General features: G+C 52.6%; 109 protein-coding genes and 4 tRNA genes. 39 read left to right on the forward strand and 74 right to left on the reverse strand.

What is annotated here, in order from left to right; translation table 11 throughout:
* Nucleotides 1-59 precede the first annotated feature (59 nt).
* Nucleotides 60-524, forward strand: coding sequence for an anaerobic ribonucleoside-triphosphate reductase-activating protein (gene nrdG, locus OGV89_RS16195; RefSeq protein WP_032937736.1), 465 nt, complete (start codon nt 60-62; stop codon nt 522-524).
* Between the two features lie 3 nt (nt 525-527).
* Here nrdG and OGV89_RS16200 read toward each other — a convergent pair whose 3' ends face one another.
* From OGV89_RS16200 to pmbA, 13 genes are all read right to left on the reverse strand, one after another.
* Nucleotides 528-812, reverse strand: coding sequence for a type II toxin-antitoxin system RelE family toxin (locus tag OGV89_RS16200; protein WP_003839578.1), 285 nt, complete (start codon nt 810-812; stop codon nt 528-530).
* Nucleotides 802-1,044 (reverse strand): type II toxin-antitoxin system RelB/DinJ family antitoxin, encoded by a 243-nt coding sequence (locus tag OGV89_RS16205; protein WP_003839576.1) that lies wholly within the window; start codon nt 1,042-1,044, stop codon nt 802-804. The genes OGV89_RS16200 and OGV89_RS16205 overlap by 11 nt, the downstream gene beginning before the upstream one ends.
* 77 nt (nt 1,045-1,121) lie before the next feature.
* Nucleotides 1,122-3,035 (reverse strand): BglG family transcription antiterminator, encoded by a 1,914-nt coding sequence (locus tag OGV89_RS16210; protein WP_286558947.1) that lies wholly within the window; start codon nt 3,033-3,035, stop codon nt 1,122-1,124.
* A gap of 21 nt (nt 3,036-3,056) precedes the next feature.
* Complete coding sequence (dagF, locus tag OGV89_RS16215; protein WP_048216922.1) at nt 3,057-3,797, reverse strand: 2-dehydro-3-deoxy-phosphogluconate aldolase; 741 nt, start codon at nt 3,795-3,797, stop codon at nt 3,057-3,059.
* Nucleotides 3,794-4,912: a DgaE family pyridoxal phosphate-dependent ammonia lyase gene (locus OGV89_RS16220; protein ID WP_286558949.1), complete on the reverse strand. Its 1,119-nt coding sequence runs from the start codon at nt 4,910-4,912 to the stop codon at nt 3,794-3,796. Before OGV89_RS16220 ends, dagF begins: the two co-directional genes overlap by 4 nt.
* Nucleotides 4,896-6,029, reverse strand: coding sequence for an amidohydrolase/deacetylase family metallohydrolase (locus tag OGV89_RS16225; protein ID WP_286558951.1), 1,134 nt, complete (start codon nt 6,027-6,029; stop codon nt 4,896-4,898). The genes OGV89_RS16220 and OGV89_RS16225 overlap by 17 nt, the downstream gene beginning before the upstream one ends.
* Nucleotides 6,030-6,087: 58 nt before the next feature.
* A complete protein-coding gene (locus OGV89_RS16230; protein WP_003830379.1) occupies nt 6,088-6,732 on the reverse strand; it encodes a DUF4310 family protein in 645 nt (214 codons plus the stop codon).
* Nucleotides 6,733-6,743: 11 nt separating this feature from the next.
* The gene (locus OGV89_RS16235; RefSeq protein ID WP_003025764.1) at nt 6,744-7,520 is read right to left on the reverse strand and encodes a DUF4311 domain-containing protein; all 777 of its coding nucleotides are present in this window, start codon (nt 7,518-7,520) and stop codon (nt 6,744-6,746) included.
* Between the two features lie 22 nt (nt 7,521-7,542).
* Nucleotides 7,543-7,842 (reverse strand): DUF4312 family protein, encoded by a 300-nt coding sequence (locus OGV89_RS16240; protein WP_003025762.1) that lies wholly within the window; start codon nt 7,840-7,842, stop codon nt 7,543-7,545.
* 2 nt (nt 7,843-7,844) lie between these two features.
* Nucleotides 7,845-8,207 (reverse strand): SFCGS family glycine-rich protein, encoded by a 363-nt coding sequence (locus tag OGV89_RS16245; RefSeq protein WP_003830384.1) that lies wholly within the window; start codon nt 8,205-8,207, stop codon nt 7,845-7,847.
* Between the two features lie 10 nt (nt 8,208-8,217).
* Entirely contained in the window at nt 8,218-8,526 is a 309-nt protein-coding gene (locus tag OGV89_RS16250) for a glycine dehydrogenase (RefSeq protein WP_049002370.1), read from the reverse strand.
* Between the two features lie 331 nt (nt 8,527-8,857).
* On the reverse strand, nt 8,858-9,244 hold the full coding sequence (gene cybC / locus OGV89_RS16255) for a cytochrome b562 (protein ID WP_003025756.1): 387 nt from the start codon (nt 9,242-9,244) through the stop codon (nt 8,858-8,860).
* A gap of 46 nt (nt 9,245-9,290) precedes the next feature.
* Complete coding sequence (gene pmbA, locus OGV89_RS16260; RefSeq protein ID WP_003830385.1) at nt 9,291-10,643, reverse strand: metalloprotease PmbA; 1,353 nt, start codon at nt 10,641-10,643, stop codon at nt 9,291-9,293.
* A 95-nt stretch (nt 10,644-10,738) separates the two neighbouring features.
* Here pmbA and yjgA point away from each other — a divergent pair, with 95 nt between their 5' ends.
* Nucleotides 10,739-11,290, forward strand: coding sequence for a ribosome biogenesis factor YjgA (gene yjgA, locus OGV89_RS16265; RefSeq protein ID WP_003025750.1), 552 nt, complete (start codon nt 10,739-10,741; stop codon nt 11,288-11,290).
* Nucleotides 11,291-11,397: 107 nt separating this feature from the next.
* Here the strand turns inward: yjgA and mpl are convergent, their stop codons facing one another.
* A complete protein-coding gene (mpl, locus tag OGV89_RS16270) occupies nt 11,398-12,777 on the reverse strand; it encodes a UDP-N-acetylmuramate:L-alanyl-gamma-D-glutamyl-meso-diaminopimelate ligase (protein ID WP_003839563.1) in 1,380 nt (459 codons plus the stop codon).
* Nucleotides 12,778-12,952: 175 nt separating this feature from the next.
* On the opposite strand from mpl, the gene fbp reads away from it, so the two are divergent.
* Complete coding sequence (gene fbp / locus OGV89_RS16275; RefSeq protein WP_003025742.1) at nt 12,953-13,951, forward strand: class 1 fructose-bisphosphatase; 999 nt, start codon at nt 12,953-12,955, stop codon at nt 13,949-13,951.
* Nucleotides 13,952-14,065: 114 nt separating this feature from the next.
* On the opposite strand, the gene OGV89_RS16280 is transcribed toward fbp, so the two are convergent.
* The 5 genes from OGV89_RS16280 to ytfQ all read right to left on the reverse strand — a co-directional run bounded on the left by OGV89_RS16280 (nt 14,066) and on the right by ytfQ (nt 19,868).
* Nucleotides 14,066-15,178: a methyl-accepting chemotaxis protein gene (locus OGV89_RS16280; protein ID WP_075262495.1), complete on the reverse strand. Its 1,113-nt coding sequence runs from the start codon at nt 15,176-15,178 to the stop codon at nt 14,066-14,068.
* Between the two features lie 103 nt (nt 15,179-15,281).
* On the reverse strand, nt 15,282-16,283 hold the full coding sequence (yjfF, locus tag OGV89_RS16285; RefSeq protein ID WP_003025736.1) for a galactofuranose ABC transporter, permease protein YjfF: 1,002 nt from the start codon (nt 16,281-16,283) through the stop codon (nt 15,282-15,284).
* Nucleotides 16,270-17,292 (reverse strand): galactofuranose ABC transporter, ATP-binding protein YtfT, encoded by a 1,023-nt coding sequence (ytfT, locus tag OGV89_RS16290; RefSeq protein WP_008323019.1) that lies wholly within the window; start codon nt 17,290-17,292, stop codon nt 16,270-16,272. Before ytfT ends, yjfF begins: the two co-directional genes overlap by 14 nt.
* A gap of 13 nt (nt 17,293-17,305) precedes the next feature.
* A complete protein-coding gene (ytfR, locus tag OGV89_RS16295) occupies nt 17,306-18,808 on the reverse strand; it encodes a galactofuranose ABC transporter, ATP-binding protein YtfR (protein WP_286558955.1) in 1,503 nt (500 codons plus the stop codon).
* A gap of 103 nt (nt 18,809-18,911) precedes the next feature.
* Nucleotides 18,912-19,868, reverse strand: coding sequence for a galactofuranose ABC transporter substrate-binding protein YtfQ (gene ytfQ / locus OGV89_RS16300; protein WP_003025728.1), 957 nt, complete (start codon nt 19,866-19,868; stop codon nt 18,912-18,914).
* Nucleotides 19,869-20,177: 309 nt separating this feature from the next.
* Between ytfQ and ppa the strand changes: the two genes are divergently transcribed.
* A complete protein-coding gene (ppa, locus tag OGV89_RS16305) occupies nt 20,178-20,705 on the forward strand; it encodes an inorganic diphosphatase (protein WP_003025726.1) in 528 nt (175 codons plus the stop codon).
* A gap of 70 nt (nt 20,706-20,775) precedes the next feature.
* Here the strand turns inward: ppa and OGV89_RS16310 are convergent, their stop codons facing one another.
* From OGV89_RS16310 to tamA, 5 genes are all read right to left on the reverse strand, one after another.
* Entirely contained in the window at nt 20,776-21,057 is a 282-nt protein-coding gene (locus tag OGV89_RS16310; protein WP_003839553.1) for a hypothetical protein, read from the reverse strand.
* On the reverse strand, nt 21,058-22,269 hold the full coding sequence (gene tssD, locus OGV89_RS16315; protein ID WP_286558958.1) for a type VI secretion system tube protein TssD: 1,212 nt from the start codon (nt 22,267-22,269) through the stop codon (nt 21,058-21,060).
* Nucleotides 22,270-22,719: 450 nt separating this feature from the next.
* Nucleotides 22,720-23,064, reverse strand: coding sequence for a gamma-glutamylcyclotransferase family protein (locus OGV89_RS16320; protein WP_003025723.1), 345 nt, complete (start codon nt 23,062-23,064; stop codon nt 22,720-22,722).
* Nucleotides 23,065-23,066: 2 nt separating this feature from the next.
* Nucleotides 23,067-26,843 (reverse strand): autotransporter assembly complex protein TamB, encoded by a 3,777-nt coding sequence (tamB, locus tag OGV89_RS16325; RefSeq protein WP_286558960.1) that lies wholly within the window; start codon nt 26,841-26,843, stop codon nt 23,067-23,069.
* Nucleotides 26,840-28,573, reverse strand: a complete 1,734-nt coding sequence (gene tamA / locus OGV89_RS16330) for an autotransporter assembly complex protein TamA (RefSeq protein ID WP_003025718.1) — start codon at nt 28,571-28,573, stop codon at nt 26,840-26,842. The genes tamB and tamA overlap by 4 nt, the downstream gene beginning before the upstream one ends.
* Before the next feature lie 212 nt (nt 28,574-28,785).
* Here tamA and msrA point away from each other — a divergent pair, with 212 nt between their 5' ends.
* Both msrA and paeA read left to right on the forward strand, forming a co-directional pair.
* Complete coding sequence (msrA, locus tag OGV89_RS16335; protein ID WP_003025715.1) at nt 28,786-29,424, forward strand: peptide-methionine (S)-S-oxide reductase MsrA; 639 nt, start codon at nt 28,786-28,788, stop codon at nt 29,422-29,424.
* 274 nt (nt 29,425-29,698) lie between these two features.
* Entirely contained in the window at nt 29,699-31,039 is a 1,341-nt protein-coding gene (gene paeA / locus OGV89_RS16340) for a polyamine export protein PaeA (RefSeq protein WP_003025713.1), read from the forward strand.
* 66 nt (nt 31,040-31,105) lie between these two features.
* Here paeA and OGV89_RS16345 read toward each other — a convergent pair whose 3' ends face one another.
* Nucleotides 31,106-31,312: a DUF1107 domain-containing protein gene (locus tag OGV89_RS16345; RefSeq protein WP_003025710.1), complete on the reverse strand. Its 207-nt coding sequence runs from the start codon at nt 31,310-31,312 to the stop codon at nt 31,106-31,108.
* A gap of 328 nt (nt 31,313-31,640) precedes the next feature.
* On the opposite strand from OGV89_RS16345, the gene OGV89_RS16350 reads away from it, so the two are divergent.
* A complete protein-coding gene (locus OGV89_RS16350) occupies nt 31,641-32,198 on the forward strand; it encodes a YtfJ family protein (RefSeq protein ID WP_106902706.1) in 558 nt (185 codons plus the stop codon).
* Here the strand turns inward: OGV89_RS16350 and cysQ are convergent.
* Nucleotides 32,188-32,928, reverse strand: coding sequence for a 3'(2'),5'-bisphosphate nucleotidase CysQ (cysQ, locus tag OGV89_RS16355; protein ID WP_003025705.1), 741 nt, complete (start codon nt 32,926-32,928; stop codon nt 32,188-32,190). The two genes, OGV89_RS16350 and cysQ, sit on opposite strands and share 11 nt — an antisense overlap.
* A gap of 188 nt (nt 32,929-33,116) precedes the next feature.
* Here cysQ and cpdB point away from each other — a divergent pair, with 188 nt between their 5' ends.
* Nucleotides 33,117-35,060, forward strand: a complete 1,944-nt coding sequence (gene cpdB / locus OGV89_RS16360) for a 2',3'-cyclic-nucleotide 2'-phosphodiesterase (RefSeq protein WP_286558962.1) — start codon at nt 33,117-33,119, stop codon at nt 35,058-35,060.
* 97 nt (nt 35,061-35,157) lie between these two features.
* Here cpdB and OGV89_RS16365 read toward each other — a convergent pair whose 3' ends face one another.
* Nucleotides 35,158-35,538, reverse strand: coding sequence for a winged helix-turn-helix transcriptional regulator (locus tag OGV89_RS16365; RefSeq protein ID WP_003839526.1), 381 nt, complete (start codon nt 35,536-35,538; stop codon nt 35,158-35,160).
* A gap of 90 nt (nt 35,539-35,628) precedes the next feature.
* On the opposite strand from OGV89_RS16365, the gene OGV89_RS16370 reads away from it, so the two are divergent.
* From OGV89_RS16370 to OGV89_RS16380, 3 genes are all read left to right on the forward strand, one after another.
* The gene (locus OGV89_RS16370; RefSeq protein ID WP_286558964.1) at nt 35,629-36,477 is read left to right on the forward strand and encodes an SDR family oxidoreductase; all 849 of its coding nucleotides are present in this window, start codon (nt 35,629-35,631) and stop codon (nt 36,475-36,477) included.
* A gap of 81 nt (nt 36,478-36,558) precedes the next feature.
* Nucleotides 36,559-37,383 (forward strand): AraC family transcriptional regulator, encoded by an 825-nt coding sequence (locus OGV89_RS16375; RefSeq protein ID WP_003025695.1) that lies wholly within the window; start codon nt 36,559-36,561, stop codon nt 37,381-37,383.
* A 76-nt stretch (nt 37,384-37,459) separates the two neighbouring features.
* Nucleotides 37,460-38,425: a DMT family transporter gene (locus OGV89_RS16380; protein ID WP_086529654.1), complete on the forward strand. Its 966-nt coding sequence runs from the start codon at nt 37,460-37,462 to the stop codon at nt 38,423-38,425.
* Nucleotides 38,426-38,488: 63 nt separating this feature from the next.
* Here the strand turns inward: OGV89_RS16380 and OGV89_RS16385 are convergent, their stop codons facing one another.
* Nucleotides 38,489-40,042 carry a methyl-accepting chemotaxis protein gene (locus OGV89_RS16385; protein WP_003844953.1) on the reverse strand — a complete coding sequence of 518 codons (1,554 nt, stop codon included), beginning with the start codon at nt 40,040-40,042 and terminating at the stop codon, nt 38,489-38,491.
* A gap of 245 nt (nt 40,043-40,287) precedes the next feature.
* Here OGV89_RS16385 and ytfE point away from each other — a divergent pair, with 245 nt between their 5' ends.
* Nucleotides 40,288-40,950 carry an iron-sulfur cluster repair protein YtfE gene (gene ytfE, locus OGV89_RS16390; RefSeq protein ID WP_003025690.1) on the forward strand — a complete coding sequence of 221 codons (663 nt, stop codon included), beginning with the start codon at nt 40,288-40,290 and terminating at the stop codon, nt 40,948-40,950.
* A gap of 83 nt (nt 40,951-41,033) precedes the next feature.
* Here ytfE and cycA read toward each other — a convergent pair whose 3' ends face one another.
* Nucleotides 41,034-42,443, reverse strand: a complete 1,410-nt coding sequence (cycA, locus tag OGV89_RS16395; RefSeq protein ID WP_003025688.1) for a D-serine/D-alanine/glycine transporter — start codon at nt 42,441-42,443, stop codon at nt 41,034-41,036.
* Between the two features lie 308 nt (nt 42,444-42,751).
* Nucleotides 42,752-43,372, reverse strand: coding sequence for a BamJ family beta-barrel-assembly machinery protein (gene bamJ / locus OGV89_RS16400; RefSeq protein WP_003025685.1), 621 nt, complete (start codon nt 43,370-43,372; stop codon nt 42,752-42,754).
* A 219-nt stretch (nt 43,373-43,591) separates the two neighbouring features.
* Between bamJ and OGV89_RS16405 the strand changes: the two genes are divergently transcribed.
* On the forward strand, nt 43,592-44,242 hold the full coding sequence (locus OGV89_RS16405; RefSeq protein WP_003025681.1) for a LysM-like peptidoglycan-binding domain-containing protein: 651 nt from the start codon (nt 43,592-43,594) through the stop codon (nt 44,240-44,242).
* Nucleotides 44,243-44,271: 29 nt separating this feature from the next.
* On the opposite strand, the gene OGV89_RS16410 is transcribed toward OGV89_RS16405, so the two are convergent.
* The 6 genes from OGV89_RS16410 to OGV89_RS16440 all read right to left on the reverse strand — a co-directional run bounded on the left by OGV89_RS16410 (nt 44,272) and on the right by OGV89_RS16440 (nt 47,700).
* A complete protein-coding gene (locus OGV89_RS16410; RefSeq protein WP_003844954.1) occupies nt 44,272-45,195 on the reverse strand; it encodes a DMT family transporter in 924 nt (307 codons plus the stop codon).
* 142 nt (nt 45,196-45,337) lie between these two features.
* Nucleotides 45,338-45,787: a 50S ribosomal protein L9 gene (rplI, locus tag OGV89_RS16415; protein ID WP_003025676.1), complete on the reverse strand. Its 450-nt coding sequence runs from the start codon at nt 45,785-45,787 to the stop codon at nt 45,338-45,340.
* 41 nt (nt 45,788-45,828) lie between these two features.
* Entirely contained in the window at nt 45,829-46,056 is a 228-nt protein-coding gene (gene rpsR, locus OGV89_RS16420) for a 30S ribosomal protein S18 (protein WP_000135199.1), read from the reverse strand.
* 4 nt (nt 46,057-46,060) lie between these two features.
* The gene (gene priB, locus OGV89_RS16425) at nt 46,061-46,375 is read right to left on the reverse strand and encodes a primosomal replication protein N (protein WP_003025674.1); all 315 of its coding nucleotides are present in this window, start codon (nt 46,373-46,375) and stop codon (nt 46,061-46,063) included.
* A 6-nt stretch (nt 46,376-46,381) separates the two neighbouring features.
* Nucleotides 46,382-46,777, reverse strand: coding sequence for a 30S ribosomal protein S6 (gene rpsF / locus OGV89_RS16430; RefSeq protein WP_003025672.1), 396 nt, complete (start codon nt 46,775-46,777; stop codon nt 46,382-46,384).
* A 158-nt stretch (nt 46,778-46,935) separates the two neighbouring features.
* On the reverse strand, nt 46,936-47,700 hold the full coding sequence (locus OGV89_RS16440; RefSeq protein ID WP_003025670.1) for a TSUP family transporter: 765 nt from the start codon (nt 47,698-47,700) through the stop codon (nt 46,936-46,938).
* Nucleotides 47,701-47,998: 298 nt separating this feature from the next.
* On the opposite strand from OGV89_RS16440, the gene yjfY reads away from it, so the two are divergent.
* Nucleotides 47,999-48,274, forward strand: coding sequence for a DUF1471 family protein YjfY (gene yjfY, locus OGV89_RS16445; protein WP_003025668.1), 276 nt, complete (start codon nt 47,999-48,001; stop codon nt 48,272-48,274).
* 132 nt (nt 48,275-48,406) lie between these two features.
* Here yjfY and OGV89_RS16450 read toward each other — a convergent pair whose 3' ends face one another.
* From OGV89_RS16450 to ulaA, 6 genes are read right to left on the reverse strand one after another with little or no spacing between them, the layout of a single operon-like run.
* On the reverse strand, nt 48,407-49,093 hold the full coding sequence (locus tag OGV89_RS16450) for an L-ribulose-5-phosphate 4-epimerase (RefSeq protein ID WP_003839510.1): 687 nt from the start codon (nt 49,091-49,093) through the stop codon (nt 48,407-48,409).
* Entirely contained in the window at nt 49,093-49,947 is an 855-nt protein-coding gene (locus OGV89_RS16455) for an L-ribulose-5-phosphate 3-epimerase (RefSeq protein ID WP_003839508.1), read from the reverse strand. Before OGV89_RS16455 ends, OGV89_RS16450 begins: the two co-directional genes overlap by 1 nt.
* Nucleotides 49,948-49,956: 9 nt before the next feature.
* Entirely contained in the window at nt 49,957-50,607 is a 651-nt protein-coding gene (gene ulaD, locus OGV89_RS16460; protein ID WP_003025660.1) for a 3-keto-L-gulonate-6-phosphate decarboxylase UlaD, read from the reverse strand.
* Nucleotides 50,608-50,619: 12 nt separating this feature from the next.
* Complete coding sequence (ulaC, locus tag OGV89_RS16465) at nt 50,620-51,087, reverse strand: PTS ascorbate transporter subunit IIA (protein WP_003025658.1); 468 nt, start codon at nt 51,085-51,087, stop codon at nt 50,620-50,622.
* A 10-nt stretch (nt 51,088-51,097) separates the two neighbouring features.
* Nucleotides 51,098-51,403 (reverse strand): PTS ascorbate transporter subunit IIB, encoded by a 306-nt coding sequence (gene ulaB, locus OGV89_RS16470; protein WP_003025655.1) that lies wholly within the window; start codon nt 51,401-51,403, stop codon nt 51,098-51,100.
* 15 nt (nt 51,404-51,418) lie between these two features.
* On the reverse strand, nt 51,419-52,816 hold the full coding sequence (gene ulaA / locus OGV89_RS16475; protein ID WP_003025652.1) for a PTS ascorbate transporter subunit IIC: 1,398 nt from the start codon (nt 52,814-52,816) through the stop codon (nt 51,419-51,421).
* A 368-nt stretch (nt 52,817-53,184) separates the two neighbouring features.
* Between ulaA and ulaG the strand changes: the two genes are divergently transcribed.
* Together ulaG and ulaR are read left to right on the forward strand one after the other, a co-directional pair.
* Nucleotides 53,185-54,249, forward strand: a complete 1,065-nt coding sequence (ulaG, locus tag OGV89_RS16480; RefSeq protein WP_003025649.1) for an L-ascorbate 6-phosphate lactonase — start codon at nt 53,185-53,187, stop codon at nt 54,247-54,249.
* 107 nt (nt 54,250-54,356) lie between these two features.
* Nucleotides 54,357-55,112, forward strand: coding sequence for an HTH-type transcriptional regulator UlaR (ulaR, locus tag OGV89_RS16485; protein ID WP_003844959.1), 756 nt, complete (start codon nt 54,357-54,359; stop codon nt 55,110-55,112).
* On the opposite strand, the gene yjfP is transcribed toward ulaR, so the two are convergent.
* A complete protein-coding gene (gene yjfP / locus OGV89_RS16490) occupies nt 55,109-55,858 on the reverse strand; it encodes an esterase (RefSeq protein WP_003844960.1) in 750 nt (249 codons plus the stop codon). The genes ulaR and yjfP overlap by 4 nt on opposite strands.
* A gap of 181 nt (nt 55,859-56,039) precedes the next feature.
* Between yjfP and bsmA the strand changes: the two genes are divergently transcribed.
* Nucleotides 56,040-56,369, forward strand: a complete 330-nt coding sequence (gene bsmA / locus OGV89_RS16495) for a biofilm peroxide resistance protein BsmA (RefSeq protein ID WP_003025640.1) — start codon at nt 56,040-56,042, stop codon at nt 56,367-56,369.
* 147 nt (nt 56,370-56,516) lie between these two features.
* Nucleotides 56,517-56,792, forward strand: a complete 276-nt coding sequence (gene yjfN / locus OGV89_RS16500) for a DUF1471 family protease activator YjfN (protein WP_003839497.1) — start codon at nt 56,517-56,519, stop codon at nt 56,790-56,792.
* Nucleotides 56,793-56,877: 85 nt separating this feature from the next.
* On the opposite strand, the gene OGV89_RS16505 is transcribed toward yjfN, so the two are convergent.
* From OGV89_RS16505 to nnr, 15 genes are all read right to left on the reverse strand, one after another.
* Nucleotides 56,878-58,500: an isovaleryl-CoA dehydrogenase gene (locus OGV89_RS16505; protein WP_003844961.1), complete on the reverse strand. Its 1,623-nt coding sequence runs from the start codon at nt 58,498-58,500 to the stop codon at nt 56,878-56,880.
* 129 nt (nt 58,501-58,629) lie between these two features.
* Nucleotides 58,630-59,361: a 23S rRNA (guanosine(2251)-2'-O)-methyltransferase RlmB gene (rlmB, locus tag OGV89_RS16510; RefSeq protein WP_003025615.1), complete on the reverse strand. Its 732-nt coding sequence runs from the start codon at nt 59,359-59,361 to the stop codon at nt 58,630-58,632.
* A 70-nt stretch (nt 59,362-59,431) separates the two neighbouring features.
* Nucleotides 59,432-61,894, reverse strand: a complete 2,463-nt coding sequence (gene rnr, locus OGV89_RS16515) for a ribonuclease R (RefSeq protein ID WP_046670813.1) — start codon at nt 61,892-61,894, stop codon at nt 59,432-59,434.
* A gap of 156 nt (nt 61,895-62,050) precedes the next feature.
* Nucleotides 62,051-62,476 (reverse strand): nitric oxide-sensing transcriptional repressor NsrR, encoded by a 426-nt coding sequence (gene nsrR / locus OGV89_RS16520; protein ID WP_003025609.1) that lies wholly within the window; start codon nt 62,474-62,476, stop codon nt 62,051-62,053.
* A gap of 216 nt (nt 62,477-62,692) precedes the next feature.
* The gene (gene purA / locus OGV89_RS16525; RefSeq protein ID WP_003025606.1) at nt 62,693-63,991 is read right to left on the reverse strand and encodes an adenylosuccinate synthase; all 1,299 of its coding nucleotides are present in this window, start codon (nt 63,989-63,991) and stop codon (nt 62,693-62,695) included.
* Between the two features lie 102 nt (nt 63,992-64,093).
* The gene (locus OGV89_RS16530; protein WP_003025602.1) at nt 64,094-64,291 is read right to left on the reverse strand and encodes a DUF2065 domain-containing protein; all 198 of its coding nucleotides are present in this window, start codon (nt 64,289-64,291) and stop codon (nt 64,094-64,096) included.
* An 82-nt stretch (nt 64,292-64,373) separates the two neighbouring features.
* Nucleotides 64,374-65,378 (reverse strand): protease modulator HflC, encoded by a 1,005-nt coding sequence (hflC, locus tag OGV89_RS16535; RefSeq protein WP_003025595.1) that lies wholly within the window; start codon nt 65,376-65,378, stop codon nt 64,374-64,376.
* A gap of 2 nt (nt 65,379-65,380) precedes the next feature.
* On the reverse strand, nt 65,381-66,634 hold the full coding sequence (gene hflK, locus OGV89_RS16540; protein WP_003025593.1) for an FtsH protease activity modulator HflK: 1,254 nt from the start codon (nt 66,632-66,634) through the stop codon (nt 65,381-65,383).
* 189 nt (nt 66,635-66,823) lie between these two features.
* Nucleotides 66,824-68,104 carry a ribosome rescue GTPase HflX gene (gene hflX / locus OGV89_RS16545; protein WP_003025589.1) on the reverse strand — a complete coding sequence of 427 codons (1,281 nt, stop codon included), beginning with the start codon at nt 68,102-68,104 and terminating at the stop codon, nt 66,824-66,826.
* 74 nt (nt 68,105-68,178) lie between these two features.
* Nucleotides 68,179-68,487 (reverse strand): RNA chaperone Hfq, encoded by a 309-nt coding sequence (hfq, locus tag OGV89_RS16550; protein ID WP_003025584.1) that lies wholly within the window; start codon nt 68,485-68,487, stop codon nt 68,179-68,181.
* A gap of 84 nt (nt 68,488-68,571) precedes the next feature.
* Nucleotides 68,572-69,522, reverse strand: coding sequence for a tRNA (adenosine(37)-N6)-dimethylallyltransferase MiaA (gene miaA, locus OGV89_RS16555; RefSeq protein ID WP_003839486.1), 951 nt, complete (start codon nt 69,520-69,522; stop codon nt 68,572-68,574).
* Nucleotides 69,515-71,383: a DNA mismatch repair endonuclease MutL gene (mutL, locus tag OGV89_RS16560; RefSeq protein WP_286558968.1), complete on the reverse strand. Its 1,869-nt coding sequence runs from the start codon at nt 71,381-71,383 to the stop codon at nt 69,515-69,517. Before mutL ends, miaA begins: the two co-directional genes overlap by 8 nt.
* 9 nt (nt 71,384-71,392) lie before the next feature.
* Nucleotides 71,393-72,724, reverse strand: a complete 1,332-nt coding sequence (amiB, locus tag OGV89_RS16565) for an N-acetylmuramoyl-L-alanine amidase AmiB (RefSeq protein ID WP_016149446.1) — start codon at nt 72,722-72,724, stop codon at nt 71,393-71,395.
* A 16-nt stretch (nt 72,725-72,740) separates the two neighbouring features.
* Entirely contained in the window at nt 72,741-73,202 is a 462-nt protein-coding gene (tsaE, locus tag OGV89_RS16570; protein ID WP_003025570.1) for a tRNA (adenosine(37)-N6)-threonylcarbamoyltransferase complex ATPase subunit type 1 TsaE, read from the reverse strand.
* Nucleotides 73,174-74,721 (reverse strand): bifunctional ADP-dependent NAD(P)H-hydrate dehydratase/NAD(P)H-hydrate epimerase, encoded by a 1,548-nt coding sequence (gene nnr, locus OGV89_RS16575; protein WP_032947889.1) that lies wholly within the window; start codon nt 74,719-74,721, stop codon nt 73,174-73,176. The genes tsaE and nnr overlap by 29 nt, the downstream gene beginning before the upstream one ends.
* On the opposite strand from nnr, the gene queG reads away from it, so the two are divergent.
* On the forward strand, nt 74,720-75,859 hold the full coding sequence (gene queG / locus OGV89_RS16580) for a tRNA epoxyqueuosine(34) reductase QueG (RefSeq protein ID WP_044699183.1): 1,140 nt from the start codon (nt 74,720-74,722) through the stop codon (nt 75,857-75,859). The two genes, nnr and queG, sit on opposite strands and share 2 nt — an antisense overlap.
* 269 nt (nt 75,860-76,128) lie before the next feature.
* Here queG and OGV89_RS16585 read toward each other — a convergent pair.
* The 4 genes from OGV89_RS16585 to orn all read right to left on the reverse strand — a co-directional run bounded on the left by OGV89_RS16585 (nt 76,129) and on the right by orn (nt 77,161).
* A tRNA-Gly gene (locus OGV89_RS16585) sits at nt 76,129-76,204 on the reverse strand.
* A gap of 37 nt (nt 76,205-76,241) precedes the next feature.
* A tRNA-Gly gene (locus OGV89_RS16590) sits at nt 76,242-76,317 on the reverse strand.
* A 37-nt stretch (nt 76,318-76,354) separates the two neighbouring features.
* Nucleotides 76,355-76,430: transfer RNA gene (locus OGV89_RS16595), tRNA-Gly, on the reverse strand.
* Between the two features lie 185 nt (nt 76,431-76,615).
* Nucleotides 76,616-77,161 (reverse strand): oligoribonuclease, encoded by a 546-nt coding sequence (orn, locus tag OGV89_RS16600; protein ID WP_003839477.1) that lies wholly within the window; start codon nt 77,159-77,161, stop codon nt 76,616-76,618.
* Between the two features lie 105 nt (nt 77,162-77,266).
* Here orn and rsgA point away from each other — a divergent pair, with 105 nt between their 5' ends.
* The 3 genes from rsgA to mscM all read left to right on the forward strand — a co-directional run bounded on the left by rsgA (nt 77,267) and on the right by mscM (nt 82,712).
* Entirely contained in the window at nt 77,267-78,319 is a 1,053-nt protein-coding gene (gene rsgA, locus OGV89_RS16605) for a small ribosomal subunit biogenesis GTPase RsgA (RefSeq protein WP_003025561.1), read from the forward strand.
* A 92-nt stretch (nt 78,320-78,411) separates the two neighbouring features.
* Nucleotides 78,412-79,380: an archaetidylserine decarboxylase gene (asd, locus tag OGV89_RS16610; protein WP_003839474.1), complete on the forward strand. Its 969-nt coding sequence runs from the start codon at nt 78,412-78,414 to the stop codon at nt 79,378-79,380.
* A gap of 17 nt (nt 79,381-79,397) precedes the next feature.
* Nucleotides 79,398-82,712, forward strand: coding sequence for a miniconductance mechanosensitive channel MscM (gene mscM, locus OGV89_RS16615; RefSeq protein ID WP_196614780.1), 3,315 nt, complete (start codon nt 79,398-79,400; stop codon nt 82,710-82,712).
* 136 nt (nt 82,713-82,848) lie between these two features.
* On the opposite strand, the gene yjeM is transcribed toward mscM, so the two are convergent.
* Together yjeM and epmA are read right to left on the reverse strand one after the other, a co-directional pair.
* Entirely contained in the window at nt 82,849-84,351 is a 1,503-nt protein-coding gene (gene yjeM / locus OGV89_RS16620) for a glutamate/gamma-aminobutyrate family transporter YjeM (protein WP_171862390.1), read from the reverse strand.
* Between the two features lie 214 nt (nt 84,352-84,565).
* On the reverse strand, nt 84,566-85,543 hold the full coding sequence (epmA, locus tag OGV89_RS16625; RefSeq protein ID WP_016149440.1) for an elongation factor P--(R)-beta-lysine ligase: 978 nt from the start codon (nt 85,541-85,543) through the stop codon (nt 84,566-84,568).
* Nucleotides 85,544-85,867: 324 nt separating this feature from the next.
* Between epmA and frdA the strand changes: the two genes are divergently transcribed.
* The 4 genes from frdA to frdD are packed head-to-tail and all read left to right on the forward strand — an operon-like array spanning nt 85,868 to nt 89,158.
* Nucleotides 85,868-87,658, forward strand: a complete 1,791-nt coding sequence (gene frdA / locus OGV89_RS16630) for a fumarate reductase (quinol) flavoprotein subunit (RefSeq protein ID WP_003025543.1) — start codon at nt 85,868-85,870, stop codon at nt 87,656-87,658.
* Entirely contained in the window at nt 87,651-88,385 is a 735-nt protein-coding gene (gene frdB, locus OGV89_RS16635) for a fumarate reductase iron-sulfur protein (protein ID WP_003025540.1), read from the forward strand. The genes frdA and frdB overlap by 8 nt, the downstream gene beginning before the upstream one ends.
* A 10-nt stretch (nt 88,386-88,395) precedes the next feature.
* Complete coding sequence (gene frdC / locus OGV89_RS16640; protein WP_003025537.1) at nt 88,396-88,791, forward strand: fumarate reductase subunit FrdC; 396 nt, start codon at nt 88,396-88,398, stop codon at nt 88,789-88,791.
* 10 nt (nt 88,792-88,801) lie between these two features.
* Nucleotides 88,802-89,158, forward strand: coding sequence for a fumarate reductase subunit FrdD (frdD, locus tag OGV89_RS16645; RefSeq protein WP_003025535.1), 357 nt, complete (start codon nt 88,802-88,804; stop codon nt 89,156-89,158).
* Nucleotides 89,159-89,200: 42 nt separating this feature from the next.
* Here the strand turns inward: frdD and ampR are convergent, their stop codons facing one another.
* The gene (gene ampR, locus OGV89_RS16650) at nt 89,201-90,076 is read right to left on the reverse strand and encodes a LysR family transcriptional regulator AmpR (protein WP_003844982.1); all 876 of its coding nucleotides are present in this window, start codon (nt 90,074-90,076) and stop codon (nt 89,201-89,203) included.
* 131 nt (nt 90,077-90,207) lie between these two features.
* Here ampR and OGV89_RS16655 point away from each other — a divergent pair, with 131 nt between their 5' ends.
* Both OGV89_RS16655 and OGV89_RS16660 read left to right on the forward strand, forming a co-directional pair.
* Nucleotides 90,208-91,353 (forward strand): class C beta-lactamase CMY-72, encoded by a 1,146-nt coding sequence (locus tag OGV89_RS16655; protein WP_032939209.1) that lies wholly within the window; start codon nt 90,208-90,210, stop codon nt 91,351-91,353.
* Nucleotides 91,354-91,445: 92 nt separating this feature from the next.
* The gene (locus OGV89_RS16660; RefSeq protein ID WP_003844984.1) at nt 91,446-91,979 is read left to right on the forward strand and encodes a lipocalin family protein; all 534 of its coding nucleotides are present in this window, start codon (nt 91,446-91,448) and stop codon (nt 91,977-91,979) included.
* On the opposite strand, the gene sugE is transcribed toward OGV89_RS16660, so the two are convergent.
* A complete protein-coding gene (gene sugE / locus OGV89_RS16665; protein WP_000118520.1) occupies nt 91,976-92,293 on the reverse strand; it encodes a quaternary ammonium compound efflux SMR transporter SugE in 318 nt (105 codons plus the stop codon). The two genes, OGV89_RS16660 and sugE, sit on opposite strands and share 4 nt — an antisense overlap.
* A gap of 256 nt (nt 92,294-92,549) precedes the next feature.
* Here sugE and OGV89_RS16670 point away from each other — a divergent pair, with 256 nt between their 5' ends.
* Nucleotides 92,550-93,149, forward strand: a complete 600-nt coding sequence (locus OGV89_RS16670) for a helix-turn-helix transcriptional regulator (protein ID WP_003025485.1) — start codon at nt 92,550-92,552, stop codon at nt 93,147-93,149.
* Nucleotides 93,150-93,179: 30 nt separating this feature from the next.
* Here the strand turns inward: OGV89_RS16670 and ecnB are convergent, their stop codons facing one another.
* The 3 genes from ecnB to efp form a co-directional block, all read right to left on the reverse strand.
* A complete protein-coding gene (gene ecnB / locus OGV89_RS16675) occupies nt 93,180-93,326 on the reverse strand; it encodes a lipoprotein toxin entericidin B (protein WP_003025482.1) in 147 nt (48 codons plus the stop codon).
* A gap of 107 nt (nt 93,327-93,433) precedes the next feature.
* Nucleotides 93,434-93,568, reverse strand: coding sequence for a lipoprotein antitoxin entericidin A (gene ecnA, locus OGV89_RS16680; RefSeq protein ID WP_003830568.1), 135 nt, complete (start codon nt 93,566-93,568; stop codon nt 93,434-93,436).
* Between the two features lie 57 nt (nt 93,569-93,625).
* Entirely contained in the window at nt 93,626-94,192 is a 567-nt protein-coding gene (gene efp / locus OGV89_RS16685; protein WP_003025478.1) for an elongation factor P, read from the reverse strand.
* A gap of 41 nt (nt 94,193-94,233) precedes the next feature.
* Here efp and epmB point away from each other — a divergent pair, with 41 nt between their 5' ends.
* The gene (gene epmB, locus OGV89_RS16690; RefSeq protein WP_003844987.1) at nt 94,234-95,262 is read left to right on the forward strand and encodes an EF-P beta-lysylation protein EpmB; all 1,029 of its coding nucleotides are present in this window, start codon (nt 94,234-94,236) and stop codon (nt 95,260-95,262) included.
* 184 nt (nt 95,263-95,446) lie between these two features.
* Nucleotides 95,447-96,310, forward strand: a complete 864-nt coding sequence (gene yjeJ, locus OGV89_RS16695; RefSeq protein WP_003844989.1) for a YjeJ family protein — start codon at nt 95,447-95,449, stop codon at nt 96,308-96,310.
* 179 nt (nt 96,311-96,489) lie between these two features.
* Here yjeJ and OGV89_RS16700 read toward each other — a convergent pair whose 3' ends face one another.
* From OGV89_RS16700 to OGV89_RS16710, 3 genes are all read right to left on the reverse strand, one after another.
* Nucleotides 96,490-96,843 (reverse strand): DUF4156 domain-containing protein, encoded by a 354-nt coding sequence (locus OGV89_RS16700; RefSeq protein WP_003025468.1) that lies wholly within the window; start codon nt 96,841-96,843, stop codon nt 96,490-96,492.
* Nucleotides 96,844-96,977: 134 nt separating this feature from the next.
* Nucleotides 96,978-98,624, reverse strand: coding sequence for a chaperonin GroEL (groL, locus tag OGV89_RS16705; protein WP_003025464.1), 1,647 nt, complete (start codon nt 98,622-98,624; stop codon nt 96,978-96,980).
* Between the two features lie 43 nt (nt 98,625-98,667).
* Entirely contained in the window at nt 98,668-98,961 is a 294-nt protein-coding gene (locus tag OGV89_RS16710) for a co-chaperone GroES (RefSeq protein WP_000027827.1), read from the reverse strand.
* Between the two features lie 275 nt (nt 98,962-99,236).
* Here OGV89_RS16710 and yjeH point away from each other — a divergent pair, with 275 nt between their 5' ends.
* On the forward strand, nt 99,237-100,502 hold the full coding sequence (yjeH, locus tag OGV89_RS16715; protein WP_003844990.1) for an L-methionine/branched-chain amino acid transporter: 1,266 nt from the start codon (nt 99,237-99,239) through the stop codon (nt 100,500-100,502).
* A 49-nt stretch (nt 100,503-100,551) separates the two neighbouring features.
* Here the strand turns inward: yjeH and OGV89_RS16720 are convergent, their stop codons facing one another.
* Nucleotides 100,552-101,028, reverse strand: a complete 477-nt coding sequence (locus tag OGV89_RS16720) for an FxsA family protein (protein ID WP_003025457.1) — start codon at nt 101,026-101,028, stop codon at nt 100,552-100,554.
* A gap of 338 nt (nt 101,029-101,366) precedes the next feature.
* Here OGV89_RS16720 and aspA point away from each other — a divergent pair, with 338 nt between their 5' ends.
* From aspA to OGV89_RS16755, 7 genes are all read left to right on the forward strand, one after another.
* Nucleotides 101,367-102,803 carry an aspartate ammonia-lyase gene (gene aspA, locus OGV89_RS16725; protein WP_003025452.1) on the forward strand — a complete coding sequence of 479 codons (1,437 nt, stop codon included), beginning with the start codon at nt 101,367-101,369 and terminating at the stop codon, nt 102,801-102,803.
* A 115-nt stretch (nt 102,804-102,918) separates the two neighbouring features.
* Nucleotides 102,919-104,220: an anaerobic C4-dicarboxylate transporter DcuA gene (gene dcuA / locus OGV89_RS16730; protein ID WP_003025449.1), complete on the forward strand. Its 1,302-nt coding sequence runs from the start codon at nt 102,919-102,921 to the stop codon at nt 104,218-104,220.
* A 128-nt stretch (nt 104,221-104,348) separates the two neighbouring features.
* Entirely contained in the window at nt 104,349-104,696 is a 348-nt protein-coding gene (cutA, locus tag OGV89_RS16735) for a divalent cation tolerance protein CutA (RefSeq protein WP_003025447.1), read from the forward strand.
* Nucleotides 104,672-106,381 carry a protein-disulfide reductase DsbD gene (locus tag OGV89_RS16740; protein ID WP_086529665.1) on the forward strand — a complete coding sequence of 570 codons (1,710 nt, stop codon included), beginning with the start codon at nt 104,672-104,674 and terminating at the stop codon, nt 106,379-106,381. The genes cutA and OGV89_RS16740 overlap by 25 nt, the downstream gene beginning before the upstream one ends.
* Nucleotides 106,382-106,417: 36 nt before the next feature.
* Nucleotides 106,418-106,993: a transcriptional regulator gene (locus OGV89_RS16745; RefSeq protein WP_003025441.1), complete on the forward strand. Its 576-nt coding sequence runs from the start codon at nt 106,418-106,420 to the stop codon at nt 106,991-106,993.
* Nucleotides 106,994-107,145: 152 nt separating this feature from the next.
* Nucleotides 107,146-107,221 (forward strand) — tRNA-Phe (locus OGV89_RS16750).
* Between the two features lie 438 nt (nt 107,222-107,659).
* Nucleotides 107,660-109,321, forward strand: a complete 1,662-nt coding sequence (locus OGV89_RS16755) for a fatty acid--CoA ligase (RefSeq protein WP_071687633.1) — start codon at nt 107,660-107,662, stop codon at nt 109,319-109,321.
* Nucleotides 109,322-109,541: 220 nt separating this feature from the next.
* Here the strand turns inward: OGV89_RS16755 and OGV89_RS16760 are convergent, their stop codons facing one another.
* Nucleotides 109,542-111,263, reverse strand: a complete 1,722-nt coding sequence (locus OGV89_RS16760; protein ID WP_052946588.1) for a SulP family inorganic anion transporter — start codon at nt 111,261-111,263, stop codon at nt 109,542-109,544.
* Nucleotides 111,264-111,516 lie beyond the last annotated feature (253 nt).

A 111,516-nucleotide genomic window follows, 5' to 3' on the forward strand; every position in this document is an offset into this window, starting at 1 on the left:
GGACCGCACTCTTATTGTAGGCCGGGTAAGCGCAGCGCCACCCGGCATGGTTACAAGCTATGAACTTTCACCAATACTATCCCGTCGACATCGTTAACGGCCCCGGCACCCGCTGCACGCTGTTTGTGTCCGGGTGCGTGCATGAATGTCCCGGTTGCTATAACAAAAGCACCTGGCGGCTCAATTCCGGCAAGCCATTTACCAAAGAGATGGAAGACAAGATCATTGCCGATCTGAACGATACGCGAATCAAGCGTCAGGGGATCTCGCTCTCCGGTGGCGATCCGCTACATCCGCAAAACGTGCCGGAAATCCTGCAACTAGTGCAGCGCGTTCGCGCTGAGTGCCCCGGCAAAGATATCTGGGTGTGGACCGGCTACAAGCTCGATGAACTCAACGCCGCGCAAATGCAGGTGGTCGATCTCATCAACGTACTGGTCGATGGCAAATACGTGCAGGATCTTAAAGACCCGGCGCTAATCTGGCGCGGCAGCAGCAACCAGGTTGTACATCATTTGCGTTGATCGCTAAAGCCGTTTGTTTGCATCGAGATAAACGGCCGAATGTTCTCGTTTGCCGACCGCGACAACAAACACGGTCACAACCTCATCCCGAACCTGGTACACCAGACGATAGCCGGACGATTTAAGCTTAATTTTATAGCAATCTGGAAGACCGTTTAAACGGGCAGAGTCAATTCTGGGGTTCAACAACACGTCGGCCAACTTCTTCTTAAACTGAGCCTTCACCGTATCACCCAGTTTATGCCACTCTTTTAAGGCTCTCGGGTCGAATTCCAGTTCATAAGTCATCCAGACTAACCTTGATTCCTTTTTGCGGGCTGGCCAGCCTCTCCCGGACTGTCTGAATCAGTGTATCTTCGCTGTCGCTAACGGTGACGGTTTTCACTGGCATGCGCCCCGTTTCCGCGACGTACTGAAACAGTAATCGCACAGCTTCCGTTGGAGTAATGTTCAGTTTTTCCAGCACGGCATAAGCCTCATTTTTGAGTTTGTCATCCAGACGGACGTTCAGCGTGGCCATTATGCCTCCAGTAGAATCGAATGTGTAATGCAGTTTAGCATTACATACGCATTACATCGAATTCTGGATAACGCCTCTCAAAAACGGCTCACACACTCCATGGCGACCGTTTTGAACTCGGTGAAATTCCGGCATGCGCAGAGCCGCGTCATGGCGCGTTCACGCAGGAAGGTGACGAAAATATCGTAGATCGCCATCGCTTCTTCGTACTCGCTTTTACTGATGGCGAGCAGGAAGATCACATGCGCCGTTTCATCATCCCATGCAATGCCCTGCGGTGCGAGGATAGTGTAAACCACCGTTTTCTTTGCCAGCAGACCGAGGGCGTGCGGCAGGGCAATGCTGTCACCCAGCATGGTGCTGACGATGGCCTCACGCTCAACCACTGAATCAAGGAACTCTGCGTCGACAAAACCTTCATCCTGCAACTGACGGCATAAGGTTTTGAACAACGTTTGTTGATCCATTGGCTCGTCAATTACACGAAAATGGGCGGCATCGAAGAATTTGTTCAACATCCACGGGCGGGTTCTATCCACCAGCACCAGTTTGCCAATTTGTTCCAGTTGATAATCGGTCGGGAACGGCGCAATCATCGCTACAGGCTTATCTTTTTCACCGATCCGCGCGGTAGAGATGACAAAATCTTCGCTGATGCTTTCCCGCTGTTCGTAGTCACGCAGCGTGACGGTATCGACGATCTCTATCTGCGGATACTTACGCGCCAGCACCGCTTCAATCATCCGCGCCATCGCATTTCCGGCATCGCATACCACCAGAACCTTCGGCTGTCTCTGATAACCGATGTTGTAACTACGCTCCAGCCCGACGCCAATATGCAGCACGAGGAAGCCGATCTCATTTTCACTGATGGTGTACGGCGTATATTTTCCCCATCCCGAGACGGCGGCCAGCGTCATGTCCCACGCCATGGGGTAGTGCTGTTTAATATTTTCCAGCAGCGGATTGGGGATCATTATCTGGTAACGCACGCGGGTGATCATCGTCTTAATATGCGTCAGCAGATCAGCATGTAACTGTTTGTCATTCAACAGGTTGTAGTTGTACTGGGTGTTGATAAAACGCAGGATGTAATTGACCAACGCTTCGTCATCATCCGCGTTGATAGCACTGGGCGCGATCTCTTGTACCTGGCGAGCAGCAATATGCACCTGTAGCCAGTTTTCTTCGGAAACGGAAAGCGGTTTGTCTGCCAGGCGGTGCAATACCGCCGCGATTTCCCGCGTGGCCAGGCACACCGATTGATCGGCCTCTTCTGCGGCAAAATCCGGGAGTGGATACCCTTCGCTAATCCGCCGTACCGCCACCGCGCAGTACAAGCGTAAAAACAGCTCGCCCTCATCGGTCAGACGAATATGAAAACGAGCGAAAATATCCTGTAAAACGGGCTGTAGCTGCTCAGGGATCCCGGCATTAAGCGCCTCCTGCATCACTAATGGGTGCTGCGGATCCTGCTGTGCCAGCGTCCACAGCAAATCGGTCAAACAGGCGCGAATCGCCATTTCGCTGCCGAACAGCTTCATGCCGTGACGGGGACGCGTTTCCAGCGTCAGATGATAACGTTGCAGATGCTCGCGCACCTCAGCCATATCGTTTTGCAGCGTCGCGCGGCTGATAAACCATTCATCAGCCAAATCTTCCAGCTTTAGCGAGAAAGCCGACGTCAGAAAACGCACCACCAGCCAGTGTATCCGTTCCTGGCTGGTTCGAGGGATGCGTAGCAACGCGTTGGGCTGCTGCGTTTTCAGGGTGTTATAACTTGCCGGGTCGTCAATTTTGAGCTGATAACCGTTACCCCGGCTGAGGACAAACTGTGCGCCGTACTGGGTGAGCAGCGCGTTTAGCGCGGTGATATCCGCCCGTACGGTGCGTGTGGAAACCGACAACCGCTGCGCCAGCTCGTCCTGTGGAAGCGCTTCGTTTTGCAACATGTCAAACAGCTGTGCTAAACGTTGGTTGGGAAATCGCACGTCAGTTTCCTCATCAGTCAGTTAGCCTACGCAGGCCCGGGTCATCGCCATCAGCTGGCGTACGTCATCCGGACGAGTGTTACCACTCACCTTATCAATAATCGAACTATAGATGTGAGGAATGATTTTACTCACTCCGGCATCGAGGGCAATCTGCAGGATTTCAGTGAAATTATCCAGATCGATACCGCCAGTTGGCTCCAGCCAGAAGTCATGACGGGCGCAGGCCTGCGCTACGGCAATGTACTCTTCACGGCATTTCAGGCCGCCCATCGGGAAGTATTTAATCGAGCTACCGCCCATGTCTTTGAGCAGCGCAATCGCGGTTTCTACCGGCACAATACCGTCCGGCGTCTGGCTGCTCAGCGGACCGGTGGAGATTTTCACCCTGCCCGGCATGCCGGTTGGCGAGACCAGACCGTTGACCACTGTCTCCTGCTGGCCCAGCAGCGCGCGACTGGTGGCCACACCGGTAAAGACCTGATTAACATGCTGGGGCTGCACCTGACGGGAAATTTCACTGACCATCGCCGACTGGTTAGGATCGCCTGCCCCCAATCCCACGGAGAGCGCATTGTCGATAAGCGCTGCGTATTCACGCATATCCGCTACTGCGCTTGCGACATCCGGGTAATTTTTTGACAACACACCAACCAACACGTGTCCTTCCGCCGCCGCGTAAATATCCCGCGCATTTTCTTTGGAGCCTGCCAGCACGTTCAGGCAGACGCGGTCGCGATAAAAGTTAGGGGTCAGTTTCATGCGTTTTTCTCCTGCGAAATCACTTCACCAATTCGACGGGCCACAATCTCCAGCTGCGCACGATCGACGCTGCGCACATCAGCTTCGATAATGCCTTCGTTGGCTTTGTAACCACGGAAGTAAATCGCGTACTCGCCTTGTTTCAGGGCTTCAACCAGTTCGCCCGTGGCGATCCCGGTTACCGCTTCATCAAACTTAATTTCCGTGCGTGCGATGTCGCGCCCTGCGCTATCCCACACCACGCGGGCGCTCACGCCGTTAAGCTGGTTCAACACATTAATGAACGGCGCCATTTTCTCGACCATCTCCGCGCCACTCTCTTTCTGCGCGTTCAGATACAGTTCGATGGCGCAGGTTAGGCCAAGAATTCCCTCTTTCCCCACCTTCATCGCCCGGCCAATTCCCGCCGTCTGGCGTTTCACCCACTCAACGTACTGGGTTTTACCTATCACCAGACCGCTGGTTGGTCCTTCAATCGCCTTCGCGCCGCTATAAATAACCAGATCTGCGCCAACCCGGTAGTAGCATTGCAAATCTTCTTCCGCCGCCGCGTCCACAATCAGCGGCAGGTTATGCGTACGCGCCACCACCGCAGCCTGCTCCACGCTGAGTATACTTTTCTGGACGCAGTGGTGAGATTTGATATACAGAATGGCCGCCGTACGCGGTGTAATGGCCGCAGCCAGCTGCGCCGCGGAACATTCGTTGGCATAACCAGCCTCCACTAACTTACCGCCGCCAAGCGCCACCATGGTACCCACCGGAGCGCCAAAGTTGACGTTGTGGCCTCTGGGCAGCACGATTTCGTTGTTCTCGATGGGCGTGACGTGTAGGTTCTCCAGCAGCCAGTCGCTGTCTTTAACCAATACGCCAGCCACCGACAGGGCGATCCCCGCCGAGGCGCAAGAGACAACGGTTGCCCCTTCCACTTCCAGCAATTTCGCGATGTAGTCGCCGGTTTTATTCACCAGGTCTTTCATCTCAAAGTATTGATTCATCCCGGCCATCGCGGCTTCAACCACTTCTGGTCGCGGCGTGGAAACGCCGAGCGCCGTCATGCGGCCGGAGGTATTAATCACCTGTTTTAAATCGTATTTCTCAAAAATCGAAGGCATGTTCCGCGCTCCCTTGTTCGGTCATATAGCCCTTGCCCGCACGTATTGCGGCAAGCGGCACCAGCAGTTGTTCAGCCTGCAGGCTGTCGTTTTCTGCATCTACCAGCACGGTTGGCTGGCGCTTAAGCGTAAAGAGGGTTAAATCAGCATCCAGACCGACCTGCAGTCGCCCCTTCTGTTTCAGGCGCAGGCCGTCGGCAGCATTGGCGGTAACGCACTCAATGACCTGCGGAAGCGACATCCCAATGGCGAGAAATTTCGACATCACATTCGCCAGAGAATGGACCGGGCCGCTGATACGGTTGCGACAGTAAATATCGGAACTGATGGTGTGTGGCAAAATCCCCAGTTCAATAGCGCGTTTTGCCACCGCAAAGCTCAGGCTGGCGGTGCCATGCCCAACGTCCAGACGCACGCCGCGTGAAATCGCCCGCGTCACTGACGCCCGCAGCTCGCCTTGCGGCGTCAGAATGCGGTTCGGCTTACCGTTGTAGCAGTGGGTAATGATGTCACCCGCGCTCAGGCGCTCGGCGATCTCATCCAGATCCGGCGGGTTGTTGCCGATGTGCACCATCAGCGGCAGGTCGCCGTTCTCTTTTTGCATCGCTTTGGCGCGCTCCAGCGGCGTGATGCCATTTTCACCGACTACGCTGCTGCTCATACGTGCCTTCAGACCGACGATAAAATCAGGGTGGCGTTTCACCGCCTGGCGCACCGCATCAGCGTCAATATTGGCCATGTTGGCCAGCTCGTTCTGGGCGATAAGCCCAACGCGAGAGATATTCAGCAACGCATACACCTCGGTGGCAGCTTCCCGGGTCAGGGTGTAAAAATCGTCGATGTCATCCGACCCGGTACTGCCCGCATCCACCACAGTAGTGACGCCAGTCGCAATACCGACGCTATCCGGCTGGTCGTGGTAAATCGGGGATTTCGGGTAGCAATGAACGTGGGAGTCAATCCAGCCTGCGCTGACGTAGCACTCGCCGCCCAGCTCAATGGTTTTCAGCGCCGGGCCATCAACGTCGCCCAACGCCGCGATCTTGCCGTCTTTGAGCGCAATATCGCTCACCGTATCGTCAACGAGGCGCGCACGGCGCAGGAGTAAATCAAACATCGCTCTCTCCTATGCCGGATGGCGGCGTAACCGCCTTATCCGGCCTGCAAATCAACAGTTAGCTAATGGCAATCGGGAAGATGGACCCGAGGATCATTGCTCCAAGGATCGCCCCGCCGGTAATCGGTTTTTGCCACAGATAAAACAGCAGCGCACCCGCCAGAGAACCGATTCCGATAGGAATAGAAGCCGTCATCGCGCTGAGGATAATCAACGGTCCGAGGAAGCGGCCGGAGGCGTTACCGGCCCCCATCATGACGTCCGCACCGTAGGTTGAGTCGCTCTGGTTGATGGTGAACTTACGCGCCAGAATAATGATGTAGCCAATCGCTAAACCAATCACCAGACCAGTGACCAGCGAGGCGGCGAAGTTGGCGACCGGGAAGATAATGCCCGCGCCCAGTAGCAGCGCCGGAACGCCTAACCCAACCCCGGTCTGAATCGCCCCGCCGATATCCAGAATCCCCACCAGCGAACCTTCAATGATGCGGGCAAACAGGAAACTTGCGCCAAATGCCGCCACCGCCCCATAGGAGCCGGTATCCATTCCAGCTTTCAGCATCGCCACAAAAGCCACTTCGTTAAATGCGCCAATACCGTACAGGTAGTACATGTGCGTTCCGGCAAATACGCCGGATGAGAGCAGGCCCACGAAGATCGGGAACGACCAGTCAGCGAACCAAAAACCTTTATTCTGTTCCATGATGACCTCCGTTATTTGCCGCTGAGCGAGTTGTGGATAAGTTCGAGCCAGTTAGGCACGGTCAGATGGAAGGATTCGATCATCTTCATATCGAAACCGCGGAAGAAGCCGCTCAGGACAAACAGCGCGACGATAGCTACCATCATCACTTTCGTGACGTGGTTCCAGCCGCTTTCTTCAACACCTTTGCCTATCAGAATGCCGAGCACCAGCCCCGGAACGGCGTTGCCCATGATCAGCTGCGCCGCGCCGCCAAAAACGGTGGCCCAGAAGCCGGATTTCTTACCGGCGTCGATCGCCGCCAGCCAGAAGATCACCGGCATCACGGTGTTAACCAGCAGGTTAGCCGCTGGCACCAGCACCTTGACGGCGGTAACCTGCAGCGCTTCCGGTACGGATGACGCAGTGAGGTTCAGGAAGGTCACCACGATCATCCCGATAACGCCGCAGGCAATTGCCATGCGCTTAGGATCGTGCAGCGTTTCACCGACGTTGCGATTTTTAATCATCAGCGCGGCGGCACCCCAGTTGGGGATGATGCGATGGTCGACGTCCTGAGTGAACGCCCCCGCCGCAACGGAGGAAGCCCAGGCGTTAAAGAAGAAGCCCAGACCGAACGAGAAGTGAGAAGCCGGATCCCCTTCGCAGGAATTCAGTTCTCCAAGAGTACGAAACGCGCCCATCCCTTGAGTGGTAGGCGCATGAAACATGCGTGCAGCCCCAGCGCCGACACCAACGCCAACCAACGCGCCGATGATGAGCGATTTTATTAATATTATCAGGAACATAATTATGCCTTTTAATAGAAAATCAGCGTTGCGTAACGAAATCCACCTTGTCGAGATTGATGGCAGTCACGTTGACGGTCACGTCCAGCTCCACGCTGAAAGTGCGTCTTTCCCGGCGCAAAAAGAGGAATAAAAACGCCTCTTTACGCACCGATTCACGCGCTTGAACAACCTGCACATCCTGTGGCTCAATACGCAGTAAGATATGCGGCGACGCTTTCATCACCGCAGCCTGAACGTGGTTCAGGGCATCGGCAAAGGCGCGAGCTTTGGTCTCGCCCTTACCCGTGACTCTCACCGTGGTGGTGAATTGCTCTTTCATGCTTAAGCGCCGTGTTTCTTTTGCCAGGCCTGCACCAGGCGCTCGCCGAGCTCTTCTTTGTCCATAAAGCCGAATCCCAGTACGTTGCACCCTTCGTTGATGGCGGTTACCCCTTCATCGACCGAACGCATGCCGTATTTCGCCTTGTAGCCGTATTTGGTCTGCGCAGTAATCGCACCCGCACCACCGCTGCCGCAAAACGAGATACCAAAGGTGGCGTTTTCCGCCTTCATCACGTCACCCAGCTTCATATCTGCTGCAACGCCCGGCACCACAACGGCACGGCCACCCGCTTTCTCTACGCCTGCCGCCACTTTCTGGCCTTTACCCAGACGATCGCCAATCACTACGGTAATCTGTTCCATCTTTTTCTCCTTAAAGGTTGTCTTTCGCGACTTCAAAGTGCACCGACAGCAGCCAGGCCTCTTCCTCAGGAAGATTGCCAAACTCGGCGACCACGTCGCGGGCAAGCGCCATTGAATCGGCAGATATTTCATCAAACAAGCTGGCATCGACTTCTGGTAAGGGTTCACCCGTTACCGAGCGGTGCGCCATGGCGCGAACATGCGACGTCAGCATCTGTTCCTGTACGGCGTTGGGAATAATGTTGCGTTCACGCAGCAAGGCATACACCTGTGCCAGCATGCGGTCGGCCAGTTCCACCGATTCCCCCATGTCATTCATTACAGCTCCGTTATTCACTCGTCTTACCCCGTTAATGTCTCTGAGGGTAAATTAGCGACGGAGGTTATAAGTTTGTAGCGAGTTGTTTTCCACTTCGAAGTGGAAAGGTGTGCAGCGATAGTGATCTGTGCCGCAAAAAGGGCTGGAACCACGATTTATCACCGGAAGAATGTGATTGAGATCGCAAGAGTGGGCAGCAAAATGGAAGGAAGTGCGAACAATGAATGGACGATAAAAATGAAAAAATGTGATGGGGATAGCGTTTACTTATGGGCGTGTAGTAGCGGGGGATTTTATCCGGCCTACGGGTATGCAGGCCGGGTAGCGCAGATTAGCGGAACTTCTTGTGGTTTTCGTTGCGCGTGGTTTTCAGCTCTTCCGCAACGGCTTTCGCCTCTTTAACTTTACCTTCGTTCGCCAGCTTCAGCGCGCCGTCAATCTGGCCGATCAGCGTGTCAAAGCCGTGGCGGAAATCCTTCATCTCCGGGCTGTCCGGGGATTTGTTTTCCAGCTTCGGCGGCGTACCTTTTTGCGCGTCCAGCGCGGCTGCACGCATTTTGGTTAACGCGTCTTTCAGTTCAGTCGCATTATCCGTTTTTTCGACAATTTTCAGGTTGTCGTTGAGGATCCCCATGTCATCTTCGAGATCGGCTGCAAACGCAGAAGAACCAAGAACCAGCGTTGAAGCCGCGACGATCGCTAACAGGTGTTTACGCATTGCTCACTTCCTTTTTTATTATTAAAAATTAACGCCTTAACGAGTATTACTGCCCGGCGATTTTCATCTCCGGTAACAATACCGAACCACATTGGATATTACTGCGCGTTTCAATATCGTTCCCCACGGTCACAATATTGCGCCACATCTCTTTTAAGTTACCGGCGATGGTAATTTCGCTCACCGGATACTGAATTTCACCATTTTCGACCCAGAAGCCCGCCGCACCGCGCGAGTAATCGCCGGTAATGCCGCTTACGCCCTGGCCCATCAGCTCGGTAACCACAAGGCCTGTGCCCATCTCTTTAAGCAACTGCTCGAAGCTTAGACCTTGTCCCGGAATTCGCCAGTTGTGGATCCCGCCCGCATGCCCAGTGCTCTTCAGGCCCAGCTTACGTGCGGAATAGTTAGTCAACAGCCATTGAGTCAGCACGCCGTCTTTAATAATGTCGCGGCGTTCGGTCCGTACCCCTTCGCTGTCGAACGGTGAAGACGCCAGCCCTTTCAGCAGGTGCGGATGTTCTTCAATAGTCAGCCATTCCGGCAGAATTTGTTTGCCCAGCGAATCCAGCAGGAAGGTGGATTTGCGGTACACCGAACCGCCGGCGATCGCGCCGACCAGGTGTCCGAACAGTCCGGTCGCCACTTCGTTGGCGAAAATCACCGGCGCTTTCATGGTGGACAGCTTACGCGGCGACAAACGAGATAAGGTGCGGCGAGCACAGTCAGCCCCTACCCACTCCGGCGTTTGCAGATCGCCCATCGCCCGGCCAATGGTGTAGGCGTAATCGCGTTCCATATCGCCATTTTCTTCCGCGATTACACAGCTGGAAAGGGAATGACGCGTGGAGCAGTAGCCCTGCAGCATGCCGTGGCTGTTACCAAACACTTTGATGCCATAGTGGCTGTTAAAGCTGCCGCCTTCGGTATTGGTGATACGCTTATCAGCCTGCAGCGCCGCCTGTTCAGCACGAGCAGCCAGTTCGATGGCTTCATCAGGGGAAACTTCCGCCGGGTGGAACAGGTCCAGATCGGGCGCATCAAAGGCCAGCAGTTCTTTATCTGCCACGCCTGCGCACGGATCCGGCGAAGTGTAACGTGCAATGTCCAGCGCAGCCTGCACGGTGCGTGCAATCGCCTGCGGGCTTAAATCGGTGGACGATGCGCTGCCCTTACGGTTCTGGTGATAAACCGTAATCCCCAGTGCACCATCGCTATTGAATTCGACGTTCTCCACTTCACCATAACGGGTGCTGACGCTAATACCCGTGGTCTTGCTCACAGCGACTTCCGCGCCATCCGACTTACCTGACGCTAATTCCAGTGCCGTCGAGACTGCTTCTTCCAGAATCTTACGCTGCGCTTCAACTTGTGAGATTACTTTCATCGCAAATGCCATAATGTAGAGAGAGTTTCTCTGAAGTCTAACAGAGAACCGTTTTTCAGTGCGCATCTTAACTGGTAACATTAGCCTCTTTTTTTAAGGAGCCTGAAATGACAAAGCAGCCCGAAGACTGGCTCGACGACGTTCCCGGTGATGACATCGAAGACGAAGACGATGAAATTATCTGGGTCAGTAAAAGTGAAATTAAACGCGATGCCGAGGAGTTAAAACGCCTGGGTGCGGAACTGGTTGATCTGGGGAAAAACGCGCTGGATAAGATCCCGCTTGATGCGGATTTACGTGCCGCCATTGAGCTGGCCCAGCGTATTAAGATGGAAGGACGTCGCCGCCAGTTGCAGTTGATTGGCAAAATGTTGCGCCAGCGCGATGTTGATCCTATCCGTCAGGCGCTGGACAAGCTGAAAAATCGTCACAACCAGCAGGTCGTTGTCTTCCATAAGCTGGAGCAACTGCGTGACCGTATGGTTGACGGTAGCGATGAAGCCATCGAAGAAGTGATGAATCTGTGGCCTGACGCCGACCGCCAGCAACTGCGTTCGCTGGTGCGTAACGCCAGGAAAGAAAAAGCGGGCAACAAGCCGCCAAAATCTTCCCGCCAGATCTTCCAGTATCTGCGTGAACTGGCGGAAAACGAAGCCTAACCTCTTCGTCTGCTGAAAGTGCCGGATGGCGGTGCAATCACCTTATCCGGCCTACAATCCGTTAACACGTTGTAGGCCCGGTAAGCGTAGCGCCACCGGGCATTTTTTTACTCTTCCGCTTCTGCCTGAGCTTTCTTCGCCAGGCCATCCAGCAGTTTTTGATGAATACCACCAAATCCGCCGTTGCTCATCACCAGAATGTGATCGCCTGGCTGCGCGGTTTTCACCACCATATCTGCCAGGGCATCCACATCGCCACTCCAGTGTGCCGGCTGAACGCAGGCTTCAGCGACTTCGGCTACCTGCCACGGAATATGCGGAGGTTGCAGCAGGAACACTTCGTCCGCACGGCCTAACGACGGCGCCAGATCGTCTTTGCACAGGCCCATTTTCATGGTGTTCGAGCGAGGCTCCAGCACTGCGATGATGCGCGCCGTACCGCCCACTTTACCGCGCAACGCCGCAAGCGTTGCCAGAATGGCCGTCGGGTGATGGGCAAAATCGTCATACACCGTCACGCCATTGGCTTCACCGCGCAGCTCAAGACGACGACGGGCGTTAATGAATGAACCGAGCGCATTAGCTGCATCTGCAGGCACGACGCCCACATGGCGCGCGGCCGCAATCGCCATCAGACCGTTATGCATATTGTGCTCGCCCACCAGGCCCCACTTCACTTCACCGACTTTTTCACCGTCCAGCCACACTTCCCACTCAGAAGCATCGGTGGTCAGTTTTTTCGCCTGCCAGTGACCTTGTTCGCCCACCAGCTCTTGTTCGCTCCAGCAGCCCATCGCCATCGTTTGTTTCAGATTGATGTCGTTTTCCGGGTAGATGATGCGTCCCTGGCCCGGCACGATACGCACCAGATGGTGGAACTGTTTCTGGATCGCTTTCAAATCGTCAAAGATGTCCGCGTGATCGAACTCAAGGTTGTTGAGGATCAGCGTACGCGGGCAGTAATGCACGAATTTAGAACGCTTGTCGAAGAACGCGCAGTCGTACTCATCCGCTTCAATCACGAAGAAGTCGCTTTCGCCAAGACGCGCAGAAACCTCGAAGTTACCCGGTACGCCGCCGATCACAAAGCCAGGCTTATAGCCGCAGGCTTCGAGGATCCAGGTCGCCATTCCGGCGGTGGTGGTTTTGCCGTGCGTACCCGCAACCGCCAGTACCCAGCGGTCGCGCAATACAAAGTCATGCAGCCACTGCGGGCCAGACATGTACGGAATGTTCTTCTCGAGAACCGCTTCCACGCACGGATTACCACGGGTCATGGCATTGCCGATGATCACTAAGTCCGGCTGCGGGTCGAGCTGGCTGGCATCGTAACCCTGAATCAGATCAATGCCTTGCTTCTCAAGTAAGGTACTCATCGGCGGATACACATTGGCGTCCGAACCGGTTACTTCATGACCGAGCGAGCGCGCCAGCATCGCCAGACCGCCCATGAAAGTGCCACAAATTCCCAAAATATGAATGCGCATACGTCACTATCCTTTTTTAATCTGGGGGCCATTTTACGCACATGTCCGGCAAGTGAGAAACGCATTTCAGGATATTCCGCAGTTTGCTGGCGCGATTCACCTAAGCGCAACAATGGAAATATTTGTTAATATTGTTGCGGTCGCTTTACTCCACATAAATTGCAGGGAAAGTGTTATGAAAACGTTAGGTGAATTTATTGTCGAAAAGCAGCACGAGTTTTCTCATGCTACCGGTGAACTCACTGCTTTGTTGTCGGCAATAAAGCTGGGCGCCAAGATCATCCACCGCGATATCAACAAGGCCGGTCTGGTCGATATCCTGGGTGCCAGCGGTGCTGAGAACGTGCAGGGAGAGGTTCAGCAAAAACTCGATCTGTTCGCGAACGAAAAACTGAAAGCTGCACTGAAGGCGCGCGACATTGTGGCGGGCATTGCCTCGGAAGAAGAAGATGAAATCGTCGTCTTTGAAGGCTGTGAACACGCTAAATACGTTGTGCTAATGGATCCGCTGGATGGCTCATCCAACATCGATGTTAACGTCTCTGTCGGTACGATTTTCTCTATTTACCGCCGCGTAACCCCAGTCGGTACTCCGGTCACGGAAGAGGATTTCCTGCAACCGGGCAACAAGCAGGTTGCTGCAGGTTACGTGGTTTATGGTTCTTCTACCATGCTGGTGTACACCACCGGCTGTGGCGTGCACGCCTTCACCTACGATCCTTCTCTGGGCGTATTCTGCCTCAGCCAGGAACGTATGCGCTTCCCGGCGAAAGGCAGCACGTACTCCATTAACGAAGGTAACTACATCAAATTCCCGAACGGCGTGAAGAAGTACATTAAATTCTGCCAGGAAGAAGATAAGTCAACCCAGCGCCCGTACACCTCGCGCTACATTGGCTCTCTGGTTGCGGACTTCCATCGCAATCTGCTGAAAGGCGGGATCTACCTGTACCCAAGCACCGCCAGCCACCCGGAAGGGAAACTGCGTCTGCTGTATGAATGCAACCCAATGGCCCTGCTGGCCGAGCAAGCGGGCGGCAAGGCGAGCGACGGTAAAAATCGTATTCTGGATATCATCCCGGAAAGCCTGCACCAGCGCCGCTCCTTCTTCGTGGGTAACGACCATATGGTTGAAGATGTAGAACGCTTTATCCGCGAGTTCCCGGACGCGTAAGCGCAACATCCGGCCTACAGCACGTTGCAGGCCGGATAAGCGAAGTGCCATCCGGCACAATACGGTGATATTGCCGGATGGCGGCGTAAACGCCTTTATCCGGCCTACGCACAGTTACGCTGTCTGTAGCTTAAATACGGCCATTGCTTCGATTAGCGCTGAAGACTGTTCTTCCAGCGAGCGGGTAGCCGCTGACGACTGCTGTACCAGCGCCGCATTTTGCTGCGCCGTTTCATCCATCTGAATCACCGCAATATTCACCTGCTCTATGCCGCGACTCTGTTCCTGGGACGCACTGGCAATTTCACGCATCAGTTTGGTCATGCGCATGACTTCATTGGCAATCTCATCCATGGTTTCGCCCGCCTGCTGCGCCAGCTCACTACCTTCCCCTACGTGGGTGTGTGAATCACTGATTAACGTGCGGATCTCTTTGGCCGCCTCGGCGCTGCGGCTGGCCAGATTACGTACTTCACCTGCAACAACCGCAAAGCCCCGCCCCTGCTCACCGGCGCGCGCCGCTTCAACGGAAGCGTTGAGCGCCAGGATATTGGTCTGGAAAGCAATACCGTCGATTACGCTGAGGATGTCGGCGATTCGGCTGGAGCTGCCGGAAATATCGCGCATTTTCTCGATCACATAGCACACCATTTCACTACCGCGATCGGCGGTATCCGACACCGATTTTGCCAGTTGGTGAGCCTGTTCCGCGTTCTGCGCATTCTGTTTCACCGTCGCCGTGAGTTCTTCCATGCTGGCGGCGGTCTGCTCCAGTGAAGTGGCTGTCGATTCAGTGCGTTGTGCCAGATGCTGGTTCCCGGCCGTCAGTTCACGACTGCCAATATCAATTTGCGAACTGGCATCGCGTACGCGTTGTACCGAGTCGCCCAGCGCATGGCGCATGTCATCCATTGCCGCGTTCAGGCGGTTGAATTCAGCGCTGGCCGACAGCGTGGTAACCGGTGATAAATCCCCTGTCGCCAGACGTTCCAGTTGCTCAACCATATTATCCAGCGGTTTGAGAAACTTATTTCGCAGCATAAACCAAATAACCGCCAGCAATGCGATAGCAGCCAACATCGCAGCGCTCATAATACCGTGATAAATCAATGATTTAATGACACGCGTCGAGGCATATAGCCCCATACCACCGGTCAGTAACAGAAGGAAAGTCAGCAAAGACAATAACACCAACAAACTTGATCGAATTGAAAGGGATTTTGGCATCGTTATATTTCCGGTTGTAGGGTTAAAACAGACCTGTACAGAACCTATCGACTACAACCGGAAAAAGTTTAGGTATTTAAATGTTTTGTGCAAAATCAGGATGTTACTTTGGTGTTGCCGCCGTACCCACTCGGGTAACCGGCGAGCTTTGACGATTTTCCCAAAGCACCGTCAGACCGCGTTGTAACGCTATAAAAATAAACAATAAAATGCCAATCGCGATCTTCGTCCACCAGGAACTTAATGTGCCATCAAAATTAATGTAGGTCTGGATTAACCCCTGAATGGCGACGCCAAACAACGTACCCAACACCGTTCCCACGCCGCCGCTTAGCAGCGTTCCGCCAATCACCACTGAGGCAATCGCATCCAGCTCAACGCCAACGCCCGCCAGCGCATAACCCGCCTGGGTGTAAATGGAAAACACAATGCCGGCAAGCGTCGCCAGCCCGGTAGACAGCATATAAATGCGGATCGTTGTGCTGCGAGTAGAAATGCCCATCAGGTTAGCAGAGGTGGCGTTGCCGCCAATGGCGTAAACCTGATTACCAAAGCGCGTACGGTGCGCAAGGAAGATGCCAATCACCACCACGCCCAGCATTAACAACCCCATCGCGCTCAGGCGACCGCCGCCAGGAATTTTCCATGCCAGACTTGAGAGCGTGTCATAAATCGGATGGTTAATTGGGATCGACTCTTCAGAGACCAGATAGCTGACGCCGCGCAGGAAAAACATTCCCGCCAGCGTAATAATGAATGCAGGGATCTTCAGCGCATCAATCAGTAACCCCATAAATGCGCCAAACGCGCAGCCCATCAGCAAAATCAGGGGAAACGCCAGCAGCGGGGAAATACCCCAATAGCCAATGGCCTTCGCCAAAAATACGCCGGTAAACGCGATCACCGAGCCAACGGAAAGGTCGATCCCGCCAGAGAGGATCACGAAGGTCATGCCCACGGCAATAATCCCTAAAAAAGCGTTATCGGTCAGGATATTGCAAATCACCCGGGTGGAAGCAAAAGCTGGAAACTGCGTCAGGCAGTAAAGGTAGCCCAGCACAAACACGCCGAGGGTGATCATCAGCGGTAAATTACGTTTTATCATGACCACGCACTCCTTTTATCAGGCTGATAAAGCGTTGTGATTGCACGACCAGCACACACAACACCACCACGGCTTTGACCACCTGATTCAGTTCCGGCTGGAAGCCCGACAGCAAAATCCCGGTGTTCATGCCCTGAATAATCAACGCGCCTACCACCGACAGCAGCAGGTTAAAGCGCCCGCCCATTAGCGAGCCACCACCGATGACTACCGCCAGGATGGCATCCAGTTCCAGCCATAATCCGGCGTTATTGGCATCTGCCCCACGAATATCCGCCGTGACGATAATGCCAGCGATAGCCGCGCACAGGCCGCTCAGCACATAGGTGAGCATCACGATAATGCGGGTGTTCACCCCAGCGTTTTTTGCCGCACGAATGTTGATACCCACCGCTTCGATAAACATACCCAGCGCCGTTTTCCGCGTCAGCAGCCAGAACACCACCAGCGTGAGCAGTGCAATAATTACCGGCGTAGGGAACAGTAAGAGCGAGCCGCTACCAAACCACGACAGCTCGGGCGAGTTGAAAGTGACGATTTGCCCGGAAGTGATAAGCTGCGCCACTCCACGCCCGGCCACCATCAGGATTAGCGTGGCAACAAACGGTTGGATCTTGAGTATGGCCACCAGAATCCCATTCCACAGCCCAGCCAGAATGCCGGAGCCTAAGGCGGCAAGCAGCACCACCGGTAGACTGTGCCCGGCCACCGTCATCGCCGCAGTAGTGGCGCCAGCAATAGCCATGACGGCCCCCACGGAAAGGTCGATGCCGCCGGTGGCAATCACCAGCGTCATACCAATCGCCAACAGCGCCACGGGAGCGGCGCGGTTGAGAATATCAATCGGGCTACCAAACAGCCGACCATCCTGCAAAATCACCTGGTAGAAGTGCGGGGCGACCAGGCTATCCACCAGCAGCACCAGCAGTAGCGCCACCAGTTGTGGCATCCCCTTTGGCCAACGGAACCGCCGTTTAGGCGGATTGGATTGAGGGAGGGATTGAGGCATCACCATAGTCTCCTTAGGCCGCAATGGCGTTCATGATCGCCGGTACGGACAGTTCAGCCAGTGGGATCTCGGCCACTTGTTTGCGATCGCGCATAATAATGACCCGATCGGCATAGCCCACTAACTCTTCCAGTTCGGATGAGATGACCAGCAGCGCCAGACCATCCGCGCACAGCGTTTCGATCAGTCGGATAATCTCCGCATGCGCGCCGACGTCGATCCCACGCGTGGGTTCATCGAGGATCAGGAACTGCGGTTTGGTCAGTAACCAGCGCGAGAGCAATACTTTTTGCTGATTGCCGCCGGAGAGAAACTCGATCGGCTGTTCAGCGTTAGGGGTGCGAATTCCGAGCTGGCGGATAAAACGCCCGGCAATCTCGTTTTGTTCTTTCCGTGGGATAGGCCGCAGCCAGCCGCGCTGCGCCTGCAATGCCAGAATGATGTTTTCCCGCACCGAAGCGGCGGCAATAATGCCATCCGTTTTGCGATCCTCCGGACAGAAACCGATCCCCAGACACGAAGCCTGATGCGGCGATCGCAAGGTCTGCGTTTTGCCTTTGATCAGCGCACTTCCGCTGTCGGCGGGTTTAATACCGAAGATCACCTCTGCCGTTTCCGTTCGCCCGGATCCCAGCAGCCCTGCGAGACCGACGATCTCACCGGGACGCACCTGTAGATCAAACGGCGCGATGGTGCCTTTTTTGCCAAAGCCGCTAAAGGCCGCCACTGGCTTATCGCTAAGCAATGTGCGTCCCGCACGCTGTAGCGCATGGGTATCCAGTTCGCGACCCAGCATCATTTTGACCAGTTCAATTTGCGGTAATTCCCGGGTTTCACGGCAGCCAACGAAGCCGCCGTTACGCAGAACGGTGATGCGATCGCTGACCTGATAAACCTGATCGAGGAAATGAGTGACGAAGATCAGGCTGACGCCCCGATCGCGCAGATGACGCATCAGGCCGAACAGCATTTCAACTTCCTGGGTATCGAGGCTGGCGGTCGGCTCATCGAGGATCAGCACTTTCGCGGAGAGATCAATCGCCCGACAGATGGCGACGATTTGTTGCATCGCCACGGAAAAGCGGTTCAGCGGCTCACGCACGTCAAGGGAAAAACCGTATGACGCCATCAGCTCCGTCGCGCGTTTTTCCATCTGCTTGCGCTGAAGCAGGCCAAAACGCCGCGGCTCACGACCAATAAATAAGTTATCGGCAACCGACATATTGGGCAGCAGGTTCACTTCCTGGTACACGGTGCCAATCCCCAGTTGCTGGGCATGGGCGGTGTTTTTGGGGGAGATCGGTTGGCCTTCGAGCCAGATAGTGCCGCGATCGGCATGGTAAACGCCGGTCAGCGCTTTGATGAGCGTCGATTTGCCGGCTCCGTTTTCCCCCAGCAGCGCCATAATTTCACCGCGACGCAAGCTGAAATCCACGTTATCCAACGCTTTGACGCCGGGAAAGAATTTGCTTAATCCTTCGGTGCGGAGGATTTCCTGATGTTGGTCGGTGGTCATGATTCCTCCTGCATCACGCCGGATGGCGCTACGCTTATCCGGCCTACAAAAGAGCGTAATGTAGGCCGGGCAAGCGCAGCCCCCCCGGCATTTTCATGAAGGCTTAGTAGCCCATGTTTTTCTTCTTCTCTAACTCTTCTTTCGCCGTATCCGGCAGATAAAGGATCGACTTGGTAATGGTCAGCTTCTCAGGCATCGTGCCGTCTTTTTTGAATTTCTCCAGCGCGTCGAATGCCGGCCCCGCCATATTCGGCGTCAGTTCGACACTGGCGTTGGCTTCACCGTCAATCATCGCTTTGTAGATATCCGGTACGCCGTCGATAGAACCGGTGAGAATATCTTTGCCAGGTTTCAGACCCGCTTCTTTGATCGCCTGGATAGCACCGATCACCATGTCATCGTTGTGGGCGTAAACCATGCAGATGTTCTTGCCGTTGTTTTCTGCTTTGATAAAGCTCTCCATCACTTCTTTCCCTTTACTGCGGGTGAAGTCACCGGACTGAGAGCGGATAATTTTGATGTTTGGCGCACTGGCGATGGCTTCAGCAAAGCCTTTTTTACGATCGATCGCCACGCTGGCCCCGACGGTCCCTTGCAGCTCAACGACGTTACACGGCTTGCCGTCCACTTGTTTAATCAGCCAGTCGCCGATCAATTTGCCTTCCAGCACGTTGTCGGCGGTGACGGTGGTCATATAGAGAGATTTGTCTTTTACATCGATGGAACGATCAAGCAAAAAGACCGGAATGTCGGCATCTTTCGCTTCTTTTAAAACCGGCTCCCAACCTGTTGCCACGACCGGCGCAATAAAGATGGCGTCGACGCCCTGGGCAACAAATGAGCGAACTGCTTTAATCTGGTTTTCCTGCTTTTGTTGGCCATCAGCGATTTTCAGCGTAATTCCCCGCTTTTCGGCCTCGCTTTTCGCGACGTTGGTTTCTGCTGCACGCCAGCCGGATTCAGAGCCAACCTGCGAAAATCCTACGGTTAAAGGGGCTGCCATTGCCATAGACGACATGGCTGCCGAAACTGCTGTGACTAAAAGTAAGCGCTTCCACATAAGTGCGTCCTCGTAGGGTGATTATTGTTGGTTAATTAACCGTTGCGAAAAAACTATAGACAATTGAGCATGTAACGGATTGCGTTACATCACACTTCAAAAAAGTAAATAAAACGTTAATCACAACTTTGTAATCGCTTTCATCTCGCTATGAAAAATGCGGCTGAAGATATGGACTTTTCTGTCACGAGAGAGAGGTAAAAAGAAGAAAATGCACGCAGAGAAAGCGAAAACAAGCGGAGACATTCCGCGCGAGTTGGCTATAATACCCGCCACTTGTTTGCCATAGCTTATTTAAAGGAAACAGACATGAGCTTACTCAACGTCCCTGCCGGTAAAGACCTGCCGGAAGATATCTACGTTGTTATCGAGATCCCTGCTAACGCAGATCCGATCAAATACGAAGTTGACAAAGAGAGCGGCGCCCTGTTCGTTGACCGCTTCATGTCCACCGCGATGTTCTATCCGTGCAACTACGGTTACATCAACCACACCTTGTCTCTGGACGGTGACCCGGTAGACGTTCTGGTCCCGACTCCGTACCCGCTGGAACCAGGTTCAGTGATTCGTTGCCGCCCGGTTGGCGTACTGAAAATGACCGACGAATCCGGTGAAGATGCGAAACTGGTTGCGGTACCGCACACCAAGCTGAGCAAAGAATACGATCACATCAAAGATGTGACCGACCTGCCGGAACTGCTGAAAGCGCAGATCACCCACTTCTTCGAGCACTACAAAGACCTCGAAGCTGGCAAATGGGTAAAAGTTGACGGTTGGGACAACGCTGAAGCTGCTAAAGCTGAAATCGTTGCTTCCTTCGAGCGCGCGAAGAAGTAAGTTGGCTTTCTAAGATCAGCATAACTTATTGAAGCCCCTCACTTTATGAGGGGCTTTTATTGAGATCAATCTAAACAATTAGTTTCAGTTCAGGCTTCGTTTCAAAGAAACGTTCTTGTTCTTGAAAATCTATTAACCTACTAGCCCCTTCAGGTATTTTGGTTCTCGAAATTTTCACTCCAGATTTACAGGTTTCGCACCAAATAACCTTCCAGCCAATATCACCATTATCGAAACCAAAGTATTGATAAGAAAGTCCTTTTTTACCACATGCTGGGCATTCACATGAACTGTAACTACCATCATCTTTTGGTAAGTGCTTCATCCATTCAAGATAGGTCAAAGAGTTCATCTATTTGTACTCCTCTAGCTTTCCGGTCTTATTATTCAGGTAAAATTGCCAAAAGCTATCTTCAATACTATGGGCGGCTTTTTCATTCAATATCAATTCTTTATTCATCTTGATTGCATCATCAGCATATGTATTTGGATGCTTAAAGAGATAGATTTGCATAGTATGTGTTCTTTCATGTCCTAACGTTTTTATTAATTGCTCAATATCCGCAAAAGCATCCGGGTACAAATCAATATCACCACTAGGGTGAGTATAACCATAGATATTCTTACCTTTCAGGTCAGAATCCCTGATAATTCTCACTTTAACTCCCCCCAAGCCTATCCCACCTTCACGTGCAGCCTGTTCAACATAGCGCATCTGCATAGGCACTTTTAGATCTGAAAACACTTCAGTATTGCTAGTCCGACGATATAAATTTTCAGTGGTGTTACTACGCCCTAATGATATGCTCTTGGTTTCAATCCGCCCCAGCTTTTCAAGACTTCTTATCGTCGAACTTAACTCCATCCTCCCAAGCCCATAACCAGCGGCAATAGAGGCAGCCGTAATGGCGACGCCGACCGTTTTCTCATTAAGAATCTGATCGTAGCCTTTGACGGCATCACCACCCAGTTTTTCTGCAGTGTCCCTGAACCCTTCGATGTTACCGTTATAAATCCCTCCAGCCGCCAGCAATCGGCCCACACCTGCACTGTTAAGAGTTTGAGTCTGGGGTTTCGGAATCGGAACAAAAAGCTTATTGTAGTCTGCAGGTAAAGCCAGATAGCTACACTCGGTATTGCTTATCAGGTGCTTACAAAGGATATAATCATAATTTACTGATATTATTTCTGTATCTATCTGGTCTTTTATAACCCTCATCTGAATACTTGATATCGATGCACCTCTGAGCTGAATATAATAATACTTCTCCCATTGACCATATCTATTTATGTGATAAAACCAAAACTCTAGAAACAGGTTTTCATTGTTATTAATCGCATTCATTAATAGTGGTGAGCTTTTATCTATTTGCTTACTGAATGTTAAGTTCTTTAGATTCGTACCTTTACCTGTACTCGCTACTCCTGCAACCAGAGAAAAAACAAATATTTCATTCACATGATTCTGTTGCCACCGATGACCAACTGAATCAGTTGTGCCACATCCATCAGAAATATCGCCTTGTTGTTCACCAATGAGCTTGAGATAAACAATATTACTCATTCCATTACTATCCTTACCTGGATAATTATTTTTACAGAATGAGAGTGCAACTAAAATAAAATTATTTCTGCTAACGTGATCATATTGCCTTACAATAATCCACGGTGATGTTTTGAGTAAAATAATAAATTATATTAATTAACGCTTTATTGAACAGGTATTTTTATGTGATGAAAAAAAAGAGAAATGCTTCCTGATAGCCTAGGATTACAGCGACCATCGTATAAAACAACGCCACCCGAGGGTGGCGTGTTATACCTGTCGTCTTTCAAACTGCCTCTGCGTTGGCTTTACTCGGCCTTTGGCCTCGCCCCTTCGGGGCCAGCGTAAGCGCTGTTCAAACTGGCTGTGCCAGTTTGTCCTCGCTCACCCCAGTCACGTACTGATGTACGTGACTGGGGATTCTCTGCATCGCCGCCTTGATGCAACTCGAAATCCATCAGGTATATGTTAGTACTGGTCTCTGTCTAACCAGTTACCGCTTTCAATCAGCGTTAAGCCATCAACCGGACGTTGGTACACGTACATCCATGCACTTCCGTACGGCGTTTGAATTAACTGGCGTGCGTATTCACCGCCACGGGTACGCAGAGCGTCAAGCTCTGCCAGCGTGGCGTTATCAATACGATAAACTTCCCCGTGTACTGTTCCATTTCCCGGAACCGCGCCTGGATAGTGGCCCAGGCTGTACAACTGGTAGTTATCGATACTGAAATTTCCCAGCAACAGGGCATTGGTCATCCAGTGGCTGTTGCCTTGTTTGGTTCGTAAACTGCCGTAGACAAATATTCGCATTGCTAAAACTCGAACTGATAGAGCAAATCAAGTGCCTGATCTACGCCAGACACTGCTTCCAGATATAGCTTAGGCATCAGACGATAACGTAGCGTGAGTGTCGCTAAGGAGTCAAATATACCCACACCATATTTCACCTGCAGACCTGGCAGTACGTATCCGCTGACAACCACCTGAGATGAGTCGCCCACCCCTTGCGTGTCCAGTGCCAGATTGCTTACGCCAAATGTCTCCCCGATTTTACCCACAACCTGACCACTTTGTGCAACCCCCAGACCAATAAGCATTGAGGTCATCGCTGCGCTATCGCTCTGCTCGCTATCCAGCCCTTGTCCGCGTAGCAGGTAGGAAAGCGCCATTTGCTGCGACATTGCCGGGTCAGAGAAGATCTCCGCCTTCGGTTCATCGGCGGTACCAGTGACGCGAACGCCAGCGATCACGTCGTCTTCGGTGGCATCAGGGTTACGAATCGCTTCGATGTTGAGCAACGGCTGATCCGGCGGACCGGAGAACAACAGCTCGCCCTTACGCACAATCAGATCCTGACCATAGGCATGGAAGCGACCGCTCGGAATATTAATTTGTCCGTTCAGCCCCAGCCCCTGCTTATCCTGCACCACTTTCAGATCGCCCGTCAGACGCGCTTTCAGACCAAAGGCGTCAAGACGCACGTTGTTACCGACGTGGATGTTCAGGTTGCTGTTGATCGGAATGCCGGCGGTCTGCGGTTTCTCGGGCTGCAGATTGTTGTTAAGCATGACCATGTCGCTGGAAACCCCAACCGCGCTTTCCGGCAGGTCATGTACCACGATACGCGCCCACGGCACATCCACGTTGCCATCGAGGGTGAACAGGCTTGGCGTGGCTTCAAAGACCACGTCCGGCGAGACATCCAGGCGGACCATTGGCGGTACGGTAATACGCACCCTACTGCCTTTAGCCGCGACGCGCGCCCGCCAGTTGTCTATCTGACTCCAGTCGGCATCGCCGCTCAGGTTAATTTCTCCCTGCTGCGTACGCACCACGCCCGCCAGCGTTGAGCGTGTTCCGGTGAAGTTAACGGCTAACTGGCTTGGCTGCATGTCAAACGGCATAAAGTTACCGTCTATATCCAGACCGCTCAGTTGCAGCTGTCCGAGCAACTGCGGGCTTTGCACATCGCCGCCGAGGCGCAGGTTGGCGTTGATCATCCCTGCCGCTTTTTCACCGCGCGAGAAGATGGGGTTCACCATCGCCAGATTGAAGTTGCGAATATTGACGTTACCGCCCAGATTACGGCGCCCTTGCGGGTCTGTTACCTGCACCTGTCCGTCAAACTGTCCGTTGTTGCTCAGACGAATCAGCCAGCCCAGCTCGGCACGGTTATTGTGCAGGTCGGCGGTCAGATTCAACGTCTCAAACGCCACGGGGAGCGGTGCATCATTAACGCTTTGCGTGACCTTCACGTTACGTCCGCTCAGGGTGACCTGCCCCTGTGGCAGCCCCTCTTTGGTGGTGTCCCAACTCACATCGGCTTTACCGGTGAACACGCCGCTGGCCTGGGTTGTCTCCGGCATAAACGGTTTTAGCATCGCCAGGTCGAAGCGGTTTAGATTCACCACCGCGCGCCCTTCCGCGCCCGCATCAATCGTCTGTGGTACGCACAGCTCCGCATTCGGGTTGTTCCAGCAGTGCGGTCCGATACTAATTTTTTGTTCCTGATTACGGTAATCCAGCGCGATAGCCCGATTGAGCGACCACGGACCGACCGGCGTCTGGAAGCGGGTATTGCTTAACTCTCCTTTCCAGCGCTGTTCTTTGCGATCAAAGCTCCCGGCAAGATCCAGTTGCCCGGAAACCGGTTCCCCCTGAATGCGCAACTGCAGCTCGTGCTGCTTTTCACTGCCTTTGGCGTTGAGCGTCACCAGGCCAATATTCACGTCAGGTTGTACAATCCGCTCTACGCGAACATTAAGATTACCGGCGATTTGCTCGGCCGATTTCACATCCCCTTCAACACGTACCTGAGCAACGGAAAGTTCCTGCCAGCGCAGACCACGGGCGGTAATATCCGCCAGCAGCTGTGGTGCTTCAACCGTACCGCGAACTTTTACCAGCCCTTTCGCCGTTCCGCCCAGCCCCGGCAGCGCGTTATCCAGGCTTGGGGCATCAATCGTCGCGTCGAGGTTGAGGTCTTTAACCCCCAGTTCACCTTTTACGTCCGCACTGTTGCGCCCCAGTTCCAGATGCAGGCCCGGGATCGTCCACTGCAGGTAGCTGTTCCCCTTCAGCGAACCGTTCACATTGACCTTGTTCTGCTTCACGTTGCCGGTCAGCTTCAGCTCGGGAACCTCCATCTGCCAGCTTCCGCCGTACAGACTGCCGCGAGTTTTCACCAGGCCATTCAATTTTGACGGCCAGTCCGGGATCGCTTTTGCGGTGTTGATACCATCCAGCGTTAGCTCCCCGCGCCAGCTGATCGCCTGCTGCCAGTCCACCAGCGCTTTCAGCTCGGTTTTCCCTTCCAGTGCCGCAACGCTGAGTTTGTCGAGATTGATCTGCTGCTCGTTGCCTTTGGCGTCCAGCGTGATGGTAGCCGGTGGAATATCCTGACCTTTCACGGCGGTACGCATCGACAGCGTATAGTCGGTCATCTTACCGGTCAGTTTGAGTTTGATGTCATCGGCCTGGAACTGTTTCTCACCGGTAAACGGCCAGTAAACCTGCTTACTCACCACCTCAATGTTGAGCGGTAATCCGGCTTCAGACAGACGCGTCTGTGCACGCAGGTCCATATCCACCGGACCAGACAGATTGACGCCGACTTCCAGCTGCTCGCGCAGCGCGCCGCCGACCTTCAGCTTCACCTTTTCGCCTTTTAACGGGTCGATGTTTAGCGTACTGTTTAACGTAATATCAACCGGCCACGTGTTGGTCAGTTGCGCTGTGCCGCTGGCTTTTACCGTTCCCTGATTCGAGTCGATGTCCAGCGCGTCGAGCTTCATGTTGCCGTCAATGCTGCTCACTTTCAGCAGCATGCTATGGACCGTTAAATCCGTATCTCCGGTCACGCGCAGCTGCTCGCCGCGAAACTCTTCAATATTGAGATTGAGCGGCAGATGGACATCGGTCATTTCCGGCAGCACCGGCTGTGAGAACAGATCTTTTAGCGTTTCGCCGAGCGGCTTTTCATCCGGCTGCGGGTTTTGAATCTTCGGTTCGACAACCTCTTCCTGCGCCACTTCCGCCACTTTGGGCAGAGCAATCAGCAGCCCCTGTAATGACGTTGGCTTCAACGTCAGCGTTTTTTCCTGCCAGTTCAGGCCGGAGGTAAAATCCAGCACGGAAACCGTGGTGTCATCGATTTTGATATTGATGTTGTTCAGCGCCACGCGTGAAAGCGTGATGGGGTAAGGCGTGGAAAGGTTAAGCGGACCGCTCTCTTCTTCCTCAACCGGCGCGGATGGCGGCATCTTTTTGCTGTCGATCGCCACATTGATGTTTTTCAGTGCCAGATCGTTGACGCACAGACTGCTGTCCCACAGGCAGTTAAGCCCCACAGCCAGATGCACTTCGCCGGCATTCACCGCCACGCCAGGCTGGTCATAACGAATATTTTTCAGTGATAAATCCCGCCAGCCGCCGGTGACCTGACCAATCTCCAGCCCCGGAACCCAACGATTAGCTGCTTTGAAGATCAGATGCAGGCCCGAGGTGGTACCGACGAGGAACGCCACCGTGCCTAACAACAGCAGGATAAAAATCAGCACACCGAGGCTTATCTTCTTCCATAAACTCATAATTCAGGCCCCAGACCGATGTAAAACTGTAAACCATGTTCATCTTTGTCGCCGACCGGGACGGCAAAGTCGAGCTTGATAGGGCCCACTGGTGATTGCCAGCGTACGCCGACCCCGGCACCGGTTTTGAAATCGCTTCGGCGAATATCGCTGACCGCTTCACCGCTATCGACAAACATCGCGCCCCACCATTTACCGGTCACGTTGTACTGGTATTCCAGCGAGCCAGTTGCCAGCTTGGAGGCCCCTTTCAGCTTGCCGTCGCTACCTTCCGGCGAAATAGATTTGTATTTATAGCCGCGAATACTGCGATCGCCCCCGGCGAAGAAACGCAGGTCCGGCGGTACTTTGTCGAAGTCTCCGGTCTCAATCCAGCCGAGATTACCGCGCATCACAAAACGATGGCGATCGTACAGCGTGCGGATCCAGACGTTTTGCGCCTGGAAAACGGAGAAATCAACATCTGACCCCCAGGCGGTGTTGGAGTAATCGATGGAATAACGTTGGGAGTCGCCCCAGACAGGCATCAAGCCGCCGCGTGAACGCGTCCGGCTGATCATCACGCCCGGATAGAGCAGCATAGTAGTGTTGGTGACGTTACCCTGGGTAAAGTGGTCGAGGCTCCAGCGCAGGTTAATCGCGCGCTGCCAGCCGCTGGAGAGGTCCCAGTAGCGGGAAACCGCAAGCGTTGTGGAATCCTGCTCGGTATCGTTTAAATCGGTTCGCTTAAAGCCGCCCTGTACCAGGTAATACTGTTCCAGCGGGTTCTTTAACAGCGGCATTTTATAGCTGAAATCAAGCACCTGCTCTGGCGCCGAGATACTGGCGCTGGTTGTCAGGCTGTGGCCGTAGGAGTTCATCCACGGCTTTTTCCACGAGGTCTTCACCCGTGGTCCGACATCAGTTGAATAACCAACCCCGGTTTCGATGGTGTTTTCGGTGCGCGGTGAGACCACGCCTTTCAGCGGCAGCACTTTGGTTTTGCGGGCTTTATCAAACTCCGGCGCGACGACCACGGAGTTAAACCATCCGGTCGCCGACAGACGACGGTTCAGTTCGCCCAGATCTTTCGACTCGTACTCTTCACCTTCTTTAAAGGGCACCAGATTTTGCAGATACTCATCGCGAATTTGCGAGCCTTCAAAGGTGACATGCCCAAAGCGATAGCGTTCGCCGCTGTTGTAATCGATATCCCAGAACGCCTGGCGACGCTCAAGCGCTATTCCAAGCTGGCTTTTATTAAATTCACTGTCGAAATAACCTTTGCGCAGCGCCACGCTGGTGAGTGACTTTTTGAAGTTGTCATAGTCCCCCTGATTCAGCACGGTGCCGATTGCCGGGCGCGTTTTCAACAGATCCAGATAATCTTTATCCGTACGCGCGCCACCACGCAAAATCACCTCGGTGCCACCAATCAGCACCGGCTCGCCGGGGGTCACTTTGGCGATCAGCACCTGGCGGCCTTTCGCCGGCGGTGGACGTAGTTCAAAATCAATGGTCGGCTCAAAGTAGCCCAGCGCTTTTAGCCCTTCGCGGATGGCATCATCAACGCGCGCACGAAAGCGTCGGTCTGGAGTGACTTCATCACTTTGAATCGTGGACAGCTGCGCACGGACGTTTTTCTCCAGCGGTCCTGATAATCCTTCGACCTGTAAGCGAACATTCGCGGCGGCGGCGGAGCCACTTAAGCACAGTAATCCCACCCAACATAACTGACGGATATGTGGCACATTTTCTCCTGAATATCCTTTTTTCCCACCCCTGGAAAAAAATACTATGCCGTTCCTCGGCTTAACAAAAAATCAACAATAAGAGTTGAAAAACAGACGGCAACCCAAATATTTCTTATGTTTAACTCTAGACGTATTCACGCCGTTTATTGTGGGCAAAGACGCGTCTCGTTACAACCTTAACCCAAATGACTGATTTCGGGAGAACGGCCATGAGTTTATTTGATAGAAAGCATCTTGTTACTCAAGCAGATGCGCTACCTGGACGCAACACCCCGATGCCAGTGGCAACGCTGCATGCGGTTAACCAACATTCGATGACCAACGTGCCCGACGGTATGGAGACCGCTTATTTCGCCATGGGATGTTTCTGGGGCGTTGAGCGTTTATTCTGGTCATTACCCGGTGTATACAGCACGGCAGCCGGATACACCGGCGGCTACACCCCAAACCCAACCTATCGGGAAGTGTGTTCTGGCGACACTGGACATGCCGAAGCGGTACGCATCGTCTATGACCCGCATGTTATCAGCTACGAACAACTGCTGCAGGTGTTCTGGGAAAATCACGATCCGGCGCAGGGCATGCGTCAGGGGAACGACCAGGGTACGCAGTATCGCTCCGCCATTTACCCGTTAACGCCGGAACAAACCGCCGCCGCACAGGCCAGCCTTGAGCGTTTTCAGGCAGCAATGACCGCCGCAGGCGACGAGCGCACCATTACCACAGAAATCACTACGGCAACGCCTTTCTACTATGCCGAGGACGATCACCAGCAATATCTGCATAAAAATCCTTATGGATATTGTGGCATTGGCGGAATTGGCGTTTGCCTGCCGCCACAAGGATAATTTCCCCCCTCTGGCGACTTTACAGTACCTTACGCTATACTAGCTTCTGAAATTACCGGTCCACTCCCTTCGGACCGGTTTTCATTGAATATTCCATTGGATTTATACTCTATGGATTTCGAGTTGCAGGCAGGCGGCAAACTCGTGAATCCCCAGGAGCATAGATAACTATGTGACTGGGGTGAATGAGTGCAGCTAACGCACCTGCAGCTTGAAAGACGACGAGTATCAACTTCTCCCTTCCGAGGATCTGACCTGAACGGTCGGATAAGATATGTTAAACAGTATTTTAGTCATTCTCTGCCTGATCGCCGTGAGTGCGTTTTTCTCGATATCTGAGATCTCGCTTGCTGCATCACGCAAAATAAAACTTAAACTGCTTGCCGATGAAGGCAACGTAAACGCACAACGTGTTTTGAAGATGCAGGAAAACCCCGGCATGTTTTTTACCGTCGTGCAAATTGGCCTTAACGCGGTCGCCATTCTCGGCGGTATCGTCGGTGATGCAGCATTCTCCCCGGCGTTTTACAGCCTTTTCTCGAAGTACTTCGCTCCAGAGCTGTCCGAACAGTTAAGCTTTATTCTGTCATTCTCGCTGGTTACTGGCCTGTTCATCCTGTTCGCGGATTTAACCCCGAAACGCATCGGTATGATTGCGCCAGAAGCTGTGGCTTTGCGTATCATCAACCCGATGCGCTTCTGCCTGCTGGTCTTCCGCCCGCTGGTGTGGTTCTTTAACGGTCTGGCAAACAACATTTTCCGTCTGTTTAAGATCCCAATGGTACGAAAAGACGACATCACCTCAGACGACATTTACGCCGTGGTCGAAGCCGGTGCGCTGGCGGGTGTTCTGCGCAAACAGGAGCATGAGCTGATTGAAAATGTGTTCGAACTGGAATCGCGTACCGTCCCATCTTCAATGACCTCGCGCGAGAATATTATCTGGTTCGATCTCCATGAAGATGAGCAAAGCCTGAAGAACAAGGTGGCGGAACATCCGCACTCCAAATTCCTGGTGTGTAACGAAGATATCGACCACATCATTGGTTATGTCGATTCAAAGGATCTCCTCAACCGCGTACTGGCGAACCAAAGCATGGCGCTGAACAGCGGCGTACAGATCCGCAATACGCTGATCGTCCCGGACACGCTGACGCTCTCTGAAGCACTGGAAAGCTTCAAAACCGCAGGCGAAGACTTTGCCGTCATCATGAACGAGTATGCGCTGGTGGTGGGAATTATCACGCTTAACGACGTGATGACCACGCTGATGGGTGATTTAGTTGGCCAGGGTCTGGAAGAGCAGATTGTGGCGCGTGATGAGAACTCATGGTTGGTTGATGGCGGTACGCCGATTGATGACGTTATGCGCGTGCTGGATATCGACGAGTTCCCGCAGTCCGGCAACTATGAAACCATCGGCGGCTTTATGATGTTCATGCTGCGTAAAATCCCGAAACGCACCGACTCGGTGAAGTATTCTGGCTACAAATTTGAAGTGGTGGATATCGATAACTACAAGATCGATCAGCTGCTGGTGACGCGTCTGGACAGCAAACCTACTGTTCTGGTACCAAAACTGCCAGATGCAAAAGAAGAGGCAAAGGCGTCGTAACGCCTTACAGAAACATCAACGGCTCCTGTCCAGGAGCCGTTTTTTTAACTACTGCATAGCACTTGATCAAGCCATCTCAGTTTGCAGACGCAAGACCTGACGGTTAACTTCGGACATCACGGAAAAATGCAGCTTGTCCTTCACTTTTGGGATAAGAATCTTACCCTTATCAAATTCAAAAGCGCCTACATCCTTGATATATAACCGTCCACGAAACAGGATCTTCACGTACTTCGCCACCTGCAGCGGGTTGTATCGTTGGAAAATTTTCATTGTTGTCTCCTGCTGAGCATTACGCCTTTGCGGTACCACAATCGGTCCGACAATCCTCAGGCGCAAATTTTAATGCCCTATGACTATAGACTATCTCGTTGATGTTTCCAGCGTGTATAAGTTTATTTACCTTCAGGTTACAATTATTCAGAATTATCTTTTCAACGCTTCGCTGTCTTCAGTATAAGCCTTCATTTTTCGCAGGATTTGTGCGCCCGTCCGCAAACTGGCATCGCGCTTGCGGGAAAAAGCATCAATCGCACATATGATTAAATTCCAGACCCAAGTGGTCGGATCACCTGCAAAATAAAAGAAAGAAGGAAAACCTATGACCTTACGAAAACTGTTGGCAATGTCGTTTCTGCTGCTGCCGATGATTGCCTCCGCACATAAGTTTGAGACTGACCAACGCGTACCACCGGTGGGGATCGCCGATCGCGGCGAACTGATTCTCGATAACGATAAGTTTAGCTACAAAAGCTGGAATAGCGCGCAGTTGCCTGGGAAAGTGCGAATTGTGCAACACATTGCCGGACGCACCTCAGCCAAAGAGAAAAATGCGACACTGATCGAGGCAATCAAAGCCGCCAACCTGCCGCACGACAAATACCAGACCACCACTATCGTCAACACTGATGACGCCATTCCCGGCTCCGGTATGTTTGTGCGCAGCAGTCTGGAGAGCAATAAGAAGCTCTACCCGTGGTCGCAATTCATTGTCGACAGCAATGGCATTGCGCGTAAAGCCTGGCAACTGGATGAAGAGAGCTCCGCTATCGTCGTACTCGACAAGGACGGACGCGTGCAGTGGGCAAAAGATGGCGCATTAACGCAGGAAGAGGTGCAGCAGGTGATTGCCCTGCTGCACAAATTGCTCAGTAAATAGAAACGCGGAAGCCGGGGTTGAGGAACGATTCACGTGGGGTGTAATCCAGAGGTTTCCCCTGCCAGTCGTGAACGTGCGCTCCGGCTGCGGCGGCAACAGCGTGGCCCGCGGCGGTGTCCCATACGTTAGTGGGCCCAAAACGCGGGTACAGCTGTGCGTGCCCTTCCGCCACCAGGCAGAACTTCAACGATGAGCCAATCGACGTGGTCTGGTGCTCGCCCAACTGTTGCAGATACTCTTTTAACTCATTATCGGCATGCGAGCGGCTAATGACCACCAGCGGCGGACGCGCGTCACGAACCTGAATTTGTTTACGTACGCCGCACTCTTCTTTCCACGCTTTACCTTCTGCTGCGCTGTACATCACTTTCATTACCGGCGCGTAAACCACGCCCAGAACCGGCTTTCCCTTTTCGATCAGCGCAATATTGACCGTAAATTCACCGTTACGCTTAATGAACTCTTTGGTCCCGTCCAGCGGGTCCACCAGCCAATAGCGCTGCCAGTGCTGGCGGACATCCCAGCCAGGAGGCGCTTCTTCAGACAGGACGGGAATATCCGGCGTCAGCGCCAGTAATCCCTCGAGGATAACCTTGTGCGCGGCGATATCCGCCGCCGTGACCGGAGAATCATCCTGCTTGCTGGTAATCTCCATCGGTTTGATTCCATCGTAGACCTGCATAATGGCATCGCCCGCGTTCCGTGCAAGCTGGCATACATGTTCTAGCATTCTCCACCTCGTTTCTGTCAGTGGTGTTAACTCGTTGTTTTACTTATACCCGATCGTCAGGGGATCCGCCAACTGTGATAGCGTCTGCGGTTTTAAACGCTATATTCATGTCATGATTCACAGTTCTGTAAGCAAGAAGATTTATATACATTTTCTTTTGTGGCTTAGATCTTAAAAGGATGCCCCTGATGATTAAGTTTAGTGCAACGCTTCTGGCAACGCTGATTGCAGCCAGCGTCAATGCCGCGACCGTCGATCTGCGTATAATGGAAACCACTGATTTGCATAGCAATATGATGGATTTCGATTATTACAAAGATACACCGACTGAAAAATTCGGTCTGGTACGTACGGCAAGTCTTATCAACTCTGCGCGTGGAGAAGTCAAAAACAGCGTGCTGGTTGATAATGGCGATCTGATTCAGGGCAGCCCGCTCGGGGATTACATGGCGGCCAAGGGGCTGAAAGCGGGCGAAACTCACCCGGTATATAAGGCGCTGAATACCCTGGATTACGCGGTGGGTAACCTCGGCAACCATGAATTCAACTACGGTCTAGAGTATCTGCACAACGCGCTGGCAGGGGCAAAGTTCCCTTACGTTAACGCCAATATCATCGACGTTAAGACCAAAAAGCCGCTATTTACGCCTTATCTGATCAAAGACACTGAGGTTGTCGACAAAGAAGGGAACAAGCAGACGCTGAAGATTGGCTATATCGGTTTTGTGCCACCGCAGATTATGACCTGGGATAAAGCCAACCTCAGCGGTAAAGTGACGGTGAACGACATTACGGAAACTGCACGCAAATACGTTCCCGAAATGCGAGAAAAAGGTGCCGATGTCGTGGTGGTAGTTGCTCACTCCGGGCTTTCTGCCGACCCGTATCAAACCATGGCGGAAAACTCCGTTTATTACCTCAGTGAAGTCCCGGGCGTAGATGCCATTATGTTTGGTCACGCTCACGCCGTTTTCCCTGGTAAAGACTTTGCCAACATCAAAGGTGCAGATATCGCAAAAGGTACGCTGAATGGTGTTCCAGCGGTAATGCCGGGTATGTGGGGCGATCATCTGGGGGTGGTGGATTTAGTGCTGAATAACGACAGCGGTAAATGGCAGGTCACCCAGGCGAAAGCCGAAGCACGTCCGATTTATGACGCGGCAGCGAAAAAATCACTGGCAGCAGAAGACAAAAAAATCGTTGAGATCCTGAAAGCCGATCACGACGCCACGCGTGAGTTTGTCAGCAAACCGATCGGTAAATCCGCCGACAATATGTACAGCTATCTGGCGCTGGTACAGGATGACCCGACCGTACAGGTGGTGAACAACGCGCAGAAAGCCTATGTGGAACACTTTATTCAGGGCGATCCGGATCTGGCAAAACTACCGGTACTTTCCGCCGCCGCGCCGTTTAAGGTCGGTGGGCGTAAGAACGATCCGGCAAGCTTTGTAGAAGTCGAAAAAGGCCAGTTAACCTTCCGTAACGCCGCTGATTTGTATCTCTATCCCAACACTCTGGTGGTGGTGAAAGCCAGCGGTAAAGAGGTGAAAGAGTGGCTGGAATGTTCCGCCGGGCAGTTCAATCAGATTGATATCCACAGCAGCAAACCACAGTCGTTGATTAACTGGGACGGCTTCCGTACCTATAATTTCGACGTGATTGATGGCGTGAATTATCAGATTGATGTTTCACAACCCGCCCGCTACGACGGGGAATGTCAGACCATTAATCCGAAAGCGGAACGTATTAAAAATCTGACCTTTAACGGCAAACCAATCGATCCGAATGCTACCTTCCTCGTCGCGACCAACAACTACCGCGCCTACGGCGGTAAGTTTGCCGGAACCGGCGACAACCACATCGCGTTTGCTTCTCCGGATGAAAACCGCTCGGTGCTGGCCGCGTGGATTGGTGCGGAGACGAAGCGTGCCGGTGAAATTCATCCGGCGGCAGATAACAACTGGCGTCTGGCGCCAATTCACAGCGATACGCCACTGGATATTCGCTTTGAAACATCACCGTCTGATAAAGCCGCGGCGTTTATTAAAGAGAAAGGCCAGTATCCGCTGAAAAAAGTCGCGACCGATGACATCGGTTTCGCCATTTACCAGCTGGATTTAAGTAAGTAATTTTCGTGCCGGATGCGACGCAATAGCGTCTTATCCGGCCTACGAGTCGAAGTAATCTGTAGGCCGGATAAGGCGTTAGCCGCCATCCGGCAATACTTTACGCCGCCCGCTCTTCCCGCTGCGCTAAAACCTGCGGCAAATTCAGTTCTATCCAGTCCGCCAGCGCGGCGACTTTATCGCTCACCTGCTCACCCAACTGCGTCAAACTATATTCCACGTGCGGCGGTACCACCGGATATGACACCCGATTGATAAACCCGTCCTGCTCCAGCGCCTGCAGAGATTGCGCCAGCATCTTTTCACTGACCCCGCCCATCTTACGGCGCAAATCGCTGAAACGGTGCGTACCGTCGCGCAGCGCCACCAGAATCAATACACCCCAGCGGCTGGTGACGTGTTTTAACACCTCGCGGGAGGGACACTGTTCGGCAAACAAGTTGCCATCGCGTAACTGCTGGGAGAGCGTCGAAGCTGTCATTTTCATACTAACCTTTTTGTACGTACTTACTAAAAGTAAGTTTAGGTGTTAGCGTGATTAAACACAAGACCAATACCAAGGAGTCACCCCATGATCGCGATTACCGGCGCCACCGGCCAACTGGGCCAACACGTTATTGAATCTCTGCTGAAAACCGTTCCTCCCAGCCAGATTGTGGCAATCGTGCGTAATCCCGCTAAAGCGACGGCGCTTAGTCAGCAGGGCATTACCGTTCGTCAGGCGGATTACAGCGATGAAGCCGCCTTTACAACTGCCTTACAGGGTATCGACAAGCTACTGCTGATCTCCTCCAGCGAAGTGGGACAACGTGCCCCGCAGCATCGCAACGTGATTAATGCAGCGAAAGCCGCTCACGTGAAATTTATCGCCTACACCAGCCTGCTGCACGCCGACACCTCTCCGCTGGGGCTGGCTGATGAGCATGTGGCAACCGAGCAGATGCTGGCTGAATCCGGTATCGCCTACGCGCTACTACGTAACGGCTGGTACACCGAAAACTATCTCGCCAGCGCACCGGCTGCTCTGGAACATGGCGTGTTTATCGGGGCTGCAGGTGAAGGCAAAATTGCCTCAGCGACCCGCGCCGACTATGCCGCTGCCGCCGCGCGCGTCATCAGTGAAGACGGTCACGCCGGTAAAACCTATGAGCTGGCGGGCGACGCAGGCTGGACCCTGAGTCAGTTGGCTGCCGAGCTGGCAAAACAGAGTGGTAAAAAAGTGGTGTATCAGAACCTGAGCGAAGCTGATTTTGCCGCCGCGCTAAAAGGTGTAGGTCTGCCTGCCGGACTGGCGGACATGCTGGCTGACTCAGACACTGGCGCCTCCAAAGGCGGTCTGTTCGACGACAGCCATACGCTGAGCAAACTGATTGGTCGCCCGACCACCTCGCTGGCTGACAGCGTCAAAGGCATCGTGTAAGTGTTAAAAATTAGTTAATTGTGGTGGCATCCCCACGCATCCTCTCTGATAATGACAGGATGATGCGTGGGGAGAGAAAACGTGCAAGGTGTACCTGAGCAGTTTATTGATGAGAAAGACAGCGCCCGCTTTCGCCATCTGGCGCAGGTGCCGGGCGTAGAGCTGTATCATGCGCACATCTCACGTTACGCCTTTGAGCCGCACACACATGAAGCATTCGGCATTGGCGCGATAGAAGCCGGAGCCGAACGTTTTCGTTATCGCGGCACGCAGTACGTGGCCCCCGCCCATTCCGTCGTAACCATGAATCCCGATGAGCTGCACACCGGCGAGGCCGAAACCGCCGATGGCTGGCGCTATCGGATGATTTATCTTGAGCCCGATCTTCTGGAAGAGGTCACTGGGATCCGCCACTGGTGGTTTCATGACGTAACGCGTCACGATCCGCTGCGCTCGCGCCAGATCTGCTCGCTGATCCACGGCCTGTGGAACACGGAAGATCCGTTGGCGCAAAAAGGACTATTGCTCGATCTGATCGACACGTTCCAGCCGCTGGCCCGCCATGCACCGGTTTTGCCGGAGGGGGCGCATCGCTTTGAACGAGTACGCGAGTATCTGCACGATAATTATATGCATCCGGTCACGCTCGACGAGCTGGCGCGGGTTGCATCGCTGAGTCCCTGGCATTTTCAGCGCCAGTTTAAATCTCATTTCCACGTCACGCCGCACCAGATGTTGATGGCGATCCGCCTGTGGCGAGCCAAAGGTTTTCTCACTTGCGGTATGCCCGCCGCAGAGGTCGCCGCCGCAACCGGCCTCACCGACCAGTCGCATCTCACCCGCGCGTTTACCCATCGCTACGGCATTACGCCAGTGCGTTATCAGAAACAAGTCGTCCGGCGTTGATCAGCAATCTCATACAATACGGCGGCATTTTTCCTGCCTACACTCGACGTATTGTTAAGCGATGTGGATATCAAAAATGATTAGCGGTGTGTTGTATGCCCTGCTGGCTGGGCTGATGTGGGGATTAATTTTTGTTGGACCGCTGATCGTACCGGAATACCCGGCGGTATTGCAGTCGATGGGGCGCTATCTGGCGCTGGGGCTGATCGCATTGCCGATTGCCTGGCTGGGACGTGTGCGCCTGCGTCAACTCGGGCGGAAAGACTGGTTAACTGCGCTGACGCTAACAATGATGGGGAATCTGATTTATTACGTTTGCCTGGCAAGCGCTATCCAGCGCACCGGCGCACCGGTCTCCACGATGATTATTGGTACATTGCCGGTGGTGATCCCGGTCTTCGCTAACCTGCTCTACAGCCAGCGTGACGGCAAATTATCATGGTGGCGTTTGTCGCCTGCGCTAGTGTTGATTGGTATAGGCCTGCTGTGCGTGAATATCTCGGAGCTGAATCAGGGACTCCCTGACTTTAGCGGCTGGCGATATGGCTCAGGCATCGCACTGGCGCTGATTTCGGTGGTGTGTTGGGCGTGGTATGCGCTGCGTAATGCCCGCTGGCTGCGCGAGAATCCGGATAAGCACCCGATGATGTGGGCGACGGCCCAGGCACTGGTGACGCTGCCTGTTTCTCTGCTCGGCTATATTGCCGCCTGCCTGTGGTTGAACGGGCAAACGCCGGACTTTGCTCTGCCCTTCGGTCCGCGTCCAGCCGTGTTTATCGGCCTGATGATAGCCATTGCGGTATTGTGTTCTTGGGTTGGCGCACTGTGCTGGAACGTCGCCAGCCAGAAGCTGCCGACGGTGATCCTCGGCCCGTTGATTGTCTTCGAAACGCTGGCTGGTTTGCTGTACACCTTTATACTGCGCCAGGAATTTCCGCCGCTGCTGACGGTAAGCGGTATTACGCTGCTGATGGTTGGGGTAGTGATAGCCGTCAGAGCCAAGCCACAGAAACCGAGCGTCATGGTGATTTCACAATCATAATGTGCCGGATGGTGCTCCGCTTATCCGGCCTACTGGATAATATCTTGTAGGCCGGAGCAGACGTTAAACTTTAAACACCGCCACCGTCTGGTTCAACCGTGCGGCCTGCTCTTCGAGCGCGGCTGCGGCGGAAGCGGATTCCTCCACCAGCGAGGCGTTTTGCTGCGTGACGCGATCCATCTCAGCCACCGCCTGACCGACCTGATCGATACCCCGACTCTGTTCATCAGAGGCCGACGCAATTTCTCCCATAATATCGGTAACCTGGGTGACGGCACTGACAATTTCCGCCATCGTCTCACCCGCCTCATGCACCAGCGCCGTACCGGCATTGACCCGATTCCCTGAGTCATCAATCAACGCCTTAATTTCTTTTGCCGCCTGAGCGCTACGCTGCGCCAGCGTGCGCACCTCGCCTGCGACTACAGCAAAGCCACGCCCCTGTTCGCCCGCTCGCGCCGCTTCTACCGCCGCGTTCAGCGCCAGGATGTTGGTCTGGAAAGCAATACCGTCGATAACAGTAGTAATTTGCGCAATTTTGCTGGAACTGGTGGCGATTTCATCCATCGTACGCACCACGCCATCAACCACGGTTCCGCCTTTCTGCGCCGTCTGCGAAGCATTTTTTGCCAGGCTGGTCGCCTGACGCGCGTTATCTGCGTTCTGTCTCACGGTTGCAGTAAGTTGTTCCATGCTGGCTGCGGTCTCCTCCAGAGAGGCGGCCTGCTGTTCGGTACGTGAAGAGAGATCGTTACTGCCAGCGGCAATTTCACCCGCGCCGGTATAGATGGTGTCAGCCCCGTCACGCACCACGCTGACCGTGTTCGCCAGCGCCTGCTGCATGTCGCGGACGTTGCCTGCCAGCAGCGCCATTTCATTACTGCCATCGGCGTTGATGCGGTGAGTCAAATCACCTGCGGCAATATGGCGAATATGTCCCATCACCTCGTGGAGCGGCTTGAGCAGCACTCGCTGCATCGCCAGCCAACTGGCGATAATTACGGTGACGACAATCAGCATCACCGCGGACAGTAGCCAGATTATCTTCTGGTAGTCACTCTCATTGTCCTGTACCCCGGCAGTGGCCAGCGCCGTTTGCGCGCTACGCCATTCCCGATAAACTTCCTGCATGGCCGTTTGCTTTTGCTCGGCGTTCTGCTTGAACATCTCTTCCAGCTTTCCTTCAGCCAGCAGCGCGTTCATTTTTGCCAGCGTCGCAGAATAGATGCCGTACTGTTCTTCCAGTCGATCGGCCAGATGCTCATCCAACCCCGGCGTTTCCGGTAGAGCGTAGTATTTATCGTAATGCTCTTTCGATTCGGCCAACAGGCGATTTGCTGTGTTCACCAGCTCCTTCAACTGACCGCCGTTAATCTCGCTGGCCATCGTTCCCTGTAAACGCAGCATGCCCCGGTTGAGCGTGACGCGAGCCTGGTTCAGGCTAATCCACGCATCGGTAAACTCGGCCACATTCTGGCTGGAAAGTTGAGACACGTTAAAGTTCTGCTTATCGTTATTGAGCGCGCCAATAAAGACGCCCGCAGAGATGAGCTGCATTGCGCCCAGGGCGAGTAACACGGTGATAAGTAAGGTTATCACTTTGATTCGTTTGAACATCTGTAGCCTTTTTATTATGCAGGTATTGTCTGAGGTCTAACTATCGGCAGCGGCGTGCGCTTATTTAATCCTGTCGAGCCGCTTTTTTCGCCGCCCCTCACCTTTCCAATAAGATTCAGCACCTTAACGAAATAAGAAATTTTCGTGACGTTCATCACAAAACACCCCACCCCGAAAGGGTTATATCCTTCGCCATAAGTTGTATTTAAAATACATCTTATATTATTGAGAATGAGGTAACGGCAATGTCTTATCGCGATCAACCTTTAGGTGAACTGGCGCTCTCTATTCCTCGCGCTTCGGCCCTGTTTCGTAAATACGATATGGATTACTGCTGCGGCGGTAAGCAAACGCTGGCACGCGCTGCCGCGCGTAAAGAGCTGGATTTAGACGTTATTGAGGCGCAGCTCGCGCAGCTGGCTGAACAGCCGCTGGAGAAAGACTGGCGTACCGTGGCTCTGGCTGAAATCATCGACCATATCATCGTGCGTTATCACGACAGACACCGCGAACAGCTGCCGGAGCTGATCCTGCAGGCCACAAAAGTTGAACGCGTTCACGCAGACAAACCGAACGTACCGCGCGGTCTGGCGAAAAACCTGACCATGCTGCATGAAGAGCTGTCCAGCCACATGATGAAAGAAGAGCAGATCTTGTTCCCGATGATCAAACAGGGCATGGGTAGCCAGGCGATGGGGCCAATCAGCGTGATGGAAAGCGAACATGACGATGCGGGTGAACTGGTGGAAGTGATCAAACACATCACCCACAACGTGACGCCGCCGCCAGAAGCCTGCACCACCTGGAAAGCCATGTATAACGGCATTAACGAAATGATCGATGACCTGATGGAACACATCAGCCTGGAAAACAATGTGTTGTTCCCGCGTGCCCTCGCAGGTGAATAAAAAAAGGCGCCCGAGAGCGCCTTCCTGAAGTCCGAATTCGGCCACTGCTTATGTGGCCTTTTTTGTGTCCGATATGACAACGCTTAACGCATACCCGCCATACGTTTCTTACCGATAAACAACCAGCCCAGACCCAGCGCGATGAACCACAGCGGCGTCACCATCAACGCCTGACGGGTATCATCTTCCAGCGTCAGCAGTACCAGTACGAAGACGAAGAACGCCATACATACCCAGCACATCAGCTTGCCTAACGGCATCTTGTAGATTGATTTTTCATGCAGGTGAGGACGTTGCTTGCGGTACACCAGGTACGAGCAAAGAATGATGGTCCAGACGAACATGAACAGAATCGCCGACACGGTGGTGATCATGGTGAACGCGCCAATCACGCTCGGGTTCACGTACAGCATCACCACGCCGCCCAACAGACAGATACAGGAGAAGGTTAACCCCTTCGCCGGAACTGCGCGTTTAGACAGCTTGGCAAATGCTTTAGGCGCAACGCCTTCCTGCGCCAGGCCGAACAGCATACGGCTGGTAGAGAACACGCCGCTGTTTGCGGAAGAGGCAGCTGAAGTCAGAACCACAAAGTTGATCAGGCTCGCCGCAGCAGGCAGACCAACCAGCACAAACAGTTCAACGAATGGGCTCTTGGTTGGTACTACCGAGCTCCACGGCGTTACGGACATAATCACGATCAGCGCGAACACGTAGAACATGATAATACGGATTGGAATCGAGTTAATGGCGCGCGGCAGAGATTTCTCAGGATCCTTGGTTTCCGCAGCGGTCGTTCCCACCAGCTCAATACCCACAAACGCGAACACCGCTATCTGGAAGCCGGCAAAGAAGCCGCTCAGACCTTTCGGGAACCAGCCACCGTCATTCCACAGATGCGTGAACGATGCCTGAACGCCGGTTGGCGACTGGAAGTGCGTCAGCACCATCACCAGACCGACGACAATCAGGCCGATGATGGCGACGATTTTGATCATCGCAAACCAGAACTCCATCTCACCGAACATTTTTACGGTGGCGAGGTTGAGGCTCAGCAGCAGCACAATCACCGCCAGCGAGGCGACCCAGTCTGACAGTTCGGGGAACCAGAATTGCGCATACGCGGTAATCGCGACAACGTCTGCCATCCCAGTAACGACCCAGCAGAACCAGTAGGTCCAGCCGGTAAAATACCCGGCCCATGGCCCGAGCAGGTCGGAGGCGAAATCACTAAACGATTTGTACTCCAGATTCGAGAGCAGCAATTCACCCATTGCCCGCATCACGAAAAACAGCATAAAACCGATGATCATATATACAAAGATGATCGACGGTCCGGCGAGACTGATGGTTTTACCGGAGCCCATAAACAGGCCAGTACCGATAGCACCACCAATAGCAATAAGTTGAATATGACGGTTTGTGAGATTGCGCCGTAGCGACTGTTCAGACGACGCCTCTTCAGCGGTGTCGACTTTTACCTGATCTACCATGTTTTTTCTTCCTGTACCTGTCTGTGTTGTTCAGGCTCTACGGCCTTTAGTGTGTCTATGATACGACGATCCTGTTATCAGGACTCATCGATATTAGGTAAGAATTGGCGGGATGAATACTAAGATTTAGATATAATGTTAATTTAATGTTTAAAGTGAGTGTCATATCACTCTGATAGCGCGAATCAGCTCACAAAAATACACGCTGATGCGGCATTTGCAAGATAAAATATCGACAACGACGTAACTATAGCTTTTCACGCTATTTATTTGTTCCCCCCGACCTCGGAGGGAACAGAAGTCACTGCTTACAGGATCTCAAGCAGCTCAACGTCGAACACCAGCGTGCTGAACGGAGGAATGGACGCGCCAGCACCACGCTCGCCGTAAGCCAGTTCCTGAGGAATAGTCAGTTCCCATTTCGAACCTACCGGCATCAGGGTCAGTGCTTCAATCCAGCCAGGGATTACGCCGTTAACCGGGAATTCAGCCGGTTCGCCACGTGCGACAGAGCTGTCAAACACGGTACCGTCGATCAGTTTACCGGTATAATGCACGCGAACGCGGTCAGTACGCGCCGGAATAGCCCCTTCGCCCTGAGTCAGAACACGGAACTGCAAACCGGATTCAGTGCTGTTCACACCCTCTTTCTCACGGTTTTCTTCCAGATATTTGACGCCATCAGCCGCCATAGCCTGGAAGCGTTCGCGACGTACTGCATCAGCGCGTTCATGGATTTCACGCAGCGCGCGATGCACAACATCAACCGGCACTGCCGGGTGCTTACCTTCCAGCGCGTCAGCGATACCCGCTACCAGCGCTTCAGGCAACAGTCCTTCCAGTCCGGATTCGCTCAGCTGTTGTCCTACCTGCAAACCAATGCCGTAGCTTGCTTGCGCTTCGATAGTGTCAAAAGTCGGGTTAGCCATCATATTTCCTTTCATCGGATGTAAAGTAGCGGGCAGCATATCAGCCATGCCGCATCCGGTAAAACTTTGTCTCGGGAACAGATGACAAATCGCGAGGAAACATAAACAATAGGAATATCCCGCGTTGACGTCACGAAAGCGGGTAATATGACGAACATCATAGCGTTAGCCATCTATACTCTATGATCGAGGAACGAGACGCGGAGCAGGAGGAAAGCCATGCCCGGGCGCTTTGAATTAAAACCAACCCTGGCGAAAATCTGGCATGCACCGGACAATTTTCGCATTATGGATCCGCTACCGCCTATGCACCGCCGCGGCATTATTATTGCTGCTATCGTGCTGGTGATAGGTTTCCTGCTTCCTTCCAGTGACACCAGCGATGCCCCTGTGGTGACGCGTACTGCCCAGCTGGATTTACAGTCACAGTCGCAGCCACCAACCGAGGCTCAGCTACAGGCACAGTTAGTCGCCCCGCAAAACGATCCCGGCCAGGTCGCTCCGGTTGCTCCAGAGCCAATCCAGGAAGGAGAACCTGATGCGCAGCCGCAGGCTCAGCAATCTCAGCCGCAGACGCAACCTTTCCAACAGGATAGCGGAATTGAGCAACAGTGGCGCTCTTATCGCGTAGACTCGGGCAAAACGCTGGCCCAGGTCTTCCGTGACCATAACCTCCCGCCAACCGATGTGTATGCAATGGCGCAGGTTGAAGGCGCGGGAAAACCGCTAAGCAACCTGAAAGACGGTCAGATGGTGCAGATCAGGCAGAATGCCAATGGCGTGGTGACGGGATTAACCATTGATACCGGGAATGGCCAGCAGGTTCTGTTTACCCGCCAGCCAAACGGCAGTTTTATTCGCGCCCGTTAAGCGGCGCCATCAGGCATCAAGGTGAAGCGTCAGCGCTTCACCTTATTCACCCACCAGATCCCCGAACAGACCAGCACCAGCGCCAGTGCGTATTTCCATTCGAGAATGTTTTCGCCGAGGAATATCGCCGACAGCACCGCCCCCGAAACCGGGATCAGGAAGTTAAACGGCGCAATCATCCCCACACGATTATGCTTGAGCAGAATACTCCACAAGGCAAAGGCGACCGAAGAGAGTAACGTCAGGTAGCCCAGAATTGCTACCGAAGACGCACCGTGTACGGTCAGCGTGCCGCCAAAAGCGTAGCCACCGATAACCAACGCCAGACCGCCACCGCCCAACTGGTACCCTGTCATTACCGTCGGGTCCACCGTCTGAGAAATACGTTTTCCATATAGCGTGGCAGCAGAAAGAATAAAGGCCGCCATCACTACTGAGCCGTCTCCTAACAGGCTGAAACTAAAATCCATTCCGCTGCTAAAGTTCACTACCATCACCCCAGCAAAGCCGAGGATACAGCCCAGCGCTTTGTTGTAGCTCAGTTTGTCATTATGGTAGATAAAATGGGCCAGTAGCACGCTGAAGAAGGTCCCGGTCGCATTCATGATGGACCCTTTCACCCCCGTCGTGAAAGCCAGGCCAATATAGAAGAAGATGTATTGCAGCGAGGTTTGCGTCAGCCCCAACAGCGTGAGTTGGCCGTACTGACGCGGGCTTAACCGGCCAATCGGTTTTCGCTGCGCCATCGCCAGCATTAGCAGCAATATTCCCGCAAACAGAAAGCGATATCCGGCAAAGACAATCTTTGAGGGAATGTCATCCGTGGCAATCTGGAAGATCTCATATCCGCTTTTGATCGCCGGATAGGCGCTCCCCCACAGCAGGCAGCAGAACGCCGCGCTCAGATAGACAACATTTTTACGCGCAAACAGAGGTTGGTGCGTTGGTTCCATTCCATCACCACTTTGAAATAATGTTTTATTTTTGTGATTATCCCGAAAAGGATAAAGAATAGCCAGAGAGAAAAGCGGGGGAACAGAAAAGCAAAACGCCGGCACAGGGCCGGCGCTTTTACGCGGTCATCAGAATAAAAACTTATTCTGCAACTACGTTTACAGTCAGCTTAGCAAACACTTCGCTGTGAACCTGGAAGCTCACTTCGTGCTCACCAGTGGTACGCAGAACGCCGTTCGGCAGACGAACTTCGCTCTTAGCTACTTCAACGCCAGCTGCAGTTACAGCGTCAGCGATGTCGCGAGTACCGATGGAACCGAACAGTTTACCTTCGTCGCCAGCTTTAGACGCGATGGTTACGGTTTCCAGTGCGTTGATTTTCTCAGCACGAGCTTCAGCAGCGGACAGAACGTCAGCCAGTTTAGCTTCCAGCTCAGCGCGACGCGCTTCGAAAAATTCAACGTTTTTCTTGGTAGCAGGAACAGCTTTACCCTGTGGTACCAGGAAGTTACGAGCATAGCCCGCTTTAACGTTAACCTGATCACCCAGGCTACCCAGGTTTGCTACTTTATCAAGCAGAATAACTTGCATTACCTTATCCTCTCAAAGTCGTATTAATGGACCGTGACCGATTACTGATGACGATCAGTGTACGGCAGCAGAGACAGGTAGCGAGCGCGTTTGATAGCGCGAGCCAGCTGACGCTGGTATTTTGCACGGGTACCGGTGATACGGCTTGGGACAATCTTACCGCTTTCGGTGATGTAGTTTTTCAGCGTAGCGATATCTTTATAGTCGATCTCTTGAACGCCTTCCGCGGTGAAACGGCAGAACTTGCGACGACGGAAATAACGTGCCATATGGCTAGTCTCCAGAATCTATCAATTCAATCTGCTCGGCATGCAGAACCATTTTGCTCAGGCCGTTCTTTGCCTTGTGGCAAGAGATGAACCCCTGAACGGTCACTGCGCTACCGACCGTTATACTGTGAGTAATGGCCTGGTTTTCGTGTCCGCTAATAATAACGGGCATTTGGCACCACGCCTGCCGGTGAAACCCGGCTTCCTCCTGCACAGAACGATGCTCAAGCACGAACTGGCAATGAGGAATTCCTGATGGACTGACCTTTCGAAGGGGAGCCCTGCACACGGTGCCGGACAACGCCAGACGGTTGGTCATCAGAAATTACTCTTCAGAATCCCCAGCTTCAGCATCATCTGCGGTTTCGTTAGCGAAATCATCGCGACGCTCACGGCGCTCGTCTTTCGCTTTAACCATCGGAGATGCTTCGGTAACAGCGTGTTTAGTACGCATAACCATGCTGCGGATAACGGCATCGTTGAAGCGGAAGGTAGTTTCCAGCTCATCGATCACTTCCTGCGGCGCTTCAACGTTCATCAGAACGTAGTGAGCTTTGTGCAGTTTGTTGATCGGGTAAGCCAGCTGACGGCGGCCCCAGTCTTCCAGACGGTGGATCGTGCCTTCTGCACCAGTGATGGCAGCAGTGTAGCGTTCGATCATACCCGGAACCTGTTCGCTCTGGTCAGGATGGACCATAAAAACGATTTCGTAATGACGCATCGAATTGCTCCTTACGGATTATTCAGCCTCCTGTCTGGGTCAGCCGAGGCCCATGGAGGCAAGGAACGTGTTAAAGGTCGGCTGAAAAATGACGCGTCATAATACTGGGGTCAGCAGGTAAACTCAAGGTGCTTGTCCGATTATTTATCATGTCGCCATTAATACATATCCAGCAGCATTTTGACGCTGATACAAATAGAGACGATGACAATCATGGGTCGGATGACTTTCTTGCCGCGCGTCAGTACGACTGTCGCACCCAGACGTGCGCCAAGGGATTGCCCGGCAAACATCACCAGCCCCAGCGACCAGATCATTTTACCGCCGAAAATGAAGAACAGAATCGAGGCAATGTTCGACGCCAGGTTGATAAAATTCGAGTGGATTTGCGCTTTATCGATACTGTACCCCCACAGCAGGATATAGCAGAGCGTATAAAAGGAGCCGGCCCCGGCACCGAGAAAACCATCATAAAACCCAATACCTCCCCCGCAGATCAACGAGAAGAGAAACAGGGATACCTGCTGCTTTCTTTTCGGTTCGCTAAGATTAGGCGCAGAAATAAAGTAGATAGCGACCGCGATAATCAGGATCGGCAGCAGTTTCTTCAACACGTCCGGTTCAATAAACTGGATAAGCGTTGTGCCCATCGCAGAACCGATAAAGGCAGATAAAAAGACATATTTGTGCTCCTGCACATTAATATGTCCCCGGCGTAAAAAGTAAATTCCGGAGGTTAGCGAGCTACCCAGTGCCTGAATTTTATTGGTTGCCAGCGCATTAGCCGGGGGTAAACCAGAAATTAAGAGAGCGCCAATAGAGAGAAAACCACCGCCGCCCGACACCACGTTAATAAAGCCAGCCACCAGCGCGACCATAAACATAATCACGAAATAGCTGAAATCCATGAATGAAGTATCCATAAGTTTTTGCCTAATTATCATAAAGTTATATTAATTATCTGGCTCACTATAAACGGCGTACTCACCCGATTAAATTGACTATTTGGTAAGAGCTTATGCGCGTAAGGCAGGTATTTTTAACCGTAGCGGAAGGCATCAGCTGATTGTTAATTAAAGAAAAGATGGCTTTGCGGTAATTTTTTGAACAACTGCATCAGAAATGGTCGCTATCGACTGCGCCGGCAGCGGTTAAAATTAAATCAGAAGTTATCCACTCACAGGAGAGAGCTAACCAGAGACCGCAGTCGAGGAGGTACATATGCGAGCCCGTGTTTTGACCCTTCTGGCTGTACTTTTGCTCAGTGCAAATGCAACGGCAGCCATCAAAATTGACAATCATCAGGCCAGGAATATGGATGATGTGCAGAGCTTAGGCGTTATTTACATAAATCATAACTTCGCCACTGAAAGTGAAGCCACTCAGGCCCTGAATGAAGAAACCGATGCGCAAGGCGCAACCTACTATCACGTGATCCTCACCAGGGAACCCGGTAGTAACGGAAATATGCACGCCAGTGCAGATATTTATCGCTAGCACCAGAAACAACCAACGAGAACATTGCCACAGTTTGACTTGCCCCCTTCACTGGGGGCTTTTTTTTGCAAAACAATCCCGAAGCCAGACCGATCTCATCCCCATGAAGAGTTGGCTCCGGAACGTTTTTTCTTACTTCTGGCCGTAATAGGCATTTGGGCCGTGCTTACGCATGAAGTGCTTATTCATCAGGTAACTGTCGATGGGGCTGAGCGCCGGATTAATGCCACGCGCAATCCATGCCATTTTTGCCACCTCTTCCATCACCACAGCGTTATGTACCGCGTCGTGAGCATCTTTGCCCCAGGCAAACGGGCCATGTTGGTACACCACTACGCCAGGCGTATGTAAAGGTTCCACCTCCCCGAGCGTTTCAATAATCACCCTACCGGTATTAAGTTCATACTCCTCCTGAACTTCAGCTTCAGTTAAAGCCCGGGTACAGGGAATATCGCCAAAGAAGTAGTCAGCATGCGTCGTGCCGAGCGCAGGAATTGCCAGACCTGCCTGCGCCCATGCCGTTGCGTGGGTTGAGTGGGTATGCACCACGCCGCCGAGAGAGGAATAACGGCGATACAGCGCCAGATGGGTGGCGGTGTCGGAAGAAGGACGATAGCGTCCCTCCACCACATTACCGTGCAGATCCACAACCACCATGTCATCCACTGTCATTGTTTGGTAGTCGACGCCGCTGGGCTTGATCACCACCAGCCCGCGTTCGCGGTCGATGGCGCTGACGTTACCCCAGGTAAACGTCACCAGCCCGTAGCGCGGCAGATCCATGTTGGCCTCAAAAACCTGCTGTTTACGTTTTTGCATTACACAGCCTCCACCAGGCCCGCGCTGGCCATACGCGCTTTCACCCAGTCGCGCGCCTTCGCCACTTCACGTGCCGGGTCGTCCGACGTTTCGCTCCACATCTCAATCAGGTATGGCCCGCAATACCCACTCTGTTTGAGCGTCGCAAAACAACGTTCGAAATCGACAACCCCTTCACCAAACGGCACATTTTTGAATACGCCGGGTTTGGTATCTTTCACGTGTACGGCAACTATATGGCCCATTCCCGCCTGCAGCTCCATCTGCACGTCGTTATCCCACGCCGATAAATTGCCAATATCGGGATACAGCTGGAACCACGGATTGTTGAGATAGTGGGCGTATCCCAGTGCCTTACTGATCGAATTCATCAGTGGATAATCCATGATTTCCATCGCCAGCGTCACCTGTGCACGGCTCGCCATCTCTACGCTCTCTTTCAGCCCATCGCGGAACCGACGACGCGTTTCGTTATTGGCCTGCTGGTAATAAACGTCGTAACCCGCCAGCTGAATCACACGGATGCCGATATCCTGGGCGAACTGGATGGCTTTACGCATGATCTCCAGCCCCTGTTCGCGTACCGCATCATCTTCACTACCAAGCGGAAAACGACGATGAGCGCTCAGGCACATGGACGGTACCCGTATCCCGGTGTCGGCGATAGCGGCCACCAGCGCCAGTCGCTGCTCGCGGTTCCAGTCAAGACGCGCCAGGCGAGCGTCGGTTTCATCAACCGACATTTCGACAAAGTCAAAGCCCAGTTCCTTCGCCAGTTGCAAGCGTTCCAGCCAGCACTCCCCGCCGGGGAGTGCTTTTTCATAAATACCGAGCGGGACCTGTTTCGACAACATAGTCGCTCCTTATCCCCACAGTTGGGCGATAGAACGTTTGAACTGACGGGCCGCTTCCACCGGAGAGGCGGCATCGCGAATACTGCGGCCGGCAATAAAGACGTGAATCGGAATTCCCTGGAACAGCGGCAGATCTTCCAGCGCCAGACCGCCGGTGACGGTGACTTTAAAGCCCATCTCGGACAGACGCTTGATCGCGCTGATATCCGCTTCTCCCCACGCCACGCCCGCCGCCTGCGCATCACGACTGCGGTGATATACAACTTGCCCAATCCCTGCGTCACGCCACTCTTGCGCCTGCTCCCAGGTCCAGTAACCAGTCAGTTCAATCTGTACATCACCGTTAAATTCTTTCGCCACCTCCAGCGCCCCCTTGGTGGTGTTGATATCGGCACAGCAGATGACGGTGACCCAGTCAGCGTTGGCTTCGAAACACATGCGGGAGAGGATTTTTCCCGCATCGGCAATTTTGGCGTCCGCCAGCACAATTTTATGTGGGTAAAGCGCTTTCAGATCGCGAACGGCGCGCACGCCCTCTGCCACGCAAAGAATAGTGCCCACCTCAATGATATCGACCTCTTCGGCAATCAGACGCGTCGTTTCATACGCGGAAGACATTGATTGGTTATCCAGCGCAACCTGCAACATAGGTAATGACATTTTGGTATCCTTTTAAACAGCCGCCGCAGTGGCGTTATCAATTAAATCCAACACTTCCTGCGCGGTGCGGCAGGCACGTAAACGGTCGAAATTGGCTTCGTCATCAAAGAGATTCACGATCTGCATGATGCCCACTTCCTGATGCGTGTTGGCGTCAACTGCCGCCATCGTGATCAGAATGTCGACCGGGTCGTTATCCTCGTGGTTAAACACCAGCGGCGTTTTCAGCGTCACCAGCGCAAAACCGGTTTTCTTGACCCCTTCCTCCGGACGGCCGTGCGGCATCGCCAGGCCTGGCGCAATCACAAAGTACGGGCCAAACTGCTCAACGCCATCAAGGATGGCTTGGTAGTAGCGTGGTTCAACCACATCAGCCTTAACCAGCAGATCCACGCCAAGCTTTACCGCTTCCTGCCAGGTACTGGCCTCGGCTTGCAAAAGGATGGAACTATTGTCTGCCAGCGAGTCACGTAATTTCATATGCCGCCCCTTACTTCACGTCCTGCGGAAAATGCGCTTTGATCACTTCCAGCAGTTTTGGTCCAAAATCGGCAGGAGACAGCATGTTGCGTACGCCAACGACATATTTATTGCCAGAAACGGTAATCTCACCGGCGATATGCGTAGAGGCGATGATAATATCCGCTCCGCTCAGTTCACTTTTGTATTCACCCACGGCGCAGCTGTTTACCGTATGGTCAATATTTGACTGGGTTAAAAACTGGTCCACCTTCATTTTCATGATCATGGAACTGCCCTGCCCATTGCCACACACAGCCAGAATACGTACGGTCATAATCGGAACTCCTTATTAAGCAGAGTGTTCTGCCAGTTGTTTTTCTGCGTCTTCCTCAGCACGCAACGTGCGTCCTGCGAAAAACATATAAGCCAGTGCAATCAGAATAATGACGGCCATAAACACGATGCCGATGGAGGCAAAGCCTTGCATCATCGGCGGTGCCAGAATTGACCAGTCCGCCATGCCCATCCAGGCGCTCATACCGGTGAGCTTCACCGCCCAGACGCAGCCGAAGATTTCGATCATCCCCATCACCAGGCAAATCTTGAGCGCTGCGCGCCAGCCGCCAAAGTGGTTAGCAAATACGCCGATAGTGGCGTTCGAGAAGAACATCGGGATAAAACCTGGGATAATCAGAATGGAAGAGCCGCAGGCCACAAGGATGCCCACCGCAATCAGTTGGCCGATGGTCCCCCACATAAAGCCCCAGACCACCGCGTTAGGAGCAAAGCTATAAATCGCCGCGCAGTCGATGGCCAGTACCGCGCCCGGGATCAGACGTTGAGAGATACCGTTGAACGCTTCTGAAAGTTCAGCAACGAACATACGTACGCCCTGGGTGATGATGAAGATAGCGACAGCAAACGAAAAACCGGTTTGCAGGATATACACGGTCCAGTGGGTTTTACCCGCCATCGCCTGAACCACATCAATGCCGAAAGAGAGCAGGATAGCCCCGAAGAAGATGGTCATCACAATCGCGGTAGAAACGATGTTGTCATGGAAGATATTCAGCCAGCCTGGCAGCTTGAGATCTTCTACGCTCTCCTCTTTCTTACCCAGATACGGCGCGACTTTGTAAGCAATCCAGGAGGCGAACTGCTGCTGGTGACCGATGGAAAAACCACAGCCGTCGGTCACTTCCTGGGTCGGCTTGTACATCATATTGGAGGTAATGCCCCAGTAGAGCGACACCAGCACCGCGGTACAGATGATGGTGGTCCACATGGAATAGCCAAAGATGTAGAAAGAGACGGCGATCAGGCCCGCCTGCTGGAACATGATGTGCCCGGTCAGCATGATGGTACGAATACCGGTAATCCGCCGTAGCAGTACATAACAAATGTTTAGCGCCAGCGCCAACAGTACCGCGTACCCTACCCAGCTATAGGCATCCCCCATACGTTCGATGGTTGCCATCATGGAGGCATAGGTATCGGAAATCGCACCGTTGATACCGTAAACCTCGGACATCTTCGCCACTACCGGTTTAAACGTGCTGGTCAGAATGCCCGACCCTGCCTGCAATAACATAAAACCGATAATCGTTTTGATCGTGCCTTTGATAATGACGCTGACACTTTTACGCAACAGGATGTAGCCGAGGCAGGTCACAATACCCAACAGCAACGGTGCATTGGTCATGACCTGATTAAAAAAGACGGTAAAGATGTTGTAGAGGATCTCCATAACGATCTCCAGTAGACGAAGTTGCTGAACATTCATTACAGATGCCCAGGATGTTGTGCCCTCACTCTAATTTTCAAAAGTAATCACAACAAGATTGAATTTGATTAAATGTGATGCAGTACGCAAATAATTCTCTCACTTGCAGAGTGGATTTGCTCCGAATTCATTCACTTCAAAATAAATCCATTTAAAACAATAAAATAAAAAAAATACATTTCATATAAACCATCTTGTCACGTTGTAATTTGTTAACAATTTTTCATTCAACATCAAAAATCAACGCATTGCCTTCTTGAGAAAATGATGTCAGTATCAATCAAAACAAATCACAATTTGATTCAACTTGAATAAACATGAAGGTAATTGCGATGAGTAAAGTAAAAAGCATCACGCGTGAATCATGGATCCTGAGCACATTCCCGGAGTGGGGAAGCTGGCTGAATGAAGAGATCGAGCAGGAACAGGTCGCACCAGGTACTTTCGCGATGTGGTGGCTCGGCTGTACCGGAATTTGGCTGAAGTCGGAAGGCGGGACTAACGTCTGCGTCGATTTCTGGTGCGGCACGGGCAAACAGAGTCACGGTAACCCGCTGATGAAAACCGGTCACCAGATGCAACGCATGGCAGGGGTGAAGAAGCTGCAGCCAAACCTGCGCACCACGCCGTTTGTTCTTGATCCGTTTGCCATTCGTCAGATCGATGCGGTGCTGGCCACGCACGATCATAACGATCACATCGACGTAAATGTTGCGGCAGCCGTCATGCAGAACTGTGCCGACGACGTGCCGTTTATTGGACCGCAGACTTGTGTGGATCTGTGGATCGGTTGGGGTGTACCAAAAGAGCGCTGCATCGTGGTAAAACCAGGCGATGTGGTAAAAGTGAAAGATATTGAAATTCATGCGCTTGATGCGTTCGATCGTACTGCGTTAATCACCCTGCCCGCCGATCAGAAAGCCGCTGGCGTACTGCCGGATGGTATGGATGCCCGCGCCGTAAACTATCTGTTCAAAACGCCGGGCGGTACGCTTTATCATAGCGGCGACTCGCACTACTCCAACTACTATGCAAAGCATGGCAACGAGCACCAGATCGACGTCGCACTCGGATCCTACGGCGAGAACCCACGGGGTATTACGGACAAAATGACCAGTTCTGACATGCTGCGTATGGCGGAGGCCCTGAATACAAAAGTGGTGATCCCTTTCCATCATGATATCTGGTCAAACTTTCAGGCCGATCCGCAGGAGATCCGCGTACTGTGGGAGATGAAAAAAGATCGCCTTAAGTATGGCTTTAAGCCATTCATCTGGCAGGTAGGTGGCAAGTTCACCTGGCCGCTGGACAAAGATAACTTTGAATATCACTATCCGCGCGGCTTTGATGACTGCTTCACCATTGAACCGGATTTACCGTTTAAATCGTTCTTGTGATCCACACAAAATGCCGGGCCATCCCGGCATTTTTTTCCCATTTACTTTAGTATTTCCAGGCTATTTCAAATATCATCTTTTCAAATCAATTTGTATCGGAATAGCTCATGACTGAAGCACAAAGACATCAAATATTGCTGGATATGCTGGCGCAGTTGGGCTTTGTTACCGTTGAGAACGTAGTTGAGCGTCTGGGGATTTCACCCGCCACTGCGCGCCGGGACATCAACAAGCTCGACGAAAGCGGCAAACTCAAGAAAGTACGCAACGGCGCAGAAGCTATTACCCAGCAGCGGCCGCGCTGGACGCCAATGAATCTTCACCAGGCGCAGAACCACGATGAAAAAGTTCGCATTGCCAAGGCAGCATCCCAGCTTGTGAATGCGGGTGAAAGCGTAGTGATCAACTGCGGATCGACCGCTTTCCTGCTGGGTCGCGAAATGTGCGGCAAGCCGGTGCAGATCATCACCAATTATTTGCCGCTGGCGAACTATCTGATCGACCAGGAGCATGACAGCGTGATCATCATGGGAGGGCAATATAACAAAAGCCAATCCATTACGCTTAGCCCGCAAGGCAGTGAAAATAGCCTGTATGCCGGACACTGGATGTTTACCAGCGGCAAAGGGTTGACCGCGGACGGACTGTATAAAACCGATATGCTGACCGCGATGGCCGAGCAGAAGATGCTTAACGTGGTGGGTAAACTGGTGGTGCTGGTCGATAGCAGTAAAGTCGGTGAACGTGCGGGAATGCTGTTCAGTCGCGCCGATCAAATCAATATGCTCATTACCGGCAAAAATGCAAACCCTGAGATTCTACAACAGCTTGAAGCTCAGGGCGTGAGCATTATGCGCGTTTAAAGGTGCTGGCGGAAAAACGTCACTGTTGCGGCCAACGCTTCTGGCGTGATGCGATGCCGTACGCCCGCTTCCCACAGGCAGGTCAGATTGTTGTCCAAACCTGCCTGAATCAGCGCTTGCTGTAAGCGGAAGGTTTCAACAGCCGGTACAACATCATCATCCTGTCCATGCCACAGCAACAACGGCCTGTCGGCGAGGCGTGGCAACTGATGCGTAACATCCCATTCGGCAAGCGGGGCAATAACGGCATCAAATTCCGCCTGTTGCTCTGGGGTCTGAACCAGTAAAGGAGGAAAAAGCGTCTGCGCAAGCCGGGTAAAATATCCTGAGCCCATCAGGCTGGCTACACATTTAACCTCAGGATGGCGCGCCATTATGCCCAATGCAGTCATTCCTCCCATTGATGCCCCACCGACGGCAAGCCGCTCATCTGAAAGCCAATTTTCTGCCACCAGAGCCGCACGTAACGTCGTAAACTCCTGCATGTTTTGCTGCAATATATGCCAGAAGCGGAACATTCGCTCCTGAGCATTACCGTTAAATCGGGCGCCATGATCGGGTGCATCTGGCATGACGACGCGAAATCCGGCCTGAGCCAGCGCAACGGCAAAATAACTGTAGACCAGACTTGAAGATGTAAACCCGTGATAAAAGAGAATACAAGGGAGTGAACATTCGCGTTTACCAGCCGGAACGGCATGCAGGACAGGGATACCAGCTAACTGTCGTGTCTCAATTTCTATCATTTGTTGCCCCTTTTTTTCTGGTATGCCATGCAGCAATACTTAACGCAAGCGAATGTGTTCGGTAATGATTCATAATGTTGAGAACTGGGTTACGCTTTCGCAACATTTTCATTCGAAAATCGCGTGAGAGATAACAATTCGGGAACATTCCCCTAAAGGGAAATTAATAAGGCACTACACTATGGCTATCAGGAAACGAGATAGAGTTATGCGTCGGTTTGCCTCTTTGTTGCTGGTTATGTTTTTAAGCGCCTGTAGCGTGCTACAGGGAACGCCGCAACCCGCACCGCCCGTTGCCGACCACCCGCAGGAGATCCGCCGTGACCAGAGTAATGGGTTACAGCGATTAGGGACGGTTAGCGCGCTGGTTAGAGGCTCTCCGGATGATGCGCTGGCAGAGATCCGTGCCAAAGCCGTCGCGGCTAAAGCTGATTACTACGTGGTTTTATTAGTAGATGAAACCATCGTGACAGGCCAATGGTATTCACAGGCGATTTTATATCGTAAATAACATTGGGTTGAAATTTAGTCAGCTTTACATTGCTTTGCGCCTCTATGCGTTTACCTGTGCACAATAAACCAACAGCAGGAAGCTTGAGGTTTATTATCGCGATGGAATGCCCTGCCGTGTGTAGGGGTACGAATAATGGAGCTGACGATGAAACAATCTCTTGCCTTATCCTCACTGCTGCTTTCTGCCGGACTGGCAGGCACTACGGCGCAGTCTGCCGAATTCGCCAGTGCTGACTGCGTTACGGGCTTGAACGAAATTGGCCTGATCTCTGTCAGTAACATTGCAGGGAATCCGCAGGATGTAGAACGTGTAATCGCGTTAAAAGCGGATGAACAAGGTGCCTCATGGTATCGGATCATTCAGATGTACGAAGACCAGCAGCCCGACAACTGGCGCGTACAGGCCATACTTTATGCGTAACAGATTGCCGGATGGCGTAAACTTATCTGACCTGGACTGAGCGTAGGCATGATAAGACGCACCCGCGTCGCCATCAGGCAAGTTATTACCGTAACCCCCCCGTTGCCCGCAGGAGCAAATCGTTCAGCACCTGTTCAGACAATCGTAGTCCACCCCGCGTATCAAGCATCATTTGGCACCAGGCCTGCGCCACTGGCGGAGAAGAATAACGCAACATCTGCGCCCCGCAACCGAGCAGGAAAAGCTGCTGCGTAATCTCTCGTCCCAATGCCTCACTGGGTTTACGTAAACGCTGCTGTAGCTGACGCACCATCCGATCGTAATGTCGATCCTGCCCCTTTACCTCCGCAAAGGCTTCGCTGAGCATATCGTAGATGCCGGGTTGTTTTGTCAGTACCCGCAATACATCAAGGCACATAATGTTGCCGGAGCCTTCCCAGATACTGTTTACCGGCATCTCACGATACAGGCGCGACAGCTCACTCTCCTCGCAATAGCCAATCCCGCCCAGCACTTCCATCGCCTCAGCCACAAACGGCATACCGACCTTGCAAACGGAGAATTTCGCTGCTGGCGTGAACAACCTGGCCCACAGCGCTTCTTTGGCATCAGCACTACGGTCCCAGGCCCGCGCCAGTCGAAACAGTAGCGCCGTTTGACCTTCCAGTTGGAGCGCCATCCGACCTAATACCTGACGCATCATCGGCTGTTCAATCAATGACTTGCCAAAAACCTGTCGCTGGTGCGCATGATAAATCGCGATGGAAAAAGCACGTCGCATCATGCCGTGACTGCCGAGCGCGCAGTCAAAACGCGTCATCCCGCCCATCTTCAGGATATGGCGGATGCCTTCCCCTTCTTCGCCCAATAGCCAGCCAATCGCATCGTGGAATTCAACCTCGCAGCTGGCGTTGGAGCGGTTGCCTAACTTATCTTTCAGTCGTTCAAGACGGATGGCATTACGCTGCCCATCAGGTAAAAATCGCGGTACAAAAAAGCAGGATAAGCCGCCCTTTGCCTGGGCCAGCACCAAATGGGCATCGCTTTGCGGCACGGAGAAAAACCACTTATGTCCCACCAGCCGATACGAGCCGTCGACAAGACGTTCTGCCTGAGTGGTATTGCTCAGCACATCTGAACCACCCTGTTTTTCGGTCATACCCATACCAATCAGTAGCCCGCGCTTTTGCCCTGCGGGCAGTAAATGCGAGTCATAACGGTCGCTTAGCAGCGGCGTCAGCCAGTCGTGAAAGGGGGCGGGTAACATTTGAAGTAACAGCGGCGTAGCGGCAAACGTCATGGTCACCGGACACAACGTGCCTGCTTCAACCTGCGCATGCAGCATGAAACGCGCCGCCCGGGCAACAAATGTTCCCTGCCTCGCGTCTTCTTCCCAGGCCAGATTATGTACGCGGTTGGCGCACAATCCCTGCATCAGCAAATGCCAGGCAGGATGAAAACGCACATCATCCAGCCGCTGCCCCTGCGGGTCGTAGCGCAACAGTTCAGGTGGAAAAGCATTGGCCAGACGACCCAGTTCGAGCGACTCGGCAGTCCCTAACTGCTGACCAATACTGGCGAGGAGATCGCTGTCCCAGCCAGCACCTTCGCGGATAACCGCTTCGCACAGGGCCCCATCCGACAGGTACAAATTACTGTTATTGAGCGGTACAGGTTGGTTAAAAACGGTATGCGTTTGCCAGTGCATTGTGTCTCCCTCCGTCAATGGCCATCGCTTTAAGTATGGTCAGGCAGCAGAGAGAACGCATGGGACAACGGTCACAAAAAAGCCATCCCGAAAGATGGCTTGAGAGAAGAGAGAAATCAGGGAGATAGTTTAGCTGCGCTGACGGACTGCTTCAAACAGGCAGATGCCCGTCGCAACTGAAACGTTCAGCGACGAAACGCTACCTGCCATCGGGATGCTGATGAGTTCGTCACAGTGTTCACGGGTCAGACGGCGCATACCTTCACCTTCTGCGCCCATCACCAGCGCCAGACGTCCGGTCATTTTGCTCTGGTAGAGAGTATGGTCGGCTTCGCCAGCGGTTCCGACGATCCAGATATTCTCTTCCTGCAGCATACGCATGGTGCGCGCCAGGTTGGTCACGCGGATCAGCGGTACGCTTTCTGCCGCACCGCAGGCCACTTTTTTCGCCGTAGCATTCAACTGAGCGGAACGATCCTTCGGTACGATTACAGCATGTACGCCAGCGGCATCGGCGCTACGCAGGCATGCCCCCAGGTTATGCGGGTCGGTGACGCCATCGAGGATCAAAAAGAACGGCTGATCGAGCGTAGCAATCAGATCCGGCAGATCGTTTTCCTGATACTGACGCCCAGGCTTCACGCGAGCAATAATCCCCTGATGTACCGCACCCTCGCTTTTCTCATCCAGAAACTGACGGTTAGCCAGTTGAATGACAACACCCTGTGCTTCCAGTGCGTGGATCAGCGGCAGCAGGCGTTTATCTTCACGACCTTTGAGAATAAAGACGTCCTGGAAGCGCTCAGGCGCACGTTCCAGCAGAGCCTGCACCGCATGGATGCCGTAAATCATTTCACTCATGAATGTACTCGTTAATAGTTTATGCATAACGCGGGCAACACGAGATTGCCCGACTTACTGTTTATGGCAGTTATTGTGCGGCTTTCTTTTTCGCCGCACGTTTAGCTTTGGTGGCGGCAGCGATTTTAAGCGTTTTTGCCGATGGCTTTTTCGCTTTTTTGTCGCCTTTCTTCTCAGCCGCATTCTTTTCCGCCTGAGGTTTGGCTCTGCCTTTTTTCTCGCCGCGGAAAGCGCTGTCCGGCTCGAAATTCACCTTTTTGCCCATCTGACGACGTTTACCGGTATTTTTACCCGCATCGCTTTTTTTGGCTTTTTCGCGCGCAGTTTTACCTTCATTACGCGGCGCACGTTCGCTGGAGATCAAGCTAAAGTCGATCTTACGCTCGTCCATGTTGACTGCTTCCACGCGAACTTCCACGCGATCGCCCAGGCGATACATCTGACCGCTGGATTCCCCCGTCAGGCGCTGCCCAACCTGGTCGAAACGATAGTAGTCGTTATCCAGGGAGGAGACATGCACCAGACCGTCGATAAACAGCTCATCAAGACGGACAAAGAAACCAAATCCGGTGACGCTGGCAATCACGCCTTTGAAGACATTCCCCACCTGATCCAGCATGAAGTCGCACTTCAGCCAGTCAGAGACATCGCGTGTGGCTTCGTCAGCACGGCGCTCGGCCATCGAACAATGCTGACCCAGTTGCAGCATCTCTTCCATCGAATAATGGTAGCCACCCGTTTCCGTGGTGTTGCCTTTATGACCCTGCTCCTGCGCCAGCAGATACTTAATCGCCCGGTGCAAGGAGAGGTCCGGGTAACGACGGATCGGTGAAGTAAAGTGTGCATAAGATTGCAGCGCCAGGCCGAAGTGACCACGGTTTTCCGGATCGTAAATCGCCTGCTTCATCGAACGCAGCAGCATGGTTTGCAGCATTTCTGCGTCAGGACGGTCAGCAATCGACTCCAGCAGTTCAGCATAATCGCGCGGCTCAGGTTTGTTGCCACCTGGCAGCTCCAGTCCCAGCTCTGCCAGGACGGAACGGAACGAGTTAATCGCTTCGGTCGTCGGCTTATCGTGAATACGGAACAGCGCGGGCTCTTTGGCTTTCTCAACGAATCGCGCCGCTGAGATGTTCGCCATGATCATGCACTCTTCAATCAGCTTGTGCGCGTCGTTACGCTGCGTCTGCTCAATACGCTCAATACGGCGTTCAGCATTGAAGATAAACTTCGCCTCTTCACTTTCAAACGAGATACCGCCGCGCTCTTCGCGGGCTTTATCCAGCACTTTGTAGAGGTTATGCAGCTCTTCAATGTGTTTGACCAGCGGTGCGTACTGCTCACGCAGCTCCTGGTCGCCCTGCAGCATGTGCCAGACCTTGGTGTAGGTCAGACGTGCATGGGAACTCATGACCGCTTCGTAGAATTTAAAGCCGGTTAAACGGCCTTTCGACGAAATGGTCATTTCACAGACCATACACAACCTGTCCACCTGCGGGTTGAGCGAACACAATCCATTAGAAAGCACTTCCGGCAGCATCGGGACAACCTGCGACGGGAAGTAAACGGATGTGCCACGGCTGCGGGCTTCCTGGTCCAGCGGAGTCGGCGGGCGAACGTAATAGCTTACGTCGGCAATCGCCACCCATAAACGCCAGCCGCCGCCGCGTTTCTTCTCGCAGTAAACCGCATCGTCGAAGTCACGCGCATCTTCGCCATCGATAGTCACCAACGGCAGGTCGCGCAGATCGACACGTCCTATTTTCGCCTCTTCCGGCACTTCTTCTTTCAGCCCGGCGACCTGTTTCTCAACAGCCTGCGGCCAGATATATGGGATTTCATGAGTACGCAGGGCCATATCAACGGCCATGCTGGTTCCCATGTTGTCACCCAGCACTTCTACAATTTTACCCACCGCTTTGGTGCGGCGAGTCGGACGTTGGGTCAGTTCAACGACGACCACAAAGCCCATACGAGCGCCCATCACCTCTTCCGGCGGGATCAGGATATCGAAACTCAGACGGCTGTCGTCAGGGACGACAAACCCAACGCCAGCATCGGTGAAGTAGCGACCGACAATTTGGCTGGTTTTTGGCACCAGTACGCGCACAATACGCGCTTCGCGACGACCTTTACGGTCCGCGCCCAGCGGCTGCGCCAGCACCTGATCGCCATGAATGCAGGTTTTCATCTGCTCGCTGGACAGGTACAGGTCATCTTTGCGGCCTTCAACGCGCAGAAAGCCGTAGCCATCACGGTGGCCAATAACGGTACCTTTCAGCAGGTCGAGACGCTCCGGCAGCGCATAGCACTGACGACGAGTGAAGACCAGTTGTCCGTCACGCTCCATCGCGCGCAGACGGCGGCGCAGTGCTTCCTGCTGCTCTTCACCTTCAATGTTGAGTTCAGCGGCCAGCTCATCGCGGTTGGCCGGTTTTTCACGTTTAGTTAAATGTTCGAGGATAAATTCCCGGCTTGGGATAGGATTCGCGTATTTTTCAGCTTCGCGTTCCTGGAAAGGATCTTGTGACATTGAGGTTCCTCCATTGTCAGCTCTGATGGAATTCCTTCGTCTTTCACGACGCCTCTTTGTTGGCTGCCTTTGCTCCCACCAGTCACTTACGTTTGTAAGCTCCTGGCGACTCGCTCAGTTGCCGCCGCGATGCGACGCGAAATACTTTGGACTTCATTACTCCACCAGCAATAATTTATAAAGCGGTTGATTCTCTTCAACCAAATCAGCAAGTGTGTAGTTGTCCAGCTCCGTGAGAAAACTTTGCACTGCCTTAGAAAGCGCCTGTTTGAGTCGACAGGCCGGGGTAATGTGGCAAAACTCGCTGCTACAGTTGACCAACGATAAGGGTTCCAGCTCGCGAACCACATCACCAATACCAATATCCTTAGCGGGTTTACCCAAGCGGATACCGCCATTTTTTCCTCGAATAGCAGTAACAAAGCCCGCCCGGCTAAGTTGATTGATTATTTTGACCATATGATTACGGGACACGCCGTAGACTTCTGTCACCTCAGAAATACTGGTCATACGTCCTTCGGGAAGTGACGCCATGTAGATTAGCGCACGTAATCCGTAATCGGTGAAACTTGTTAACTGCACATCAACCTCAGGAAAAGGGATAAAACGGATAAACCTGGTGGTATTAATTATATTGATGATAAACCAGCCACCAGCCAGGTCGCTAATTTATTTCAGTTCGGGAAGGAAAAAAGCGAGGAACTTACGTGATTTTAAGCCGGATTCTGATGCAAAGCACCTTATCCGGCTTGAGATATTGCAAGCGCAGCGCCATTCGACGCCACGCTATAACCAGAATTATGCGTCGAACGGGTCGCGCAGGATCATGGTTTCAGTACGGTCTGGGCCAGTTGAGATAATATCAATCGGCACACCGGTCAGTTCTTCAATACGCTTGATGTAGTTCAGTGCAGCCTGCGGCAGACCGCTACGTTCCTTCACGCCGAAGGTAGATTCAGACCAGCCCGGCATGGTTTCGTAAATCGGCTCGATACCTTTCCAGTCGTCTGCTGCCAGCGGAGTAGTCGTTACTTCACGGCCATCCGGCATACGGTAAGCGACACAGATTTTCACCTCTTTCAAACCGTCCAGTACGTCCAGTTTGGTCAGGCAGAAGCCAGACAGGGAGTTAATCTGTACTGCACGGCGTACAGCAACGGAGTCCAGCCAGCCGGTACGACGACGACGACCGGTGGTCGCACCATACTCGTTACCTTGTTTGCACAGGAACTCGCCAACGTCATCAAACAGTTCAGTCGGGAACGGACCCGCACCTACACGAGTAGAGTAAGCTTTGATGATACCCAGAACGTAGTCCACATAACGTGGGCCCAGGCCAGAGCCGGTTGCCACGCCACCTGCGGTGGTGTTGGAGGACGTTACGTACGGATAGGTACCGTGGTCGATATCCAGCAGCGTACCCTGCGCACCTTCAAACATGACGAAATCGCCACGCTTACGCGCTTGGTCCAGCAGATCGGAAACATCAACAACCATCGAGGTCAGGATGTCGGCGATAGCCATCACATCATCCAGCACTTTCTGGTAGTCAACTGCTTCAACTTTATAGAAATTCACCAGCTGGAAGTTGTGATATTCCATCACTTCTTTCAGTTTTTCAGCGAAGGTTGCTTTATCAAACAGATCGCCAACACGCAGACCGCGACGAGCTACTTTGTCTTCATAAGCCGGACCGATACCACGACCGGTAGTACCGATCGCTTTCTCGCCACGCGCTTTCTCACGAGCGTTATCCAACGCAACGTGATAATCAAGGATCAGCGGACAAGCTTCAGACAGCAGCAGGCGCTCGCGAACCGGGATACCACGATCTTCCAGTCCTTTCATTTCTTTCATCAGCGCGGACGGAGACAGAACAACACCGTTACCGATGATGCTGATGACATTCTCGCGAAGAATACCTGATGGAATAAGATGGAGGACGGTTTTTTCACCGTTGATTACGAGAGTATGGCCTGCGTTGTGACCACCCTGGTAGCGCACAACATATTTAGCCCGTTCAGTCAGAAGATCGACGATCTTCCCTTTACCTTCGTCACCCCATTGGGTGCCCAGTACGACGACGTTGTTACCCATTTTTCAAAATCACCGTTTGCTTAAAAATGGATTCTACCACCGCTTTTTCAGATATACAGCACTTTTTGCATGCGAAAATCCGCAAATTAGTCTACTTATTAATCAGCCAATCGTTTTCCTCAACATGTAGTAGACCACTACGCCCGCAACCACAAGACCTCCACCAAAACGACGCAAAATATTTTCGGGAAGTTGCGCCATTGCAGAGATCATTTTCTTCCATGCGCTGGGATAAAGCATCGGACCCAGCCCTTCCAGCACCAAAACCAGCGCGAGCGCCAGCAAAATTGTTGAATTCATCCATCGCCCTTATATAAAAAGAAAACCACCGCATCCCTGGAGATGCCGGTGGTTTTGCTGCTTTAAAACCGCTGGAACGCGATTAGCGTGTCGCGGAACTCGGTGTCTTCATGTAGCGGAAGAAATCGCTGTCCGGACTCATGACCATCACGTCCTGGTTGCCTTCGAAGCTCTTCTCGTAAGCACGCAGGCTACGGATGAAGGCGTAGAAGTCTGGATCCTGACTAAATGCATCGGCAAACAGCTTAGCGGCTTCTGCATCGCCTTCACCGCGCATGATACGGCCCTGACGCTCAGATTCTGCCAGCGTTTTAGTGACTTCATAGTCCGCCGTTGCACGCAGTTTTTCCGCCTCTTCCTGGCCTTGTGAACGATGGCGACGCGCTACCGCTTCACGCTCAGCGCGCATACGGTTGTAGATAGCCTCGGACACTTCAGCAGGCAGGTTGATTTGCTTAATACGCACGTCAACCACTTCGATGCCCAATGCCGCCATACTGTTCGGGTTAATGACCGGTACTTTACCGTTCGTTTCAGCCTGAACACGTTCAGCCGCTTCGGCAATCGCGCTATCTGCTGCCGGAGTCGCCACTTCATCTTCCGTGCCAGCAGAACCGGAGTTCAGCGCGTCACGAACTTCCAGGGTCAAACGACCACGGGAATCGGTAACGATGTCCTTCACGTCCAGACGACCAATTTCAGAACGCAGACGGTCAGAGAACTTACGTTTCAGCAGGACTTCCGCCTGAGAAACATCGCCACCGCCCGTTGCCAGGTAGTAACGGCTAAAGTCACTGATGCGCCACTTGATATAGGAGTCAACAATCAGGTCTTTCTTCTCTTTGGTAACAAAGCGATCGGCCTGGTTGTCCATGGTCTGAATACGCGCATCGAGCATCTTCACAGATTCAATAAACGGAATCTTGAAGTGCAGGCCTGGTGCAACGACCAGCGGCTTGTTTTCATCGTCACGCAGAACTTTACCAAAGCGCAGAGTAATACCGCGCTCGCCTTCTTTGACCACAAAGACAGACATGAACAGAACTACCAGAACGATGATGATAATCGCAATAACTGACTTACGCATCGTTATTCCCCCTGACGCTGGTAGTCGTTACGCTGCGCATTCGCGCGGCGTTGGTCCATAATATCGCCCTGACTGGTGGACGATGTATTGCTTGCTCCAGTGCTGGAAGTCGTTGCTGGCGGCAGACGCAACAGGTTTGAACTGCTGTCAGTCTTTGCTGCTGGCGCACTACCACCTTTCAGCATTTGATCCAGCGGCAGAACCATCAGATTGCTGCCTTTATCGTTAACCAGGACTTTGCGGGTATTGCTCAGCACTTTTTCCATGGTTTCGATATACAGACGCTCGCGGGTAATTTGCGGTGCGGCTTTATATTCCGGCAGAATTTTTGCGAAGCGAGCCACTTCACCCTGTGCTTCCAGGATGGTCTGAGTCTTATACGCACGCGCTTCTTCCAGAATACGCTGAGCCTGACCGTTTGCACGCGGCTGAACTTCGTTGGTGTACGCTTCTGCTTCACGGATGTACTGCTGTTCGTTTTCACGTGCTGCGATAGCATCGTCAAACGCGGCTTTTACTTCTTCCGGCGGACGTGCTGCCTGGAAGTTGACGTCCAGCAAGGTGATACCCATGTTGTACGGACGGATCGTTTCTTCCAGTTCACGCTGGGTATCGCTACGAATAACGGTACGCCCTTCGGTCAGGATACGGTCCATGGTGTATTTACCGATAACCCCACGCAGGGCGCTGTCAGTTGCCTGACGCAGACTGTCATCCGCACTGGTTACGCTAAACAGGTAACGCTGCGGATCGGTCACGCGGTACTGTACGTTCATTTCGACGCGCACGACGTTTTCGTCAGAGGTCAGCATAACGCCGGATGCGGCAAGTTCACGCACGGCTTCAACGTTGACCGGTGTCACTTCATCGATAAAGGTCGGTTTCCAGTTCAGACCCGGTTCAACCAAATGGCTGAATTTACCGAAGCGTGTCACCACGCCACGTTCCGCTTCTTTAATGGTATAGAAACCGCTAGCCGCCCAGATAATGACGATGGCGGCCGCTGCGATAGTAAAGACTCGACCGCCCAGTTGCGGACGCGGGCCTTGAGATGAACTACCGCCGCCAGAACCAGTACCTTTACCGCCACCCAGACCACCGAGCTTTTTACTCAGTTTGCGGAAGATATCGTCCAGATCGGGAGGTCCCTGCTCGCGACCACCTTTGTTTCCATTTCCCTCAGGGTTGCCGCCAGGTTTGCTGCTTCCCCAGGGGTCGCGGTCTTGTCCGTTATTACCGGGCTGATTCCACGCCATTTTTGTGCTCCATATTTGTTATGCGATGCTATACCTGCGTCTTTTGCGCTGCCGATGCGTTGGCTGCGTCCCTCAACTCCAGTCACATAGTTGACTATGCTCCTGGAGATTTCAGGACTTGCCGCCTTCCTGCCGCACAAAATCCACAAGGTATAGAGGCGAAAAAATCTTCAGGCCATATCCGTCAGATCAGACAACATAGTCTTCCAGTGCCGGTTCTTGTTTACAGAGGCGACGCCAGTCTACGATCGGCATACGAACCTGCAGACCTACGCTGCCGTCTTCCTCCATCCACTCTTTTTCTATTGCCTGAAGTTGATAAAACCGGCTTCTCAAACGCCCTTCCTGCGGCGGCAAACGCAACGTATGCTGCGCCACCTCACCGGAAAGTCGCTCAGTCAAAGCCTGAAAAAGTTGTGGTATACCAATCCCCGTTTGCGCTGATACCCAAACGCGAATGGGTTTATTCTCTTCATCTCTATCGATACGCGGCTCAAAGTCATCCAACATATCGATTTTATTCATCACCAGCAGGGTCGGGATCTCATGTGCATCGATCTCTTCGAGCACCGTGTCGACTGCCTCGATGTTTTCCTGCACACGAAAATCTGCAGCATCAATAACGTGCAGCAGCAATGTCGCCTGACGTGTTTCCTGCAAGGTGGCTTTAAATGCCGCCACCAGGTCGTGCGGCAAATGGCGGATAAACCCTACGGTATCCGCCAGCACGGTCTCACCCACGTCCGCCACGTCTATGCGGCGCAGCGTTGGGTCCAGGGTCGCAAACAGCTGGTCCGCTGCATAAACCCGGGCTTCGGTGATCTGGTTGAACAGGGTGGATTTTCCGGCGTTGGTATATCCCACCAGTGATACGGTTGGGACATCCGCTTTCTTGCGCGACTGCCGCCCCTGCTCACGTTGCTTTTCAACTTTTTCCAGGCGCGACTGTATTTGCAAAATGCGATTACGCAGCAAACGACGGTCGGTTTCGAGCTGGGTTTCACCCGGACCACGCAAACCAATCCCGCCCTTTTGCCTTTCAAGGTGGGTCCAGCCACGGACCAGACGCGTAGCCATATGGCGCAACTGCGCCAGCTCAACCTGCAACTTACCCTCATGGGTGCGCGCACGCTGGGCAAAAATATCTAAAATAAGACCGGTCCTGTCGATAACAAGACACTGGCACAACTGTTCCAGGTTACGTTCCTGGGCGGGGCTCAGAGCATGATCAAAAATCACCACCGCAGCGCCAGTCGCTTTTACGGCTTCGGCAATTTCGATTGCCTTACCTTCACCAACAAAATACTTCGGGTGCGGTGCTTTACGGCTCCCGGTAATCACCTGCATTGCTTCGACACCGGCGGAAGAAACCAGAGATTCAAACTCCTGGAGGTCTTCCATATCTTTGTCTTGCGAAAAATAGATGTGTACCAGTACCGCCTGCTCACCGGCATCATAACGGTCAAACAAGCGTCAACCCCTTAATATAAATCAACGGGGAACGCAGGATCGCTGGCTCCCCGTATGTAAAACAGCTAATAACCTTATTCGGTTTCTTCGCTGTCCTGTTGCGCAGATGAACCTTGCGCGTTGCTACCGTGATGGTAGTTGCTGCCAGTGCCGCCGGTGGCATTATTGCTGTGATGAGAAACCGGACGAGACGGGACAACAGTAGAAATCGCGTGCTTATAAACCATCTGGCTGACCGTGTTTTTCAACAGGATCACGAACTGATCAAAAGACTCGATTTGACCTTGCAGCTTAATACCATTCACCAAATAAATAGAAACTGGAACACGTTCCCGACGCAATGCGTTCAGGAACGGATCTTGTAAAGATTGCCCCTTAGCCATTCTCTCTTTTCCTTATATGCTTATTTGTACTTTGAACCTTTCGATTCTGAAAAATTGCGCACGATACGTTTCAATTGTACACATTCAGTTCGCGATAGCACCAACAACCTGTAATACTTCGTTTCGCGCCTGGTCAGGCTTTTCACTGTCAAGCCAGTGCACCCCTTCCCAACCACGCAACCAGGTTACCTGTCGCTTCGCCAACTGCCTCGTGGCGCAAACACCTCTATAAACCATTTCATCGTATGAAATTTCACCTTCAATGTATGACCACATCTGGCGATACCCTACACAACGAATGGAAGGCAAATCCGTATGCAAATCTCCACGGGCAAAAAGCGCCCGGACTTCTGCTTCAAAACCTGAAGCTAACATCTGATGAAAACGCTGCTCAATTCGCTGATGGAGCAGTTCACGGCTCGCCGGGGCGATTGCAAACTGATGCACCTGATACGGCAAAGCATCTCCTGACGTTTGCGTCAGCTCCGTTAAAGTTTTACCCGAAATGAAAAAAACTTCCAGTGCCCGGGAAAGTCTTTGCGGATCATTTGGATGAATACGCGCCGCAGCCACCGGATCGATGTCCTGAAGCTGTCGGTGTAACGCGTCCCAACCCTGCTCTGCCGCCTGCTGCTCAATTCTGGCCCTGACTTCCGGGTCCGCCGACGGTAACGGCGACAGCCCTTCAAGCAAGGCTTTGAAATATAACATTGTGCCGCCCACCAGCAACGGGATACGCCCCGCGGCGGTGATGTCGGCCATCTCGGCTAACGCATCGCGACGAAAATCCGCAGCGGAGTACGCTTGCGACGGATCGCGAATATCCAGTAATCGGTGCGGCGCGGCCTGTAATTCATCTGCATCGGGCTTTGCTGTACCGATATCCATTCCCTTGTAAATAAGGGCGGAATCAACGCTTATCAACTCTATGGGCAAAACTTTACGCAATTCAATTGCGAGTGCCGTTTTACCGGAGGCCGTTGGCCCCATCAAAAAAATCGCCTTTGGCAGGCTCGCCTTACGGGTATCACTCATGTTTCAGGGCATTCATTACCGAATGTAAATCAACAGGTTGTAACAGACCACCCGGCGGTGCCTTCACGAGTTGTGGGCAGAGCCGCTCAACATCCGCTAACAGCGTAATCGCCTGTGCCATACTCCACTGTGGATGCTCGCTAATCAGGTTACGTGCGATCCACTGCGCAATATTGCCCGGCTCGAATACGGATTGCTGCGCCAGGTAGCCTATCAGTTCAGGAATCAAGATTTGTAAATTTTGTTGGCGTAAGGGTAAAGGCACCGCCCGGATGGTCACATGCTGCGCATCCAGTTGAAATTCAATGCCCAGCTCAGCCAGTTGGCTCTGTCCTTTTTGCAGCGCCGCTTTTTCATCGGCGTTGACTTTTAAACGTAAAGGGATCAGCAACGGCTGGGCGCAAACGGTCCCCTGGTCCGGCGTTAATTGCGCCTGACGCAGCCAACGCTCAGCCACCGGTAATGCCAGCAACCGAATATGGCCATCGCACTCGAGTAACGCGCAGTCTGCACCGACAATCGTTAGCACCCGGCCAAAGCCCTGACTACTGCCACTCAGAGGTACCGATGATGTTTCAGAGACCGGCGTTTTACGCGTTGGAGCCGTCTGCATCAGTTTCTGATAAATTTCGCCCTGCTGCTTTTGGTATCCGGGTTGGGCATGAGGCCAACTGGCCCCCGCCTGACGGCCTGCGCCACTACTGCTGTTTCCAGCGCCAGCGGATGCTGAGTACCGCGGTGTCGCAGGTTCACGCGCGGGAGCTGGCTCGGCAAAATGGTTACGTCCGGCAGCAACGCGGTTTTCCGGGATGTGCCTTGGAGCGGGTTCGTCGTCATCAGCCAACGGCAGCGGCGTTTCAAGCTGCTGTTGCAGGACGCTCAACACGCCCTGGTAAATAAAATCGTGCACCAGGCGGGATTGATGGAAACGGACCTCATGTTTAGCTGGGTGTACGTTGACATCCACTTGATGCGGATCGATTTCCAGATACAGCACAAAAGCGGGTTGTTGATCGGCTCCCAGCTTATCTTCACAGGCCTGGCGGATAGCATGGTTGATCAGCCGATCTCGCATCATCCGACCATTCACATAACAGTACTGTATTTCTGCCAGTGCCGCCGTTGTGTGGTTAGGATCGGCCACCCAGCCGCGCAGCGTCAAATCACCATGCTGCCATTCAATCGCCAGCGCATTCTCCAGAAACGGCGTGCCGCAAATCGCGCCCAGCCGGCGCTCTTTCTGCCCATCCGCGGCCACTGCCCGGTACTGACGCACCACTTTGCCGTTGTGAGACAAATTAATCGTCACATCAAAACGCGCCAGCGCAATGCGGCGAATAATCTCGTCGATATGATTAAATTCAGTTTTCTCGGTGCGCATAAATTTGCGCCGCGCCGGGGTGTTGTAGAACAGATCTAACACCTCCAGTGTGGTTCCCACTGGATGCGCAGCAGGTTTTACCGTCACATCCATGTCGCGCCCTTCAGCATAGGCTTGCCAGGCCTCAGGCTGCTCTTGTGTACGCGATGTCAGGGTTAAACGAGACACGGAGCTGATACTTGCCAGCGCTTCGCCACGAAATCCGAGGCTCACGATGGCCTCAAGATCGTCAAGCGAGGCTATTTTACTGGTGGCATGACGCGCCAGCGCCAGCGCCAGCTCGTCTTTTTTAATCCCGCAGCCGTTGTCACGAATACGGATAAGCTTCGCGCCGCCGCGCTCAATATCGATATCAATGCGCGTCGCACCGGCATCGATGCTGTTTTCCACCAGCTCTTTCACCACTGACGCAGGCCGTTCTACCACCTCGCCTGCGGCAATCTGGTTCGCCAGCTGTGGCGGTAGAACCTGAATCGGCATGGCTAATCCTTAATTTGTTAACGTGTTACCCGGCGATATGGCGCTGGCGGTTTGCGCCGGCGCGCCCTGCGGTCCGGTTTGCATCGGGTGCGCCTGGAAATAGTTACGCAATCCTTTGTATATCGCCTCAGCCAGTTGCTGCTGGTAATCATCGCTCGCCAACAGACGTTCTTCGCTGTTGTTACTGATAAAGCCAGTTTCAACCAGCACAGACGGGATATCAGGCGAACGCAGTACGCCAAGACTGGCGTGTTCCGGACGGCGCTTATGCATCGAACCAATACGTTCTAACTGGCCGATCATGCTGGTCGCCACATCATACCCGACGCGCTGCGAATGACCGAACTGCAGATCCAGTACGGCCTGGCTGAGATAAGGATCGGACTGGCTGTTTGCCAGCACATCGCCCGCGCCGCCCAACAGCTCCGATTGTTTTTCATGCTGTTCCAGCCAGCCGGCCATCTCACTGTTCGCCCGACGGTTCGACAACACCCAAACGGAAGCACCTGTGGCATCACGGTTTGGCGCGGCATCCGCGTGAATAGAAACCAGGAAATTGGCGTTTTGTTTACGTGCGACGTCTGAACGCCCCATCACCGAGATAAAGTAATCGCCATCACGGGTGAGTACGCCTTTAAACATTGGGTCATCATTGAGCAAGCTGCGCAGTTTACGCGCCACGGCAATCGTGACGTTTTTCTCACGCGTGCCGCCAGGGCCAATCGCCCCCGGATCCTGCCCGCCGTGTCCGGCATCAATGGCAATAACCACTTTTTCACCGCTGCCGGTGCTGGCGCGCGCCGCAGGTCGTGTGGAGGTATTACTGTTGGTCACCATCGTGGTGCGATCGTTCTCTGCTTTAAACGGGTTACGCGCAGGCTCGGCAGGACGAGGGGCGACAACCGGCGTTTCAACACGCTTAACAACCACGGGAGGTGGAGGCGGCGGTGGTGGCGCATCCGCTTTGATGGTAAACACAACGGTATAATTGCCGCCGTTCTGGCGTTTAACGGCTTCGGCCTTGCCGTTCTCGGTTAAATCCACCACCAGACGCAAGGACTGCGCATCTTTTGGCGTGCCGGAGCGGATAGATTTCACCAGATTATTGCCGCTAAACAGCAGCGGTAATCCCTGAATCACTCCGGTTTGTTTTATATCCAGCGCGACGGTGCGTTTCCCGTCCTGGCTCACGGCGTATTCAGGCTCGCCAATAAAGCTCAGCGTAATCCGCGCCTGTTGATTGCCATTGGAAACCTGAAGATCGGAGAGGCTGGCGGCCCCTGCCTGCGCGCACAGCAGGACCAGGGTTGCCATCAGCCAGTTTCTGATGCGATAAATCATCCCGCCACCCTTAAGGTTATTCGGCTAAACGCGCCAGCAATAATTCACCCGATGAGGAGACTGCGCTTACGCGCGCCTCTCGACCTTGCGCCTGATATTCAATGTGTATTTCGACGTCCGGGTCTGGCAGTACACCTTTACCTTGTTGCGGCCATTCCACCAGGCAGATGGCATCATTGGCAAAATAATCGCGGATCCCCATAAATTCCAGCTCCTCCGGGTCCGCAAGTCGGTATAAATCGAAGTGATATACCATCAAGTTATCGAGTGAATAGGGTTCAACCAGCGTGTAGGTGGGGCTTTTTACATTACCTTTATGACCTAACGCCTGCAGAAATCCCCGGCTGAAAGTGGTTTTACCCGCCCCCAGGTCGCCGTACAAATATATAACCGTCGCGCCGTCACAGGCTTTGGCTACCCGCAGTCCCAGGTCTAAAGTTGCCTGCTCATCAGGTAGTGGAATTACTCGATTCATCATGATAAACGTCAATCACATCAGGGTTAACAATACGCTGTAGCGTGGTAAAGAGATCTGTCGCCAGCATGCCGCGCGTACCAAAACGCGCCGCCAGCACATCCGCCGCCGCTCCGTGCGCAACACATCCCGCACATGCTGCATCATACGGGGTAAGCTTCTGTCCGAGCAATGCGCCAATAATACCGGAAAGCACATCTCCCATTCCGCCGCTGGCCATCCCTGCATTGCCTGTATCAATAATACCTAACTCAGCTTGTTCAGCAGCAACAACCGTACCCGCGCCTTTCAGCACTACCACGCCTCCGTACCGTTTTACCAGACGTTGTGCGCAAAGTAAGCGATCGTCTTCAATTTCTGCAATGGAACAGCCCAGCAGTCGCGCGGCTTCACCTGGATGCGGCGTGATCACGCGATTGTGACGTTTATCGGGGTTGATTGCCAGCAGGTTCAGCGCATCCGCATCCCAGAGCATCGGTTTGCGAAAATTCTCCACTTTTTGCAGCGCTTTTTTGCCCCACTCCTGCTGACCAAGCCCTGGTCCTATCACCACAACATCCGCCCATGCCAGGCTCTCTTCCAGAGTCTGCGGCGTCAGCGCATCGACCATCAGTTCTGGTCTGGCAGTCAGAACAGGCGCAATGTTCTCACTGCGCGTCAATACTTTGACCAGCCCGGCTCCCGCACGCAACGCCGCTTCACCGGCCATACGTATTGCACCTGCCGTGCCGTGGTCGCCGCCGATAATCACCAGCCGACCGTGGGAGCCTTTGTGTGAGGTGGGCCTACGCGGCGTTAGCCAGTGCGCAAGCTGTTGAGCATCAAAACGTTGCAGCGGCGCGTTCTGCCCCGCCAGCCAGTCGTCCAGCCCGAGTGCGTTAACATGCAGACGTCCGGTGACATCGCGTGCTTTACCGGTGAGCAGACCTGGCTTGAGCGCAATAAAGGTAACGGTATGCGCAGCGTTGATGACTGCCCCCGGCGTCGCCCCCGTCTGCGCAAGCAGGCCGGAGGGAATGTCGATTGCAATTGTAGGGGCTGGGTGGCTATTGGCACGTTCGATCAACGCCGGGAGAGGTTCACGCGGCGCGTTTTTTAAGCCAGTACCTGACAGCGCGTCGATAATGACGTCCACACTGTCTGGCCAGTTAATATCAGCAGCATGAATAACGCCACCGGCGTTAAGCCAGGCGTCGTGCGCCTGCTGCGCTTCCTCGGGGAGCGGTTTATCACTCTCGTGCGCCAGCAACGTAACATTAAAACCCTGCGCTTTGGCAAGTCTTGCCACCACGTAACCATCACCGCCGTTGTTGCCGTGACCACATAGCACCAGCCAGTGTTGGGCGTTCGGGTAAGCCTCACGGGTGACCTGAAACGCCGCCTCTCCCGCCCGTTGCATCAGCTCATACAACGTCAGCCCTAAACTGTCTGCCGCCTCTCGCTCCATCCGCCTGATATCATCGGCGTGCCAGATGGAGTGTGGTATACTTGCGGGGTTTTTCTTCATTGTATGGTCCGTCATGTCAGAGCCCCTCGATCTCAATCAGTTAGCGCAAAATATTAAGCAGTGGGGGCTGGAGCTTGGCTTTCAGCAGGTCGGTATTGCCGATACCGACCTCAGCGAAGCAGAGCCCAAACTGCAGGCCTGGCTGGATAAACAATACCACGGCGAGATGGACTGGATGGCCCGTCACGGCATGATGCGCGCCCGCCCCCACGAATTGTTGCCCGGTACGCTACGTGTCATCTGCGTACGTATGAACTATCTTCCTGCCAAAGCGGCCTTTGCCAGCACGTTGAAGAACCCTTCTCTGGGTTACGTCAGCCGTTACGCGCTTGGCCGCGACTACCATAAGCTGCTACGTAACCGCTTAAAAAAGCTGGGAGAGATGATTCAACAGCACTGCGTTTCGCTGAATTTTAGACCTTTTGTCGATTCTGCGCCCATTCTTGAGCGTCCTTTGGCGGAAAAAGCCGGGCTTGGCTGGACAGGTAAGCACTCACTAATCCTCAATCGCGAAGCCGGTTCATTTTTCTTCCTCGGGGAATTACTGATCGATTTGCCCTTGCCGGTCGACCAACCAGCAGAAGAAGGATGCGGGAAATGCGTCGCCTGCATGACAATCTGTCCCACCGGGGCCATCGTTGAACCCTACACCGTAGATGCGCGCCGCTGTATCTCTTATCTCACTATCGAACTGGAAGGCCCGATACCGGAAGAGTTTCGTCCATTGTTGGGGAATCGAATTTACGGCTGCGATGATTGCCAGCTCATTTGCCCGTGGAACCGCTATTCACAGTTGACGACAGAGGATGACTTCAACCCGCGCAAGCAGCTTCATGCTCCGGAGTTAATAGAGCTGTTTAGCTGGAGCGAAGCGTGGTTTTTAAAAGTCACGGAGGGGTCTGCCATTCGTCGTATTGGCCACCTGCGCTGGCTGCGAAATATCGCCGTTGCGTTGGGTAATGCTCCCTGGAATGACGCTGTTATTCTCGCGCTGGAAAGTCGCAGAGGTGAGCACCCACTTCTCGACGAACACATAGACTGGGCGGTTGCTCAGCAAATCGAGAAGCGAAATGCCTGCGTAGTTGAGGTGCAGCTACCGAAGAAACAACGTTTGGTCAGGGTCATTGAGAAGGGTCTGCCGCGCGACGCTTAAGTCATCCACAGCTTGTGTATAAAAATAAAAACACATTGATATTCAAGAAGGAAAAAATCGTCAAGTGATCGCATTAACAATTTGAAATGATAATTAAGTCAATAATTTCAATTAGTTAAAATGATACTATTTACCCGGCGAAGCTTTTTGCATTCCAGGAATAATACCCGAACCTGTGGATAAGTCTGTTTACAAGAGTATGTCAATGACGAAACAAAACGTCCCCAACGCGATTATTCGTTGTGGATATTTTTATTGAGGTAAGAATTTGGAGCGGGAAACGAGACTCGAACTCGCGACCCCGACCTTGGCAAGGTCGTGCTCTACCAACTGAGCTATTCCCGCTTGGGTGCGTCTGTGCTTAATAAGCACTTTCAAATTTTGGAGCGGGAAACGAGACTCGAACTCGCGACCCCGACCTTGGCAAGGTCGTGCTCTACCAACTGAGCTATTCCCGCTTGGGTGCGTCTGTGCTTAATAAGCACTTTCAAATTTTGGAGCGGGAAACGAGACTCGAACTCGCGACCCCGACCTTGGCAAGGTCGTGCTCTACCAACTGAGCTATTCCCGCAAATTTGTTGCTGTCGTAATTCGCATTTCTGCGTCGTTACGGGAGGCGCATTATACGAGAAATCCGTTTAGCTGCAACCCCCTTGAATACGTTTTTTTCGAAAATTCGTTCAAGTGATTACTTTACAATCAAGCTGAACAATTTAGCGTCAAAAAGCCGGTGACGCAAGCCACCGGAGAACAAAATCAAAGCTTAATAAAATGTTCGCGATAGTAAGCAAGCTCAGCAACAGATTCACGAATGTCGTCCATCGCCTGATGCGTTCCCTGCTTGGTGAAGCCAGCCAGGATCTCCGGCTTCCAACGACGCGCCAGTTCTTTGAGCGTGCTGACGTCCAGATAGCGATAATGGAAATACGCCTCCAGCTCCGGCATGTATTTAAACAGGAAACGACGATCCTGACCAATGCTGTTGCCACAGATAGGTGATTTCCCTTCCGGAACCCACTCTTTCAAAAAAGCCAGCGTGGCCAGTTCTGCTTCACGATCGCCCATGGTGCTCGCCTTCACGCGTTCCACCAGCCCGCTACCGGTGTGCGTACGTACGTTCCAGTCATCCATTAATGCCAGTTGTTCGTCGGACTGGTGCACCGCAATTGTCGGTCCTTCTGCCAGAATATTCAGGTTGGCATCCGTCACCAGCGTGGCGATCTCAATAATGCGATCGCGCTCGGGATCCAGACCTGTCATCTCCAGATCGATCCAAATCAGGTTGTTTTCATTGGCACTCATGCTATTTTCCACCCTTCAGCGTCACATTCAGTGTGACTACATTGATCTAAAATTGTGTGTATCATAAATGTTTTGCCCATCATGGGCGACCAGGAGCCAGTCCGATTGAGTAAGAATAAACTCTCCAAAGGCCAACAGCGCCGTGTGAACGCCAATCACCAGCGTCGTCTTAAAACGTCCACGGAGAAGCCCGACTACGACGACAACCTGTTTGGCGAAACCGCTGAAGGCATCGTTATCAGCCGTTTTGGCATGCATGCCGACGTAGAGTCTGCTGACGGTGAAATTCACCGCTGCAACATCCGCCGTACAATTCGCTCGCTGGTTACTGGCGATCGCGTAGTCTGGCGCCCGGGTAAAGCGGCGGCTGAAGGCGTGAATGTCAAAGGTATCGTTGAAGCGGTACACGATCGTACCTCGGTACTGACACGCCCCGACTTTTACGACGGGGTAAAACCTATTGCCGCCAACATCGACCAGATCGTTATTGTCTCAGCCATCTTACCCGAGCTGTCACTCAATATTATCGACCGATATCTGGTAGCCTGCGAAACGCTACATGTTGAACCAATTATCGTACTGAATAAGATCGATCTGCTGGATGATGAAGGCATGGCCTTCGTTAACGAACAGATGGATATCTATCGCGACATTGGCTATCGGGTGTTGATGGTATCCAGCCGCACTAAAGACGGCCTGAAACCGCTTGAAGAAGCATTAACCGATCGCATCAGCATTTTTGCCGGTCAGTCGGGCGTAGGTAAATCCAGCCTGCTCAATAATCTTCTCGGCCTGCAGGAAGAGATCCTGACCAACGATGTCTCCGACAACTCCGGTCTTGGACAGCACACTACCACGGCCTCTCGCCTGTATCACTTCCCGCACGGCGGCGACGTTATCGACTCCCCTGGCGTACGTGAGTTCGGACTGTGGCATCTGGAGCCGGAACAAATCACGCATGGCTTTGTCGAATTTCATGACTACCTGGGCCATTGCAAATACCGCGACTGCAAGCATGATACCGATCCAGGCTGCGCTATCCGTGAGGCTGTAGAAAAAGGGGCCATAGCCGAAACCCGGTTTGAAAATTATCACCGCATCCTGGAAAGCATGGCGCAGGTAAAAACGCGTAAAAACTTTTCTGATACAGACAACTGACAACTAAGCTAAGCATCGCTAGAATCGTCCCCCTTTTTTCAGGATCCGGTCCACATGCCGGATCGGGAACAAATTATGGCCTGGAGGCTACCTTGTTAAACTCATTTAAGCTTTCGCTACAATACATTCTGCCGAAACTATGGCTCACTCGCCTGGCGGGTTGGGGTGCGAGCAAACGAGCGGGATGGCTGACCAAATTGGTTATCGATCTGTTCGTGAAATATTACAAGGTCGATATGAAAGAGGCGCAAAAGCCGGACACCGCCAGCTATCGCACCTTTAACGACTTCTTTGTTCGCCCGCTGCGCGACGATGCTCGCCCAATTAATACCGATCCAAACGTACTGGTCATGCCCGCTGACGGCGTGATCAACCAGTTAGGCAATATCGAAGAAGACAAATTGCTGCAGGCTAAAGGACACAGCTATACCCTTGAAGCACTGCTGGCTGGCAACTATCAGATGGCGGACAAATTCCGCAACGGTACGTTTGTAACCACTTACTTGTCTCCACGCGATTACCACCGTGTACACATGCCGTGTAACGGTATCCTGCGTGAAATGATGTATGTGCCGGGCGATCTCTTCTCTGTAAACATCCTGACTGCGCAAAACGTACCGAACCTGTTTGCCCGCAACGAACGCGTAATCTGTTTGTTTGATACCGAATTTGGTCCGATGGTGCAGATTCTGGTCGGCGCGACTATCGTCGGCAGCATTGAAACCACATGGGCTGGCACCATTACTCCACCGCGTGAAGGCGTCATCAAGCGCTGGACCTGGCCGGAAGGCGAAAGCGAAGGGTCGGTAGCGCTGTTGAAAGGTCAGGAAATGGGCCGCTTTAAGCTCGGTTCCACCGTCATCAACCTGTTCGCACCTGGCAAAGTTAACTTGGTTGAGCAGTTGCAGGATCTTTCCGTGACCAAAATCGGCCAACCAATGGCCATCTCGACCGAGACTTTCGTGACGCCAGAGGCAGAACCGACCCCGCTGACGAAAGAAGAGATCGAAGCAGAACACGACGCCAGCCCGCTGGTTGACGACAAAAAAGACGAAAGTTAAACATAGGAATCGCTGCTGTGCGCCTGATTATCACTTTTCTGATGGCCTGGTGCCTCAGCCTGGGGGCGTACGCTGCGACGGCCCCCGATGCCAAACAACTCACCCAGGAACTGGAGCAGGCAAAAGCGGCAAAACCCGCTCAGCCAGAAACCGTCGAGGCGCTCCAGTCCGCGCTGAATGCCCTTGAGGAGCGGAAAGGCTCTCTCGAGCGCGCACAGCAATATCAGCAGGTTATTGATAACTTCCCCAAGCTGTCCGCAACGTTACGCGCACAGCTTAGTAACCTGCGCGATGAACCGCGCAATGTACCAACCGGGCTCTCTACCGATGCATTAAACCAGGAGATCCTCCAGGTTAGCAGCCAACTGTTGGAAAAGAGTCGTCAGGCCCAGCAGGAGCAGGATCGCGCCCGGGAAATCGCCGACTCGTTAAGCCAGCTTCCTCAACAGCAAACCGATGCCCGCCGCCAGCTCAATGAGCTTGAGCGCCGCATTGGTACCGCCAACGGCAATTCCGCGCAGAATCAGGCGATGCAAGCTGAATCCGCCAAACTTAAAGCCCTGGTCGATGAACTGGAGCTGGCACAGCTTTCCGCCAATAACCGTCAGGAACTGGCGCGTATGCGCTCCGAACTGGCAGAAAAGCAGAGTCAACAACTCGACACTTACCTGCAGGCTTTGCGCAATCAACTCAACAGTCAGCGCCAGCGTGAAGCTGAGCGAGCGCTGGAAAGTACCGAACTGCTGGCAGAAAACAGCGCGGGACTGCCGGAAGGTATTGTCGATCAGTTCAAGGTTAACCGCGAGCTGTCTCAGGCCTTGAACCAGCAGGCGCAACGTATGGACCTGGTCGCCTCGCAGCAGCGTCAGGCTGCCAGCCAAACGCTGCAGGTCCGCCAGGCCTTGAATACGCTGCGAGAGCAGTCTCAGTGGCTTGGGGTTTCAAATATGCTGGGAGAAGCGCTGCGCGCGCAGGTATCCCGTCTGCCGGAAATGCCCAAGCCCCAGCAGTTGGATACCGAAATGGCGCAGCTTCGCGTGCACCGTATGCGCTATGAAGATCTCCTCAACAAACAGCCGCAGCTGCGTCAGATTCATCAGGCCGATGGACAACCGCTGACCGCTGAACAGAGCAGCATTCTCAACGCTCAGCTACGCACCCAGCGCGAGCTGCTGAACTCATTGTTACAGGGCGGCGATACGCTGATCCTTGAGCTGACCAAGCTCAAAGTCTCCAACAGCCAACTGGAAGATGCGCTAAAAGAGGTCAACGAAGCAACGCACCGCTATCTGTTCTGGACGTCAGACGTCAGTCCCATCTCGCTCTCCTGGCCTGTCGACATCGTTCAGGATCTGCGGCGTTTGATCTCATTAGATACGTTTAATCAGTTGGGTAAAGCCAGCGTCATGATGCTGACCAGCAAAGAAACACTATTGCCGCTGTTCGCGGCGTTGGTGCTGGTTGGCTTTAGCCTCTCTTCGCGCAAGCACTTCACCCGTTTCCTTGAACGCTCGTCCGCGCGAGTCGGGAAAGTCACCCAGGACCATTTCTGGCTGACAATACGCACGGTATTCTGGTCAATACTCGTCGCTTCTCCGTTGCCGGTGTTATGGGCAACGCTCGGTTACGGGTTGCAGGAAGCCTGGCCTTACCCGCTGGCTGTTGCTATCGGCGATGGCGTTACCGCCACGGTGCCTATGCTATGGGCGGTAATGATTTGCGCCACCTTTGCGCGTCCCAACGGTCTGTTCATTGCCCACTTTGGCTGGCCACGTAACCGCGTCGCGAAAGCCATGCACTACTACCTGATGAGCATCGGACTGATTGTCCCGCTGATCATGGCGGTGATTATGTTTGATAATCTCAATGACAGGGAATTCTCCGCCTCACTGGGACGTCTGTGCTTTATTCTGATTTGCGGTGCGCTGGCGGTCGTGACCCTGAGCCTGAAACGCGCCGGGATACCGCTGTACCTCGATAAAGAGGGCAACAGCGATAACATGGTCAATAGTATGCTGTGGAATATGCTGATGGGCGCGCCGCTGATTGCCATTCTCGCTGCGGCAGTGGGTTATCTCGCCACATCGCAAGCCCTGCTGGCACGTCTGGAAACATCCGTGGCGATTTGGTTCTTATTACTGGTGGTGTATCACGTCATCCGCCGCTGGATGCTAATTCAGCGCCGCCGCCTTGCGTTTGACCGCGCCAAACATCGACGCGCCGAAATGCTGGCGCAACGTGCGCGGGGCGAAGAGGAACCACCTCATTCAACCAGCCTTGAAGGTACGATCGATGTAGATGAAAGCGAAGTGGATCTGGATGCAATCAGCGCGCAATCGCTGCGCCTGGTACGTTCTATCCTGATGCTTATCGCCCTGCTCTCGGTCATTGTGCTGTGGTCAGAAATTCATTCCGCTTTCGGCTTCCTGGAAAACATCTCGTTGTGGGATGTCACCTCCACGGTGCAGGGCGTGGAAAGCTTAGAACCGATAACGCTGGGCGCGGTGCTCATTGCTATTCTGGTGTTTATCATCACCACCCAGCTAGTGCGCAACCTACCCGCGTTGCTGGAGCTGGCGCTACTGCAACATCTGGATTTAACCCCCGGCACCGGTTACGCCATCACCACTATCACTAAGTATCTTCTGATGCTGATTGGCGGCCTGGTGGGCTTCTCGATGATCGGTATTGAGTGGTCCAAACTGCAATGGCTGGTGGCGGCTCTCGGTGTCGGTCTGGGCTTTGGTTTGCAGGAGATCTTCGCCAACTTTATTTCCGGCCTGATTATCCTGTTTGAAAAGCCAATCCGCATTGGCGACACGGTTACAATTCGCGATCTCACCGGTAGCGTGACGAAAATTAATACCCGTGCCACCACTATCAGCGACTGGGACCGCAAAGAGATCATCGTACCCAACAAAGCCTTTATCACCGAACAGTTTATCAACTGGTCGCTATCCGATTCGGTTACCCGTGTGGTGTTAACCATCCCGGCACCGTCGGAGGCTAACAGCGAGGAGGTTACGCAGATCCTGCTGACTGCCGCACATCGTTGCTCGCTGGTTATCGATAACCCGGCGCCAGAAGTCTTCCTGGTTGACCTGCAACAAGGAATTCAAATCTTCGAACTGCGTATTTATGCCGCTGAAATGGGGCATCGCATGCCGCTGCGCCATGAAATCCACCAGCTGATTCTGGCAGGCTTCCGCGAGCATGGTATTGATATGCCATTCCCACCGTTCCAGATGCGTCTGGAGAACCTCGGCGGTAAGCAAACAGGGAGAACATTAAGTTCTGCAGGAAGAGGCAGTCGCCCGGCGGGAAGTTTGTAATACCTGAGTAGCCCGAACGCAGTGACGCCGAGCTACGGTGTGGGTCTTGTAGGCCTGATAAGCGTAGCGCCATCAGGCAATTCGATGCTGATTGCCGGATGGCGGCATTGCCTTATCCGGCCTACAACGGCCCAGTTTACTCTGTCACCAGAACCGGTTGACGGTCAACGCGGCGATGATAGTTCTCATAAATCGCCATCGCCAGCAGCGAGAAGAAGATCGGGCCGCCGGTCATCCACAAGGCACTGTTCCAGTCCCGGGCTTCAATTACCGGCTGGATGATGGTGAACACGTTGGCAAACGTCACCACCAGAACGACCACACCCGTTGCCAGCAGCGTCGCCGCTCGGGTTTTAAAGACAACAAACGGTCTTTCCAGACCCGGACGGGCTTTAAAGAACGGAAACGCCAGCGCCAGGAACAGATACGGCAGCGTCATGGATACGTTCGCCATCAGCGTCAGTTTGTTATAGAACGCTGAAGCCGTATCGCCACCAAATGAAACCAACAGGATAAACAGGCTCACCAGCAGGCACTGTAACCACATTGCCGTCGTCGGCATCCCTACGGCATTCAGTTTGGTCATCGGCGCGGGCCACAACGCTTTCGGCGTACCCTGAATAATCGCTTTCAGCGGTGAGTAGCTGAGGGTGAAAAAAGCGCCGGTATAGGCAAGGAACATGGAAAGCCCGGTAATACGTGCAAACCATACGCCCATCACCATCGCGGTCTCAGGGGAAAGATGCAGCGCATTACCCAACGTCATCCCGAGGCTCTTCATCAGGATATAAGTAATATTGCCGAGGTTGACCGAGCTATTGCTTAATACCTGCTGCCAGTTGGTGCTAACGCCCCATAAAAAGATGGCCAGTGAATAACCAACAGAAATGACAATAGCGGCAAAAACAATGCCTTTAGCAAAGTTCTTTTCTGGTTTTTCTGTTTTATCAACCAGTCCCCCTACAGCTTCAATTCCGCCATAAGCAAAAATGGCAAACACAACAAATGACAACATTGCCAGCCCGGACTGATATCCGGGATTAGGTGAGGAGATAAAATTAATATCCTGTGCAAAGTGGCCACCAGTTAATAACAAAATAGCGACACTCACTAACAACAGAACTAAATTAAGACACATTACGGCAATTCCGCCTACTGCCGTAATACGCGCAATCTTATTAATACCCCGGGATGCCACGCAGGTCACCAGGATCATCCAGCCGACGGCGAGCAGCCCGACAACCTGCGTAGGCTCAAGCCCTGCAATACGCCAGTGCTGCGTCATGTCTGCGCCAAACAAGAAGGTTGAAAAAGGTACCCAGACTTTCGCCGCAGTACTTACCATCCATATCACATAAGAAGAAAACCACATAAACGTGCCGATAAAGGCATAGCGCGGTCCAACGCTATTATTCATCCACGAATAGATTCCCCCCTCTTCTTTCCGATAGGCAGACCCCATTTCCGCCATCATTAAAGCAAATGGAATAAAGAATAATAATGCAGAAAATATATACCACGGTATTGCACTATACCCCATTAAATAGAATGCGGAGGGGCTATTAGCAAAACCGAAAACTGACGTAAATATCATGAGAATGAGACCTGGCAGGCTCATCTTTTTTATTGTTTGGGTCATTAAACCATCCCTTACTCTGGCAAGCGTTTAGCAAACGCCGCTCACCGGTTGGCACTGCTCTCTTTGCAGAGTTCAGCGATAAAAAAATCAACACAGAATTGATACCTAAACGATATCAAATATCCAGATGTAAATTGTGGCTATTAGAGGGGAAATGAAAAAATATGCTACAAAGTGGCGATTAAGCCGCCACTTTGTATTGCGGAAGGGTAAGTTATGCGCGATCGACGGTAAATGCGATAACCTCAGCCAGGCTTTCTGCGCCCAGCGCCAGCATCACCAGACGGTCAACACCCAGCGCCACGCCTGAGCAATCCGGCATGCCTACTTTCAGCGCTTCCAGCAGGTTGGTATCGATAGGTTGCTGCGGTAAGCCTCGTGTGGCACGTTTGCGGTTATCCTGTTCAAACCGCTGCTGTTGTTCACGCGCGTCGGTCAATTCATGGAAACCATTTGCCAGCTCAATACCTTTGTAATAAACCTCGAAACGTTCAGCCACGCGGTGATCTTCGGTACTGATTTGCGCCAGTGATGCCTGGCTGGCCGGGAAATGATACACAAACGTCGGTTTGTCTTTACCAATATGCGGCTCAACGCCCATCGTAAACAGCAGCTGCAGTAAGGTGTCCCGGTCTTCTTCGGTATCGGCGATATTGCTGAGATCCAATTTCGCCGCCACTTCCCGCAGTTGGGTTTTATCCGCAGACAGCGGGTCTATCTCCAGATGACGCTGGAAGGCTTGCTGGTAAGAGAGGCTTTCCGCAGGCGAACAGTCCAGCACCTGCTGAAGCAAATCGTCCACCTCATTCATCAGCCGATACATATCGTAGTGCGGACGATACCACTCAAGCATGGTGAATTCAGGGTTATGATGGCGCCCCATCTCTTCATTACGGAAGCTGCGGCACAGTTGATACACCGGGCCGCACCCTGCCACCAGCAGGCGCTTCATATGGTATTCAGGGCTGGTCATTAAATAGAGATTCATCCCCTGGGAGTGTCCAGGGCCAACGAAACGCGTTTCGAACGGGAACAGATGGATGTCCGTTACCGTTGCCTGACTCATACAAGGGGTCTCAACCTCAAGCACGCCACGATCGGCAAAAAAGCGGCGAATCTCCGCTATAATTGCTGCACGTTTTAACAGATTGGGGATGGACGCGCTCGGCTGCCAGGTTGCCGTTTCGCTCATGGTTGTTTCTCCGATTTAAGACAAGGGCACGAAGTCTACTCGTATCGCGCTAACGAGACAAATTTCAGGCAGCAGTAATCAGCACTGGCAATTGGATAAAAAAAGCGACATAGGGTGGTTTAGTAATTAAATTAATCAAATTCAATGATAATTCCCCCCTGTGACACGCTAAAAAAATCGAACACGTCAAATTTCCCGCACATCCCTAAGACTATACTATTGTACCTATAAAGGAGCAGTGGAAACGCGTTCATAACCTGTTTGAAGCCGATGAAGCATCTGATTTCAGGCGGGGATGAAATAACAACAATCTGGAGGAATGTCGTGCAAACCTTTCAAGCCGATCTTGCCATTATAGGCGCCGGTGGCGCGGGATTACGTGCTGCAATTGCTGCCGCACAAGCAAATCCCAACGCTAAAATCGCACTGATCTCAAAAGTGTACCCAATGCGCAGCCATACCGTTGCTGCCGAAGGCGGCTCTGCTGCTGTCGCGCAGGATCATGACAGCTTTGACTACCATTTTCACGATACGGTAGCAGGCGGAGACTGGCTATGTGAGCAGGATGTCGTGGATTACTTTGTCCACCACTGCCCAACTGAAATGACGCAACTGGAACAATGGGGCTGCCCATGGAGCCGTCGTGAAGACGGTAGCGTCAACGTACGTCGCTTCGGCGGCATGAAAATCGAGCGTACCTGGTTTGCCGCAGATAAAACCGGCTTCCACATGTTGCATACGCTGTTCCAAACATCTTTGCAGTTCCCGCAGATTCAGCGCTTTGACGAACACTTCGTTCTGGATATCCTGGTGGACGAGGGTCATGCCCGCGGCCTGGTTGCCATGAACATGATGGAAGGCACGCTGGTGCAGATCCGTGCTAACGCAGTCGTAATGGCAACGGGCGGCGCTGGTCGTGTTTACCGTTACAATACCAACGGCGGCATCGTAACCGGCGACGGTATGGGCATGGCGCTGAGCCACGGCGTTCCGCTGCGTGATATGGAATTCGTTCAATATCACCCGACGGGTCTGCCAGGCTCCGGTATCCTGATGACAGAAGGTTGCCGTGGTGAAGGCGGTATCCTGGTCAACAAAAACGGCTACCGTTATCTGCAAGACTACGGCATGGGTCCGGAAACCCCGCTGGGCGAGCCGAAAAACAAATACATGGAACTCGGTCCGCGCGACAAAGTTTCTCAGGCTTTCTGGCACGAATGGCGCAAAGGCAACACCATTTCCACTCCGCGTGGCGATGTGGTTCACCTCGACCTGCGTCACCTCGGTGAGAAAAAACTGCTCGAACGTTTACCGTTCATCTGCGAACTGGCGAAAGCTTACGTGGGTGTCGATCCGGTTAAAGAACCGATCCCGGTACGTCCGACCGCGCACTACACCATGGGCGGTATCGAAACCGATCAGCACTGTGAAACCCGCATTAAAGGTCTGTTCGCTGTCGGCGAATGTTCCTCTGTTGGTCTGCATGGCGCTAACCGTCTGGGCTCTAACTCCCTGGCGGAACTGGTGGTCTTCGGTCGTATGGCCGGTGAACAAGCTGCGGAACGCGCTGCAACGGCTGGCGCTGCAAACAGTGCCGCTCTGGATGCACAGGTTGCTGGCGTTGAAAAACGTCTGAAAGATCTGGTTAACCAGGAAGGTAACGAAAACTGGTCTAAGATCCGTGATGAAATGGGTATCTCCATGGAAGAAGGTTGCGGTATCTACCGTACGCCGGAACTGATGCAGAAAACCGTTGATAAGCTGGCTGAACTGCAGGAACGCTTCAAGCGCGTACGTATCACTGATACCTCCAGCGTCTTCAACACCGACCTGCTGTATACCATCGAACTGGGTCACGGTCTGAACGTTGCTGAATGTATGGCGCACTCCGCGCTGGCGCGTAAAGAATCCCGCGGCGCGCATCAGCGTCTGGATGAAGGCTGTACCGAGCGTGACGACGTGAACTTCCTCAAACACACCCTCGCCTTCCGCGATGCTGACGGCACGACTCGCCTGGAATACAGCGACGTGAAAATCACCACTCTGCCACCGGCTAAACGTGTTTACGGTGGCGAAGCGGAAGCAGCCGATAAGAAGGAGAAGGCGAATGGCTGAGATGAAAAACCTGAAAGTTGAGGTGGTGCGCTATAACCCGGAAACCGATACCGCGCCGCACAGTGCTTTCTACGAAGTTCCTTATGATGAAACCACGTCACTGCTGGATGCGCTGGGCTACATCAAGGATAACCTGGCACCGGACCTGAGCTACCGCTGGTCCTGCCGTATGGCAATCTGCGGCTCCTGCGGCATGATGGTCAACAATGTACCGAAACTGGCGTGCAAAACCTTCCTGCGTGATTACACAAACGGCATGAAGGTTGAAGCGCTGGGCAACTTCCCGATTGAGCGCGATCTGGTCGTCGACATGACGCACTTTATCGAAAGCCTGGAAGCGATCAAACCGTACATCATCGGTAACCCGCGTACACCGGATCAGGGTCCAAACACCCAGACTCCGGCGCAGATGGCGAAGTATCATCAGTTCTCCGGTTGCATCAACTGTGGTCTGTGCTACGCCGCGTGCCCGCAGTTCGGCCTGAACCCTGAGTTCATTGGACCGGCTGCGATTACGCTGGCGCATCGTTACAACGAAGATAGCCGCGACCACGGTAAGAAGGAGCGTATGGCTCAATTGAACAGCCCGAACGGCGTCTGGACCTGTACTTTCGTGGGCTACTGCTCCGAAGTCTGCCCGAAACACGTCGATCCGGCTGCGGCCATTCAGCAGGGTAAAGTTGAAAGTTCAAAAGACTTTCTTATCGCTACCCTGAAACCACGCTAAGGAGTGCACGATGACGACTAAACGTAAAGCCTATGTGCGGCCAATGACGTCCACCTGGTGGAAAAAGCTGCCATTTTATCGTTTTTACATGCTGCGTGAAGGCACGGCAGTCCCGGCAGTCTGGTTCAGCATTGAACTGATTATCGGCCTGTTTGCACTCAAGCATGGTGCAGAGTCCTGGATGGGCTTTGTCGCCTTTTTACAAAACCCGGTGGTGGTAATCCTTAACATTATCGCCCTGGCAGCAGCGCTGCTGCATACCAAAACCTGGTTTGAGCTGGCACCAAAAGCAGCCAACATCATCGTAAAAGACGAAAAAATGGGGCCAGAGCCGATCATCAAAGGTCTCTGGGCAGTCACTGTGGTTGCTACAGTAGTCATACTGTTTGTTGCCCTGTTCTGGTAAGGAGTCCGGAATGATTAATCCAAATCCAAAACGCTCTGACGAACCCGTATTCTGGGGCCTGTTTGGTGCAGGCGGTATGTGGAGCGCAATCATTGCGCCGGTAATGATCCTGCTGGTAGGCATTATGCTGCCGCTGGGCTTTGTTCCTGATGCTTTCAGCTATGAACGCGTACTGGCATTCGCTCAGAGCTTCATCGGACGTGCGTTTCTGTTCCTGATGATCGTTCTGCCGCTGTGGTGTGGTTTACACCGTATGCACCACGCGATGCATGACCTGAAAATCCACGTGCCGGCTGGCAAATGGGTATTCTACGGACTGGCAGCTATCCTGACCGTTGTAACGGCGATTGGTATTCTGACCATCTAAGTACATGCGTTAATTATCAGGCCCGCCATTGGCGGGCCTTTTTTATTTGTGCAGTACCCCGGTCAACCAACGGGAAAATTCACGCATCGCGGGCGTCTCCGGGCGAGATTGCAAACGCGTTATCCAGTAGCTTCCCAAATCAATCTGCGTTAAAAACGGCTGAACGATACGTTCACTGCTGAGTAAATGCGTGAACATTCTGACTGGCGCAATTGCCACACCCATTCCCGCCTGTGCAGCTTCCAACATGGTGACTGACGAATCAAACACCATCACATTGTGCGTCGGTGACGGAGGCGCCTCTCCGGCCGCCTGCATCCAAAGCGCCCATTCATCCCGCCGATACGATCGTAATAACGGAAATTTCAGGATATCCGCAGGCGTTTGAATCTGCGAAGCCAATGTTGGCGAACACAGTGGAGACATCAGCGCGCTACATAAATATTGCGCATCGGTATCGTGCCAGGCTCCCCCACCGTAGCGAATGGTATAATCCAGCCCTTCGGCGGCGGGATCCACGCGATTGTTATGGGTAGAAATATGCAAATCAATATGTGGGTAACTGCGCTTAAAATCGCTCAACAGCGGGAAAAGACAGCCGATAGCAAAGGTTCCCACTACGCCAATTTTAAGTTTTTCCTGGGTCTGTTTAGTGGCAAAACGATCCAACATCCCCGCCATACGATCGAAGGAGTCATTAAGTACAGGTAACAGACTTTCCCCTCCAGTCGTCAACATTAATCCACGAGAACCGCGCACAAAAAGCTGACAATTCAGCTGCTGCTCCAGCGATTTGACATGCTGGCTGATGGCAGAATGCGTCACGTTGAGCTCAATCGCAGCGCGGGTAAAGCTGAGATGTCTGGCCGCGGCTTCAAAAGCCCGCAGCGAGTTAAGAGGGATATAGCTACGCGTCATCATTAAGCCTGTTAGAAAAACTTATATCTGCTGCTAAATTTAACCGTTTGTCAACACGGTGCAAATCAAACACACTGATTGCGTCTGACGGGCCCGGACACCCTTTTGCTTTTAATTACGGAACTGATTTCATGATGAAAAAATCGATATGCTGCGCGCTGCTGCTGACAGCCTCTTTCTCCACGTTTGCTGCCGCAAAAACAGAACAACAAATTGCCGATATCGTTAACCGCACCATCACACCACTGATGCAGGAGCAGGCTATTCCGGGTATGGCCGTGGCGATTATCTACGAGGGGAAACCTTATTACTTTACCTGGGGTAAAGCCGATATCGCCAATAACCACCCAGTCACGCAGCAAACGCTGTTTGAGCTAGGGTCGGTCAGTAAGACGTTTAACGGCGTGTTGGGCGGCGACGCTATCGCCCGCGGCGAAATTAAGCTCAGCGATCCGGTCACGAAATACTGGCCAGAACTGACAGGCAAACAGTGGCGGGGTATCAGCCTGCTGCACTTAGCCACCTATACAGCGGGTGGCCTGCCGCTGCAGATCCCCGATGACGTTACGGATAAAGCCGAATTACTGCGCTTTTATCAAAACTGGCAACCACAATGGACTCCGGGCGCTAAGCGTCTTTACGCTAACTCCAGCATTGGTCTGTTTGGTGCGCTGGCGGTGAAATCTTCAGGTATGAGCTACGAAGAGGCAATGACCAGACGCGTCCTGCAACCATTAAAACTGGCGCATACCTGGATTACGGTTCCGCAAAGCGAACAAAAAAACTATGCCTGGGGCTATCTCGAAGGGAAGCCTGTGCACGTTTCTCCGGGACAACTTGACGCCGAAGCCTATGGCGTGAAATCCAGCGTTATCGATATGGCCCGCTGGGTTCAGGCCAACATGGACGCCAGCCACGTTCAGGAGAAAACGCTCCAGCAGGGCATTGAGCTTGCGCAGTCTCGCTACTGGCGTATTGGTGATATGTACCAGGGATTAGGCTGGGAGATGCTGAACTGGCCGCTGAAAGCTGATTCGATCATCAACGGCAGCGACAGCAAAGTGGCATTGGCAGCGCTTCCCGCCGTTGAGGTAAACCCGCCAGCACCTGCCGTGAAAGCCTCATGGGTGCATAAAACGGGATCCACAGGTGGATTTGGCAGCTACGTTGCCTTCGTTCCAGAAAAAAACCTTGGCATAGTGATGCTGGCAAACAAAAGCTATCCTAACCCGGCTCGCGTAGAGGCGGCCTGGCGCATTCTTGAAAAACTGCAATAACTGACAGAGGGGTCCGGTAAATCGGACCTCCTTTCTTGCTCTTTTTTTCCTGCTGTCATCTACACTTAACAAAAAACAGTAAGGAAAACACTATGCGCATTCTGCCCGTCGTTGCTGCAGTTACGACTGCATTCCTGGTTGTCGCTTGCAGCTCCCCAACACCGCCGAAAGGCGTTACCGTGGTGAATAACTTTGATGCCAAACGCTATCTGGGAACATGGTATGAAATTGCGCGCTTCGACCATCGTTTCGAGCGCGGGTTGGATAAAGTGACCGCAACGTACAGCTTGCGCGACGACGGCGGCATCAACGTTATTAACAAGGGCTATAACCCTGACAGGGAGATGTGGCAGAAAACGGAAGGGAAAGCCTATTTCACCGGCGACCCAAGCACGGCCGCGCTTAAAGTATCATTCTTCGGCCCCTTCTATGGTGGGTATAACGTAATTGCACTCGACCGGGAATATCGTCACGCGCTGGTTTGCGGTCCGGATCGCGACTACCTGTGGATCCTTTCACGGACTCCAACTATTTCAGATGAAATGAAACAGCAAATGTTAGCCATCGCGACCCGGGAAGGGTTTGAGGTGAATAAGCTGATTTGGGTGAAACAGCCTGGCGCTTAGTGAGTGCTCAGCTTCAGACCAATAATGCCAGCAACGATCAGCCCAAGGCTCAGCAAACGTGCCGGACTGGCAGATTCACCCAGCAGCAAAATCCCTGTAATGGCCGCCCCTACGGCGCCAATGCCGGTCCAGACCGCATAAGCGGTTCCTACAGGTAATGTGCGCATTGCCCAGGAGAGCATGGCAATACTAACGATCATCGCCGCAATAGTGATAATGCTTGGCGTAAGACGCGTAAAACCGTGGGTATATTTCAGGCCAATCGCCCAGACGACTTCGAGCAAACCTGCAATTAATAAAACGATCCAGGACATATCAGGCTCCAGAACAATGGGGCCGTCCCCGGTGAAAGAAGCGTTTGCAGGTCGTCCTACAAAGCTGATGTGTGAAATGGCATTTTTGCCCGGAAGAAAATGAATTTCAACCTTTTTATTCACTGCCAGCTAAAAGCAAGAATTAAGCATAATTAGCGGCGTAGTTCCCGCATTTGGCACTCATCGGAGTTCTCTATGATGAAGGGCTTTCTGAAACCGGAAAGTCGATTGCCCCTCTTCTGAATGCGAAACGTTTATGCTTAAAATTTTAGTGATTGACCGGTGCCACTTTACCCGCACAGGGATAGAGGCCTTGCTTAATCATTCTGGCAGGTTCAGCTCTTCATTTCTGGTATCAGGAATCAATAATCTCCTGTTAGCAAAAGAGCATATTTTGCAATGGAAACCGCATCTGGTGATCGCGGATTTATACAGTTTTATTAGCGAGACGCACTCCAGTCCGCCAATTAACCCTTTTTTTATGAGTTGTGGCGTCATCCCACTGATTTTACTGCAATCAGCAGATAGACAGCATGCCCCCATCGCACCCTCTCAATCCGTCGCCCATTCGGTCTTGACCAAGCACACCACGCTGAACACACTCTCCCACACAATTCAGGAAGCACTTCAGGTTCGCCCCGCATTAGAAATACCCAAAAACGCCACGCCTTTGCTTACGCCGCAGGAGGAGAAAGTATTATCAATGTGGATGGATGGTGTGAGTAACAATGCCATTGCCGCCGCACTCAGCATTCATGGCAAAACGGTCTACACCTATAAGCGGAATATCCGTATGAAACTGCACCTGGGGAACCGCTTCTCGCCGTTTCTGTCACTCCCAGGGAAGGGAGATTAACGGTACGACACGACGTCGTACCGTTCTTCATTATTGCTGAGCTTTTGTCGCTGCACCAGAAATGGCGCTACCGCCTTCAGAAATATCCTGTCCTACGCCTCGTGTGGTATTACACGCGGTTAAAACGGAAGAAAGTACCAACACAGAAAAGATCGCAGCAATTGTCTTCTTAACCATAACGTCTTCCTTTTCTAGCCAATATTGTTTGTGTATAGCTACTTAATAATAGACAAGATCTGGGAGTGTGATGGATAAACAATCGTTTTTAAGACTATATGAAAGGATTAGCTGGCAGCGTGAGAGATTGAATTGCCAAGATGTTTGATGTCTTCACCGAAGCCGCGCGCGGTATTGCATCCCGTCAGGAGGGTGCTGGTGAAAAGGAGTAGCATTACAAGACCGAGAAGACGTTTCATCATTCCTGCCCTGGAAAAAGTATGGCGCAGCAACCTGCGCCATAAGATCAAATGGAAGACTTATTTTACGCGAGAAACGTATTCGCCGGAGCGGGTATCCACTTTGATCACTTCGCCGATCTGTACGAACAGCGGAACTTTAACGACTGCGCCGGTAGACAGGGTAGCCGGTTTGCCGCCAGTACCAGCGGTATCGCCTTTCAGACCTGGGTCGGTTTCAACAACTTCCAGCTCAACGAAGTTCGGCGGAGTTACAGAGATCGGCTGACCGTTCCACAGGGTCACGATGCATTCAGCCTGGTCCAGCAGCCATTTAGCGTTATCGCCTACCGCTTTCTCGTCAGCAGCCAGCTGTTCGAAAGTGGTGTTATTCATAAAGTGCCAGAACTCACCGTCGCTATACAGGAAAGTCAGGTTCATGTCGGCTACGTCTGCGCCTTCAGCGGAGTCAGTAGACTTGAAGGTTTTCTCTACGCGAGTACCGGTCAGCAGGCGACGCAGCTTAACGCGCGCAAACGCCTGGCCTTTACCTGGTTTAACGAATTCGCTGGCTTCAACCGCATAAGGTTCGCCGTCCAACATGATTTTAAGACCAGCACGAAAATCGTTGCTATAGTACGTTGCCATAAGGCCCTCTGAAAATTGTTAACTGGTAGCTAAGCCACAAAATGGCGCATATTGTAACCCTAAATACCCCATCCAGAGAAGATTGGTTATCGCAACTTGCCGATGTTGTGACCGATCCCGATGAACTTCTGCATCTTTTGAATATAGACGCAGATGAAAAACTGTTGGCCGGACGCGATGCGAGACGGCTTTTCGCCCTGCGCGTGCCGCGCGCGTTTATTGCCCGCATGGAGAAAGGTAACCCGGACGATCCGCTTTTGCGTCAGGTACTTACCTCCCAGGAAGAGTTTGTTGCCGCGCCAGGCTACTCAACCGATCCGCTGGAAGAACAGCACAGTGTGGTTCCCGGTCTGCTGCATAAATATCGCAATCGGGCACTGTTGCTGGTCAAAGGCGGTTGTGCGGTGAATTGTCGCTATTGCTTCCGTCGACACTTCCCATATGCCGAAAACCAAGGCAATAAACGCAACTGGCAGGTCGCTCTCGACTACATTACCGCGCATCCTGAGCTGGATGAAATCATCTTCTCTGGTGGCGATCCGTTAATGGCCAAAGACCACGAACTGGACTGGTTGCTCACGCAACTGGAAGCCATTCCGCACATTAAACGCCTGCGTATTCACAGCCGTTTGCCGATAGTGATCCCTGCGCGCATTACCGAAGGACTGGTCGAACGTTTTGCGCGCTCCTCTCTGCAGATTCTGCTGGTCAATCACATTAACCATGCCAATGAAGTTGATGAGACGTTTCGCCAGGCGATGAGTAGTCTGCGCGCCGCGGGCGTTACGCTACTCAACCAAAGCGTATTGCTGCGTGGCGTGAACGATAACGCACAAACCCTGGCTAACCTTAGCAACGCACTATTTGATGCCGGTGTGATGCCCTATTACCTGCACGTGCTGGATAAAGTACAGGGTGCCGCCCACTTTATGGTCAGCGATGATGAAGCGCGTCACATTATGCGTGAACTGCTGACACTGGTTTCCGGTTACATGGTCCCCAAACTGGCGCGTGAAATTGGCGGAGAGCCAAGTAAAACGCCGTTGGACCTGCAGTTACGCCAACAATAACCATTATTGAGTGTCCGATTCCGGACACTCGCTATCGATCACGATTATTTAATATCCCTGCAGGTGGAGCCGCACTTTTAATATGTGCTATTTTAACTCGCAGCGCGCAATTAGTTATTTGCAAAATATATAAATCAAGTCAAATCTAGATTTTCAATAAATATATGGTTAGGGAGAACCTTTGATGGCTATCAGTATTAAAGGTATTAATACCGGTGTTATTCGTCAGAAGAATGAATTTGTTGCCTTGGCATTGAAGATTAAAGAACAAAGAAATAAAGAGTCGCTGTTTTTTCTCTCTCCGCTTGGGCTAAGAGATCTGCTTATCGCGCTCGAGAGCAGGCTCTATATGAAGCAACAGCTTAGCGAAGACGCACGTTTGCAATATGAAAAAGAACGTGACAAAGCCAGCAAAAAGATGCACGAAAACATTCCGTTAATTCAGGAAGATGAGCTAAAAAATGCGGATATTAACCGTCGCATAGATTCACTGACGTTAGTGGATGATAAAGGGGAAAACTTAGCATTTTCTCTGACGCTGCATGACGGGAAAACAGATGAATTACTGGTTAATGAATTACAGATTCAGGTGTTGGCGCATGCAATTATTCATGCAATAAATAATGCTGGCATGCGAGATTTAGCGCTACGAATTACATCGCTGCTGGATTTCCTGCCGCTGTACGATGTAGATTGCCAGCAAAACGACAATCTGGAATACGACTCTTATACACAACCCGAATGGAAACATAACCTGTTTAATCATTATCTGGCGATTATTTACCGCTATACGGATGATAAAGGAAAAGCCCATTTCTGTGGTTCGGTAGTAAAAACTCGCGCCGCTTCCGGCAGCAAAGAGGCCGAAGCCATTACTCGCCGTCTGCTCGATTTCAGCCCGCGGCTGAAAAAACTTGCCGGTGTACCGTGCCAGGTGTTTATCAGAACGTTGACGGGTGATAAGACGCAAAAGCTCAATCAGGATCAGTGCCTGCGCGCACTGCATCATTTACGCGTTCAGTCTGCACATAAGACTCAGAATGCCTGATGGCGCTGCGCTTATCAGGCCTACGATTGCATGAGTCTGTCCAGGCCACTTTATTACACAAAATCATTCAATCTGCATCGCGGCGGCAAGCGAAGAAAATCCCCAGGAGCATAGATAACTATGTGACTGGGGTTTCACAGCGCATCCAACAAAGAGGCTGGTTGAAGGATGAAGTGTAATCAGTTAGGGCACTTATAAACCTGTCCAATCATCTCACTGGCGGTAGGAACAAAGCTGGACAGCATTCCCTGCGATGGGCTGCTGACGCCATAAATCACATTACCGCCCATTGCCGCAGCCTGGTTACGCAGATCGTTTGCTGCGCCACGCATTGAGCCGCCCTCTTCGCCGTGCTGGCCAGAAAGCCAGTTGCTTTGCTTACCGGTTGCCGTGCCTATCAGTTGGCACTCTGCGCCAGGCTTGTCTTCGACAAAGCGTACGCTTTGCCCGGCTGAACTCAGTTCGTTGCTGGAGCTACAACCCGCCATCAGTAGCGCGGCACCAACGATCCCTGCTAAATATTTCACGTGCATGTCATTCCCCATGATCAATTAGTTGGACGTTATGTCCGTAGCTGAATCATATACTAAAAAGATGACCAAAAGAAAAACCCCCGGACATTTCTGCCCAGGGGTTTCTCAATTCTGAGAGGTTCAGAACAACATGATTACATCATGCCGCCCATTCCACCCATGCCGCCCATACCACCAGCAGCACCTAAGTCAGGAGCATCGCCTTTCGGCAGGTCGGTAACCATGCACTCGGTGGTGATCATCAGACCCGCAACAGAAGCCGCGTACTGCAGAGCAGAACGAGTTACTTTGGTTGGATCCAGGATACCCATGTCGATCATGTTGCCGTATTCTTCAGTTGCAGCGTTGTAACCGTAGTTACCGTCACCGGCTTTCACGGTGTTAGCCACTACAGACGGCTCTTCGCCGCAGTTCAGTACGATTTGACGCAGTGGAGATTCCATTGCGCGCAGCGCAACTTTGATACCTACGTTCTGGTCTTCGTTCTGACCTTTCAGGCCGGCAATTTTAGACGCTACGCGAATCAGCGCAACCCCACCACCAGCAACCACGCCTTCTTCTACCGCAGCACGGGTAGCGTGCAGGGCATCTTCAACGCGGGCTTTCTTCTCTTTCATTTCAACTTCAGTCGCAGCACCAACTTTGATAACCGCAACGCCGCCTGCCAGTTTCGCTACGCGCTCCTGCAGTTTTTCACGGTCATAGTCGGAAGTTGCTTCTTCGATCTGCTGGCGAATCTGAGTCACGCGACCCTGGATTGCAGCTTCGTCGCCCACGCCATCGATGATGGTGGTGGTATCTTTGTTGATAACAACGCGTTTCGCCTGGCCCAGATCTTCCAGAGTTGCTTTTTCCAGCTCCATACCGATCTCTTCAGAGATAACGGTACCACCGGTCAGGGTAGCGATATCCTGCAGCATTGCTTTACGACGATCGCCGAAGCCAGGTGCTTTAACCGCAGCGACTTTCACGATACCGCGCATGGTGTTAACAACCAGAGTTGCCAGCGCTTCGCCTTCAACATCTTCAGCGATGATCAGCAGCGGTTTGCCTGCTTTCGCTACAGCTTCCAGAACCGGCAGCATTTCGCGAATGTTGGAGATTTTCTTGTCAGCCAGCAGGATGAACGGGCTTTCCAGTTCTACTGCGCCAGTTTCCGGCTTGTTGATGAAGTAAGGAGACAGGTAGCCACGGTCGAACTGCATACCTTCAACCACGTCCAGTTCGTCCTGCAGACCGGTACCGTCTTCAACGGTGATCACGCCTTCTTTACCGACTTTGTCCATCGCTTCAGCGATCAGTTTACCTACGGTTTCGTCGGAGTTTGCGGAGATGGTACCAACCTGAGCAATAGCTTTAGAGTCGGAGCACGGTACGGACAGTGCTTTCAGTTCTTCAACAGCAGCAGCGACAGCTTTGTCGATACCACGTTTCAGATCCATCGGGTTCATGCCCGCAGCAACGGCTTTCAGACCTTCAGTGATGATGGACTGAGCCAGTACGGTTGCGGTGGTGGTACCGTCACCTGCAGCGTCGTTCGCTTTAGAGGCAACTTCTTTCACCATCTGCGCACCCATGTTTTCGAACTTGTCTTCCAGTTCGATTTCACGTGCTACGGAAACACCATCTTTAGTGATGGTCGGTGCACCGAAAGATTTATCCAGAACTACGTTACGGCCTTTTGGACCGAGGGTAACTTTCACTGCATCTGCCAGTACGTTTACGCCGCGCAGCATTTTCACACGAGCGTCGTTACCGAATTTTACGTCTTTAGCTGCCATTTTCTCTTTCCCTTAAATTCGTATGTTCAGTGTCGTTCGCGGATTAGGCTTCAACAATTGCCAGGATGTCGCTTTCAGACATGATCAACACTTCTTCATTGTCGATCTTCTCAGATTTAACACCGTAGCCATCGTTGAAAATAACGATATCGCCGACTTTCACGTCCAGCGGCTGTACGGTACCGTTGTCCAGGATGCGACCCTTACCGACAGCGATGATTTCGCCACGAGTTGATTTACCTGCTGCAGAACCAGTCAGTACGATGCCGCCAGCAGATTTGGATTCAACTTCTTTACGTTTGACGATCACACGATCATGTAACGGACGAATACTCATTGATAGCTCTCCTTTGAGAAAGTCTTTATCAGTTATGGGTGACGCCGGCCCGTAAACGGTTTCCCGGCTAGTGACCAGAGAGATGGGGATGGGGTTTTGTGCCTTCAAGGGGGCAAGCGAAAAAAAAATTTTATCAGCAGAAAATCCCGTCAAAATGCCGACCTGCCTCACATTCCATAACGATTTCAGTCGCGTCGTCATAAGCAAATCTGATTGTGATACCATCAAAAATCTGCGCTATAGCCCGGTCAACGGGCATAAACGGATAACAACTTATGAGTGGACTGAAACAAGAGCTGGGACTGGCTCAGGGCATTGGCCTGTTGTCGACATCATTGTTAGGTACAGGCGTTTTTGCCGTCCCCGCGCTGGCCGCACTGGTTGCGGGCAACAACAGCCTGTGGGCATGGCCGGTGCTGATTGTTTTGGTCTTTCCGGTGGCGATTGTCTTCGCCGTACTGGGTCGTCATTTCCCCAGCGCAGGCGGTGTGGCGCATTTTGTCGGCATGGCCTTTGGTTCACGACTGGAGCGCGTCACCGGATGGCTATTTTTGTCGGTCATTCCTGTCGGCTTGCCTGCGGCATTGCACATCGCCGCCGGATTCGGTCAGGCGATGTTTGGCTGGCATGACGAGCAGCTTCTGCTGGCTGAGCTGGGTACGCTGGCATTGGTTTGGTACATCGGCTCCCGCGGCGCAAGCTCAAGCGCTAATCTGCAAACGGTCATTGCCGGACTGATTGTTGCCCTCGTTGTTGCTATCTGGTGGGCGGGCGATCTGAAACCAGGCGAAATACCCTTCCCTGCAATTAGCGATATTGAACTCCCCGGTCTGTTCGCCGCGCTGTCGGTGATGTTCTGGTGTTTTGTTGGCCTCGAAGCGTTTGCTCACCTGGCGTCTGAATTCAAAAATCCGGAACGAGACTTCCCACGCGCGCTGATGATTGGCCTGCTGCTGGCTGGATCTGTTTATTGGGCATGCACCGTCGTCGTTCTCCATTTTGGTGCCTACGGCGAGCAAATGGCCGCCGCAGCATCGCTGCCAGAAATCGTCGTGCAACTGTTTGGTGTACAGGCACTGTGGGTCGCCTGCATCATTGGTTATTTGGCCTGTTTTGCCAGCCTCAACATTTATATTCAAAGTTTCGCTCGACTGGTCTGGTCGCAAGCGCAGTATAAGCCTGAGAGTTATCTGGCTCGTCTGTCCCCCCGCCACCTTCCGCGCAATGCGCTAAACGCCGTATTGGGCTGCTGCGTAGTCAGTACTCTGTGCATCTATATGCTGCAAATCAATCTCGATGCGTTAATCGTCTACGCCAACGGCATCTTTATTATGATTTATTTGCTGTGCATGTTGGCGGGTTGTCGATTACTGAAAGGGCATTACCGCGCACTGGCGGTCATTGGTGGTCTGCTGTGCCTACTACTACTGGCAATGGTCGGCTGGAAGAGTTTGTACGCGTTGATTATGCTGGCAGGGCTGTGGCTGTTTTTACCCCGCAGGCCGGATAAGGCAACGTTGACGCCATCATCCGGCCTATAAACACTTTTGCCGGATGGCGCTAACGCTTATCCGGCCTACATACTGAGGCTTAATCCCGACGATCGTCTTTATGTTCGATGCTGTCGCGCTTGTCATCCTTACGCTGAAATTCACCATCAAAAGTCTCACCGCCACCGGTTCCGGCGCTAAAACCACCGCCAGGCATACGCGAAAAACGTAAATGTGGCAGCAGTTTCATCGTCAGATGTTTTTGCACCGGGGGTAATAAAAGAAGAAGACCGAGGAAATCGGTGAAAAAACCAGGCAGTACCAACAGCAGACCGGCGATAATCAGCGATACGCTTTTGATCATTTCTGCAGCCGGACTTTCACCAGCCGCCATTTTTTGTTGCATCAGTAAAAAGTTCTTAAATCCCTGATTACGAACCAGAGACATACCGATAACCGACGTAAAAATAACCAAAATCAGCGTCATCAGGACGCCCATCACATGGGCAACCTGAATAAAAATAGATATCTCTATGTAAACATAGAGAAAAATGGCAAGTAATGGTATCCAGCGCAAAGGGATCTCCTGTTAATAACAGCCGTTTTGTTCAACTTCTGTTCGAAAAATTATGTTAATCGCATCGATTTGATATTGTGGTGGTTAGCAAAATTTCAAGTGGCTTGTACACTAATATTTAGGGTTAATCACAAAGGGGTGATCCATTTCACAGAATAATAAATAAGGGGTAAATTCCACGCTTTAAGTGATCCAGATTACGGTAGAAATCCTTAACCAGCATATGATCTCGGGTATCAGACCGATGCAGGGGATAATCGTCGGTCGAGAAACAATCGAAATCACATATATCCTGTGTGTTTAGTCAAATCATTGGCAGCTTGAAAAAGAAGGTTCACATGTTAAACAACATTCGTATCGAAGAAGACTTGTTGGGTACCAGGGAAGTTCCAGCGGACGCCTACTACGGTGTCCACACTCTGAGAGCGATTGAAAACTTCTACATTAGCAACAGCAAAATCAGCGATATTCCTGAATTTGTTCGCGGTATGGTAATGGTTAAAAAGGCAGCGGCAATGGCCAACAAAGAGCTGCAAACCATTCCTAAGAGTGTGGCAAATGCCATCATCGCGGCGTGTGATGAAGTCCTGAATAACGGAAAATGCATGGATCAGTTCCCGGTAGACGTTTACCAGGGTGGTGCGGGTACCTCCGTCAACATGAACACCAACGAAGTTCTGGCCAATATCGGTCTGGAACTGATGGGTCACCAGAAAGGTGAATATCAGTACCTGAACCCGAACGACCACGTTAACAAATGTCAGTCTACCAACGATGCATACCCAACTGGCTTCCGTATCGCTGTATACGCATCCATCATCAAACTGATTGATGCACTGAACCAGCTGCGTGAAGGCTTTGAGAAAAAAGCCGATGAATTCCAGGACATCCTGAAAATGGGTCGTACCCAGCTGCAGGATGCTGTACCGATGACTCTCGGTCAGGAATTCCGTGCTTTCAGCGTACTGCTGAAAGAAGAAGTGAAAAACATTGGGCGTACCGCTGAGCTGCTGCTGGAAGTTAACCTCGGCGCGACAGCAATCGGTACTGGTCTGAACACGCCGAAAGAGTACTCTCCGCTGGCAGTACAGAAACTGGCTGAAGTCACTGGCTTCGCCTGTGTTCCGGCAGAAGACCTGATTGAAGCAACTTCTGACTGTGGCGCATACGTTATGGTGCACGGCGCACTGAAACGTCTGGCTGTGAAGATGTCCAAAATCTGTAACGACCTGCGTTTGCTCTCCTCTGGTCCGCGTGCGGGTCTGAACGAGATCAACCTGCCGGAACTGCAGGCTGGGTCTTCTATCATGCCAGCTAAAGTGAACCCGGTTGTTCCGGAAGTCGTAAACCAGGTTTGCTTCAAAGTCATCGGTAACGACATCACTGTCACCATGGCATCTGAAGCTGGTCAGCTGCAGCTGAACGTAATGGAGCCGGTCATTGGTCAGGCAATGTTTGAATCCATTCACATTCTGAGCAACGCTTGCTACAACCTGCTGGAAAAATGCGTTAGTGGTATCACTGCTAACAAAGAAGTCTGTGAAGCGTTTGTATTCAACTCCATCGGCATCGTTACTTACCTCAACCCGTTCATCGGTCACCACAACGGCGACATCGTCGGTAAAATTTGTGCCGAAACTGGTAAGAGCGTACGTGAAGTTGTCCTGGAACGCGGTCTGTTGACCGAGTCTGAACTGGACGATATCTTCTCTGCACAGAACCTGATGCACCCTGCTTATAAAGCAAAACGTTATACTGATGAAAGCGAACAGTAATCGTGTAGGGTAGTACCGGAGAAGGCACGTCATGATGACGTGCCTTTTTTCTTACTCGAAGTTACTTAAAAACAACAATTTAATATCAACTTGTTAAACAACAAGGAAGGCTAATATGATAGTTTTAGAACTTATCATCGTTTTGCTGGCAATCTTTTTAGGTGCCAGACTTGGGGGTATCGGTATTGGATTTGCAGGTGGGCTGGGTGTTCTGGTTCTTGCCGCTATCGGCGTAAAACCCGGTAATATCCCGTTCGATGTTATTTCCATCATCATGGCGGTTATCGCTGCTATCTCTGCCATGCAGATTGCCGGTGGTCTGGACTACCTGGTTCACCAAACTGAAAAACTGCTGCGTAAGAACCCGAAATACATCACGATCCTTGCACCTATCGTGACCTATTTCCTGACTATCTTTGCCGGTACTGGCAACATCTCTCTGGCAACGCTGCCGGTTATCGCTGAAGTTGCGAAGGAACAAGGTATCAAGCCTTGCCGTCCGCTCTCTACCGCAGTGGTTTCTGCACAGATTGCGATTACGGCTTCTCCAATCTCCGCAGCCGTGGTTTACATGTCTTCCGTCATGGAAGGTCATGGCATCAGCTACATTCACCTGCTGTCCGTGGTCATTCCGTCCACCCTGCTGGCCGTTCTGGTGATGTCCTTCCTGATCACCGCACTGTTCAACTCCAAACTGTCTGACGACCCGATTTATCGTAAGCGTCTGGAAGAAGGCCTGGTTGAACTGCGCGGTGAAAGACAAGTTGAAATCAAAGCTGGCGCGAAAACCTCCGTTTGGTTGTTCCTGCTGGGCGTGGTTTGCGTAGTTGTATACGCCATCATCAACAGCCCAAGCCTTGGCCTGGTCGCTAAACCGCTGATGAACACCACCAACGCAATCCTGATCATCATGCTGAGCGTCGCGACGCTGACAACGATCGTCTGCCGCGTTGAAACTGACTCCATCCTGAACTCCAGCACCTTCAAAGCCGGTATGAGCGCCTGTATTTGTATCCTTGGTGTTGCATGGCTGGGTGATACCTTCGTATCTCACAACATTGACTGGATCAAAGATACTGCAGGTAGCGTAATTCAGGGTCATCCGTGGCTGCTGGCGGTCATCTTCTTCTTTGCTTCCGCGCTGCTGTACTCTCAGGCTGCAACCGCTAAAGCACTGATGCCGATGGCTCTGGCTCTGAACGTTTCCCCACTGACGGCTGTTGCATCTTTCGCCGCTGTTTCTGGTCTGTTCATTCTGCCAACCTACCCAACTCTGGTTGCGGCGGTTCAGATGGATGACACCGGTACAACTCGCATCGGTAAATTCGTCTTTAACCATCCGTTCTTCATCCCAGGTACTCTGGGTGTGGTTCTGGCTGTCTGCTTCGGCTTCTTGCTGGGCAGCTTCATGCTGTAAGACTTTACTGCAGGGTGCCTTCGCGCCCTGCAGTTCCTCCTCCCCACCCCGCTTTAGCTAACATCCTTCCCTCGTCCGTTGTATAGTGACCATTCTTTTGCTGGTTACTCTGTTCTTTCGAGGTGTTTATGCTTGATGTAAAGAGTCAGGATATTTCCATCCCCGATACCGTTGTGGTGCTCTGTACCGCCCCGGATGAAGCAACCGCCCAGGATCTCGCCGCCAAAGTGCTGGCGGAAAAGCTGGCTGCCTGCGTGACCCTGCTACCCGGTGCGACCTCCCTCTACTATTGGGAAGGCAAACTGGAACAGGAATATGAAGTGCAGATGATTTTAAAAACCACCGTCACACACCAGCAAGCCCTTCTCGATTGCCTGAAGTCACATCATCCGTATCAAACGCCTGAACTTCTGGTTTTACCCGTCACTCACGGAGACTTTGATTACCGCTCATGGCTCAACGCATCCTTACGCTGATCCTGCTGCTGTGCAGCACATCTACCTTTGCTGGATTATTTGACGCGCCTGGCCGCTCGCAGTTTGTACCTGCCGATCGGGCGTTTGTTTTTGATTTTCAGCAAAACCAACACGATCTGAACCTCACATGGCAGGTTAAAGATGGCTATTATCTGTATCGCAAACAGATAAGCATTACGCCATCTCAGGCCGATATTGCCGAGATAAAACTGCCGCCAGGCGTCTGGCATGAAGATGAGTTTTACGGCAAAAGTGAGATTTACCGTAAACAGCTGACTATCCCGATCACGGTCAATCAGGCTAAGTCTGGCGCAACATTAACGATCACATACCAGGGCTGCGCCGACGCCGGATTTTGCTATCCACCAGAAACAAAAACGGTGCCATTAAGTGAAGTGTCTGCCGGTGCCGCGGCCTCCCCTGCGCCAGCCCCAGCCACTACAGATCCGCAAGAGAAACCGCAGCCCACGGCCCAACTTCCCTTTTCCGCACTGTGGGCATTGCTGATTGGAATTGGTATCGCGTTTACGCCTTGCGTACTGCCGATGTATCCGCTGATTTCCGGGATCGTACTGGGCGGCAAGCAACGCTTATCAACCGGACGGGCACTGCTGCTGACGTTTATCTACGTTCAAGGGATGGCGCTCACCTATACCGCGCTGGGTTTGGTTGTTGCAGCCGCCGGTTTACAGTTCCAGGCTGCGCTTCAGCATCCCTACGTCCTGATTGGCCTTGCCGTCATCTTTACGCTGCTGGCGTTGTCGATGTTTGGTTTGTTCACGCTGCAACTGCCTTCATCGCTGCAAACGCGCCTCACGCTAATGAGTAACCGCCAGCAAGGTGGAGATCCCGGCAGCGTCTTTGCGATGGGGGCGATTGCTGGCCTCATCTGTTCTCCTTGCACAACGGCCCCGCTAAGCGCGATTTTGCTGTATATCGCTCAGAGCGGGAACATGTGGCTGGGAGGCGGCACGCTGTATCTGTATGCGTTGGGGATGGGATTCCCCCTGATGCTGATTACCGTATTTGGCAATCGCCTGTTGCCTAAAAGCGGCCCATGGATGGAACATGTCAAAACCGCTTTTGGCTTTGTCATTCTGGCGCTTCCCGTCTTCTTACTCGAACGTATCGTTGGCGACGAGTGGAGCGTTCGCTTATGGTCACTGTTAGGCGTCGCGTTCTTTGGCTGGGCGTTCATTACCAGCCTGCAGGCAAAGCACGCCTGGATGCGTATCGTGCAGATTGTCCTGTTAGCCGCAGCACTGGTATGCGTGCGTCCACTGCAAGACTGGGCGTTCGGCGCGCCGCATACTCAAACCCAGGCACACCTTAACTTCACGCCGGTGGCATCGGTAGATGCGTTAAATCAAGCGCTGGAGCAAGCTAAAGGCAGGCCAGTCATGCTGGATCTGTATGCCGACTGGTGTGTAGCCTGTAAGGAATTTGAAAAGTACACGTTCAGTAATCCGCAGGTTCAGCAAGCGCTAGGCAACACGGTGCTGTTGCAAGCGGATGTGACAGCAAACAATGCCCAGGATGTCGCTCTGCTGAAACATCTACAGGTTTTAGGTTTGCCGACTATCTTGTTCTTTGATGCCGAGGGAAAAGAGCATCCGGAGGCCCGGGTAACGGGTTTTATGGATGCCGCTACCTTCAGCGCACATTTGCGCGATCGCCAACCGTGAGCGACACTTGCAACAGGAAATACGGAGGAGAATACCGTGCAACGTGAAGATGTCCTGGGAGAAGCCCTGAAATTACTTGAGGTGCAAGGGATAGCCAATACCACGCTGGAAATGGTGGCCGAACGTATCGATTATCCTCTGGATGAACTGCAGCGCTTTTGGCCCGATAAAGAGGCCATTCTGTACGATGCGCTACGTTACCTCAGCCAGCGGGTGGATATCTGGCGGCGTCAGCTTTTGCTGGATGACACCCTGAGCGCTGAGCAGAAATTACTGGCGCGCTACACCGCACTGTCCGAATGCGTGAGCAATAATCGCTATCCCGGCTGTCTGTTCATCGCCGCCTGTACGTTTTACCCCGATCCCGGGCATCCGATCCATCAGTTAGCCGATCAGCAAAAAAAGGCAGCACATGACTTCACCCATGAACTGCTCACGACGCTGGAAGTTGACGACCCGGCAATGGTCGCCAAACAGATGGAACTGGTGCTGGAAGGCTGCCTGAGCCGCATGCTGGTTAATCGTAGTCATGCTGATGTCGAAACGGCACACCACCTGGCTGAAGATATCTTACGCTTTGCCCAGTGCCGAATGGGCGGTGCGCTGACCTAAGCGAGCATTATCTGTTTTAGCCGCATCTGTCGGGAAGATTTGTGCAAACTTCAGGCATAACCATGCAGATTGCCGCAATATTAAGCGGTTGAACAATGTTTCCAGAAATTTGATTGACTGACAGACGTGAATACGGTTTAATGCGCCCCGTTGCCCGGATAGCTCAGTCGGTAGAGCAGGGGATTGAAAATCCCCGTGTCCTTGGTTCGATTCCGAGTCCGGGCACCACTATTCAGAAGAACCCGCCTATGGCGGGTTTTTTGCTTTCAGGGTTCTGCTAGATTTCTGATCGTTCTGTCCACTGCGACTCCTACCCTACCTCATCACGCCAGTTAAACCTTCCAGTGAGACCACGATGGTACTGCAAAAAATATAGCGGTATCAGGCACACCTCTTTTTCTGGCGTGCTTAACCGTAGGCCAGATTTGAGTGATTTCTCTGAACAACCTTGGGCACTAAACCAGTAGGTGAAGGAACTGGGCATAGAGTAGCCAGGATTCTGCAGGTAGCGAATAACCCGATCGCGTTGCAAGGTACGCACATTCATCCCAGGGGCTGGAACTGGTCGCCGCCTCGATATCTGAAGCAAACGCCAGGGAGTAAAGGCCAACCTTAATCTACAATTGCCATCATACCGAGCAAATAGTGAGTCAACGAGGAATCTGGATGGTGAAAACAAAAATCATACAGCCAGCGCAGGGGGCTCATGCCTATCCGTTGCTGATCAAGAGCCTACTGCTGTCGGGTGGGCGTTCTCATCCCGAGCGAGAAATCGTCTACGCCGATAAGCTCCGTTACGACTATCGTACCCTCAAACAGCGCATTCATCGCCTGGCAAACATGCTGACAGCGGCCGGTGTCATGCCTGGAGACACCGTCGCCTTGCTGGATTGGGACAGCCATCGTGCCCTCGAGTGTTTCTTCGCGGTACCCATGATTGGTGCCGTGCTGCACACGGTGAACGTCCGCTTCTCGGCGGACCAAATCGCTTACACCATGAATCATGCCGAGGACAACCTGGTACTGGTGCACGACGACTTCTTGCCGGTTGTCGAGTCACTGGCAGAGACACTGACCACTGTCCGGGGATACATCCAGCTTAGTGACGAAGAATCGAAGGCGACCAGCCTGCCGGTGCTAGGGGAATATGAGACCCTGCTGGCCGCAGCGGGAGAACTCTTTGACTTCCCCGACTTCGATGAAAACTCGATAGCTACCTTGTTCTATACCACTGGAACCACGGGCAATCCCAAGGGAGTCTACTTTAGCCATCGCCAGCTGGTCCTGCACACGCTCAATGAGCTGGGTCTCCTGGCTGCCCACGAGGGACAGTCGCTGCTACGATCGAACGATGTCTACATGCCGATCACCCCTATGTTCCACGTGCATGCCTGGGGCGCTCCTTATGTCGCAACAATGCTGGGTGTGAAGCAGGTATACCCCGGTCGTTACGAACCCAACAAACTGGTGCGGTTTTATCACGATGAGGGTGTGACCTTCTCGCATTGTGTGCCAACCATTTTGCAGATGATCCTTGAGTGCGAAGAAGCCACGCAGACTGATCTGTCAGGATGGAAGATGTTACTGGGTGGCAGTTCACTATCCCTTGGACTGGCGACACAGGCCCACCATAGGGGCATACGCATTCACGCCGGCTATGGCATGTCTGAGACCTGTCCCCTGCTCTGTATGACCCACTTAAGCGATGCCGAGCTGGCCCTTCCCATGGATGAACAGTTACCCCTGCGGATTCGGACCGGCCTGCCTGTCCCGTTGGTGGATCTGCGTATCGTCGATGGCGAAGGTCGGGAGGTGGTGCACGACGGAGAAGCCCTGGGTGAAATAGTGGTGCGAGCCCCTTGGTTGACTCAGGGCTACCTGAAGGAACCCGAGAAAGGGGCTGAGCTATGGAATGGCAGTTGGCTGCACACCGGCGACATAGCCTCTATCGATCCCCATGGGATAGTGGAAATCAAGGATCGCATCAAAGACGTAATCAAGACGGGCGGTGAGTGGATAAGCACGCTGGAGCTTGAGAGCCTCATCAGCTCACACGCGGCGGTCAGGTCGGTAGCCGTCGTCGGGATACCTGATGAGCAGTGGGGCGAACGCCCCCTGGCTCTGGTGGTTTGCAAGGAAGGGGAGGACCTGGAGCCGCAAGCCATAGCGACACATCTACAAGGATTCGTCGACCGCGGCCACATCACTAAATGGGCGATCCCACGACAGATAAGGATAGTCCCGGATATTCCCAAAACCAGCGTTGGCAAGATCAACAAGCGCCTGATTCGGGAGCTCGAAGCCAGCAATGGGAAGGATATCATTTAAGCGATCTGTCGCATTCACAGCGTAAGGTTAACAACAGTCACACTGCTTATATTTCAGGTAGCTTGCCGATATCAATGCTCTGCCGGGGAACTCACCGTCCCCGGGCGGATGCTGATCCCCCCTTTAGCAACATGGGGTTCTGGTCGATGTCAGGTCCTGCTGGACGAAAAACCCGTCCTCAGCGCCTTCCATTCAGCCTGATCATTTACCTAAATCTGCTTTATTCAACAACGCCAGATTCACCCTCACTCATGCTTTCTTTGCTTTGAATAAACCGCAGCGCCAAATAAAGGTCTGGTGCCAGAATCATGTCGTCGTCTTTCATTGTCGGTCGACTCTCTTTAAACCAGCGTGTTAACTCCGTTTTCCGGCCCGCAAGAATTAACTTAATCTGCCGCCCCTTCAGGTCCCGTTTTAACTCATTAATGGTTGCCAGGACGCTGATATCTGAATAGGTAAAGCAAGAAACGGCGTCAATGACCACCCATTTAGGTTGTAGTACTGCACCATCGACTAAATTCAAAACGCGGCGCTTAAAATAGGCCACATTAAAATAGGTCAGCGGTGAGTTAAATCGGTACATCAACACGCCAGGGATCATTTTCACATCAGTTGAATTACCTAATGAGTGAATCATCCCATTTTCGTCAATTCCCAATAAGTGTTCAGTAGGACGAAAAACTGTGCGCAGGAACTGCAACAGACCCAGCAATACCGCAAGGCCGATCCCCTGAATAACACCAATAATCAGAACACAGCCAAAGGTGAAGAACGCCAGGCGAAATGCGGGTTTATTTCTTCGCCTCAGATTCCAGAGTCCGCGTAAATCAATCAATGACCACGATGCATAAATTAGAACAATGCCTAATGCAGATACCGGAATAAATGGTAATGGCTGCGTGAAAAATACCACGACAATTCCGATGATTAAGGCTGCAACAACGGAAACCAGCTGACTTTTCCCTCCGGTGGAGTCATTTACCGCAGTCCGGGAATCGGCTCCGCTAATCGCAAACCCCTGAGATAAGCCAGACATCAGATTCGCAACACCCAAAGCCCTGAACTCAGCATCAGCATTTATTTCGTATCCATTTTTCGCGGCAAAACTGCGAGCGGTTAGCATCAGGCTAACAAAACTGACTAATGCCAGGTTCAGCGCAGGGATCAATAAATCACGTGCCAGACCAGGCTGAAATGAGCCCCAGTGAACAACAGGCAAACCAGACTGGAAGCCCGATCCCCCAATAGTGGCAATACCATACTGCTGCGCAGATGTGACCCATACCAGCGCCGTTGTTATCACAATTGCAATCAACGGTGCTGGCCATTGGCTACGAAACGTTTTGATAGCTATTAAAATCGCTAACGTTAGGATGGAGATCCCTAAGGTTAATAAATGAATTTCCGAGAGTCGGCCTGGCAGGGCAATAATCTTCTCTATCACTTGCTCTTCATCAAGCGTAATCCCCAGCACCTTACCGAGTTGCCCGACAATAATCGTCACGGCAACGCCATTAAGCAGTCCCGTTAGAATGGGATGAGAAAGCAGATCAGCAAGCGCACCCAGGCGAAACTTACTGGCAAGTAGACACCATCCTCCCATCATCACGGTCATGACGATTGTTAACTGCCAGTGGAGTTCTGGATTTCCGGCAGAAAGAGGAACCACAACTGCCGCAATTACCGCGCAGGTCGTGGCATCAGGGCCAACAATCAATTGGCGGGAAGAACCAAACAGTGCATAAGCTAGCATTGGCAAAACGCAGGAATATAACCCGACGATAGCCCCGACTCCCGCCAACTCAGCGTAAGCAATCGCAACCGGTAGTGCTACGGCAGCAACGGATAACCCGGCTTTAACATCATGTTTTAGCCAGCTTTTATCGTACGCTAATAAATTTTTTAGACCCGGCATGTAGTTTAATACCATTTTTCCGAACACTTTATTCTCCGGATTGACCCTTACTAATAGATAAAGGTACACGTAACTATCGCAGGAGATCCTGATATTTTCGGGAGGCAATACAGATAATTCAGATTGGGTGTTTATCGCATATACCGCAGGATGGCTTGTGTTATGCAGGCTCAGGATATTGCTTTGCACCCGATGGTGCTGCGATGTGCCTGATGCGCTGCGCTTATCAGGCCTGCACAATACGTTCAGCCCGGCGGTTTTTACCCCGCACACACGCAAA

The organism is Citrobacter sp. Cf125, assembly GCF_030333935.1.
Classification (GTDB): Bacteria; Pseudomonadota; Gammaproteobacteria; order Enterobacterales; family Enterobacteriaceae; genus Citrobacter; species Citrobacter freundii.

Excerpts from the sequence above, each read along its gene's own strand:
- nrdG (WP_032937736.1), top strand. The coding sequence starts at position 60 with ATGAACTTTCACCAATACTATCCCGTCGACATCGTTAACGGCCCCGGC.
- OGV89_RS16200 (WP_003839578.1), bottom strand. The coding sequence starts at position 812 with ATGACTTATGAACTGGAATTCGACCCGAGAGCCTTAAAAGAGTGGCAT.
- OGV89_RS16205 (WP_003839576.1), bottom strand. The coding sequence starts at position 1,044 with ATGGCCACGCTGAACGTCCGTCTGGATGACAAACTCAAAAATGAGGCT.
- dagF (WP_048216922.1), bottom strand. The coding sequence starts at position 3,797 with ATGAAACTGACCCCTAACTTTTATCGCGACCGCGTCTGCCTGAACGTG.
- OGV89_RS16220 (WP_286558949.1), bottom strand. The coding sequence starts at position 4,912 with ATGCCTTCGATTTTTGAGAAATACGATTTAAAACAGGTGATTAATACC.
- OGV89_RS16225 (WP_286558951.1), bottom strand. The coding sequence starts at position 6,029 with ATGTTTGATTTACTCCTGCGCCGTGCGCGCCTCGTTGACGATACGGTG.
- OGV89_RS16230 (WP_003830379.1), bottom strand. The coding sequence starts at position 6,732 with ATGGAACAGAATAAAGGTTTTTGGTTCGCTGACTGGTCGTTCCCGATC.
- OGV89_RS16235 (WP_003025764.1), bottom strand. The coding sequence starts at position 7,520 with ATGTTCCTGATAATATTAATAAAATCGCTCATCATCGGCGCGTTGGTT.
- OGV89_RS16240 (WP_003025762.1), bottom strand. The coding sequence starts at position 7,842 with ATGAAAGAGCAATTCACCACCACGGTGAGAGTCACGGGTAAGGGCGAG.
- OGV89_RS16245 (WP_003830384.1), bottom strand. The coding sequence starts at position 8,207 with ATGGAACAGATTACCGTAGTGATTGGCGATCGTCTGGGTAAAGGCCAG.
- OGV89_RS16250 (WP_049002370.1), bottom strand. The coding sequence starts at position 8,526 with ATGAATGACATGGGGGAATCGGTGGAACTGGCCGACCGCATGCTGGCA.
- cybC (WP_003025756.1), bottom strand. The coding sequence starts at position 9,244 with ATGCGTAAACACCTGTTAGCGATCGTCGCGGCTTCAACGCTGGTTCTT.
- pmbA (WP_003830385.1), bottom strand. The coding sequence starts at position 10,643 with ATGGCATTTGCGATGAAAGTAATCTCACAAGTTGAAGCGCAGCGTAAG.
- yjgA (WP_003025750.1), top strand. The coding sequence starts at position 10,739 with ATGACAAAGCAGCCCGAAGACTGGCTCGACGACGTTCCCGGTGATGAC.
- mpl (WP_003839563.1), bottom strand. The coding sequence starts at position 12,777 with ATGCGCATTCATATTTTGGGAATTTGTGGCACTTTCATGGGCGGTCTG.
- fbp (WP_003025742.1), top strand. The coding sequence starts at position 12,953 with ATGAAAACGTTAGGTGAATTTATTGTCGAAAAGCAGCACGAGTTTTCT.
- OGV89_RS16280 (WP_075262495.1), bottom strand. The coding sequence starts at position 15,178 with ATGCCAAAATCCCTTTCAATTCGATCAAGTTTGTTGGTGTTATTGTCT.
- yjfF (WP_003025736.1), bottom strand. The coding sequence starts at position 16,283 with ATGATAAAACGTAATTTACCGCTGATGATCACCCTCGGCGTGTTTGTG.
- ytfT (WP_008323019.1), bottom strand. The coding sequence starts at position 17,292 with ATGCCTCAATCCCTCCCTCAATCCAATCCGCCTAAACGGCGGTTCCGT.
- ytfR (WP_286558955.1), bottom strand. The coding sequence starts at position 18,808 with ATGACCACCGACCAACATCAGGAAATCCTCCGCACCGAAGGATTAAGC.
- ytfQ (WP_003025728.1), bottom strand. The coding sequence starts at position 19,868 with ATGTGGAAGCGCTTACTTTTAGTCACAGCAGTTTCGGCAGCCATGTCG.
- ppa (WP_003025726.1), top strand. The coding sequence starts at position 20,178 with ATGAGCTTACTCAACGTCCCTGCCGGTAAAGACCTGCCGGAAGATATC.
- OGV89_RS16310 (WP_003839553.1), bottom strand. The coding sequence starts at position 21,057 with ATGAACTCTTTGACCTATCTTGAATGGATGAAGCACTTACCAAAAGAT.
- tssD (WP_286558958.1), bottom strand. The coding sequence starts at position 22,269 with ATGAGTAATATTGTTTATCTCAAGCTCATTGGTGAACAACAAGGCGAT.
- OGV89_RS16320 (WP_003025723.1), bottom strand. The coding sequence starts at position 23,064 with ATGCGAATATTTGTCTACGGCAGTTTACGAACCAAACAAGGCAACAGC.
- tamB (WP_286558960.1), bottom strand. The coding sequence starts at position 26,843 with ATGAGTTTATGGAAGAAGATAAGCCTCGGTGTGCTGATTTTTATCCTG.
- msrA (WP_003025715.1), top strand. The coding sequence starts at position 28,786 with ATGAGTTTATTTGATAGAAAGCATCTTGTTACTCAAGCAGATGCGCTA.
- paeA (WP_003025713.1), top strand. The coding sequence starts at position 29,699 with ATGTTAAACAGTATTTTAGTCATTCTCTGCCTGATCGCCGTGAGTGCG.
- OGV89_RS16345 (WP_003025710.1), bottom strand. The coding sequence starts at position 31,312 with ATGAAAATTTTCCAACGATACAACCCGCTGCAGGTGGCGAAGTACGTG.
- OGV89_RS16350 (WP_106902706.1), top strand. The coding sequence starts at position 31,641 with ATGACCTTACGAAAACTGTTGGCAATGTCGTTTCTGCTGCTGCCGATG.
- cysQ (WP_003025705.1), bottom strand. The coding sequence starts at position 32,928 with ATGCTAGAACATGTATGCCAGCTTGCACGGAACGCGGGCGATGCCATT.
- cpdB (WP_286558962.1), top strand. The coding sequence starts at position 33,117 with ATGATTAAGTTTAGTGCAACGCTTCTGGCAACGCTGATTGCAGCCAGC.
- OGV89_RS16365 (WP_003839526.1), bottom strand. The coding sequence starts at position 35,538 with ATGACAGCTTCGACGCTCTCCCAGCAGTTACGCGATGGCAACTTGTTT.
- OGV89_RS16370 (WP_286558964.1), top strand. The coding sequence starts at position 35,629 with ATGATCGCGATTACCGGCGCCACCGGCCAACTGGGCCAACACGTTATT.
- OGV89_RS16380 (WP_086529654.1), top strand. The coding sequence starts at position 37,460 with ATGATTAGCGGTGTGTTGTATGCCCTGCTGGCTGGGCTGATGTGGGGA.
- OGV89_RS16385 (WP_003844953.1), bottom strand. The coding sequence starts at position 40,042 with ATGTTCAAACGAATCAAAGTGATAACCTTACTTATCACCGTGTTACTC.
- ytfE (WP_003025690.1), top strand. The coding sequence starts at position 40,288 with ATGTCTTATCGCGATCAACCTTTAGGTGAACTGGCGCTCTCTATTCCT.
- cycA (WP_003025688.1), bottom strand. The coding sequence starts at position 42,443 with ATGGTAGATCAGGTAAAAGTCGACACCGCTGAAGAGGCGTCGTCTGAA.
- bamJ (WP_003025685.1), bottom strand. The coding sequence starts at position 43,372 with ATGGCTAACCCGACTTTTGACACTATCGAAGCGCAAGCAAGCTACGGC.
- OGV89_RS16405 (WP_003025681.1), top strand. The coding sequence starts at position 43,592 with ATGCCCGGGCGCTTTGAATTAAAACCAACCCTGGCGAAAATCTGGCAT.
- OGV89_RS16410 (WP_003844954.1), bottom strand. The coding sequence starts at position 45,195 with ATGGAACCAACGCACCAACCTCTGTTTGCGCGTAAAAATGTTGTCTAT.
- rplI (WP_003025676.1), bottom strand. The coding sequence starts at position 45,787 with ATGCAAGTTATTCTGCTTGATAAAGTAGCAAACCTGGGTAGCCTGGGT.
- rpsR (WP_000135199.1), bottom strand. The coding sequence starts at position 46,056 with ATGGCACGTTATTTCCGTCGTCGCAAGTTCTGCCGTTTCACCGCGGAA.
- priB (WP_003025674.1), bottom strand. The coding sequence starts at position 46,375 with ATGACCAACCGTCTGGCGTTGTCCGGCACCGTGTGCAGGGCTCCCCTT.
- rpsF (WP_003025672.1), bottom strand. The coding sequence starts at position 46,777 with ATGCGTCATTACGAAATCGTTTTTATGGTCCATCCTGACCAGAGCGAA.
- OGV89_RS16440 (WP_003025670.1), bottom strand. The coding sequence starts at position 47,700 with ATGGATACTTCATTCATGGATTTCAGCTATTTCGTGATTATGTTTATG.
- yjfY (WP_003025668.1), top strand. The coding sequence starts at position 47,999 with ATGCGAGCCCGTGTTTTGACCCTTCTGGCTGTACTTTTGCTCAGTGCA.
- OGV89_RS16450 (WP_003839510.1), bottom strand. The coding sequence starts at position 49,093 with ATGCAAAAACGTAAACAGCAGGTTTTTGAGGCCAACATGGATCTGCCG.
- OGV89_RS16455 (WP_003839508.1), bottom strand. The coding sequence starts at position 49,947 with ATGTTGTCGAAACAGGTCCCGCTCGGTATTTATGAAAAAGCACTCCCC.
- ulaD (WP_003025660.1), bottom strand. The coding sequence starts at position 50,607 with ATGTCATTACCTATGTTGCAGGTTGCGCTGGATAACCAATCAATGTCT.
- ulaC (WP_003025658.1), bottom strand. The coding sequence starts at position 51,087 with ATGAAATTACGTGACTCGCTGGCAGACAATAGTTCCATCCTTTTGCAA.
- ulaB (WP_003025655.1), bottom strand. The coding sequence starts at position 51,403 with ATGACCGTACGTATTCTGGCTGTGTGTGGCAATGGGCAGGGCAGTTCC.
- ulaA (WP_003025652.1), bottom strand. The coding sequence starts at position 52,816 with ATGGAGATCCTCTACAACATCTTTACCGTCTTTTTTAATCAGGTCATG.
- ulaG (WP_003025649.1), top strand. The coding sequence starts at position 53,185 with ATGAGTAAAGTAAAAAGCATCACGCGTGAATCATGGATCCTGAGCACA.
- ulaR (WP_003844959.1), top strand. The coding sequence starts at position 54,357 with ATGACTGAAGCACAAAGACATCAAATATTGCTGGATATGCTGGCGCAG.
- yjfP (WP_003844960.1), bottom strand. The coding sequence starts at position 55,858 with ATGATAGAAATTGAGACACGACAGTTAGCTGGTATCCCTGTCCTGCAT.
- bsmA (WP_003025640.1), top strand. The coding sequence starts at position 56,040 with ATGGCTATCAGGAAACGAGATAGAGTTATGCGTCGGTTTGCCTCTTTG.
- yjfN (WP_003839497.1), top strand. The coding sequence starts at position 56,517 with ATGAAACAATCTCTTGCCTTATCCTCACTGCTGCTTTCTGCCGGACTG.
- OGV89_RS16505 (WP_003844961.1), bottom strand. The coding sequence starts at position 58,500 with ATGCACTGGCAAACGCATACCGTTTTTAACCAACCTGTACCGCTCAAT.
- rlmB (WP_003025615.1), bottom strand. The coding sequence starts at position 59,361 with ATGAGTGAAATGATTTACGGCATCCATGCGGTGCAGGCTCTGCTGGAA.
- rnr (WP_046670813.1), bottom strand. The coding sequence starts at position 61,894 with ATGTCACAAGATCCTTTCCAGGAACGCGAAGCTGAAAAATACGCGAAT.
- purA (WP_003025606.1), bottom strand. The coding sequence starts at position 63,991 with ATGGGTAACAACGTCGTCGTACTGGGCACCCAATGGGGTGACGAAGGT.
- OGV89_RS16530 (WP_003025602.1), bottom strand. The coding sequence starts at position 64,291 with ATGAATTCAACAATTTTGCTGGCGCTCGCGCTGGTTTTGGTGCTGGAA.
- hflC (WP_003025595.1), bottom strand. The coding sequence starts at position 65,378 with ATGCGTAAGTCAGTTATTGCGATTATCATCATCGTTCTGGTAGTTCTG.
- hflK (WP_003025593.1), bottom strand. The coding sequence starts at position 66,634 with ATGGCGTGGAATCAGCCCGGTAATAACGGACAAGACCGCGACCCCTGG.
- hfq (WP_003025584.1), bottom strand. The coding sequence starts at position 68,487 with ATGGCTAAGGGGCAATCTTTACAAGATCCGTTCCTGAACGCATTGCGT.
- miaA (WP_003839486.1), bottom strand. The coding sequence starts at position 69,522 with ATGAGTGATACCCGTAAGGCGAGCCTGCCAAAGGCGATTTTTTTGATG.
- mutL (WP_286558968.1), bottom strand. The coding sequence starts at position 71,383 with ATGCCGATTCAGGTTCTACCGCCACAGCTGGCGAACCAGATTGCCGCA.
- amiB (WP_016149446.1), bottom strand. The coding sequence starts at position 72,724 with ATGATTTATCGCATCAGAAACTGGCTGATGGCAACCCTGGTCCTGCTG.
- tsaE (WP_003025570.1), bottom strand. The coding sequence starts at position 73,202 with ATGATGAATCGAGTAATTCCACTACCTGATGAGCAGGCAACTTTAGAC.
- queG (WP_044699183.1), top strand. The coding sequence starts at position 74,720 with ATGTCAGAGCCCCTCGATCTCAATCAGTTAGCGCAAAATATTAAGCAG.
- nnr (WP_032947889.1), bottom strand. The coding sequence starts at position 74,721 with ATGACGGACCATACAATGAAGAAAAACCCCGCAAGTATACCACACTCC.
- orn (WP_003839477.1), bottom strand. The coding sequence starts at position 77,161 with ATGAGTGCCAATGAAAACAACCTGATTTGGATCGATCTGGAGATGACA.
- yjeM (WP_171862390.1), bottom strand. The coding sequence starts at position 84,351 with ATGACCCAAACAATAAAAAAGATGAGCCTGCCAGGTCTCATTCTCATG.
- epmA (WP_016149440.1), bottom strand. The coding sequence starts at position 85,543 with ATGAGCGAAACGGCAACCTGGCAGCCGAGCGCGTCCATCCCCAATCTG.
- frdB (WP_003025540.1), top strand. The coding sequence starts at position 87,651 with ATGGCTGAGATGAAAAACCTGAAAGTTGAGGTGGTGCGCTATAACCCG.
- frdC (WP_003025537.1), top strand. The coding sequence starts at position 88,396 with ATGACGACTAAACGTAAAGCCTATGTGCGGCCAATGACGTCCACCTGG.
- frdD (WP_003025535.1), top strand. The coding sequence starts at position 88,802 with ATGATTAATCCAAATCCAAAACGCTCTGACGAACCCGTATTCTGGGGC.
- ampR (WP_003844982.1), bottom strand. The coding sequence starts at position 90,076 with ATGACGCGTAGCTATATCCCTCTTAACTCGCTGCGGGCTTTTGAAGCC.
- OGV89_RS16655 (WP_032939209.1), top strand. The coding sequence starts at position 90,208 with ATGATGAAAAAATCGATATGCTGCGCGCTGCTGCTGACAGCCTCTTTC.
- OGV89_RS16660 (WP_003844984.1), top strand. The coding sequence starts at position 91,446 with ATGCGCATTCTGCCCGTCGTTGCTGCAGTTACGACTGCATTCCTGGTT.
- sugE (WP_000118520.1), bottom strand. The coding sequence starts at position 92,293 with ATGTCCTGGATCGTTTTATTAATTGCAGGTTTGCTCGAAGTCGTCTGG.
- OGV89_RS16670 (WP_003025485.1), top strand. The coding sequence starts at position 92,550 with ATGCTTAAAATTTTAGTGATTGACCGGTGCCACTTTACCCGCACAGGG.
- ecnB (WP_003025482.1), bottom strand. The coding sequence starts at position 93,326 with ATGGTTAAGAAGACAATTGCTGCGATCTTTTCTGTGTTGGTACTTTCT.
- ecnA (WP_003830568.1), bottom strand. The coding sequence starts at position 93,568 with ATGATGAAACGTCTTCTCGGTCTTGTAATGCTACTCCTTTTCACCAGC.
- efp (WP_003025478.1), bottom strand. The coding sequence starts at position 94,192 with ATGGCAACGTACTATAGCAACGATTTTCGTGCTGGTCTTAAAATCATG.
- epmB (WP_003844987.1), top strand. The coding sequence starts at position 94,234 with ATGGCGCATATTGTAACCCTAAATACCCCATCCAGAGAAGATTGGTTA.
- yjeJ (WP_003844989.1), top strand. The coding sequence starts at position 95,447 with ATGGCTATCAGTATTAAAGGTATTAATACCGGTGTTATTCGTCAGAAG.
- OGV89_RS16700 (WP_003025468.1), bottom strand. The coding sequence starts at position 96,843 with ATGCACGTGAAATATTTAGCAGGGATCGTTGGTGCCGCGCTACTGATG.
- groL (WP_003025464.1), bottom strand. The coding sequence starts at position 98,624 with ATGGCAGCTAAAGACGTAAAATTCGGTAACGACGCTCGTGTGAAAATG.
- OGV89_RS16710 (WP_000027827.1), bottom strand. The coding sequence starts at position 98,961 with ATGAGTATTCGTCCGTTACATGATCGTGTGATCGTCAAACGTAAAGAA.
- yjeH (WP_003844990.1), top strand. The coding sequence starts at position 99,237 with ATGAGTGGACTGAAACAAGAGCTGGGACTGGCTCAGGGCATTGGCCTG.
- aspA (WP_003025452.1), top strand. The coding sequence starts at position 101,367 with ATGTTAAACAACATTCGTATCGAAGAAGACTTGTTGGGTACCAGGGAA.
- dcuA (WP_003025449.1), top strand. The coding sequence starts at position 102,919 with ATGATAGTTTTAGAACTTATCATCGTTTTGCTGGCAATCTTTTTAGGT.
- cutA (WP_003025447.1), top strand. The coding sequence starts at position 104,349 with ATGCTTGATGTAAAGAGTCAGGATATTTCCATCCCCGATACCGTTGTG.
- OGV89_RS16740 (WP_086529665.1), top strand. The coding sequence starts at position 104,672 with ATGGCTCAACGCATCCTTACGCTGATCCTGCTGCTGTGCAGCACATCT.
- OGV89_RS16755 (WP_071687633.1), top strand. The coding sequence starts at position 107,660 with ATGGTGAAAACAAAAATCATACAGCCAGCGCAGGGGGCTCATGCCTAT.